The organism is Xenorhabdus ishibashii (genome assembly GCF_002632755.1).
Taxonomy (GTDB): Bacteria; Pseudomonadota; Gammaproteobacteria; order Enterobacterales; family Enterobacteriaceae; genus Xenorhabdus; species Xenorhabdus ishibashii.
In genome coordinates this window covers 204,213-319,555 of the sequence record NZ_NJAK01000002.1, presented here as the reverse complement: position 1 = coordinate 319,555, position 115,343 = coordinate 204,213, and the positions used below count along the sequence as shown (strand labels likewise).

At 41.1% G+C, this 115,343-nt stretch carries 104 protein-coding genes, 1 pseudogene and 1 other annotated feature (2 of these 106 cut by a window edge); of the genes and pseudogenes, 50 read left to right on the top strand and 55 right to left on the bottom strand.

The features are described from left to right. Positions 1-980, bottom strand: the 5' portion of a protein-coding gene (gene adhE / locus Xish_RS17075; protein ID WP_099119022.1) for a bifunctional acetaldehyde-CoA/alcohol dehydrogenase. The gene continues 1,684 nt to the left of window position 1, outside the view; the window shows 980 of its 2,664 coding nt (coding positions 1-980); it begins with the start codon at positions 978-980; its stop codon lies off the left edge, out of view. Between the two features lie 1,020 nt (positions 981-2,000). Between adhE and Xish_RS17070 the strand changes: the two genes are divergently transcribed. The 6 genes from Xish_RS17070 (at position 2,001) to oppF (ending at position 9,344) form a co-directional block, all read left to right on the top strand. Then, entirely contained in the window at positions 2,001-3,641 is a 1,641-nt protein-coding gene (locus Xish_RS17070) for an ABC transporter substrate-binding protein (RefSeq protein WP_099119021.1), read from the top strand. A 128-nt stretch (positions 3,642-3,769) separates the two neighbouring features. Next, on the top strand, positions 3,770-5,413 hold the full coding sequence (gene oppA / locus Xish_RS17065; RefSeq protein ID WP_099119020.1) for an oligopeptide ABC transporter substrate-binding protein OppA: 1,644 nt from the start codon (positions 3,770-3,772) through the stop codon (positions 5,411-5,413). A gap of 81 nt (positions 5,414-5,494) precedes the next feature. Continuing rightward, positions 5,495-6,415, top strand: coding sequence for an oligopeptide ABC transporter permease OppB (oppB, locus tag Xish_RS17060; RefSeq protein WP_099119019.1), 921 nt, complete (start codon positions 5,495-5,497; stop codon positions 6,413-6,415). A 14-nt stretch (positions 6,416-6,429) separates the two neighbouring features. Continuing rightward, a complete protein-coding gene (gene oppC, locus Xish_RS17055; RefSeq protein WP_099119018.1) occupies positions 6,430-7,338 on the top strand; it encodes an oligopeptide ABC transporter permease OppC in 909 nt (302 codons plus the stop codon). A gap of 9 nt (positions 7,339-7,347) precedes the next feature. Next, on the top strand, positions 7,348-8,346 hold the full coding sequence (gene oppD / locus Xish_RS17050) for an ABC transporter ATP-binding protein (protein ID WP_099119017.1): 999 nt from the start codon (positions 7,348-7,350) through the stop codon (positions 8,344-8,346). Next, complete coding sequence (gene oppF, locus Xish_RS17045; RefSeq protein WP_099119016.1) at positions 8,343-9,344, top strand: murein tripeptide/oligopeptide ABC transporter ATP binding protein OppF; 1,002 nt, start codon at positions 8,343-8,345, stop codon at positions 9,342-9,344. The genes oppD and oppF overlap by 4 nt, the downstream gene beginning before the upstream one ends. 103 nt (positions 9,345-9,447) lie before the next feature. Here oppF and Xish_RS17040 read toward each other — a convergent pair whose 3' ends face one another. Together Xish_RS17040 and cls are read right to left on the bottom strand one after the other, a co-directional pair. Continuing rightward, on the bottom strand, positions 9,448-9,777 hold the full coding sequence (locus Xish_RS17040) for an HI1450 family dsDNA-mimic protein (protein ID WP_208614872.1): 330 nt from the start codon (positions 9,775-9,777) through the stop codon (positions 9,448-9,450). Positions 9,778-9,927: 150 nt separating this feature from the next. Beyond that, complete coding sequence (gene cls, locus Xish_RS17035) at positions 9,928-11,388, bottom strand: cardiolipin synthase (RefSeq protein WP_099119014.1); 1,461 nt, start codon at positions 11,386-11,388, stop codon at positions 9,928-9,930. A 375-nt stretch (positions 11,389-11,763) separates the two neighbouring features. Here cls and Xish_RS17030 point away from each other — a divergent pair, with 375 nt between their 5' ends. Both Xish_RS17030 and tonB read left to right on the top strand, forming a co-directional pair. Further along, positions 11,764-11,943, top strand: coding sequence for a YciY family protein (locus Xish_RS17030; protein WP_099119013.1), 180 nt, complete (start codon positions 11,764-11,766; stop codon positions 11,941-11,943). Between the two features lie 159 nt (positions 11,944-12,102). Continuing rightward, complete coding sequence (gene tonB / locus Xish_RS17025; protein ID WP_099119012.1) at positions 12,103-12,810, top strand: TonB system transport protein TonB; 708 nt, start codon at positions 12,103-12,105, stop codon at positions 12,808-12,810. Positions 12,811-12,879: 69 nt separating this feature from the next. Here tonB and yciA read toward each other — a convergent pair whose 3' ends face one another. Beyond that, positions 12,880-13,308 (bottom strand): acyl-CoA thioester hydrolase YciA, encoded by a 429-nt coding sequence (yciA, locus tag Xish_RS17020; RefSeq protein WP_099119136.1) that lies wholly within the window; start codon positions 13,306-13,308, stop codon positions 12,880-12,882. Between the two features lie 77 nt (positions 13,309-13,385). After that, positions 13,386-13,922 (bottom strand): septation protein A, encoded by a 537-nt coding sequence (locus Xish_RS17015; protein WP_099119011.1) that lies wholly within the window; start codon positions 13,920-13,922, stop codon positions 13,386-13,388. 227 nt (positions 13,923-14,149) lie between these two features. Between Xish_RS17015 and Xish_RS17010 the strand changes: the two genes are divergently transcribed. Beyond that, a complete protein-coding gene (locus tag Xish_RS17010) occupies positions 14,150-15,856 on the top strand; it encodes a SulP family inorganic anion transporter (protein ID WP_099119010.1) in 1,707 nt (568 codons plus the stop codon). A gap of 89 nt (positions 15,857-15,945) precedes the next feature. Here the strand turns inward: Xish_RS17010 and Xish_RS17005 are convergent, their stop codons facing one another. Continuing rightward, entirely contained in the window at positions 15,946-16,683 is a 738-nt protein-coding gene (locus Xish_RS17005) for a YciC family protein (RefSeq protein WP_099119009.1), read from the bottom strand. A gap of 485 nt (positions 16,684-17,168) precedes the next feature. Between Xish_RS17005 and ompW the strand changes: the two genes are divergently transcribed. Continuing rightward, positions 17,169-17,810, top strand: coding sequence for an outer membrane protein OmpW (gene ompW / locus Xish_RS17000; protein WP_099119008.1), 642 nt, complete (start codon positions 17,169-17,171; stop codon positions 17,808-17,810). A gap of 88 nt (positions 17,811-17,898) precedes the next feature. Here ompW and trpA read toward each other — a convergent pair whose 3' ends face one another. The 6 genes from trpA to Xish_RS16970 all read right to left on the bottom strand — a co-directional run bounded on the left by trpA (position 17,899) and on the right by Xish_RS16970 (position 24,491). Continuing rightward, the gene (gene trpA, locus Xish_RS16995; RefSeq protein WP_099119007.1) at positions 17,899-18,705 is read right to left on the bottom strand and encodes a tryptophan synthase subunit alpha; all 807 of its coding nucleotides are present in this window, start codon (positions 18,703-18,705) and stop codon (positions 17,899-17,901) included. Beyond that, positions 18,705-19,895 carry a tryptophan synthase subunit beta gene (gene trpB, locus Xish_RS16990; RefSeq protein ID WP_099119006.1) on the bottom strand — a complete coding sequence of 397 codons (1,191 nt, stop codon included), beginning with the start codon at positions 19,893-19,895 and terminating at the stop codon, positions 18,705-18,707. The genes trpA and trpB overlap by 1 nt, the downstream gene beginning before the upstream one ends. A 30-nt stretch (positions 19,896-19,925) precedes the next feature. Further along, positions 19,926-21,290: a bifunctional indole-3-glycerol-phosphate synthase TrpC/phosphoribosylanthranilate isomerase TrpF gene (gene trpCF / locus Xish_RS16985; RefSeq protein WP_099119005.1), complete on the bottom strand. Its 1,365-nt coding sequence runs from the start codon at positions 21,288-21,290 to the stop codon at positions 19,926-19,928. Further along, on the bottom strand, positions 21,287-22,291 hold the full coding sequence (gene trpD / locus Xish_RS16980) for an anthranilate phosphoribosyltransferase (protein WP_099119004.1): 1,005 nt from the start codon (positions 22,289-22,291) through the stop codon (positions 21,287-21,289). The genes trpCF and trpD overlap by 4 nt, the downstream gene beginning before the upstream one ends. 62 nt (positions 22,292-22,353) lie before the next feature. Further along, entirely contained in the window at positions 22,354-22,932 is a 579-nt protein-coding gene (locus Xish_RS16975; RefSeq protein ID WP_099119003.1) for a glutamine amidotransferase-related protein, read from the bottom strand. Then, positions 22,932-24,491 (bottom strand): anthranilate synthase component 1, encoded by a 1,560-nt coding sequence (locus Xish_RS16970; RefSeq protein WP_099119002.1) that lies wholly within the window; start codon positions 24,489-24,491, stop codon positions 22,932-22,934. The genes Xish_RS16975 and Xish_RS16970 overlap by 1 nt, the downstream gene beginning before the upstream one ends. A gap of 28 nt (positions 24,492-24,519) precedes the next feature. Continuing rightward, positions 24,520-24,631: a sequence feature (Trp leader region), on the bottom strand. A 287-nt stretch (positions 24,632-24,918) separates the two neighbouring features. On the opposite strand from Xish_RS16970, the gene rnm reads away from it, so the two are divergent. The 3 genes from rnm to rluB all read left to right on the top strand — a co-directional run bounded on the left by rnm (position 24,919) and on the right by rluB (position 27,435). After that, complete coding sequence (rnm, locus tag Xish_RS16965) at positions 24,919-25,791, top strand: RNase RNM (protein WP_099119001.1); 873 nt, start codon at positions 24,919-24,921, stop codon at positions 25,789-25,791. A gap of 18 nt (positions 25,792-25,809) precedes the next feature. Then, positions 25,810-26,430, top strand: a complete 621-nt coding sequence (locus tag Xish_RS16960) for an L-threonylcarbamoyladenylate synthase (protein ID WP_099119000.1) — start codon at positions 25,810-25,812, stop codon at positions 26,428-26,430. A gap of 81 nt (positions 26,431-26,511) precedes the next feature. Beyond that, positions 26,512-27,435: a 23S rRNA pseudouridine(2605) synthase RluB gene (rluB, locus tag Xish_RS16955; protein ID WP_099118999.1), complete on the top strand. Its 924-nt coding sequence runs from the start codon at positions 26,512-26,514 to the stop codon at positions 27,433-27,435. 58 nt (positions 27,436-27,493) lie between these two features. Here rluB and cobO read toward each other — a convergent pair whose 3' ends face one another. Continuing rightward, positions 27,494-28,090: a cob(I)yrinic acid a,c-diamide adenosyltransferase gene (gene cobO, locus Xish_RS16950; RefSeq protein ID WP_099118998.1), complete on the bottom strand. Its 597-nt coding sequence runs from the start codon at positions 28,088-28,090 to the stop codon at positions 27,494-27,496. Next, a complete protein-coding gene (locus Xish_RS16945; RefSeq protein WP_099118997.1) occupies positions 28,090-28,854 on the bottom strand; it encodes a YciK family oxidoreductase in 765 nt (254 codons plus the stop codon). The genes cobO and Xish_RS16945 overlap by 1 nt, the downstream gene beginning before the upstream one ends. Before the next feature lie 202 nt (positions 28,855-29,056). Between Xish_RS16945 and sohB the strand changes: the two genes are divergently transcribed. From sohB to cysB, 3 genes are all read left to right on the top strand, one after another. Then, positions 29,057-30,103 (top strand): protease SohB, encoded by a 1,047-nt coding sequence (sohB, locus tag Xish_RS16940; protein WP_099119135.1) that lies wholly within the window; start codon positions 29,057-29,059, stop codon positions 30,101-30,103. A 490-nt stretch (positions 30,104-30,593) separates the two neighbouring features. Further along, positions 30,594-33,191: a type I DNA topoisomerase gene (gene topA, locus Xish_RS16935; protein WP_099118996.1), complete on the top strand. Its 2,598-nt coding sequence runs from the start codon at positions 30,594-30,596 to the stop codon at positions 33,189-33,191. A gap of 361 nt (positions 33,192-33,552) precedes the next feature. Beyond that, a complete protein-coding gene (gene cysB / locus Xish_RS16925; protein ID WP_099118994.1) occupies positions 33,553-34,527 on the top strand; it encodes an HTH-type transcriptional regulator CysB in 975 nt (324 codons plus the stop codon). 99 nt (positions 34,528-34,626) lie between these two features. Here the strand turns inward: cysB and Xish_RS16920 are convergent, their stop codons facing one another. Next, positions 34,627-35,463, bottom strand: coding sequence for a hypothetical protein (locus tag Xish_RS16920; protein WP_099119134.1), 837 nt, complete (start codon positions 35,461-35,463; stop codon positions 34,627-34,629). Positions 35,464-35,749: 286 nt separating this feature from the next. Here Xish_RS16920 and acnA point away from each other — a divergent pair, with 286 nt between their 5' ends. Next, positions 35,750-38,437: an aconitate hydratase AcnA gene (gene acnA / locus Xish_RS16915; protein WP_099118993.1), complete on the top strand. Its 2,688-nt coding sequence runs from the start codon at positions 35,750-35,752 to the stop codon at positions 38,435-38,437. A gap of 97 nt (positions 38,438-38,534) precedes the next feature. On the opposite strand, the gene ribA is transcribed toward acnA, so the two are convergent. After that, on the bottom strand, positions 38,535-39,131 hold the full coding sequence (gene ribA, locus Xish_RS16910) for a GTP cyclohydrolase II (protein WP_167383298.1): 597 nt from the start codon (positions 39,129-39,131) through the stop codon (positions 38,535-38,537). A gap of 364 nt (positions 39,132-39,495) precedes the next feature. Here ribA and Xish_RS16905 point away from each other — a divergent pair, with 364 nt between their 5' ends. The 4 genes from Xish_RS16905 (at position 39,496) to yciH (ending at position 42,127) form a co-directional block, all read left to right on the top strand. Beyond that, positions 39,496-39,810 carry a LapA family protein gene (locus tag Xish_RS16905; RefSeq protein WP_099118991.1) on the top strand — a complete coding sequence of 105 codons (315 nt, stop codon included), beginning with the start codon at positions 39,496-39,498 and terminating at the stop codon, positions 39,808-39,810. Between the two features lie 6 nt (positions 39,811-39,816). Beyond that, on the top strand, positions 39,817-40,986 hold the full coding sequence (gene lapB / locus Xish_RS16900; protein WP_099118990.1) for a lipopolysaccharide assembly protein LapB: 1,170 nt from the start codon (positions 39,817-39,819) through the stop codon (positions 40,984-40,986). An 81-nt stretch (positions 40,987-41,067) separates the two neighbouring features. Continuing rightward, entirely contained in the window at positions 41,068-41,808 is a 741-nt protein-coding gene (pyrF, locus tag Xish_RS16895) for an orotidine-5'-phosphate decarboxylase (protein WP_099118989.1), read from the top strand. Next, the gene (yciH, locus tag Xish_RS16890) at positions 41,801-42,127 is read left to right on the top strand and encodes a stress response translation initiation inhibitor YciH (protein ID WP_099118988.1); all 327 of its coding nucleotides are present in this window, start codon (positions 41,801-41,803) and stop codon (positions 42,125-42,127) included. Before pyrF ends, yciH begins: the two co-directional genes overlap by 8 nt. 108 nt (positions 42,128-42,235) lie before the next feature. On the opposite strand, the pseudogene Xish_RS16885 reads toward yciH, so the two are convergent. The 10 genes and pseudogenes from Xish_RS16885 to Xish_RS16840 form a co-directional block, all read right to left on the bottom strand. Further along, a pseudogene (locus tag Xish_RS16885) lies at positions 42,236-42,679 on the bottom strand (serine hydrolase); the annotation flags it as partial. A 79-nt stretch (positions 42,680-42,758) separates the two neighbouring features. Next, a complete protein-coding gene (locus Xish_RS16880; protein ID WP_099118986.1) occupies positions 42,759-44,696 on the bottom strand; it encodes an exoribonuclease II in 1,938 nt (645 codons plus the stop codon). Positions 44,697-45,104: 408 nt separating this feature from the next. Then, on the bottom strand, positions 45,105-45,737 hold the full coding sequence (gene nth, locus Xish_RS16875) for an endonuclease III (protein WP_099118985.1): 633 nt from the start codon (positions 45,735-45,737) through the stop codon (positions 45,105-45,107). Positions 45,738-45,750: 13 nt separating this feature from the next. Then, positions 45,751-46,452: an electron transport complex subunit E gene (locus tag Xish_RS16870; protein ID WP_099118984.1), complete on the bottom strand. Its 702-nt coding sequence runs from the start codon at positions 46,450-46,452 to the stop codon at positions 45,751-45,753. Positions 46,453-46,454: 2 nt separating this feature from the next. Then, entirely contained in the window at positions 46,455-47,081 is a 627-nt protein-coding gene (gene rsxG, locus Xish_RS16865) for an electron transport complex subunit RsxG (protein ID WP_099118983.1), read from the bottom strand. Positions 47,082-47,097: 16 nt separating this feature from the next. Then, the gene (rsxD, locus tag Xish_RS16860) at positions 47,098-48,177 is read right to left on the bottom strand and encodes an electron transport complex subunit RsxD (RefSeq protein WP_099118982.1); all 1,080 of its coding nucleotides are present in this window, start codon (positions 48,175-48,177) and stop codon (positions 47,098-47,100) included. Positions 48,178-48,189: 12 nt separating this feature from the next. Then, entirely contained in the window at positions 48,190-50,442 is a 2,253-nt protein-coding gene (gene rsxC, locus Xish_RS16855) for an electron transport complex subunit RsxC (RefSeq protein WP_099118981.1), read from the bottom strand. Further along, positions 50,435-51,058: an electron transport complex subunit RsxB gene (gene rsxB / locus Xish_RS16850; RefSeq protein WP_099118980.1), complete on the bottom strand. Its 624-nt coding sequence runs from the start codon at positions 51,056-51,058 to the stop codon at positions 50,435-50,437. Before rsxB ends, rsxC begins: the two co-directional genes overlap by 8 nt. Beyond that, entirely contained in the window at positions 51,058-51,639 is a 582-nt protein-coding gene (gene rsxA, locus Xish_RS16845) for an electron transport complex subunit RsxA (RefSeq protein WP_099118979.1), read from the bottom strand. Before rsxA ends, rsxB begins: the two co-directional genes overlap by 1 nt. A gap of 117 nt (positions 51,640-51,756) precedes the next feature. Beyond that, positions 51,757-52,197 (bottom strand): DUF2569 domain-containing protein, encoded by a 441-nt coding sequence (locus Xish_RS16840; protein WP_099118978.1) that lies wholly within the window; start codon positions 52,195-52,197, stop codon positions 51,757-51,759. Positions 52,198-52,364: 167 nt separating this feature from the next. Between Xish_RS16840 and Xish_RS16835 the strand changes: the two genes are divergently transcribed. Next, the gene (locus tag Xish_RS16835; protein WP_099118977.1) at positions 52,365-53,405 is read left to right on the top strand and encodes an oxidoreductase; all 1,041 of its coding nucleotides are present in this window, start codon (positions 52,365-52,367) and stop codon (positions 53,403-53,405) included. A 36-nt stretch (positions 53,406-53,441) separates the two neighbouring features. Then, complete coding sequence (locus tag Xish_RS16830) at positions 53,442-54,431, top strand: bile acid:sodium symporter family protein (protein ID WP_099118976.1); 990 nt, start codon at positions 53,442-53,444, stop codon at positions 54,429-54,431. Between the two features lie 46 nt (positions 54,432-54,477). Here Xish_RS16830 and add read toward each other — a convergent pair whose 3' ends face one another. The 3 genes from add to manA form a co-directional block, all read right to left on the bottom strand. Continuing rightward, positions 54,478-55,479, bottom strand: coding sequence for an adenosine deaminase (add, locus tag Xish_RS16825; RefSeq protein ID WP_099118975.1), 1,002 nt, complete (start codon positions 55,477-55,479; stop codon positions 54,478-54,480). A 75-nt stretch (positions 55,480-55,554) separates the two neighbouring features. After that, entirely contained in the window at positions 55,555-57,018 is a 1,464-nt protein-coding gene (locus Xish_RS16820; protein WP_099118974.1) for a YdgA family protein, read from the bottom strand. 125 nt (positions 57,019-57,143) lie between these two features. Beyond that, positions 57,144-58,316 carry a mannose-6-phosphate isomerase gene (gene manA / locus Xish_RS16815; RefSeq protein WP_099118973.1) on the bottom strand — a complete coding sequence of 391 codons (1,173 nt, stop codon included), beginning with the start codon at positions 58,314-58,316 and terminating at the stop codon, positions 57,144-57,146. Between the two features lie 172 nt (positions 58,317-58,488). Between manA and fumC the strand changes: the two genes are divergently transcribed. Further along, positions 58,489-59,883, top strand: a complete 1,395-nt coding sequence (gene fumC / locus Xish_RS16810) for a class II fumarate hydratase (protein ID WP_099118972.1) — start codon at positions 58,489-58,491, stop codon at positions 59,881-59,883. Positions 59,884-59,944: 61 nt separating this feature from the next. Here the strand turns inward: fumC and tus are convergent, their stop codons facing one another. Then, positions 59,945-60,871, bottom strand: a complete 927-nt coding sequence (tus, locus tag Xish_RS16805; protein ID WP_099118971.1) for a DNA replication terminus site-binding protein — start codon at positions 60,869-60,871, stop codon at positions 59,945-59,947. Between the two features lie 230 nt (positions 60,872-61,101). Here tus and Xish_RS16800 point away from each other — a divergent pair, with 230 nt between their 5' ends. Beyond that, positions 61,102-61,734 carry a helix-turn-helix domain-containing protein gene (locus Xish_RS16800; protein WP_099118970.1) on the top strand — a complete coding sequence of 211 codons (633 nt, stop codon included), beginning with the start codon at positions 61,102-61,104 and terminating at the stop codon, positions 61,732-61,734. A 116-nt stretch (positions 61,735-61,850) separates the two neighbouring features. On the opposite strand, the gene Xish_RS16795 is transcribed toward Xish_RS16800, so the two are convergent. Continuing rightward, entirely contained in the window at positions 61,851-63,125 is a 1,275-nt protein-coding gene (locus Xish_RS16795; protein WP_208614864.1) for an MFS transporter, read from the bottom strand. Between the two features lie 132 nt (positions 63,126-63,257). On the opposite strand from Xish_RS16795, the gene Xish_RS16790 reads away from it, so the two are divergent. Together Xish_RS16790 and bioD are read left to right on the top strand one after the other, a co-directional pair. Then, positions 63,258-64,172, top strand: coding sequence for a LysR family transcriptional regulator (locus Xish_RS16790; protein WP_099118969.1), 915 nt, complete (start codon positions 63,258-63,260; stop codon positions 64,170-64,172). A 171-nt stretch (positions 64,173-64,343) separates the two neighbouring features. Further along, the gene (bioD, locus tag Xish_RS16785; RefSeq protein ID WP_099118968.1) at positions 64,344-65,027 is read left to right on the top strand and encodes a dethiobiotin synthase; all 684 of its coding nucleotides are present in this window, start codon (positions 64,344-64,346) and stop codon (positions 65,025-65,027) included. A gap of 51 nt (positions 65,028-65,078) precedes the next feature. Here the strand turns inward: bioD and Xish_RS16780 are convergent, their stop codons facing one another. The 3 genes from Xish_RS16780 to ydfG form a co-directional block, all read right to left on the bottom strand. Beyond that, entirely contained in the window at positions 65,079-65,411 is a 333-nt protein-coding gene (locus Xish_RS16780; RefSeq protein WP_244186202.1) for a DUF1161 domain-containing protein, read from the bottom strand. Between the two features lie 30 nt (positions 65,412-65,441). Next, positions 65,442-65,801 carry a DUF1283 family protein gene (locus tag Xish_RS16775; protein WP_099118967.1) on the bottom strand — a complete coding sequence of 120 codons (360 nt, stop codon included), beginning with the start codon at positions 65,799-65,801 and terminating at the stop codon, positions 65,442-65,444. Between the two features lie 69 nt (positions 65,802-65,870). Continuing rightward, the gene (ydfG, locus tag Xish_RS16770) at positions 65,871-66,617 is read right to left on the bottom strand and encodes a bifunctional NADP-dependent 3-hydroxy acid dehydrogenase/3-hydroxypropionate dehydrogenase YdfG (protein WP_099118966.1); all 747 of its coding nucleotides are present in this window, start codon (positions 66,615-66,617) and stop codon (positions 65,871-65,873) included. Between the two features lie 432 nt (positions 66,618-67,049). Here ydfG and Xish_RS16765 point away from each other — a divergent pair, with 432 nt between their 5' ends. The 7 genes from Xish_RS16765 (at position 67,050) to Xish_RS16735 (ending at position 74,211) form a co-directional block, all read left to right on the top strand. Beyond that, a complete protein-coding gene (locus Xish_RS16765) occupies positions 67,050-68,480 on the top strand; it encodes a gamma-aminobutyraldehyde dehydrogenase (RefSeq protein ID WP_099118965.1) in 1,431 nt (476 codons plus the stop codon). 16 nt (positions 68,481-68,496) lie between these two features. Beyond that, positions 68,497-69,270 carry a nuclear transport factor 2 family protein gene (locus tag Xish_RS16760; protein WP_099118964.1) on the top strand — a complete coding sequence of 258 codons (774 nt, stop codon included), beginning with the start codon at positions 68,497-68,499 and terminating at the stop codon, positions 69,268-69,270. A 53-nt stretch (positions 69,271-69,323) separates the two neighbouring features. Next, entirely contained in the window at positions 69,324-70,079 is a 756-nt protein-coding gene (locus Xish_RS16755; protein WP_099118963.1) for a FadR/GntR family transcriptional regulator, read from the top strand. Positions 70,080-70,106: 27 nt separating this feature from the next. Next, the gene (locus tag Xish_RS16750) at positions 70,107-70,859 is read left to right on the top strand and encodes a cache domain-containing protein (RefSeq protein WP_099118962.1); all 753 of its coding nucleotides are present in this window, start codon (positions 70,107-70,109) and stop codon (positions 70,857-70,859) included. 36 nt (positions 70,860-70,895) lie between these two features. Continuing rightward, positions 70,896-72,182, top strand: a complete 1,287-nt coding sequence (locus Xish_RS16745; RefSeq protein ID WP_099118961.1) for a 4-aminobutyrate--2-oxoglutarate transaminase — start codon at positions 70,896-70,898, stop codon at positions 72,180-72,182. A gap of 96 nt (positions 72,183-72,278) precedes the next feature. Then, entirely contained in the window at positions 72,279-72,644 is a 366-nt protein-coding gene (locus tag Xish_RS16740; RefSeq protein ID WP_099118960.1) for a DUF805 domain-containing protein, read from the top strand. 25 nt (positions 72,645-72,669) lie between these two features. After that, the gene (locus Xish_RS16735; protein WP_099118959.1) at positions 72,670-74,211 is read left to right on the top strand and encodes an NAD(P)/FAD-dependent oxidoreductase; all 1,542 of its coding nucleotides are present in this window, start codon (positions 72,670-72,672) and stop codon (positions 74,209-74,211) included. A gap of 303 nt (positions 74,212-74,514) precedes the next feature. Here the strand turns inward: Xish_RS16735 and Xish_RS16730 are convergent, their stop codons facing one another. After that, positions 74,515-74,973 carry a YaiI/YqxD family protein gene (locus Xish_RS16730; protein WP_099118958.1) on the bottom strand — a complete coding sequence of 153 codons (459 nt, stop codon included), beginning with the start codon at positions 74,971-74,973 and terminating at the stop codon, positions 74,515-74,517. Between the two features lie 85 nt (positions 74,974-75,058). On the opposite strand from Xish_RS16730, the gene Xish_RS16725 reads away from it, so the two are divergent. Both Xish_RS16725 and Xish_RS16720 read left to right on the top strand, forming a co-directional pair. Then, a complete protein-coding gene (locus Xish_RS16725) occupies positions 75,059-75,838 on the top strand; it encodes a helix-turn-helix transcriptional regulator (RefSeq protein ID WP_099118957.1) in 780 nt (259 codons plus the stop codon). A gap of 39 nt (positions 75,839-75,877) precedes the next feature. Continuing rightward, positions 75,878-76,219, top strand: a complete 342-nt coding sequence (locus Xish_RS16720; RefSeq protein ID WP_208614863.1) for a transglutaminase-like domain-containing protein — start codon at positions 75,878-75,880, stop codon at positions 76,217-76,219. A 43-nt stretch (positions 76,220-76,262) separates the two neighbouring features. Here the strand turns inward: Xish_RS16720 and Xish_RS16715 are convergent, their stop codons facing one another. Then, positions 76,263-79,319 (bottom strand): Tn3 family transposase, encoded by a 3,057-nt coding sequence (locus tag Xish_RS16715; RefSeq protein WP_099118955.1) that lies wholly within the window; start codon positions 79,317-79,319, stop codon positions 76,263-76,265. 125 nt (positions 79,320-79,444) lie between these two features. On the opposite strand from Xish_RS16715, the gene Xish_RS16710 reads away from it, so the two are divergent. Both Xish_RS16710 and Xish_RS16705 read left to right on the top strand, forming a co-directional pair. Beyond that, the gene (locus Xish_RS16710) at positions 79,445-80,110 is read left to right on the top strand and encodes a recombinase family protein (protein WP_244186200.1); all 666 of its coding nucleotides are present in this window, start codon (positions 79,445-79,447) and stop codon (positions 80,108-80,110) included. A gap of 88 nt (positions 80,111-80,198) precedes the next feature. After that, positions 80,199-80,609, top strand: coding sequence for a hypothetical protein (locus Xish_RS16705; RefSeq protein WP_141554000.1), 411 nt, complete (start codon positions 80,199-80,201; stop codon positions 80,607-80,609). A gap of 93 nt (positions 80,610-80,702) precedes the next feature. Here Xish_RS16705 and Xish_RS16700 read toward each other — a convergent pair whose 3' ends face one another. Further along, positions 80,703-81,725 (bottom strand): serine hydrolase domain-containing protein, encoded by a 1,023-nt coding sequence (locus Xish_RS16700; RefSeq protein ID WP_099118953.1) that lies wholly within the window; start codon positions 81,723-81,725, stop codon positions 80,703-80,705. A 154-nt stretch (positions 81,726-81,879) separates the two neighbouring features. After that, positions 81,880-82,983 carry an alkene reductase gene (locus Xish_RS16695; RefSeq protein WP_099118952.1) on the bottom strand — a complete coding sequence of 368 codons (1,104 nt, stop codon included), beginning with the start codon at positions 82,981-82,983 and terminating at the stop codon, positions 81,880-81,882. 341 nt (positions 82,984-83,324) lie between these two features. Between Xish_RS16695 and Xish_RS16690 the strand changes: the two genes are divergently transcribed. Next, the gene (locus tag Xish_RS16690; protein WP_099118951.1) at positions 83,325-84,236 is read left to right on the top strand and encodes a LysR family transcriptional regulator; all 912 of its coding nucleotides are present in this window, start codon (positions 83,325-83,327) and stop codon (positions 84,234-84,236) included. On the opposite strand, the gene Xish_RS16685 is transcribed toward Xish_RS16690, so the two are convergent. Next, on the bottom strand, positions 84,233-85,369 hold the full coding sequence (locus Xish_RS16685; RefSeq protein WP_099118950.1) for an MFS transporter: 1,137 nt from the start codon (positions 85,367-85,369) through the stop codon (positions 84,233-84,235). The genes Xish_RS16690 and Xish_RS16685 overlap by 4 nt on opposite strands. A 175-nt stretch (positions 85,370-85,544) precedes the next feature. Next, positions 85,545-85,982: an ASCH domain-containing protein gene (locus tag Xish_RS16680; RefSeq protein ID WP_244186197.1), complete on the bottom strand. Its 438-nt coding sequence runs from the start codon at positions 85,980-85,982 to the stop codon at positions 85,545-85,547. Between the two features lie 149 nt (positions 85,983-86,131). On the opposite strand from Xish_RS16680, the gene Xish_RS16675 reads away from it, so the two are divergent. Both Xish_RS16675 and Xish_RS16670 read left to right on the top strand, forming a co-directional pair. Next, on the top strand, positions 86,132-86,533 hold the full coding sequence (locus Xish_RS16675) for a DUF2946 domain-containing protein (protein WP_099118949.1): 402 nt from the start codon (positions 86,132-86,134) through the stop codon (positions 86,531-86,533). A gap of 77 nt (positions 86,534-86,610) precedes the next feature. Then, positions 86,611-88,611 (top strand): TonB-dependent copper receptor, encoded by a 2,001-nt coding sequence (locus Xish_RS16670; protein WP_099118948.1) that lies wholly within the window; start codon positions 86,611-86,613, stop codon positions 88,609-88,611. Between the two features lie 38 nt (positions 88,612-88,649). Here the strand turns inward: Xish_RS16670 and Xish_RS16665 are convergent, their stop codons facing one another. Further along, positions 88,650-89,153 (bottom strand): MarR family winged helix-turn-helix transcriptional regulator, encoded by a 504-nt coding sequence (locus Xish_RS16665; RefSeq protein WP_099118947.1) that lies wholly within the window; start codon positions 89,151-89,153, stop codon positions 88,650-88,652. A 184-nt stretch (positions 89,154-89,337) separates the two neighbouring features. On the opposite strand from Xish_RS16665, the gene Xish_RS16660 reads away from it, so the two are divergent. Beyond that, positions 89,338-89,985, top strand: coding sequence for an EamA family transporter (locus Xish_RS16660; RefSeq protein ID WP_099118946.1), 648 nt, complete (start codon positions 89,338-89,340; stop codon positions 89,983-89,985). Positions 89,986-90,013: 28 nt separating this feature from the next. Further along, positions 90,014-90,610: an NADPH-dependent FMN reductase gene (locus tag Xish_RS16655; RefSeq protein ID WP_099118945.1), complete on the top strand. Its 597-nt coding sequence runs from the start codon at positions 90,014-90,016 to the stop codon at positions 90,608-90,610. Positions 90,611-90,858: 248 nt separating this feature from the next. On the opposite strand, the gene Xish_RS16650 is transcribed toward Xish_RS16655, so the two are convergent. Beyond that, positions 90,859-91,284: an N-acetyltransferase gene (locus tag Xish_RS16650; protein ID WP_208614862.1), complete on the bottom strand. Its 426-nt coding sequence runs from the start codon at positions 91,282-91,284 to the stop codon at positions 90,859-90,861. A gap of 504 nt (positions 91,285-91,788) precedes the next feature. On the opposite strand from Xish_RS16650, the gene Xish_RS16645 reads away from it, so the two are divergent. After that, positions 91,789-94,863: an autotransporter domain-containing protein gene (locus Xish_RS16645; RefSeq protein ID WP_099118944.1), complete on the top strand. Its 3,075-nt coding sequence runs from the start codon at positions 91,789-91,791 to the stop codon at positions 94,861-94,863. A 241-nt stretch (positions 94,864-95,104) separates the two neighbouring features. Continuing rightward, positions 95,105-96,196: an MFS transporter gene (locus tag Xish_RS16640; protein ID WP_099118943.1), complete on the top strand. Its 1,092-nt coding sequence runs from the start codon at positions 95,105-95,107 to the stop codon at positions 96,194-96,196. Here the strand turns inward: Xish_RS16640 and Xish_RS16635 are convergent. The 3 genes from Xish_RS16635 to Xish_RS16625 form a co-directional block, all read right to left on the bottom strand. Further along, positions 96,191-96,682: an IS630 family transposase gene (locus Xish_RS16635; RefSeq protein ID WP_244186220.1), complete on the bottom strand. Its 492-nt coding sequence runs from the start codon at positions 96,680-96,682 to the stop codon at positions 96,191-96,193. The two genes, Xish_RS16640 and Xish_RS16635, sit on opposite strands and share 6 nt — an antisense overlap. A 22-nt stretch (positions 96,683-96,704) precedes the next feature. Further along, positions 96,705-97,028: an IS630 transposase-related protein gene (locus Xish_RS16630; protein WP_099116405.1), complete on the bottom strand. Its 324-nt coding sequence runs from the start codon at positions 97,026-97,028 to the stop codon at positions 96,705-96,707. 252 nt (positions 97,029-97,280) lie between these two features. After that, positions 97,281-98,177, bottom strand: coding sequence for a LysR family transcriptional regulator (locus Xish_RS16625; RefSeq protein ID WP_099118942.1), 897 nt, complete (start codon positions 98,175-98,177; stop codon positions 97,281-97,283). A gap of 140 nt (positions 98,178-98,317) precedes the next feature. Between Xish_RS16625 and Xish_RS16620 the strand changes: the two genes are divergently transcribed. After that, positions 98,318-98,932, top strand: coding sequence for a LysE family translocator (locus Xish_RS16620; protein ID WP_099118941.1), 615 nt, complete (start codon positions 98,318-98,320; stop codon positions 98,930-98,932). Between the two features lie 45 nt (positions 98,933-98,977). Then, positions 98,978-99,757, top strand: coding sequence for a class I SAM-dependent methyltransferase (locus tag Xish_RS16615; RefSeq protein WP_099118940.1), 780 nt, complete (start codon positions 98,978-98,980; stop codon positions 99,755-99,757). Positions 99,758-99,900: 143 nt separating this feature from the next. Here Xish_RS16615 and Xish_RS16610 read toward each other — a convergent pair whose 3' ends face one another. The 5 genes from Xish_RS16610 to Xish_RS16590 all read right to left on the bottom strand — a co-directional run bounded on the left by Xish_RS16610 (position 99,901) and on the right by Xish_RS16590 (position 106,655). After that, positions 99,901-100,785, bottom strand: a complete 885-nt coding sequence (locus Xish_RS16610) for a radical SAM protein (protein WP_099118939.1) — start codon at positions 100,783-100,785, stop codon at positions 99,901-99,903. Positions 100,786-100,797: 12 nt separating this feature from the next. After that, on the bottom strand, positions 100,798-101,847 hold the full coding sequence (locus tag Xish_RS16605) for a hypothetical protein (RefSeq protein ID WP_244186193.1): 1,050 nt from the start codon (positions 101,845-101,847) through the stop codon (positions 100,798-100,800). Next, a complete protein-coding gene (locus Xish_RS16600) occupies positions 101,798-102,694 on the bottom strand; it encodes a TauD/TfdA dioxygenase family protein (RefSeq protein WP_244186191.1) in 897 nt (298 codons plus the stop codon). The genes Xish_RS16605 and Xish_RS16600 overlap by 50 nt, the downstream gene beginning before the upstream one ends. 662 nt (positions 102,695-103,356) lie before the next feature. Beyond that, the gene (locus Xish_RS16595; protein WP_099118936.1) at positions 103,357-105,300 is read right to left on the bottom strand and encodes a pyridoxal phosphate-dependent decarboxylase family protein; all 1,944 of its coding nucleotides are present in this window, start codon (positions 105,298-105,300) and stop codon (positions 103,357-103,359) included. Between the two features lie 470 nt (positions 105,301-105,770). Beyond that, on the bottom strand, positions 105,771-106,655 hold the full coding sequence (locus Xish_RS16590; protein ID WP_099118935.1) for a dimethyl sulfoxide reductase anchor subunit family protein: 885 nt from the start codon (positions 106,653-106,655) through the stop codon (positions 105,771-105,773). A gap of 263 nt (positions 106,656-106,918) precedes the next feature. Here Xish_RS16590 and Xish_RS16585 point away from each other — a divergent pair, with 263 nt between their 5' ends. Further along, positions 106,919-107,677, top strand: coding sequence for an FNR family transcription factor (locus Xish_RS16585; RefSeq protein ID WP_099118934.1), 759 nt, complete (start codon positions 106,919-106,921; stop codon positions 107,675-107,677). 127 nt (positions 107,678-107,804) lie between these two features. Continuing rightward, a complete protein-coding gene (gene uspE / locus Xish_RS16580; protein ID WP_099118933.1) occupies positions 107,805-108,749 on the top strand; it encodes a universal stress protein UspE in 945 nt (314 codons plus the stop codon). A gap of 128 nt (positions 108,750-108,877) precedes the next feature. Here uspE and Xish_RS16575 read toward each other — a convergent pair whose 3' ends face one another. The 5 genes from Xish_RS16575 to Xish_RS16555 form a co-directional block, all read right to left on the bottom strand. Next, positions 108,878-109,885: a tyrosine-type recombinase/integrase gene (locus Xish_RS16575; protein ID WP_244186190.1), complete on the bottom strand. Its 1,008-nt coding sequence runs from the start codon at positions 109,883-109,885 to the stop codon at positions 108,878-108,880. Positions 109,886-110,126: 241 nt separating this feature from the next. Beyond that, entirely contained in the window at positions 110,127-111,365 is a 1,239-nt protein-coding gene (locus Xish_RS16570; RefSeq protein ID WP_099118931.1) for an HlyD family secretion protein, read from the bottom strand. Beyond that, a complete protein-coding gene (locus Xish_RS16565; protein ID WP_099118930.1) occupies positions 111,358-112,809 on the bottom strand; it encodes a TolC family protein in 1,452 nt (483 codons plus the stop codon). The genes Xish_RS16570 and Xish_RS16565 overlap by 8 nt, the downstream gene beginning before the upstream one ends. Next, the gene (locus tag Xish_RS16560; RefSeq protein ID WP_099118929.1) at positions 112,802-114,010 is read right to left on the bottom strand and encodes an ABC transporter permease; all 1,209 of its coding nucleotides are present in this window, start codon (positions 114,008-114,010) and stop codon (positions 112,802-112,804) included. The genes Xish_RS16565 and Xish_RS16560 overlap by 8 nt, the downstream gene beginning before the upstream one ends. Positions 114,011-114,016: 6 nt before the next feature. Further along, positions 114,017-114,751, bottom strand: coding sequence for an ABC transporter ATP-binding protein (locus tag Xish_RS16555; RefSeq protein WP_099118928.1), 735 nt, complete (start codon positions 114,749-114,751; stop codon positions 114,017-114,019). Between the two features lie 356 nt (positions 114,752-115,107). Between Xish_RS16555 and Xish_RS16550 the strand changes: the two genes are divergently transcribed. Beyond that, positions 115,108-115,343: the 5' portion of an LCI fold-containing protein gene (locus Xish_RS16550; RefSeq protein WP_099118927.1), read on the top strand. The gene runs 46 nt beyond the window's last position; 236 of the gene's 282 nt are visible here — the first part of the coding sequence; its start codon is at positions 115,108-115,110; its stop codon lies off the right edge, out of view.

Below are 115,343 nucleotides of genomic sequence, written 5' to 3'. Positions count from 1 at the left end.
TCCACCAGAATCACTTCACCAATAAGAATTTTAGTGTTTTCAGGCACATTGATACCGGCCATTTCAGCAATTTTTGTCGCTGTCTGACCAACAATCGCTGCATTTAGGCTGCCATTTTTCAGGATAATATCTTGAACGGCTTTTAGTTCTTTTCCCTGGAGGAGATACCCTCCGTGGGTTGAAAAACGCTCACGAACTTGATCGTAAACAGAATCAACGACGATAACAGACTGTTCTGAGGCACAAATCACGCCATTATCAAACGTCTTAGACATCAGGATAGATGCCACGGCACGTTTGATATCGGCTGATTCATCAATGACGACCGGGGTATTGCCGGCACCAACACCAATAGCGGGTTTGCCTGAACTATAAGCGGCTTTTACCATGCCGGGGCCGCCTGTTGCCAAAATCAGATTAATATCAGTGTGGTGCATTAGGGCATTTGAAAGTTCAACGGAAGGCTCATCTATCCAGCCTATGATATCCTTTGGTGCGCCTGCCTCAACGGCTGCCTTTAAGACAATTTCTGCTGCTCTGTTAGTCGCTTTTTTGGCGCGTGGATGGGGAGAGAAGATAATACCATTACGGGTTTTCAGGCTGATAAGCGCTTTGAAAATTGCAGTGGATGTTGGGTTTGTTGTTGGAATAATGCCGCAAATTAGGCCAATAGGTTCAGCGATAGTAATAGTACCGAAAGTGTTATCTTCAGATAAGATACCGCAAGTTTTATCATCTTTATAAGCGTTATAAATATATTCAGAAGCGAAGTGGTTTTTGATCACTTTATCTTCCACGATCCCCATGCCAGATTCAGACACGGCTAATTTAGCCAGTGGAATACGGGCATCAGCCGCGGCAAGAGCAGCAGCGCGGAAAATTCGGTCGACTTGCTCCTGAGAAAAATTGGCAAATTCATGCTGGGCTTTTTTTACGCGAGCAACTAATTCATTAAGTTCTGCGACGTGAGTTACAGCCATAAAAATTACTCCTGACAGATGTTAAATTTTTTAGGGAAATTAGCTGCGAGATCATTAATTTATTAAATAATATAATGAAATTAATCGTCTAAATTTAATTGTATATACCGCTAATTACCTTAAGAAATTACTTAACAAAATGATTAACATAGAAATAGTGACTTTCCTTGAAATTCTACGTTGAATACAGCTTACCATTTACAGGCATCATTATTGTGATTTAGATCATGAAAACATTAAGCTGACTCAATTCAGCTATTATTTCTGAAGGAATGATTATTAGTTGATTATTTAACCTTGAAAATACAAGTTATTAACTTTTTGATGGGTTAGTATTAATGTAATTACTCGAATTATGGGGTTATTATTAATATTCTTGACATCATGGCTTGGCCTTGCTTCCGAATTACTTTGATATAACAAGAATAATTTATATATTTATTTGGGTTTTAATGAAATAAGATGAAACTTCATACTCAGATAGGGAGTAAATTAATCTAAAATTAACTAATAAATAACTAATTAAAGTGTAATCGGCCGATAACATCATTTCTGCGTAATTTTCTTGAAAAATTGTTCATATTTTATTCCTTTTTAATCTGTGATTTTCTTAAAATAATACTGGGATTTTTTACACGTATTTCATGTTTCATCACCTTATCTAACCGGTGCCTTGTATTATTGTTTTGTGATGAAGATGGACTTTTACTCTGTGATGATTGCATTTTGTTAAAATAATGTTTATTTTCTCTTTTGATAGTACTCTATGAATATTGCCTGGAGATAAAAGAACAAAATCTATTATTATCACTGTGTTACATTAGTTTTTTGAATGCATTGTATGCAGGGGTAATCAATAATATTAATGTTTTAATAAATTTATTATAAAAATCAACTAACAATTATTGTGTGGGCACAGTTTTTTAGTAGGTTAATTACCATTTATTAACGAGATGAGTAAATTATTGGAGTTAGTAGATTAAAAACGATTCATTTACTGTTTATAACTTGGAGCGAAATATGAGAAAAAAAACATCAAAGTTAGGCCAGTTGATTTCAAGTATCGTTTTATTCTCTTTCCCTGTTGCACAGAGTCTCTCTGCAACTGTTCCTGTAGGAGTCACACTCGCTGAGAAACAAGAAATAACTATTAACAATGGTGTCGAAGTCACTTCATTAGATCCGCATAAAGTTGAGGGTGCTCCAGAAACTGTCATTATCCGCAATCTACTGGAAGGACTGGTAACGACTGGGCCAAATGGTGAAACTGTGCCTGGCGTGGCAGAAAGATGGGAGAATGACGGTTATAAGGTATGGACATTTTACTTACGTCACGATGCCAAATGGAGTGATGGTAAGCCTGTGACTGCACAGGATTTTGTCTACAGTTGGCGTCGCCTTGCTGATCCAAGCACAGGATCGCCTTATACCAGTTACTTGCAATATGCCTATATTCAGAACGTTGACGATATTCTGAAAGGAATAAAATCACCGGAACAATTAGGTGTTAAAGCGTTAGATGATCACCGTTTCCAAATAACACTGAACCAACCTGTTCCTTATCTGGTCGATATGTTGAACCATACAGCGATGAAACCTGTAAGACAAGATGTCATTGAAAAATGGGGGAACAAATGGACCTTGCCAGAACACTATATTGGCAATGGTGCTTATACATTGAAAGATTGGGTGGTCAACGAGCGAATCGTTTTACTGCGGAATCCCCAGTATTGGAATGATAAGGAAACGATTATTGAAAAGGGCACTTTCCTGCCCATTGTCTCAGGAATTAGTGATGTTAACCGTTATCGTAGCGGGGAAGTGGATATCACTAATAATGCGATTCCTCCTGATCTCTACCAAAAAATGAAACGGGATATTCCTGAACAATTGCACGTTTCACCTTATCTGTGCACATTTTACTACGAAATTAATAACCATAATCCTCTGTTTAGAGATAAACGGGTGCGTGAAGCCATAAAACTGAGTCTTGACCGAGATATCATTACCGAAAGAATTATGGCGCAGGGGCAAATTCCGGCGTATGGGTTTACTCCCACTTATATTGGCGGCGGTTTGTCCATTAATCCAGCATGGGCAAGTTGGACCCAGGAACAGCGTAATCAACGGGCAAGGGAATTGTTGAAAGAGGCAGGTTTTGATACTAGTAATCTTCTTAAGTTTACCTTGTTGTACAACACATCCGAGCAAAACAAACAACAAGCCATCGCCGCGGCTTCTATGTGGCAGAAAAATATTGGCGCAAAAGTCACGTTGCAAAATCAGGAGTGGAAAACCTCGCTCCAGAACCGCCATCAAGGGAATTATGATGTCGCGAGGGCAACATGGTGTGGCGATTATAACGAACCTTCTTCTTTCCTGAATATGTTGCTGTCAACCAGCAGTAACAATACCGTTTTTTATCACAGTAAGACTTTTGATAACTATCTCAACCATGCCCTGACAGCCAAAGATGACGCTACACGTCAGGAATTTTATCAGCAAGCTGAAGCTCAGCTTGATAAAGATTCAGGGCTGATACCAGTCTATTACCGCGTCAGTGTGCGCCTCATTCGCCCGACGGTTGGGGGAATAACAGGGAAAGATCCCATGGATTATACCGATCTAAAGAATTTGTATATTAAAAAGGTGAATAATTAATTTTAATTATCGTCACAAGATATTGTCTTGCCGTAAACAAAATAGTTCCTTTTGGGGGCGGATAATAATTATCCCAATGCGTGGATATGACTTTAGTAGGTCGAATGATATTAGTTGGAGAGAATAAGATGATAAACACAACAAAGAAAAAACTGGCTACTGGCATTACGGTAGCTCTAGGCATGATAATCGGAGGGCAGGCCTTTGCAGCGCAAGTGCCGGCTGGCGTGCAACTTGCAGATGTCGCGAAACAAGTTTTGGTTCGCAACAATGGCTCGGAACCCCAATCGTTGGACCCACATAAAATCGAAGGCGTACCAGAATCTAACATCGCCCGTGATTTGTTTGAAACTCTGGTGATCAATGACCCTGACGGTAAAATTATACCGGGAGTTGCAGAAAGTTGGGAAAATAAGGATTTCAAAGTTTGGACATTCCATCTGCGTAAAGATGCAAAATGGTCAAATGGTGACCCTGTCACTGCGCAGGATTTTGTCTATAGCTGGCGCCGTATATCAGATCCAAATACTGCGTCCCCCTATGCAAGTTTTCTTCAATATGCCCATATTCTTAATGTTGACGATGTCATCAAAGGTAAACAGAAACCGGAAGCACTGGGCGTTAAGGCATTAGATGACCATACATTACAATTAACACTCAGTGAAGCAGTTCCTTATTTAGTCAGATTATTTGTTCACCCGACAACATCTCCAGTCCATCGTGCAACAATTGAAAAATATGGTGAAAGATGGACACAACCACAAAATTTTGTTGGTAATGGCGCTTATAAACTGAAAAGCTGGGTGATCAATGAACGCCTTGTTTTCGAACGTAGCCCAACGTATTGGGACGATAAAAACACAGTCATTAATCAAGTGACTTTCTTGCCTATTTCGTCTGAAGTGACGGATGTTAATCGCTATCGCGCTGGCGAAATTGAAATGACTTATACCAACTTACCGGTCGAACTATTTCAAAAACTAAAAAAAGAAATTCCCGAACAGTTGCGTGTAAACCCATATTTATGTACTTATTATTATGAAATAAATAACCAAAAACCCCCATTTAATGATCCCCGTGTGCGCACTGCACTGAAATTAGGTATGGATCGCGATATCATAACTTATAAGGTCAAGAACCAGGGAGACTCACCGGCCTATGGTTATACTCCCCCCTTTATTGCTGACTTCAAAGATGAGAAACCAGACTGGTATGCCAAACTGAATCAGCAGCAGCGTAATGAAGAAGCGAAAAAACTCCTGGCAGAAGCTGGCTTTACTAAAGATAACCCACTGAAAATTAATCTTTTGTATAACACTTCTGATCTACATAAAAAATTAGCCATTGCCGCGGCATCCATTTGGAAAAAGAATATTGGTGTTGAGGTTTCCCTCGAAAACCAAGAATGGAAAACTTTTCTTGATTCCCGTCATCAGGGTAATTACGACATTGCCCGTGCTGGGTGGTGTGCAGACTATAACGAAGCGTCCTCTTTCCTGAACTCGATGTTATCTGATAGCAGCAATAACACAGCTCACTATAAGAGCAAAGAATTTGATGCCTTGATGGAACAAACCCTGCAAGCCAAAACTGATGAAGAGCGTGCTGAGATTTATGCCAAAGCTAATGCGGAACTAGACAAAGACTCAGCGATAGTTCCGCTTTTTTACTATGCGAGTACCCGTTTAGTGAAACCTTATGTAGGTGGTTATACCGGTAAAGATCCATTGGAAAATCTCCATACTAAAGATCTGTACATAATAAAACATTAGGAATTTGCAGGTGATCCAATTAGGTCACCTGCTTGTTAAATAATTAAAAGCCACGGTTTGGCCAAACAGTAGGAACGGGCAATGCTAAAATTTATTTTACGTCGCTGCTTAGAGGCGATCCCGACACTCTTTATACTTATTACTATTTCGTTTTTTATGATGCGGCTTGCTCCGGGTAGCCCATTTACAGGAGAAAGGAAGCTACCGCCAGAGGTGATGGCAAATATTGAAGCGAAATATCATCTGAATGATCCTATTTATAAGCAATATTTCAATTACTTAGTTCAGCTTTCCAAAGGGGATTTTGGCCCTTCATTCAAATATAAAGACTACAGTGTAAATGATCTGGTTGCAGAAGCTTTGCCTGTTTCTGCTAAATTGGGATTGGCTGCTTTTATTATGGCAGTCATATTTGGGGTCAGTGCAGGCGTCATTGCAGCATTGAATCAGAATACCAAATGGGATTATACGGTGATGGGATTTGCCATGACAGGGGTTGTGATCCCCAGTTTCGTGGTCGCCCCTTTATTAGTTTTGATATTCGCCATTACATTGAAATGGTTGCCAGGAGGAGGCTGGAATGGCGGAGCACCTAAATATATGCTCTTGCCAATGGTTGCGCTTTCCCTTTCTTATATTGCCAGTATATCCCGTATTACCCGCGGTTCCATGATAGAAGTCTTGCATTCCAACTTTATTCGTACGGCACGCGCCAAGGGTTTGCCATTGCGAAAGATTATTTTTCGTCATGCATTAAAACCCGCCTTATTACCCGTTATCTCTTACATGGGACCTGCGTTCGTAGGCATCATTACGGGTTCAATGGTTATCGAAACTATTTTCGGTTTACCTGGCCTGGGACAATTATTTGTCAATGGCGCATTAAACCGTGATTACTCACTGGTGCTTAGTTTGACGATCCTGGTGGGAAGCTTGACCATTATGTTTAATGCCATCGTTGATGTGCTGTATGCCGTCATTGATCCGAAAATTCGTTATTAGAACTGGAGCACGCAATGTTACTGAATAAAAAAAATAGCGAAGCTCTGGAAAACTTTTCTGAGCAACTGGAAATTGAAGGCCGCAGTTTGTGGCAGGATGCACGTCGCCGTTTTATGCATAACAAGGCGGCGATTACAAGTTTATGTATTCTAATTCTGATCACATTATTTGTGATCTTAGCCCCGATGTTGTCCCAATTTGCTTACGATGATACAGATTGGAATATGATGACAATGCCACCTGATTTTGAATCCAAACACTATTTTGGTACGGATTCATCAGGGCGTGACTTGCTGGTACGTGTTGCCATTGGCGGACGTATTTCATTGATGGTCGGGATTGCCGCTGCTTTGATTGCCGTATTATTTGGCACTTTATATGGTGCGATGTCAGGTTATCTTGGTGGTAAAATTGACATGGTCATGATGCGCTTACTGGAAATCCTCAACTCTTTCCCATTTATGTTTTTCGTTATCCTTCTGGTTACTTTCTTCGGTCAAAACATCCTGCTCATTTTCGTTGCGATAGGCATGGTATCGTGGCTGGATATGGCACGTATCGTCCGTGGTCAGACTCTGAGTTTAAAACGCAAGGAATTCATCGAAGCGGCGCTGGTTTGTGGGGTTTCTAGCCGTAATATCGTTTTGCGCCATATTGTGCCAAACGTATTGGGTGTTGTGGTGGTTTATGCCTCATTACTTGTACCTAGTATGATCCTGTTTGAATCTTTCTTAAGCTTCCTTGGCTTGGGTACTCAGGAGCCACTCAGTAGTTGGGGAGCTTTGTTAAGTGATGGTGCCAACTCGATGGAAGTGGCTCCGTGGTTACTGTTATTTCCGGCCGGCTTTCTGGTAATGACCCTGTTTTGTTTTAACTTTATTGGTGACGGCCTGCGAGATGCCCTCGACCCGAAAGACCGTTAAGGAGAGCCTATGAATAGCGTAGAAACTTCAAAAAATATTGAATCACTCTTATCGGTAAAAGACCTGAATGTTGTATTCAGCACTCCTGACGGCAACGTGACTGCCGTAAATAAATTGAATTTTGAACTACAGGCCGGAGAAACACTGGGGATCGTGGGAGAATCGGGTTCGGGTAAATCGCAGACGGCATTTGCGCTAATGGGATTATTAGCCAGTAATGGCTCTGTCAGTGGTTCAGCCCACTTTAATGGGCGGGAAATTCTCAACCTGAAAGAAAAAGAGCTGAACCGGATGCGGGCAGAGGAGATATCAATGATATTTCAAGATCCCATGACTTCCCTAAACCCTTATATGCGAGTGGGTGATCAATTAACAGAAGTATTGATGCTACATAAAAATATGGGGAAAAAAGAGGCCGTTGAGGAGTCCATTCGTATGCTGGATGCGGTTAAGATGCCAGAGGCACGTAAGCGAATGAAAATGTATCCTCATGAATTTTCTGGGGGTATGCGTCAACGAGTCATGATTGCGATGGCTTTGTTGTGTCAACCGAAGTTGTTGATTGCCGATGAACCAACAACGGCATTAGACGTGACCGTTCAGGCCCAGATCATGACGTTGCTCAACGAGCTGAAAAGAGAATTTAACACGGCCATCATCATGATTACCCATGACTTGGGCGTGGTTGCTGGTATTTGTGACAAAGTACTAGTGATGTATGCGGGAAGAACAATGGAATATGGTACGGCGCGTGACGTATTTTACCAGCCTACACACCCATACTCTATCGGGTTATTAAATGCGGTTCCCCGTCTGGATGGTGATGAGGAATCATTGGAAACGATTCAAGGTAATCCTCCCAACTTATTGCGTTTGCCAAAAGGATGCCCATTCCGGCCACGTTGTCAGTTTGCCTCTGAGCGTTGTGGTCGTGAGGAGCCACAATTAGAGAAATTTGGTTTTGGGCGCTTGCGTGCCTGCTTTAAACGCCAGGAGGAATTAGTATGAGCGCCATAACTGAAAAACGTGTCTTATTGGAAGTTGACGATCTCAAAGTTTATTTTGATATTAAAGATGGAAAACAGTGGTTCTGGCAGCCGGCAAAAACCTTAAAAGCGGTCGATGGCGTGACCTTAAGGTTATATGAAGGCGAAACTCTGGGCGTAGTGGGAGAATCTGGCTGCGGAAAATCAACCCTTGCCAGAGCCGTTATTGGCTTGGTGAAAGCATCTGGTGGTGCCGTCACCTGGCTTGGTCAAAATTTGCTGGATATGAATGACAGGCAGTGGCGGGATATTCGCAATGATATCCAAATGATTTTCCAAGACCCTTTGGCATCGCTGAATCCGCGTATGACGATTGGTGATATTATTGCTGAGCCATTGAGGACGTATCACCCCAAAATGAAAGATAGGGAAGTAAAAGAAAAAGTTCAAAAGATGATGATGCGGGTAGGGCTGTTGCCTAACCTGATAAACCGTTACCCTCACGAATTCTCTGGAGGCCAGTGCCAGCGTATTGGCATTGCCCGTGCTTTGATTCTGGAACCGAAATTAGTTATCTGTGACGAGCCGGTTTCAGCGCTGGATGTTTCCATTCAGGCTCAGGTTGTTAACCTGTTGCAGGAATTACAGCGGGAGATGGGGCTTTCCCTGATATTTATTGCCCATGACTTATCGATAGTGAAACATATATCAGACCGCGTATTGGTGATGTATTTAGGCAATGCCGTAGAATTAGGCACTTACGACGAGGTTTACCATAACCCGTTGCACCCATATACGAGGGCACTTATGTCGGCGGTGCCGATCCCTGATCCAGACAAAGAACGCAATAAGCATATTGAATTGCTGGAGGGAGAGTTGCCTTCACCGATTAATCCCCCATCTGGATGTGTATTTCGTACTCGCTGCCCAATGGCTGATGCCGAGTGCGCTAAGACTCGGCCGTTGCTTGAGGGTAGCTTTAAACATGCGGTATCTTGTCTCAAAGTTGACCCGCTCTAATCAATGGTGTTTTATCTATGTGACACTGTCACGAATTTACACTCAATGCCCTCATGGTGAGGGCATTTTTTTATCGTTTCGGGGAATAGATTGGAAGGGAGTACTATTTCTTCCACAGAATATGGCAGATGGGGTGTGATTTTTCCCGGCAGATCAAGACACGGGCAAAAATATCATCAATTTCGGCATCCTCTGATTCAGCCAGGCCAATAATAACCTCTGAAAAAAAGTCTGGCTCCAAATCAAAATCAACATATTTAAGCCAGATCCCTGAGGGTTCCACTAATTCAACACCACCCCGTTCTTCAAATTGCAAATTAAACAATAGGCTGTCAGCCGGATCGAGATTAGAAAGTGCCTGTTCCAAAAAGATATCGTAAGCTTTTTCAAGCGCTTCATCTTCAGTCATTCGGTTATTTAAGTCCAATTGCATAGAATGTGTTGGTTGATTTTCCATGATGCAAGATCCGATATTAATCACAAGATGAAATTAAAACATGTTCTGTAATGGATGAATACTTTTATTCATGATGAAACGATCTGTGTTGAAAAAATGACTGGTCAATTTGTTTTCTATCATAAATCATAGAAGAGGACTGAAAAAATAACAGATACGTTCAAGGATACGATGCCACACCGGACGTTTTTCCCATTTATTGTTTGCAAGCAATGTTGAACGCATAATATAGCCTTGTTGAACCAGGGTTAAATCATTGCCAAAGTGTTCATCATCAATTACTACGGTAATTTCAAAATTCAGCCACAAGCTGCGCATATCTAAATTGACAGAACCGACCATACTGAGCTGCCCATCGACTAAGACACTCTTGGTGTGTAATAAACCATCTTCAAATTGATAAATTTTCACACCGGCTTCCAGTAACTCCGAAAAAAATGCGCGGCTGGCCCAGCGAACAAGAAATGAATTATTTTGGCTTGGCACGATGATACTGACATCCACTCCGCGCATAGCCGCAGTGCAAATAGCATGCATTAAATCATCGCTGGGAACAAAATAGGGGGTGGTAAGAATAAGTTGTTCGCGGGCAGCAAAAATAGCGGTCATCAGGGATTGCTGGATCAATTCATCAGGGAATCCTGGACCGGAAGCAATAACTTGAGCTATATGACCGCTGGCTTGTTCAAAGGGCATGGTGACACCGTCAGGCGGAGGAGGAAGATAACGCTGCCCTGTTTCCATTTCCCAGTCAAAAGCGTAAATGATCCCCAATGTTGTCGTAACAGGGCCTTCCATTCTCACCATGATATCGACCCATTGACCAACTCCTGCATCTTGTTTAAAAAAACGAGGATCAACCATGTTCATACTGCCGGTGTATGAAATATGATTATCGATCAGAATAATTTTTCTATGCTGGCGTAAGTCCATGCGACGCAAGAATAAACGGAAAATATTAACTTTTAGCGATTCGACAAATTCGATACCAGCCTTTCGCATAATATCAGGATAAGGACTACGGAAAAACTGCCAGCTTCCTGCCGAATCCACCATGATTCGACATTTAACACCGCGTTTGGCAGCCTGCATCAGGGCATCTGTGACCTGATCAACCAACCCGCCGGATTGCCATATATAAAATACCATCTCGATATTGTATTTGGCATTTTCAATGTCATGAACAATCGCTTTTAGCGAATTATCATAAGAGGTCATGAGTTGCATTCTATTGCCTCTGACACCTTTGATCTTTTGGCGTCGTTCACACAGTTGAAACAGCGGAGTAGCAACTTCACTATTTTCATTGGCAAAAATTTGAGGAGAGTTGCTTAATTCGGCTAACCATTTGGCTACAGATGAACGCATTTGTCTGGCTTGCTCAACTCTGCGTTTACCAAGATGCAATTCGCCGAATGACAAATAAGCCACGATCCCGACTAAAGGAAAAATGTAAATAATGAGTAGCCACGTCATTGCTGATGTCACTGGACGACGTTTCATCAAAATTCGAATAGTGATACCGGCAATAATCAGCCAGTAGAAGAAAATCGTCAGCCAGCTCAGTACAGAGTAGAAAGTTGTCATACGTGGCAATCAATCCTATTTATTTAGGTATTTTATGCGATCATTACCGCAAGTTTTTAGAAATTCGGGCAAACTATCAACATAATATCATTAATTGAACAGAGAGCAATTTTAGCAAAAAAGCGATAATTATGATAAATGTCATTACTATTTAGCTAGTTATAACTACAAACCTGACTTGATGAACTGTATGCAATATATGCAAGTTGATATAAATAAATCATGAATGCTTGATGATGGTTATTAATCTGATGATTTCGAACAATGTACTATTATTCCCTGAGTCAGGGCGTAAATTAGCGATGAGTTGACATCGCTAATAGTGACAATTAAGAATAATGTTATTTATTCAATGAGAGATTATCCGAAATACTTATGAAACATAGCAGAAGAGAAGTAGGGCGTTGGAGAATGCTTCGCCAAAGTATTTGTCGTCGTCGTCGCTGGCTGGAAGGTCAGTCACGTCGTAATTTACGAATATATGGATTGCGTAAGGCCGATGATTATAAGCGCCGTAGATCGATCCTATTCACCCACAATATAGAGTGGAGTTAAGATTATAGTCAATAATTATGCGATATGACTGGAGTGAGCGCGTGTATCCAATAACGTTTTAACGTGAGAAAAGCAAGTCAGGTATAGATGTTTTTCAATCTTTATTGAATATGATAGTCATTTGCATTTAAACTAATACCTATCTGAAAACTGACTATCATGCTGTTAGGCAAGAATTCTCTTATGCGTTGGATACATTGGCCGATACTACTTTCCATTTGTTTACATATTTCTATTGCTGCGGCACTCTTCCATGCCATTAAACCAGGAAAACAGGCAGAAATTACACTTATGTCTGTTGCCATGATCCAGTTGGCTGCTGAAGAGGCACCTGTTTCCAAATCTGCCGTGTCTGAATCACTTCCTGAGCCAGAGCCAGAACCTATTGCGGAAATTGCTCTGCCTAAACCTAAACCTAAACCTAAACCTAAACCGGAAAAGAAAAAAATTGTCAAAAAAGAAGTTAAGCCAAGAGAGAAGAAGACAGAAAAAGCTTCAGAGCAGTCGCTGAAACCTATTTCTGATCAAGAAACTCAGACGGCAAAAAATTTGGATGATCAAAAATCTGAACATCATACCGTGAGTGAAAACGTTGAGGGACAAAGAGGACCAAAGGCATTAAATAGGCCAGAGCCAGCTTACCCATCCAGAGCAAAACAGTTGGGGACTGAGGGAACGGTAAAGGTAAAATTTGATATTGACGAAAACGGTCGAGTTAAGAATATTGAAATTATTTCTGCTGATCCGAAAAATATCTTTGAAAGTGAAGTAAAAAAAGCGATGAAAAAATGGCGTTATGAAAAAATTCCTGCTATCGGACATATAACGACTATCGAGTTTAAAACTACTGGTATTTCACGATTTTAACTTACCAAAAGTTTCTTTTCCGAACAGGGGATGCAAAGCATCCCCTAATTTCATCAGCAAAACTCGCTTTTATTGACTGCTTTCCAATTGGAAATGTCTTTTACCTTCAGGCAAAGGACGGGAAGTATTATTTTCATCAACGGCAACATACGTGAAAACGGCTTCTGTTGCACGGTAACGTTGACCGACTGGTTCAGAAGCTACTTTTTTCACCCATACCTCAATATGAATGGTGATAGATGAATTTCCCGTTTTGAGACAACGGGCGTAGCAGCATACGACGTCACCTACCGCAACCGGTTTTAGAAAACTGATGCCATTTACGCTAACCGTTACTACGCGCCCCAGGGCAATCTCTTTTGCCAGAATTGCGCCGCCAATATCCATTTGAGACATCAGCCAGCCCCCGAAAATATCCCCATTGGCATTAGTATCAGCAGGCATGGCCAGTGTACGGAGAACCAATTCTCCGTTTGGTAAGCATTGTTGTTGTGTCATTAGAAAACTTGCTTTATTTGGTGAATACAACAATACCTGCCGCTGCATCGGCAGGTATCCATATGAAGGTCATTATATTATTTTTGTTCGCGAGGCAGATGGCGGTAGATATATACCACACTCAATACAGTAAAGACTAGTGTCAATGCCGTTAATCCGAACACTTTAAAGTTTACCCAAACATCCTGGGGTAGCCAGAAAGCGACATAAATATTTGCTAATGCGCAGGCAATAAAGAAGGTTGCCCAAGCCATATTCAGCTTATTCCAGACAAAATCAGGCAATTCTAGCTCTTTGCCTAACATTCGTTGAATTAACGGCTTTTTCATCACCCATTGGCTGATAAGTAGTACCAGAGCAAAAATGGCATAAATTACAGTTACTTTCCATTTAATAAATAAATCACTGTGGAAGGTTAGTGTCAGAGTGCCGAAAACCGCAACCATAACAAATGTAATTAAGGAGGATTTTTCAACTCTACGATAAATTAGATAAGTAATAACAACAGCTAATCCTGTTGCTGCAATCAAGGCGCCAGATGCATAGAAAATATCGTACATTTTGTAGACGATGAAGAAAACGACTAGCGGCAAAAAATCTAAAAGCTGTTTCATAAATTGAACCCATTGTGAAGTCAATGATGGCATGTTTTTGAATTTGAGCCAAAGTGTACCAGATCTCAATGAAATGGTTTATTTGTCAGGTAAAAAACATTTTTCATCTGTTTGTATAATTTTATCACAATGAGTGAAAAGCTGAGTGCAGGAGAGAGGAACTTGTGAATTTCCATTTAGCAACACATTATAACTAGGTTCTATTTTCACCAAAGGATATAAAAGCCATGTTGTGGGAAAGATTACATCGCTGGATGCCAGGTTTGAGAAATATCTGCCAATATCGTAGAGAATATTTTAGCTATGATATGCGAGCAGGCCTTTCTGTTGCCGCAGTAGCATTGCCGGTTGCGATTGCTTATGCTGAATTAATGGGGATTAGCGCCATTATTGGTTTATATGCCTGTATCTTACCGATGTTTGCGTATGCACTGTTTGGTACTTCTCGACAGTTGATTGTTGGGCCTGATGCTGCAACTTGTGCTGTTATTGCTGCTGCTGTTACACCGTTGGCATTGGGGAATGAGCATGTTCGCTGGCAACTTGCCATAGTGATGACATTCATGACGGGATTTTGGTGTATTTTGGCTAGCCATTTTCGATTAGGCGCTTTTGCTGATTTTATATCTCGTCCCATTTTGAAAGGCTTTATTAATGGTGTTGCGATTACCATTATGACTGATCAGTTGGCTAAAGTGTTTGGGCTGTCTGGGTTACCTGTAGAATTGATTGAAAGATTGGTTGCACTTCCCCATAAATTGTTGGAATCTCACTGGTCGACGATAGGGATGTCAGTAATGACGTTGTTGGTACTTCTGAGTGTACATTTCTTCCGTCCGAGTTGGCCTGCGCCACTGGTGGCAATGGTGATATCGACTTATATCAGTTGGCAATTTGAACTCAGCCAATATGGTATTCAGATTGTGGGTAGTATGGGGAGCGGTTTGCCTATTGTTCCTGTACCCGAATTTGAACCCGGTATCATACGTGATTTAGTTGTTCCTTCTATTAACTTGGCGGTGATCAGTTTCGTCAGTTTTATGATGACTGCTCGTAGTTTTGCCAGTAAAAATGGCTATCAAGTCGATGCAGATCTAGAACTCAGGGCGTTGGGTGTCGCCAATATTGCTTCGTCATTATCACAAGGTTTTGCTGTTAGTGCTGCTGGTAGTCGTACTGCGGTCAATGATTCGCTTGGTGGTAAAACACAAATGGTGTCGGTGATAGCGGCTTGTGCCATCTTGTTGGTATTGCTGTTTATGTCTGAAGCTTTGGCATATATCCCTCTGTCTTCACTGGGTATTGTTTTAATCTTTTCCACGTGGTCTTTATTGGGTTTAAAAAATCTTTGGTCTTATCGGAAACGTAATCGTCAGGCTTTTACTTTATCAATTTTTACGTTAATCGCCGTTTTGCTGGTGGGAGTGATCGATGGTATTGGTTTTGCCGTTTTGTTGGGATTATTGCAATTTTTACGGGTAGTTTTTCGGCCTTCGGATCAATTATTGGGAGTAAATGACCAAGGCATGGTTCGTTCTATCCGTCAGCATAATGATATCAAACCCGTGGATGGTATTATGATGTACCGCTTTAACTCTCCTCTCACTTATTTTAACGTTGGATTTTTCAAAAAACGGGTATTACAGCATGTGAACGGTGCTAAAAATAATCCTGTATGGCTAGTGGTTGATGCGACAGTCAGTTTTACCTACGATGATGTCAGTGTTTTTGCTGTGTTGGATGAGTTAATTACAGAATTAAAAGAACAAGGTGTAACACTGGTCTTGGCAGGGCGTAGAACGGAGCTGAATCGCTGGATTAAACAGAACAAACTGAGTCGCAGCGATGAAGATTTGATAGTTGTGCCGGATCTCTATTTTGCTATTCGTTTAATCCAAAGTAAGCAACAAGTTGAGGAAAAGCAGGAAAAGTAATTGAGGTTTATATTTCGCCAGTTCACCTCACTGTATTACGGTGAGGTGAACTATTTTAGGTGATTTTTTATTAAATACCGTTTGTGATCTTATTTTTGTGGTTTGACCAACATATACAAGCGAAATAGGTAAATCAGCAACAGGGATGATAACAAATTATCCAGCGCTGTTAGCAACATATTGGGCATGTTTGCCAGTACAAGAACCAATATTAGCTTGGCGACAAGCCATAACAATATAGCTGGGATCAACAAGCGCATATTACTAAATGCCAACTTCCAACTATTTTGCATAGCGGCAAAAACATTTTTGCCTTTTTCAAACAGAAAAATAGGAGCCAGTGAGAATGCAATAGAAAACAGTACTCCTGGCAGGATCATTAAAGCGTAGCCGATTTGAACTAACAGGGTACAGATAAACATTAGCAAGAACATTTTAGGTAATCGTGTTATTGATAATGTACTGGCATGAATGGCATTAGTTTGCTGACCGCTAGAGATAGCACTGATGAGTACCAGCATACTGGCCGTTAGTAGGGTATTACCAAAGATATTGGTGAATAAAACTCCGAACATTGTGCGCATTAACATAAACTGCTCATCTGGCGTTAATTGCATCACGAAACGTTGGATACCTGTATTGCCTGACTCTCTGACTATATTTTGCAACTCGGCTAATAAATTGAGCTGTTCATCATTCGGCATGAGTAAATGCCCCAGCAGTGTTGTCACCAGCGCGGCCAAAACAGAGAGAATGACAATACTCAACCATTGATTCTTTAAAAAGTTGATGCTGTCACGATACAGGGTATTTGCCGTGATGGGCATGAAAGTGGCTCCTATCAAATAAAACAACAATAGGACACAATTGTACCTTGTTGGGGGGATTATTGGATACCTAAGATTTACTCCAGTGCTTGATCCTGCATCTTGAGGCTGGTGGGGGTAAGAATTTTTTTGCCAAGCTTCTTCATTGTAGATTTTATAAAAATGATCATTTCATTAAATTTGTGTTAATAAATTGATGAGGGGTTGGGATGTTAAATAAAGGTTTTTAATATATTATTTTTATTATTATGTATTGTTATTCATTCAAAATTTGATATTACGATATAAATCATGGATGGCATTAAAATTAATACGCAGAGAATTTTGATTTGGATCAATTTAAAATATTCAATAAATGAAATAATAAAACAGTAAATACCTTACTTCGCTAAAAATATTTAAAAGATGTGATCTGTCTTCGATCACAATAGTAAACAAACGGGTATATTTCGGACTGTTTTAAAACCACGTAAATGGGATGGATAATGAAAAAGATTTCTGCGCTTGTATTGGCTGCTGCTACGTTAGCCCCGTCATTAACTTTTGCCCATGAAGCAGGTGACTTCCTGTTCCGTGCGGGTACAGCAACAGTAAGGCCGCATGCGGGTTCTGATAATGTATTAGGATTGGGATCTTTTGGTGTCAATAATAATACTCAGTTAGGTTTAACTTTTGGTTACATGATTACTGATAATATTGGTGTTGAATTATTGGCAGCGACACCATTCCAGCATAGAGTCAGTTTACCGGGAGCGGGTGAAGTTGCTGAAGTTAAACATTTACCACCAACGCTAATGGCACAATATTATTTTGGCTCTTCAGAAAATGAATTTCGTCCTTATGTCGGGATTGGTGTTAACTACACTACATTCTTTAGCGAAAAATTTACTAATAATGAAACTGTAAAGGACGCTAATTTAAATAGTCTGGATCTAAAAGATTCTTGGGGTATCGCTGGGCAGGTTGGACTGGATTATCAACTGAACAAAAACTGGATGCTGAATACTTCTCTTTGGTGGATGAATATTGAAACTGATGTGAAATTCAAAGTTGGTGATGCAGATCAAAAATATAAAACTCGGCTTGATCCGTGGGTCTTTATGTTCGGTGTTGGTTATAGTTTCTAACTAAAGCTACGTGTTTGTTTGACTTTGACATAAGAGAGAACCAATGGGGCGTAATTGCCCCATTTTTTGTTTACTATCTATCGCGTGCTCATAATTGGGTGGCGTTTTTCATGGTACGAACAAAATTCTTTAATCTTTCCAGCATGATTTTGGGTTGGTGCAAGTTATCTTCAATGATTTTTACAATGGCTGAACCTGAAATTGCACCCGCCGCACCGCCATTGAGAGCAATAATAACCTGTTCTGGTTCTGAAATGCCGAAACCTTGTAGAGCAGGGGCAGCGTGATATTCTTTGAGCTTGTTGACAATATGATTAAGTGGCTGTTGAGCGCGATTTTCACTACCCGTTACTCCCGCTCTTGATAGCAAATAGGTATATCCCCGTCCAAATGAGGCAATTTCACGCAGTAAATCACCATCTGCATTAGGAGGGCAAATAAAGATCGGAGCAATATCATGTTTTGTGGCAACTGAACGGAAAGGCAATGACTCGGATAACGGCACGTCAGCGACAAGTACGGAGTCGACACCAGCACTTTTACAGCGATAATAAAACTCATTAATGCCATTGTGAAAGACGAGATTAGCGTAAACCAACAGGCCAATAGGGGTATCAGGGTATTTAGCCCGAATTTTGGCTAGCAGATCAAAACACAGTGTTGTAGTGACCTTGGATGATAAGGCACGCAGATTGGCATTTTGGATAGTTGGGCCGTCAGCAAGGGGATCTGAGAACGGAATACCCAGCTCAAGCGCATCAGCACCACCTGCAATTAAGGTATCAATAATTTCCAATGATAGTTCAGGGTCAGGATCACCAAGGGTGACAAAAGGAACAAAAGCACCTTGATTTTGGTTTTGCAGCTTTTTAAAAAGTTGTTCGTAACGTCCCATCAGATTTCCCCCCTGGATTTTAAAATATCGTGAACAGTAAAGATGTCTTTGTCACCACGGCCAGATAAATTGACAATTAATAATTGTTCTCTGTCTGGAGCCTCGTGGATCATTTTCAGGGCATAAGCCAACGCATGAGAGGACTCTAATGCTGGGATAATGCCTTCATCACGTGAGAGTTTCTGGAAAGCATCCAAGGCTTCATCATCAGTGATTGAAACATAATCAGCTCTACCGATGCTATTTAAATAGGCATGTTGTGGGCCAACGGAAGGAAAATCCAAACCTGCTGAAATGGAATAAGATTCTTCAATCTGTCCGTCATCTGTCTGCATAATTGTTGATTTCATGCCAAAGTAAATTCCCAATTTTCCGTGTTTCAGTGGGGCACCATGCTCTCCAGTCTCAATACCATGCCCCGCAGGTTCAACACCGATCAAGCGGACATCATTTTCTGGAATAAATTCAGCAAACAAACCGATGGCATTTGAACCACCACCAATGCAGGCAATAACTGCATCAGGCAGACGGCCTTCTTTTTCCAGAATTTGCGCTTTGGCTTCTTCGCCAATCATACGCTGAAATTCTCGTACTATCGTCGGATATGGGTGAGGGCCAGCAGCAGTACCTAATAGGTAATGTGCTTTTTCATAGCAACCCGACCAGTCACGCATTGCTTCGTTACAGGCATCTTTCAAGGTTGCCGAGCCGCTGTGGACAGGGATCACTTCTGCACCCATCAAACGCATGCGAAAAACATTGTGTGATTGGCGTTCAATATCTTTTGCTCCCATATAAATACGGCATTTCAGCCCTAATAGCGCACAAGCCAGGGCAGTCGCGACGCCATGTTGACCAGCACCTGTTTCAGCAATGATTTCATTCTTTCCCATGCGTTTTGCCAATAATGCTTGTCCTAAAACCTGATTGGTCTTGTGTGCACCACCGTGGAGTAAATCTTCACGTTTCAGGTACAAACGTGTTTTTGTTCCTTTAGTCAGGTTTTGACACAGCGTTAAGGCTGTGGGTCTGCCTGCATAGTTTCTCAATAGATCCTGAAATGTACGCTGAAATTCAGGATCTCTTTGTGCTTCAATAAAAGCTTCTTCTAATTGGTTAAGCGCAGGGATCAAAATTTGTGGCACAAATTGCCCACCAAAGTCGCCAAAATAAGGATTTAATTTACTCATTATTTTACTCATCCATTTTTATCTGAAAAATTAGTGATAACAGCGCAATTGTTGAAACACCTGCTTGATTTTCTGGCTGCTTTTGATCCCCGCAGATACTTCAACCCCTGAGTTAAAATCCAGTCCATAACAGCCCAGTGTTGCTGCTAGTTGGCAGTTTTCAGCGTTCAGGCCACCAGCCAGAAAACTGTTATGCTGAATGAGTGGATTGATTAACTGCCAGTCAAAGGATTTTCCTGTTCCTCCTGCCCCGTTATCCAATAATAAGTGATCAACATAAGGTATTGCGGAAAATTCCGCAGCCTTAGACATATTGATGGCTTTCCAAATTTCACAATGTTCAGGTAGTACTGAGCGTAGGGTGTTAATGTAGTTTTCATCTTCACCTCCGTGCAGTTGAACTGCGGTGAGCGAAAGCTTACGGGCGATATTACTGACAAAATCAATGGATTGATTTTGAAACACGCCAACATATAGGAGAGAGGCTTCATTGATAATTTGTTGTGCTTTTTGCAGGCTGATTTTGCGTGGTGATTTTTCGGCAAAAATTAAACCACCGTAAACGGCACCCATTTGTAATGCGGCCTTGGCATCTTGTGGGCGAGTCAGGCCACAAATTTTATTATCACCCAAAATCAGGCGGCGTAAAGCGAGATCTAAATTTTGTTGTGCCATTAAAGAACTACCAATAAGAAAACCATCGGCAAATTGACTTAATTCCCGCACCTGGCGATGCTGGTGGATACCGGATTCACTGATAACAATAGTGTCTTCAGGTAAACCAGCAGATAGTTTTCGGGTACGTTTTAAGTCGATGGACAGATCACGGAGATCCCGATTATTGATACCAATAACTTTTGCACCCAATTTAATTGCCCGTTGCCGCTCATCCTCATTACTGACTTCGGTCAGTACACCCATATCAAGACTGTGTGCCAATGCAGACAGTTTACGATACGTATCATCATCAAGAACAGAAAGCATAAGCAAAACAGCATCAGCTTGATAATAACGGGCGAGATAAACCTGATAGGCATCAATAATAAAATCTTTGCACAAAACAGGTTGATGTACAGCAGAACTGACCATTGCGAGAAAATCATAACTGCCCTGAAAGTATTTTTCATCGGTCAAGACAGAGATTGCAGCAGCATAAGGTTGATAAGTCTTAGCAATATGAACGGGATCGAAATCCTCACGAATCAACCCCTTTGAAGGGGATGCCTTTTTGCATTCCAAAATAAAAACGGTTTGTTTATGGGTCAACGCCTGATAAAACCGACGGTGACTTGGAACGATAACATCAATAAAACTCTCCAGCGGTTGTTCTGCCTTACGGGTTATCAGATATGCCGCTTTATCATCAATAATTTTCTGCAATACGCTGGTTTTCATGATTTAGTCCTTGCTGCCAATGCCGTTACTTTTTCATAAGCTTGACCGCTGTAAATAGTATTGAGTGCCAATTGAGTATTTTCCCGTAGATCTTTTTGCCCGTTAAGCTTCATTAACAGAGCTACATTGGCTGCTACGGCATGAGCATGGGCTTTACTTCCACGGCCTTGCAATAACATTGCCAACATGTGGCGGTTTTCTTCAGGTGATCCACCTTTCAGTGAAGATATGGGATGGCCTGGCAAACCAAAATCTGTTGCTGTTAACTGATATTGGCTAATTTCACCGTGGTTAAGTTCTGCAACATAGGTTGGTGCATGCAAGGCAACTTCGTCCATTCCTCCGCTGTGAACAACGGCGGCGCGTTGATAGCCTAAAGCGTGTAAGGTATGGGCTATGGGTTCAACTAATTCAGGGCTATAGACTCCGATGAGAGATACAGGAGGACGCGCCGGATTGATCAACGGGCCAAGTACATTAAATAATGTCCGGGTTTTGAGTTGTTGGCGAACTTGCACCGCATGACGGAATCCACTGTGATATTGAGGGGCAAACAGAAAACAGACGCCAATTTCATCCAAGGCACTGCGTGATTCTTCAGCTTGGGCATCCAGTGCAATGCCGAATGCAGATAATAAATCGGATGATCCAGACCGACTGGAAATACTGCGATTGCCATGTTTGGCCACTTTAAGGCCACAGGCAGCAGCGATAAAGGCGCTGGCCGTTGAAATATTGATGCTATTGGAACCGTCGCCACCTGTGCCGACGATATCACAAAACGTGTAATCAGGGCGAGGAAAGGGGGCTGCGTTCGTCAGGAACGCCTGAGCTGCGCCTGCAATTTCTTGAGGTTGTTCGCCACGTAGTTTCAGGCTAATTAATACAGCAGCCAGTTGTATATCGCTCAGCTCACCATGAATAATAGCAGTGAATAGCTGTTGGCTTTCTTGTTGTGTCAGTGCCTGAGCACTGAATAATTTGTCAAAAATCAACTGCATTTTCCCATCCCTTTAAGTTTAGTGCCTTTTATTCGATACCCAAACTCACAACCTTTAAATCGTCAGCTCAATGCCCAAGCCAGAGTTTGTTCAAGCAGTTTGGCACCCCGCGTAGTCAAAATAGATTCGGGATGGAACTGAAAACCACAAACTTTGTGCTCATCATGGCGTACAGCCATCACGATATCACCACATGAGGCTGAGACAGTTAGCTCTGTCGGAGTGTGTGCCGCGGAAAGAGAATGGTAGCGAGCAACAGACAAAGGATTTGGCAGGCCGGAAAACATATTTTTCCCATCATGGATAGCCGGTGTTGCCTTGCCATGCAGAATTTCCGGAACAGCCGAGATTTTTCCTCCATAAGCTTCAATAATAGCCTGATGTCCAAGACAAATTCCGATTATTGGGATCTGGCCTATCACTTGCTTGAGTAATTCAGGCATACAGCCTGCCTCTGAGGGTTTTCCTGGACCAGGAGATAGCATTAAAAGGGGAGATTCCATCTCATTAAGTTTGGCAATAATCATGTTTGCTGACACTGTATTGCGATAAACCATGACATGGTGACCATGAGTACGCAGTTGATCTACGAGGTTGTATGTGAAAGAGTCCACATTATCGAGTAAAAGAATATTCGCCATCAGAATGCCACCTCCACATGATGCGCTTGTGCAATTGCGCGAATAACAGCCCTGGCTTTACTGTGAGTTTCATCGACTTCTGATTGGGGAATGGAGTCCAGTACCACACCTACTCCAACTTGAATAGTGGCTTGGTCGTTTTCTACATAGGCAGAACGGATCACTATGCAGGTATCAAAATTCCCCTTTCCAGTGAAATAACCGACAGCTCCGCCATAACTACCACGTCGCTCTCCTTCATGTTCTGCGATGAGTTGCATAGCCCGAACTTTAGGAGCTCCCGTCAATGTGCCCATATTCATGCAGGCTTGATAAGCATGGAAGACATCTAAATCATGCCGGAGTGTACCGACAACACGGGAAACCAGATGCATAACAAACGAATAGCGATCAACTTTGGTTAAATCGGCAACATATCGACTACCTGGTTCGCAGATACGGGCTAAATCGTTGCGAGCCAAATCAACTAACATCACATGCTCAGACATCTCTTTAGCATCAGTACGCATTTCCAGCTCAATTCGGCTATCAAGATCGGCATCCAGTTCCCCGCTGTTATCGCGTCCGCGTGGTCGAGTACCGGCTATCGGATAAATTTCGATCTGGCGATTGCTGGCATCATATTTAAGTGCACTTTCAGGTGAAGCACCAAACAGGCAAAAATCCTGATCTTGCATAAAAAACATATAAGGGCTTGGATTTTGTTTTTTCAGTATATGATAAGCGCTCAGTGGAGAAGGGCATGGTAAGATGAAACGACGTGATGGAACTACCTGAAAAACATCTCCCTGACGGATAAATTGCTGTAGCTGGCGTACGATATTTGCGTATTGTTCATCACTTTGATTGCAGCCAACAGTAATACCGGACAGTGTGACAGGCAAGAGTGGTTGGAGTGGGGCTGAAATCTCTGCAACTAAGGTTGTTAAACGTTCTTTAAGGCGTTTTCTCTCTGAATCGGATCCGCCAAACAATGAAGTTTGCAAACGTGAATGTTTAGCTTGATGATCGATCACTAATAGCGTTTCTGCGAGATAAAAACAGAAATCAGGGCAGCGTTGGTGATCTTCTACTGTAGGTAATGGCTCAAAACCGGCAACTAAATCGTAAGCAAACAATCCACCAACAAAAATGGCATCGGGAGATTCTGAAAAAGATGCTAATGCTGCCAGGGCACGCAAAGCGTCAAACACTGAATCGGATTTTAGCCGGCTATCTTCGTCCAGATTGTGCTTAATAGCAGGAAACCGTGCTCGCATAACCTTCGGTTCTGTGTCTAATTGGGCTTTGTCTGAAAGGAAATTCGCGAGTATCGGGATCAGGTTTTGACCATTTTCAGTGAGTGCTTCAAAAGTAACTTGGCGTTCATTGGCGGTAACGCGCATAGCGCTATCAATGATCAAAATGCTTTTGAGATCCTTCTTACTGTGAATTTCAGCAGAATCCAGCAATAGCGTTGCTGGACGATTACTACAAAGTTGATGAAAAAGCAGTGTTGGATCTGTCTGGTAGAAAGTATCTACCTGATTTATAGAGATATTAAATTCTTTGCCAGTCATCTTCATACCCCGTTTCTAATCTTTATTCATAAAAAAACCCGCCTTTTAGATTAGGGCGGGTTTTGGCACTTGCGTATCTGTACTTAACTTATGTGCGCGAGCCAACCGCCCTTGACTGGGAAGTTGTGCCACCAACGCCTTGATTGTTTAGTTTGCATAAATACGCTCATTTCGAGTGCCTTATCTGTTTAATGATTTTTGATAAATTTTGATAAAGAGAGTTTTAGTCAACTCTTGTACTAGTAAACTGGTTCGAGATTTGCTTGTCAATAATTTTTTTTATGCCTATAAACCATATTCATTACCATCGTTTCAACAAACTCGACCCTTAAACTTCACTCTTGTGTTATCATTGCCGCCTTGCGCTTCATATCATTTGATAGATAGTGCCTTTGTTTCCTCATCCGAAAAACAGGTTAAAAAAACAGTGACTGAAGCCGCCAGTGAAATAACAAAACGCTATGATCTGCATAGCCATACAACCGCTTCAGATGGCGTTTTATCACCTGAGCAGCTCGTGGACAGAGCTATTGCCATGGGCATTAATGTACTGGCAATCACCGATCATGACACGACGGATGGTATTCCGTCAGCTTTAAACCATATTCAGCAAAATAATTTGCTCTTAACATTGATATCCGGCGTTGAAATTTCGACATTATGGCAAAACCTGGAAATTCATATCGTTGGCTTAAATATTGATATCGATTCTATTTTCTTAAGGAAGTTTTTAGCAAATCAGGTTGATTTGAGGAAGCAGCGTGGTATTGAAATAGGGCAACGGTTAGCCAAAGCAGGCATTGCCGATGCCTGGGAAGGTGCATCTAGGTTAGCCAATGGTGGACAAGTCACGCGCGGCCATTTTGCCCGTTATCTGGTAGAAGCGGGAGTTGAACCGACTATCCCGAAAGTGTTCAAAAAATATCTGGTAAGAGGAAAAACCGGTTATGTCCCACCGCAATGGTGTACAATTGAGCAGGCTATTGAAGCCATTCATCAGGCAGGAGGACAAGCCGTGATTGCCCACCCTGGCAGGTATAATTTGTCGATGAAGTGGTTAAAACGGTTAATAGTTTGGTTTAAACAACATGGTGGTGATGCAATGGAAGTTGCACAGTGCCAGCAAGCTCCTAATGAAAGACAACAACTTGGTCAACTAGCAAGAGAATATGGGCTAAAAGTATCATTAGGATCGGATTTTCACCAACCTTGTTCATGGATAGAACTTGGGCGCAATTTGTGGTTACCCGGTAATGTTGTACCGATATGGCACGACTGGGCACGGCTTGGAACTACATAGAAGTATAGAGGTTATTGTATGAGCCAGTTTTTTTATATCCACCCTGACAATCCACAATCTCGTCTTATTGATCAGAGTGTGGATGCACTGAAAAAGGGCGGAGTTGTCATCTATCCTACTGATTCAGGTTATGCCATCGGTTGTTGCCTTGAAAATAAGGATGCTATGACCCGTATATGCCGTATTCGTCAATTGGAAGGACGCCACAATTTTACGTTGATGTGTCGCGATTTATCTGAAATTGCCACTTATGCTCATGTAGATAATCAGGCGTTCAGATTGATCAAAAATAACACTCCAGGTAATTACACTTTTATTTTACAAGCGACAAAAGAAGTACCGCGTCGTTTGATGAACGAAAAACGTAAGACCATCGGTTTACGTGTTCCTTCTAATCCTATTGCGCTGGCATTGCTGGAAAAGATGCGTGAGCCACTGATGTCATGTAGTTTGATTTTGCCCGGAAATGATTTTGCTGAATCTGATCCTGAAGAGATTAAGGATACTTTGAGTAAACAAGTTGATTTAATCATTCACGGTGGTTATCTTGGGCAGCAACCGACGACGGTAGTAGATTTAACTGGGGATTCACCGGTAATTCTTCGTGAAGGCGAAGGTGATGTAACACCTTTTTTATAAAGTGTACGATTGTTTAAAGTATACGATTCAATTTTTATTTAGTATCACGACGCCTGTGAAGGCGACAATAGAGGTTGCTCAATGAGCGATAAAACAGAAAAGTTACAAAAAGTTCTTGCGCGTTCTGGTCATGGTTCCCGCCGCGAAATCGAGGGATATATCCAACAAGGGCGCATTAGCGTTGATGGTAAGATCGCAACGTTGGGTGATCGAATCGAAGTGAATTCCTCAATAAAAATTCGTCTGGATGGACGGATTTTAAATATCAAAGAGCCACAAAAAACAGTTTGCCGTGTTTTGGCTTATTACAAACCGGAAGGTGAGCTGTGTACCCGCCATGATCCTGAAGGCCGTCCGACCGTATTTGATCGTTTACCAAAAATGCAAGGCGCACGCTGGATTGCAGTAGGACGTCTGGATATCAATACCAGTGGATTGTTGCTGTTTACTACCGATGGGGAATTGGCTAACCGTTTAATGCACCCAAGCCGCGAAGTTGAGCGTGAATATGCAGTTCGTGTGTTCGGCGAAGTAGATAATGCAAAACTTCGTCAATTGACCCAAGGTGTACAACTGGAAGATGGTCCGGCCTCGTTTAAGACTATTGCATTTAAAGGTGGGGAAGGTATCAACCAATGGTACAACGTCACTCTGACAGAAGGCCGTAATCGCGAGGTCAGACGTTTGTGGGAAGCTGTTGGAGTGCAGGTCAGTCGCCTGATCCGTGTGCGTTATGGCGATATCAATCTGCCGAAAGGTTTGCCGCGTGGCGGTTGGGCTGAATTAGGATTGGAGCAGACTAACTATTTACGTCAGTTGGTTGATTTGGATGAAGAGATTGTGACCAAAGTCGCTGTTGGACGTGATCAACGCCGTGTTAAGGCTAATCAGATCCGCCGTGCAGTAAGACGACATACTCAGGTTGCATCCCGTCCAGCGGGGAAACGTCCTGCAAGCAGCTCTCGCCAGAATGCAGGGAAGAAAACGACATCTAAAGGTCGTTAATACGCTCAAGCCGCTGTTTCAGCATTTATCTAAATTGATATTGAAACAGCGGGTTCATTTACCAATCAATGCCTTTTTGTGCCTTGATTCCGGCATTAAACGCATGTTTTACCGGACGCATTTCCGTAATCGTATCGGCATATTCCAGTAATTCTCGATGGCATCCTCTGCCAGTGATAATCACACTTTGATGAGCAGGACGTTGTTTGAGGGCAGTCAAAACATCGGTCAGCTCTAAATAACCGTAACTGACCATATAGGTTAATTCATCTAGCACCACAAGGTGTAATGAAGGATCAGATAACATTGCTACAGCATGTTTCCAGGCCGTCTGGCTGGCTGCTGTGTCTGATTCGCGATTTTGTGTCTCCCATGTGAAACCTGTTGCCATCACATGAAATTCAACACCTTGTTGTATCAGCAAGTTTCTTTCACCGCTTTCCCATGTCCCTTTGATGAATTGGATAACGCCAGCCCGTTGTCCATGCCCGATTGCACGAATAACTGTGCCAAATGCGGCGGTCGTTTTTCCTTTACCGTTTCCTGTGAACACAATGACAACTCCCCGTTCTTGCTGTGCTGCTTCAATACGGGCATCGACTTTTTCTTTCAGGCGTTGTTGCCTTTTTTGGTACTGGCTGTTATCTCTGGTCATTATTCCGCAGGTCCCGCTTTGCGCCCAGGTTGGGCATCAAAACTGATACCGGAATCATTTCGGCTGTCATCTCCCATTAGATAAAGATAGACAGGCATAATATCCGCTGGTGTCTTTAACTTAGCGGAGTTTTCATCAGGAAAGGCACTTGCTCGCATGTTGGTGCGTGTTCCACCGGGATTGATGCAGTTAATACGCAGGGAAGTATCCCGATATTCTTGTGCCAAAACTTGCATTAGTCCTTCTGTAGCAAATTTGGAAACTGCATATGCTCCCCAACCACTCCTGCCTTCACGGCCGACACTGGAGCTGGTAAACACCAAAGAACCGCTGGTGGATTTTAATAATAGAGGGAGTAATGCTTGAGTCAGCATAAAAGTGGCATTGACATTTACCTGCATTACTTCATGCCAAAGCTGAACAGGCTGTTCGATAATAGGAGAAACAGCACCAAGAAGTCCTGCGTTGTGCAACACACCATCCAAATGTGAGTAGCTCTGTGCCAGATCGTTGGCGAAAGTTTGGCATTCTTCTGCGGTTACTGTCAGCAGATCCATCGTATAAATGTCAGCAGGTAAACCCCCATCGTTTGCAATTTGCTGCCTGACAGCTTCCAGCTTTGCGGTAGTACGTCCCAGCAAAATAACTTGTGCACCGTGGCGGGCATAAGTCAGCGCGGCTTCGCGCCCAATGCCATCGCCAGCGCCAGTTACTAAAATTATTTTTTGTTGTAGCAGATGACTATTGGGTTGGTAATCAAACATCGGACAATCTTCCTGTATTACTTGTTAATCTATGACTTGCCATTTTAGGATGGTTCCCGTCAAATTTGCACTAATTGGCAAAAAATTAGCGAAAAGTAGAATTCCAATTGAGACCAGATTGGGCAAACTGTTAGAGCAAGGCATTCGGTTTTTAGTTAGAATGAAACAAACATATTGTTCATCAATTAATAAAGGTGGAGCTGTGGAATATTTGTCTCTATACGGACTGTTTTTAGCCAAAGTGCTCACGGTGGTCTTATCAATCGTCATCTTGGCGGTTGTTTGTATCGGATCTGGTATACGTAAAACAATGCACAAAGGGGAATTGAAGCTGACTAATCTTGGTGAGTCATATAAGGAAAGACAGCGCCAGATGCAGCAGGCTCGAATGAGTGAAACAGAACAAAAAATTTGGCAAAAAGCATTTAAAAAACAGCAAAAAAGTGACGCTAAACAGAAAAAAGCAGAAGTCAAAACTGGCCAAAAAGGTACACAGAAGCCAAATCTTTATGTTTTGGACTTTAAAGGCAGTATGGATGCCAGAGAAGTGGAGTCACTCCGCGAAGAGATCAGTGCAATACTGGCCGTGGCCGATAAAAAAGATGAAGTTTTGCTGCGTCTGGAAAGTCCTGGTGGTGTAGTTCATGGATATGGACTGGCGGCCTCTCAATTGGTTCGTTTGCGGCAAAAAGGAATACGCCTGACAATCGCCGTGGATAAAGTAGCTGCCAGTGGTGGATACATGATGGCTTGTGTGGCTGATCGTATTATTGCCGCACCGTTTGCAATTATTGGTTCCATTGGTGTTGTGGCTCAAATACCAAATATTCATAGATTATTGAAGAAAAATGATATTGATGTTGAATTGCATACCGCTGGTGAATATAAACGTACCCTAACTGTTCTGGGAGAAAATACTGAACAGGGGCGTAAGAAATTTCAGGAAGATTTGAACGAAACACATAAGTTATTCAAATCATTTATCCATCAATATCGTCCATCTTTGGATATGGAAAACGTAGCGACTGGTGAATATTGGTACGGTACACAAGCAAAAGAGAATGGGTTGATTGATGATGTGGGTGTCAGTGATGATTTCCTGATTGAAAAAATTGAACATTGTGAAGTGTTCAGCGTCAATTATTATCGCCGTAAACGTGCCATAGACCGTTTGATGGGGAGTGCGATGGAGAACGTTGACAAATTGTTTATGCGTTGGTGGCAAAGGGGAGAAAAACCTTTGTTGTAACGGAGAAATCAGTTATCAAGAACCATTGCAGATATTATGTGGGTAATATGCGGGTAAATAGGGGAAATTTATATAACCTTTATTGCCCGCATATTTTTTGATAAAAACATTTATTTATCTTTATGATTTTATTTATTTTTTTTAGTAACTATTCTCGCTTAATAGGCATGGTTACCGTTTTCATTTATTGTGCTCCTTCAAGAAATAAGTTGTTGCGCATCGTTTTTTATCAGGTAGAGTGTGGGCTTTTCGTCATGCAGATGGAAGATTTTGTTTACAACTGTTAAAACATACAATTGCATGGTTTGTGTAGGTATATAAAATATCCTAAATATTTCAAAGGGTTTGCGCTTAAGCAAAAGTACAAGATAAAAATTAGTTGATATCTTGCAAATCTATCGCAATATAAAAAGAGGTTTTATTTTATATATCGCAACATAACGCCGTGATTTTCGCCATCTGAAAAGAAGATAATTAGGTAAAGGTAACTATGGCTAAAGCTCTTGTTATAGTAGAATCCCCGGCAAAAGCCAAAACAATCAATAAATATCTGGGGAATGACTACGTTGTAAAATCCAGTGTAGGGCATATCCGTGATTTGCCGACGAGTGGAACAGTGAGTCAAAAGAGTTCAAGCTCATCTAGCGATAAGAATAAAAAGAAAGTAAAAAAAGATGAGAAAACGGCGCTAATCATTCGTATGGGCGTCGATCCTTATCATGGCTGGGAAGCAAACTATCAAATTTTGCCAGGCAAGGAAAAAGTTGTTTCAGAGCTGAAAACGCTGGCTGAAAAAGCCGATCATATCTATCTTGCAACGGATCTTGACCGCGAGGGGGAGGCTATTGCATGGCACCTGCGGGAAGTAATTGGTGGGGATGATTCCCGTTTCAGTCGGGTTGTATTCAATGAAATTACCAAAAATGCGATCACACAGGCTTTTGATAATCCTGGTGAATTGAATCTTGACCGTGTGAATGCCCAGCAAGCGCGTCGTTTTATGGATCGCGTTGTAGGTTATATGGTTTCTCCGCTACTGTGGAAAAAAGTGGCCAGAGGCTTATCCGCTGGGCGGGTGCAATCTGTCGCAGTCCGTCTTGTGGTTGAGCGGGAACGGGAAATTAAGGCATTTGTACCAGAGGAATATTGGCAACTGCACGCGGATTTAATGGCGAAGGATAATATTGCCCTTCATATGGAAGTGACCCATGAGAAGGGAAAACCATTTAAGCCCGTAAATGCGCAACAAACGCAGTCAGCAGTATCTTTGCTTGAAAAAGCGAGGTACAAAGTCATTGAGCGTGAAGATCGCCCGACATCCAGTAAGCCGAGTGCACCATTCATTACCTCAACATTGCAACAGGCTGCAAGTACACGGCTTGGATTTGGGGTTAAGAAAACCATGATGATGGCCCAACGCCTATATGAAGCTGGGTATATCACTTATATGCGTACAGACTCAACTAACTTGAGTCAGGATGCGTTGGAAATGGTTCGTGGTTATATCAGTCACCATTTTGGTGATAAATACTTGCCAAAGAGTGTTAACGTTTACAGTAGCAAGGAAAACTCTCAGGAAGCCCATGAGGCGATTCGCCCTTCTGATGTTAATGTCATAGCAGAAGAATTGAAAGATATGGAAACTGATGCACAAAAATTGTATCAGCTTATCTGGCGTCAATTCATTGCTTGTCAGATGACACCTGCGAAATATGATTCCACGACATTGATCGTGCAAGCTGGTGATTTTGAGCTACGTGCCAAAGGCCGTACACTGCGTTTTGATGGTTGGACAAAAGTAATGCCGACTTTGCGCAAAGGCGATGAAGATAATACTTTGCCAGTTGTTGAAGTGGGCACAGAGCTTGATTTGCAACAGTTGGTACCAAGCCAGCATTTTACAAAACCTCCTGCGCGTTTTAGTGAAGCGTCCTTGGTCAGAGAATTGGAAAAACGCGGAATTGGTCGTCCATCGACTTATGCATCAATTATCTCAACTATTCAAGAGCGTGGTTATGTTCGCGTTGAGAATCGACGGTTCTACGCAGAGAAAATGGGTGAAATTGTTAATGATCGTTTGGAAGAAAACTTCAACGAATTGATGAACTACGATTTTACGGCAAGAATGGAAGACCAGCTCGATCATGTAGCCAATAATGATGCGAATTGGAAAGGCGTTCTGGACGAATTTTTCTCTAATTTCAGTGAGCAGCTTGATGTAGCCAGCAAAGAACCAGATGAAGGTGGTATGCGCCCGAACCCGATGGTGATTACCTCAATTGAGTGCCCGACCTGTAGCCGCCCAATGGGAATTCGTACTGCGACAACAGGGGTATTTCTTGGTTGCTCTGGTTATGCGTTATCACCTAAAGAGCGATGCAAACAGACGATTAACCTTATCCCGGAAAATGAAATCCTAAATATCCTGGAAGGGGATGATGCTGAAACCAATGCATTGCGTGCCCGTCCTCGCTGTAAAAAATGTGGTACAGCGATGGACAGTTATTTGATTGACACTCAACGTAAATTGCACGTATGTGGTAGTAACCCAGAATGTGATGGTTATGAAGTTGAAGAAGGTGAATTCCGCATTAAGGGTTATGATGGGCCGATAGTTGAGTGTGATAAGTGCGGTTCAGAAATGCACCTGAAAATGGGGCGTTTTGGTAAATATATGGGTTGTACGAACGAAGGATGTAAAAATACCCGTAAAATTTTGCGTAATGGGGAAGTGGCACCGCCGAAAGAAGATCCGGTTCCATTACCTGAACTGGCGTGTGAAAAATCGGATGCCTACTTTGTCCTGCGTGATGGCGCGGCTGGTGTATTTTTAGCAGCCAACACTTTCCCTAAATCTCGCGAAACGCGAGCACCATTGGTTGAAGAGCTTGTTCGGTTCAAAGATCGTTTATCGGAGAAACTGCGTTATTTAGCAGAAGCACCTGTTGCTGATCCTGAAGGGAATAAAACAGTTGTCCGTTTTAGCCGTAAAACTAAGCAGCAATACGTTTCGTCAGAGAAAAATGGCAGAGCTACCGGATGGGCTGCATTTTTTATTGAAGGGGCTTGGGTTGTGAAAGAAAAGTAATCGATCTTTAAGCTGTATTTGTGCATTATATCCTCATTTATTGGGTATAATTCATAGAAATATATTTAGAGAGATATTTCTTTTTTTGTAAGAAATGTAACTTTTCTTTCTAAAAAGCCAGTTCTATGGACTGGCTTTTTTTATATTTCAACAAAATTAAAACACAATATATCTGCAACAGGTGCTTGATAATAGTTACTCAACTTAATTATTTGTTATATAAATATATAGCAAGTGTTATAGTGGTTATATTTTTGCAGCTATATATTCTATATAGTTATAAGTGGGTAACCATTAGCAATATAGAAATTGGTTAAACTACAAAACGTTCATACTTTTGATTATTAGGGACAGTGCTGATATGAAATTACAGCAATTGCGTTATATTGTAGAGGTGGTTAATCACAATCTAAATGTATCTTCTACAGCAGAAGGGTTATATACCTCTCAACCGGGGATCAGTAAACAAGTCAGGATGCTCGAAGATGAGCTGGGGATCCAGATATTTGCTCGTAGTGGTAAACATTTGACGCACGTGACTCCGGCTGGTGAAGAAATTGTCCGTATTTCACGTGAGGTCCTGTCAAAAATTGATTCAATTCGTTCTGTTGCCAGTGAACACACCTATCCTGATCGTGGTTCTTTATATATAGCAACCACTCATACACAAGCAAGATATGCTTTACCTCCTGTTATTAAGGGCTTTATTGAACGTTATCCTAATGTATCACTGCACATGCATCAAGGTTCTCCAACGCAAATTGCGGAAGAGGTATGCAAAGGAAATAGTGATTTTGCGATAGCAACAGAAGCACTTCATCTCTATAGCGATCTGATTATGTTGCCTTGTTATCATTGGAACCGTTCTGTTGTGGTAACGAAAGATCACCCTCTTGCTAATAGACAAAATGTGACAATTGAAGAACTGGCTGAATATCCGATTGTAACCTATACGTTTGGCTTTACTGGACGTTCTGAGTTAGATGTTGCTTTTGATCGGGTTGGTTTGAAACCTAAAATCGTATTTACAGCAACAGACGCTGATGTGATTAAGACTTATGTGCGGTTAGGGCTGGGGGTTGGTGTGATTGCCAGTATGGCCATAGAACCCGTTCAGGACAGTGATTTAGTACGTATTGATATGCGTGATCAATTCGGTTACAGCACGACTAAGATAGGCTTTCGACGCAGTAGCTTCCTGCGCAGTTATATGTATGATTTTATTTGGCGTTTTGCACCACATTTGACGCGTGATGTTGTGGATAAAGCCATTGCGTTACGTTCCAATGAAGAAATCGAAGAAATGTTCAAAGATATTGAACTGCCAATAATATAAAAAATATTTAATATCATTAAGATAGATTTAAATAAAATAGATAGTACCAAGAAGATTAGGCCACCTCCAAGTAGCAGGGAGGTGGCCTAATCTTTTACTTTATGTCCCCATTGGGAGCATAGGCTTAAATTCACCACTGAAAAAATTGTCAGAATCTTCAATTGAAGATTTTTGATTTTTAAGAATGAAATTATCGAAAGCTGTTTTAACTTCATGGTTTTCTAACGCTTGATAATTAAATAAGGAAATACAAGAGGAGTAAGTAAATTCAACATTCACGCTCTCGGTAGAGGCACAGTTTGACGTCACTTCTGAGTTGGTTCTGTCAAAATCTATTTTATAGAGTTTTATTTTAGGGATATACATGACCCGATCTTCAACCCCAATTGCTTCAATAACACTGGCTAATGTGAGGGTGGAATAATGATCTCCATTCCGTTTTAAACCTAGTCTTATGGCATCACCTTGTTTTTGCAAGAAATCGGAAAAGCTTTTCAGGCTTGGCGAATTTGCATTTAAAATAATATCCATGATGAGTTGGAGTAAATTTGTTGCAATATAAATTCCTTTCATTTCATGCTGATAAGTTTGGCTTTCGATATTTATGACGCTCATTAATGGCAGTTTTGCCATAATATCTCCCCAAAATTGAATGTCAGTTTTATATTCTTTGCCATAGGTATTGGTATATTTGGTGATGTAATCGGCAGCGATTGAAGAAAGGCCTATCTGCATTTTTTTGATTTCATTCATTTTCTGTATAATACTGGCTTTATCAACAATATTTGAAGTAATAACAAATTGGACAAGGCCGTCTGTATCACTAAGCTGATAATCCGACAAGGAAAATTTATCTCTGCCAGCCGAAAAAAATTGATCTGCTTGCTGTATATGGCTTAGATAATGTTGGTATTCTTTATTTTTTTCTGTATCCATAATTTTACCTCCAATCTCTAATAAACTCATTGAGTAATCTGAATATACCTTTATTTTGTAAGTTGCAACCTATTAATCAGAAATATGTAAAAATTTTAGAGATAATTCAATCACGCTTTTATGGCATGAATAAAGCATATCTGCTTTAGGGGTGTCATCATTAAAATTTATCAACAAATGAGGGTTTATAGATAATTAGTAAAATGTGTGGTTAGGGAATAACAAATATTTACTTATATGTTATGTTTAATGGTAGCTGACCATTAATAATAAGAAAGGAGGAGTTATGTCGTTTAAATTGAAAACGGACAGTGCTTCAACGCTCTCGATTGGAAGCAAATCCACTGGCAGTAAAACCTATCACTATTACAGCTTACCTCTGTTATCTCAACAATTGGGCGATATATCCCGCCTGCCAAAGTCTCTGAAAATTCTGCTCGAAAATCTCTTGCGCCATGTTGATGGTGAATCAGTTGTGGAAGATGATTTGCGGGAGCTGGTGGAATGGCAGAAAACCGGCCATGCAGACAGGGAAATTGCTTATCGCCCCGCTCGCGTACTTATGCAGGATTTTACAGGTGTGCCGGCTGTCGTGGATCTTGCTGCAATGCGGGAAGCCGTGTTGAGACTCGGCGGAAATGTAGAACAGGTTAATCCGTTATCTCCGGTTGATTTGGTGATTGACCATTCAGTGATGGTTGATAAATTTGGCACTGAACAGGCATTTTCAGAAAACGTTCAGATAGAGATGGTACGTAACTATGAACGTTATCTGTTTTTACGTTGGGGGCAGAAAGCTTTTAACCGTTTTCGCGTTGTCCCTCCTGGAACGGGGATTTGCCATCAGGTTAACCTGGAATATCTGGGAAAGGCCGTCTGGTATGAAAATCAGGATGGTAAGGACTTTGCCTATCCTGATACGTTAGTCGGAACGGATTCTCACACAACCATGATTAATGGATTGGGCGTTTTGGGGTGGGGCGTGGGGGGAATTGAAGCCGAGGCGGCGATGCTGGGGCAGCCAGTTTCCATGCTGATCCCAGATGTTGTTGGCTTTAAACTGACCGGAAAACTGCAAGAAGGGATCACAGCAACTGATCTGGTATTGACTGTGACACAAATGTTGCGTCAGCATGGTGTTGTGGGCAAATTTGTTGAATTTTATGGTGATGGGTTATCTGATTTGCCACTGGCAGATCGGGCAACTATTGCCAATATGTCCCCTGAATATGGTGCGACTTGTGGTTTCTTCCCTGTTGATGACATTACATTAGACTATATGCGTTTAACGGGGCGCCATGAAGAAGAAATTGCTTTGGTTGAAGCGTATTGCAAAACTCAGGGGTTATGGCGTAATACGGGGGATGAACCTATTTTTACCAGCACCCTAGAGTTGGACATGTCGACGGTTGAAGCAAGTTTAGCTGGGCCGAGACGTCCTCAAGACAGAGTTGCATTGGGAAATGTACCACAGGCTTTTCAGTCCGCCATGGAATTGGATATCCATAAAACTCAAGAGCACTCATCAGCGGTATCAGTGACTTTAGATAACCAAACCTTTTCATTGCAAGATGGTGCTGTGGCGATTGCTGCCATTACCTCTTGCACAAACACCTCTAACCCCAGTGTATTGATGACAGCGGGATTACTTGCCAAAAAAGCGGTTGAAAAAGGTTTGCACCGTCAACCATGGGTTAAAACTTCGCTGGCTCCAGGCTCTAAAGTTGTGACAAGTTATCTGGAACTGGCAGGTTTCATGCCATATCTGGAAAAATTGGGTTTTAATTTAGTGGGGTATGGTTGTACCACCTGCATAGGTAATTCAGGGCCATTGCCTGATCCTATTGAAGCTGCGATTAAGCAATCTGATCTCACCGTTGGGGCAGTGCTTTCCGGTAATCGAAATTTTGAAGGGCGCATTCATCCTTTAGTAAAAACTAACTGGCTGGCATCACCACCGCTGGTGGTAGCTTATGCACTTTCCGGCAGTATGAAAAAGGATCTGACGCGAGAACCTATCGGAAAAGATCAGCAAGGTAATGATGTTTACTTGAAGGATATTTGGCCTGATAGTACAGAAGTTGCAGAAGCGATTGGAAAAGTCAGAACCGAAATGTTTCATAAAGAATACGATTCTGTGTTTGATGGTGACGAAAGTTGGCAATCTCTGCGTGTCGAAAGTTCAGCGAATTATGCTTGGCAACCAGACTCCACCTATATACGGCACCCACCTTTCTTCAGTGATATGACAGCTAAACCTAAACCGGTTACAGACATTCATCAGGCTCACATTTTGGCGATATTGGGGGACTCAGTTACGACGGATCATATTTCCCCTGCGGGAAACATCAAGGCTGATAGTCCTGCTGGACGTTACTTACAAGAACATGGCGTTGCTCCAGAAGATTTTAACTCTTATGGCTCAAGACGTGGCAACCATGAAGTTATGATGCGAGGAACGTTTGCCAATATTCGTATTCGTAATGAAATGGTATCGGTTGAAGGAGGATATACCCGTCATATTCCCTCACAATCCCAACTTGCTATTTATGATGCCGCTATGCGTTATCAGGAAGAAAAAACACCATTAGCTATTATTGCAGGTAAAGAATATGGTTCAGGATCAAGCCGTGACTGGGCGGCAAAAGGGACAAGATTACTAGGGGTTAGGGTTGTGATTGCGGAATCTTTTGAACGTATCCACCGTTCCAACTTGATTGGTATGGGCATTTTGCCATTGGAGTTTCCTCAAGGTGTTAGCCGCAAGACGTTAAACCTGACGGGAGAGGAGCGAATTGATATTACAGGATTATCTGACATTCAGCCTGGACAGACGATTGTAGTGAAAATGACTTATGCCAACGGACGGGAGATTGTGATTGATACCCGTTGTCGCATTGATACAGGAACAGAACTGGCTTACTTCTATCATGATGGTATTTTACATTATGTGATTCGTAATATGTTGAAATAATAAGAAATATCAATAAAAGGAATCACATTTAGAAATAAAAACTGCGCCCACACCGACGCAGTTTTTTCATATTTTTTAGAAATGAATTGAAAAAATTTTAGCTTGATTTGAACAGCATATGACCCATTCGGCTGGCTTTGGTATCCAAATAGTGAGCATTTTGAGGGTTGCGCCCTACAATCAATGGGACACGTTCGATGATATTAATACCCGCTTCTATCATGATTTCAACTTTTTTAGGGTTGTTAGTAAGAAGACGAACAGAATTAATATTCAAAAGCTTATACATGTCTGAGCACAGGGTGAAATCTCTTTCATCGGCAGCAAAACCTAATTGGTGGTTAGCCTCAACAGTATCAATACCTTGATCTTGTAAAGCATAGGCACGAATTTTATTCAGCAGGCCAATATTGCGGCCTTCTTGGCGGTGATAGAGCAGAATGCCACGGCCTTCCTGACTAATTTGCGAAAGCGCCGCCTCTAACTGGAAACCACAATCGCATCTTAGGCTGAATAAAGCATCACCAGTGAGGCATTCAGAATGGATACGCGATAGTACAGGTTCATCACCAGAAATATCACCGAAAACAAGGGCAACATGATCGCGGCCTGTTTTGATTTCTTCAAATCCAATCATTAAAAACTCGCCCCATGGCGTAGGTAATTTTGCTTCAGCTACTCGTTTTAGCTGTATTTTTGTATTCATATGTTGATTTAACTCGTTATAAATATTGCGATACTCAGAACAATACCGGTTGAGAAATCAGCTAAAACTACGCAAAAAAATTTTCTCTGATTACAACGCATACACACCAGCGCATTGTAACAGAAATTATTAATACGCATGAATATAAAGCGCCAGGTTCTTTAATAATAAATATATTAACATGCTAAACTATAGGCAGATTTTTGCAGATGTATTTATGGTAAAAAGAGGAAAATCAACGTTTGTTGCAATAAATTGCTTCCTTTACGTAGACGAGAAATGCTAATTTAGCACGCCACTATGTCTGTTATTTGACATAATCAATCAGCAACGATAGATAACAGGAAGAAATGTGAAATATTTTCTGATCTTATTACTGGCACTGGTTGTTTTTGTTATCTCAGTAACACTGGGAGCAAATAATAATCAGATAGTGACGTTCAATTATTTGATTGCTAAGGGTCATTACTCTGTATCCACATTGCTGGCTGCGTTGTTTGCTGTTGGCTTTATCCTCGGTTGGGGAGTTTGTGGGGTTTTTTACTTACGTGCCTGTATTTCTTTGCGACATGTGAAACGTAAAATCAAGCGACTGGAAACTCAAGTGGGGCAGCCATCTGAATCAGCCAAAAAAGTCGTATCTACCGTAGCCTTAAACAAGGAATAATTCTTCATGTTAGAGCTGTTGTTTCTGTTGCTTCCCATTGCTGCCGCCTATGGCTGGTATATGGGGCGCAGAAGTGCTCAACAAGATAAGCAACAATCGGCTGACCGCCTTTCGCGTGAGTATGTTGATGGTGTTAATTTTTTGCTTTCCAATCAGCAGGATAAGGCGGTAGATTTATTTCTTGATATGCTGAAAGAAGATAGTTCTGCATTTGAGGCTCATCTGACATTGGGAAATCTCTTCCGTTCCCGTGGCGAAGTGGAAAGAGCTATCCGTATTCACCAGTCTTTGATGGAAAGTGCTTCCCTGACATTTGAACAACGTTTGCTTGCGATCCAACAGCTTGGGCAAGATTATATGGCTGCCGGAGTCTATGATCGAGCAGAAAGTATGTTTGTTCAGTTAATTGACGAAACTGATTTCCGTGAAAATGCCTTCAACTCCTTGCTAACCATTTATCAGTCAATTAGTGACTGGAATAAAGCCATTGACACCGCTGAAAAACTCGTAAAATTGGGTAAACACCATTTTCGGGAAGAGATCGCTCATTTCTATTGTGAGCTGGCTTTGCAATGTATGGGCGATGATGATTTTACTGATGCGATTGGTTATTTGAATAAAGCGTCTCAGGCGGATAAAAACTGTGCTCGTGCCTCTATTATGTTTGGCCGTATTTACATGGCTCAAGGGGAATATCTTAAAGCAACCAATGCGTTGAAACGTATCCTCGATCAGGATAAACAACTGGTCAGTGAATCTTTGCCAATGTTGCAAGAGTGTTATCAATACCTGTCTCAACCAGACGAATGGCAAGTTTTTGTGCTGCGTTGTGTTGAAGAAAATTGTGGTGCGATCGCTGAGCTTCATATGGCCGATATTCTTGAGAAGAAAGAAGGGCGTGAATTTGCCCAAAACTTCATTAATCGTCAGTTGGAACACCATCCAACAATGAGATTATTTTACCGTCTGATGGATTACCACATGGCAGAAGCAGAAGAAGGGCGGGCTAAAGAGAGCCTGATTCTTTTGCGCAATATGGTAGGTGAGCAAATCCGTACAAAACCTGATTATCGATGCCATAAATGTGGCTTCACTTCCCGCTCGTTATATTGGCATTGTCCATCATGTCGTTCTTGGGACTCTGTTAAACCGATCCGAGGGCTGGATGGCCAGTGACACTGTCACTATATGCTGCTATTCATTAGTGATTAAAGTTTATAAGTAATTCAGTTAATTAGTAAATCAAAAGGCCGAAAAATGACCTCCCACACAGTTCAAACTTTAGATAAACAGATTGACTCGCCTGTTATTGTTGCATTGGATTATGATAATCAGGATGCCGCGCTGGCATTTGCCGACAAGATTGATCCACAATCCTGTCGTCTGAAAGTGGGCAAAGAGATGTTTACACTGTATGGACCACAATTTGTTCAGGCGCTGCATCAGCGTGGTTTTGATGTATTTTTGGATCTTAAATTTCACGACATCCCCAATACAACGGCAAGGGCAGTTGCTGCTGCGGCAGAACTTGGCGTGTGGATGGTTAATGTTCATGCAAGTGGTGGCGCAAGAATGATGACAGCCGCTAAAGAAGCGTTGCTGCCTTACGGTAAGGATGCGCCTTTGTTGATTGCGGTGACAGTGTTGACCAGTATGGAGCAATCTGATTTATTAGGTACAGGCATTGATATGACTCCAGCGCAACATGCGGAGCGTTTGGCATTATTGACAAAGCAGTGCGGTTTAGATGGCGTAGTTTGTTCAGCCCATGAAGCACAGCAATTGAAAGCTGTATGTGGACAAGCATTTCAGCTTGTTACCCCAGGTATTCGTCCTGAAGGTACAGAAGCGGGAGATCAGCGTCGGATCATGACACCTCCTCAGGCGGTACAGGCTGGGGTGGATTATATGGTGATCGGGCGTCCAATTACCCGATCAGAAAATCCAGCATTGGCGCTACAACAAATTAACCAATCTATCGGGGTCATTCATGGATAATAACTCTCGTTTGGTTTATTCGACGGATGGTGGACGCATTCAGAAGGAAGAAAAAATAAAGCCTTCTCGCCCGAAAGGTGATGGTATTGTACGTATCCAGCGCCAAACCAGTGGCCGTAAAGGAAAAGGGGTTTGTGTGATTACGGGTATAGATGCAGATGACCAAACTTTGGCTAAGTTAGCAGCCGAATTGAAGAAAAAATGTGGCTGCGGGGGTTCTGTCAAAGAGGGTGAGATTGAAATTCAAGGCGATAAACGTGACTTGTTGAAGCAATTGTTAGAAGCAAAAGGCATGAAGGTAAAATTGGCTGGAGGCTAGGCTCAGTTTGTTATATACAAGCTATGCTGCCAATAAATTGCATAGCTTGTTAGTTGAACAATAGAATTAATGCCTGTTACGCTAGCCAATATAGGAAGGACTGAATGTTTATTCCTTATTTCCCTTGTTTTGAGTCACGATACGTGCAGCCGCTGCCAATACGTCAGGACGAGAACCGGCTTCTTTGTTATCTGGCTGAGTAAAATAAGCCACCAAAACTAATGGTGCACGGTTGGGTACTGGCCAAATGACCGCGATATCATTTGTTGTACCATAATCGCAGCGACCGGTTTTATCTCCTACAATCCAATCCTTGGGTACTCCCGCACGAATGCTGGCGCCGCCAGTTGTATTGCCTTTTATCCATTCAGCTAATTGTTCACGTTGTGTTTTAACTAAGGCATCGCCTAACACTAAATTATATAAACTTTTTGCCATAGCTTGAGGTGTGGAAGTATCACGCTCATCACCTGGAATAGCGGTATTTAATTCTGGTTCATGACGATCGAGGCGAAAAAAATTGTCACCAATAGTACGGGCAAAGCGCGTCACTTCATATTACTGTTATCACAAAAAATGCCGCCATAAATGGCGGCAGAGATATTTTATAGAAATAACTTGTAAGAGGTGTCTATACAGGACGTGCCACAATATTGCGGGTTTCCATTCTGACCTCTTCGATACGGATATTGATGATATCATTCAAGCGGTGAACAGTTTCACCTTTAATCAACACGGAACCTGTTTCTTGACTGCATTGAAGTTCATCACGAACTGCATGCAAAAATGGCCCAGGGACGAAAGCGATAGCACCGTTATCTACCAGTCGAACTCGCAGGCCACCGCGGGTGATATCGATAATTTCTGCCGGGAATGTTTTATCTGTGCCAGCATGAGGTTGCAGGAAACGGGCATAGAGCCAATCACCAACATCACGCTCTGCCATGCGGTTAGCCCGACGGCGTTCGGTCAATTGCAGGCAAAGATCTTCGGTTGGTTTTTCTGTCTCCACTTGGTGGATAATCGCTTTTAACAAACGGTGGTTGATAATATCGCCGTATTTACGGATAGGGGATGTCCAGGTCGCGTAAGCATTAAATCCTAAACCAAAGTGTGGGCCTGGATCTGTTTTGATTTCAGCAAAAGTTTGGAAACGGCGGATTCGGCTATCCAGAAATTGGGTTGGTTGTCTGTCCATCTCACGGCGCAATTCACAGAACCCTTCCAGTTTCAGTAATGCATCAGCATTAGCTTCAATACCATGTTCCTTGAGAACATCGATAACTTGTTCAATCTGAGTAGGTTCAAAGCCAGTATGGACATTATAAATACCAAAGCCTAACTTATCGTGCAGAATTTTAGCTGCACATAAGTTCGCTGTGATCATGGCTTCTTCAACAATTCGATTGGCCGAACGACGTTGTTCAATAACGATATCAACAACATTGCCACCTTCATCAAGAATAAATCGATAATCTGGACGTTCCTTGAAAACCAGCGCGTTTTGCAGGCGCCAGTTATTGCGACGTTCACACATCTCTTTTAGGAGAGTGATTTGGTTAGTCACCGCGTCTGATTCTGGTTTCCAACCTTCTTGGCCTTCTAACCAGTCAGAGACTTCGTCATAAACCAGCTTAAATTTAGATTCAACCCAAGCAGAGAAGAATTGAATATCATCGCCCAATTGACCATCTTTGAGAATTGAAACCTGACAAACCAGAGCAGGGCGGCGCACATTAGGACGCAGCGAACATAGGTCATCAGATAGCTCACGAGGGAGCATTGGAATATTGAAACCTGGCAGGTAATTGGTGAAACTGCGTTGGTAGGCAATTTTGTCCAGTTCGCTGCCCGCTTTGATATAAGCAGTGGGATCTGCAATGGCAATAGAAAGTTTCAGGCTGCCATCATCATTTTTGCTGATGTGCAGGGCATCATCCATATCTTCGGTTGTTGCGCTGTCAATAGTGACAAAATCAAGAGCGGTCAGATCGATGCGTTCGATAGAACTATCGTCCAACGGGCAATCTATCATTGCAGGCGCTTCACGTTCCAGTTCATGGCGGGTTAATGTTACCCACCACGGTGCATAGTGGTCATCACCTTGTGTAATATAGCCAGTGATTTCAGCGTGAAAACCACGATCTCCTTTCAGGGGATGCCGTCGCATTTCAGCTACGGCCCAATCACCATTTTCAAAGGGATGGTTAACGTGGTTTGCCGGGCGGCAAGGGATAGTATCTTTTAATAATGGGTGATCAGGAATAATCCATAATCGGTTGTCATTTTCTTTCTTCTGCACCTTTCCTACAAAACGGGTCAGGAAGGGTTCAATCAGCGATTCAGGTTCGGCAATTTCTTTCTCTTTGTCTGTGTGAATAGCTGCGGTAATCCGATCACCGTGCATTACTTTCTTCATGTGAGGAGGCGGAATGAAATAACTTTTTTGGCCGTCGACTTCTAAAAACCCAAAACCTCTCTCAGTTCCTTTGACTAAACCTTCTACACGCTGGGTCTGTGCGTGAAGTTGCTGTTTTAGCTGTGCAAGCAGCGGATTATTTTGAAACATAATATCTGGGGAATATGGAGTTATTATCGAAAATTTTGGACAACAGTTTTACGCGAATCGAGAGTATGGAGCAAGTAACATCTTATCAAAACAGGAAAAACTGCGATGTAAGACCACAAATTAGTCGTTTTCCGAAACAGGAAATAATTATTTACTCACCTACTGATATGATAGTGTTATTAATTATATTCAGTCTAATAAAGACATTTAGTTACAACATACTTTTTGGATTTACAAAATAGAATTACAACTACCACCCAAATAATAAAACAAGTCAACCAAGGGATTAAAGTTATCTTAATTTATTTATAAATTTCAATAGGAAAGGAATGGTCATGATATGTTTTTCAGTCTGCCTCCTGTAGTGATTGAATAGGAGGCAGACCAATGGAGATTTAAGATTTTTTATTATTCGGTTTTATCTGTATATTCACAAAGATCCTCAATAATACAGGAGCCACAGCGCGGCTTACGAGCAATACAGGTATAGCGACCATGCAGAATCAGCCAATGGTGACAATCAACTTTGAATTCGGATGGTACAACTTTCAATAAATTCCTCTCAACTTCATCAACATTCTTCCCTGGTGCAAATTGAGTTCGATTACTGACGCGAAAAATATGTGTATCAACGGCGATGGTTGGCCAACCAAAAGCAGTATTTAAAACAACATTAGCAGTTTTTCGACCAACACCAGGTAACGCTTCTAGTGCTGCGCGATCTTCCGGTACTTCTCCCTGATGTTTTTCCAGCAATATCCGGCAGGTTTTGATCACATTTTCAGCTTTAGTGTTATATAACCCAATGGTTTTTATATACTCCTTTAAACCATCAACACCCAAATTAAGGATCGCCTGCGGGGTATTGGCAATAGGATAGAGTTTTGCCGTTGCCTTATTTACACTGACATCGGTAGCCTGCGCAGATAGTAATACGGAAATCAGTAACTCAAATGGGGAACTAAACACCAGCTCAGTAGTTGGATGTGGATTGTTATCCCGTAAACGGGTGAGTATCTCAATCCGTTTTTGTTGATTCATATCTGATTACTCTTCAGCCTCTTGTTATATGGCTTCCACAGCCTTTTTCTACGTACTGCCGTTTTTTATTTTCTGCCCGATTTCTGATACGTTCATCAATGATATACTTTCCTGCCAGCATCAAACCTAATCCAATAAAAGCACCTGGTGGCAGAATGGCAAGAAGGAAAGGGGAGTCCAGATGAATTATTTCGATACGTAGTGATTTAGCCCAACTGCCCAGCAATAAATCCGCACCATCAAAAATAGTCCCATTCCCTAAAATTTCTCGCATGGCACCCAATACAAATAAGGCGAAAGTTGCACCCAGCCCCATTGAAAGGCCATCAATTGTTGAGTGGTAAACTGAATTCTTCGATGCGAAGGCTTCGGCACGACCAATCACAATACAATTAGTCACGATCAAGGGAATAAAAATCCCCAGTGATTCATAGAGACCGAAAGCAAAAGCATTGATTAACATCTGGACAGCACTGACGACAGACGCAATTATCATCACATAAATTGGGATACGGATTTCATGAGGGACCCAACGACGTAAGGCTGATACGGCTATATTGGTGCTCATCAAAACCAGCGTTGTCGCTAATCCTAATCCCAGAGCATTGGTTGCTGTGGAGGAAACAGCTAATAGAGGGCAAAGCCCTAAAAGTTGTACCAATGCGGAGTTATTTTTCCACAGCCCCTGAATAAATAGATTCTTAGTTTCACTCATGATTATTTCTCTTCACAAATTGGCAGGGAAGAAAGTTGTGTCGGCACTGTTTCCAGATAAAGCGCGGTTCGTTTAACGGCACTGACAACAGCACGTGGTGTAATAGTTGCACCCGTAAATTGGTCGAACTCTCCGCCGTCTTTTTTGACCGCCCAATTGTGATCATCTTTTGATATTATTTTTTTCCCAGAGAAGGCATAGATCCAATTGGAAATTCTGGTGTCTATTTTATCTCCCAAACCAGGTGTTTCATGGTGTTCAGTGACCCGAACCCCCAACACACTGCCAGAAAAATCAGCCCCAACCAATAATTGGATTGCACCGGAATAACCATCAGGGGCTGTACTTTCTAACGCAGCGGCGACCGGAATACCTTTTTTACGGGCGAGGTAAAGGCGGTGAGGTTGTTCATTGCCTAATGCATTGTTGGTTACCAGATAGCATTCATTTTGCATATCATTGTCGTATAAAGCAGGAGGAACAACTTGATCCAATAACACCTTATGCTGCAAAGCAGACTGTTCAGCGATCCGATCTTTTGTCAATGAATAAACAATTGTCGTTAACCCTGTCGTAAATGCCGCGAAGATTGCGAGGGTAATACCGTGACGACGCATAGTTTCTAACATAGCACTTTCTCTTTTCCTATTTATGGCCGTAAGCACGCGGCTGGGTGTAATGGTCAATAAGTGGTACACATATGTTTGCCAATAATACCGCAAATGCAACAGCGTCAGGATAACCACCATAAACACGAATTATCCAAATAAGCCCACCAATAATGGCTCCGTAAATCAAGCGGCCTTTTGGTGTTGTTGCTGCGCTAACTGGATCAGTCGCAATAAAAAATGCACCTAGCATGGTTGCACCGGAAAAGAGTTGCAATAAAGGAGGTGAATAACGAGTAGGATCGAGGAGCCAACTAATCAATGCACAAATACCCAGTGACAAAATAAATGCAGTTGGAATTTGCCAGTTAATGATTTTTCGGTTGAGCATAATCAGGCCACCAACCAAATAAGCAATATTAACCCATTGCCAGCCAATACCGGCTAAAACGCCTTGTAATATAGGTTGTTGCAATACTTCATCAATATTGTGAGTCAACCTGCCAGTTTTGAAACTGTCCAACGGTGTTGCTTGACTCAATCCGTCAATGCCTTGTTGCAGTTGTAACAAAGTGGAGCCATCTGGCGTATGTCCTGTGAAAATGACCATCAGGCTATCCCACGGTGTTAACGTGAATGTCTGTAAAGATTCTGGGGGCATCCAACTGGTCATTTGTATTGGGAATGAGATCAACAAAACGACATAGCCAATCATGGCAGGGTTAAACGGATTTTGTCCAAGTCCGCCATACAGATGTTTAGCAATAATAACGGCAAAAAACGTGCCGAGCACAATTAGCCACCATGGTGCTAATGGTGGCAAGCTAATACCTAAAAGTAATCCTGTGACTAAAGCAGAATTATCTTTGAGATAGGGAAGTATGAGCTGTTTTTTAAACGCAATAGCAGCAGATTCGGCTAACAATGCGGTAATGACAGCAAACAAAATCTGGAACAATGTTCCATAGCCAAAAAAATAGGTCTGGACAGCAATACCGGGTATGGCAGCTAAAACCACCCAAAGCATGATCTGGCTAGTGCTTTTTTGATTGTGTGTAAAAGGCGAACTTGCGACTTTTAGTTGATTATTGTCAGTTGTTACTGGCCTAAATTTCATCGATAAATTTCACTATTCTGTTGTAATTCTTTGTTCTTCTTGAGCTTGAGCAGCTTTTTTAGCCTTGGCACGGGCGATAGCCGCCGCAACCGCTGCTTTGCGAGGGTCAGTCTCTTCTGTCTCTTTGGGAACCGTCTGTAATGGAGCTGATTCAGGCTGGTTTTGAGCAGCTTTTTTAGCCTTGGCACGGGCGATAGCCGCTGCAACCGCCGCTTTGCGAGGGTCAGTCTCTTCTGTCTCTTTGGGAACCGTCTGTAATGGAGCTGATTCAGGCTGGTTTTGAGCAGCTTTTTTAGCCTTGGCGCGGGCGATAGCCGCCGCAACCGCTGCTTTGCGAGGGTCAGTCTCTTCTGTCTCTTTGGGAACCGTCTGTAATGGAGCTGATTCAGGCTGGTTTTGAGCAGCTTTTTTAGCCTTGGCACGGGCGATAGCCGCTGCAACCGCCGCTTTGCGAGGATCTTGTTTATCATCCGCACTATTTTGTTGAGGCTCTTCTGGTGACGTTGTCACTTCTCCGCTTTGTGCTGCCTTTTTTGCTTTTGCTCTGGCTATCGCAGCAGCTAAGGCGGCTTTACGCGGATCACTGTCTGCAACAGGTGTTGGTGTATCTATATTTGGTTCTGGGCTTGTAGTAATTTGTTTTTCTGCCTGACGAACACGTAACTGTTCTTTTCTGGCTTTACGTGCCGCAATTGCTGCTGCATTGTCAGGTAATTGGCCTGATTGCACAACGATAGATTCACCTGCGTTCTCCTGTTTTTCCTTCACACGGGCAAGAGCTGCTTGTACGGCACTTTTATCGCTGCTATTTACTTGGACAGCCGCGTTCTTATGGCGTTCTTCGCGAGCTAATTTTTCCCGTTCCATACGTGCTTGTTTGGCTTCAAAGCGCACCTTCGCTTCAATAGAACGGTGTGCTTCTGCTTCTATCGCCCATATTTCAGCTTTTTCCTGCCGGTAGTATTGAACCAAGGGAATGTTACTTGGGCATACATAAGCACAAGCACCACACTCAATACAGTCGAATAAATGATGGTTTTTGGCTTTTTCATGTTCTTGCCCACGACTGAACCAATACAGTTGTTGCGGCAACAATCCAGCAGGGCATGCTTCAACGCATAATCCGCAGCGGATACATGCTTCTTCAATTGCTTTGGGCACCATCTCTTGTACCGATGGTGCAAGAATACAGTTACTGATTTTGACGATAGGGACATTCAAATCAGGCAAAGTGAATCCCATTAACGGCCCACCCATGATGACCATTTGTTCTGATCCTGGGTTAAATCCAGCTTGTTGTAACAGGAAGTGAACGGGAGTGCCGAGGCGAGTCCAGAAATTACCAGGCGAAGTGATAGCTTCACCTGTTAGTGTAACTACACGCTCGATTAACGGTTCGCCATCAATAATGGCTCGTTTTATCGCCACGACTGTCCCCACGTTTTGCATAAGAACGCCGATATCAGAAGAGCGACCGCCAGAAGGAACTTCTTTTCCGGTCAGGATCTTGGTGAGTTGTTTGGCACCACCAGAGGGATATTTTGTTGGAATGACGCGCACGATGATGGACTTATCACCATTAAGTGCTGCGTTTAAAGCATGAATTGCCTCTGGTTTGTTATCTTCAATGCCGATTAATACCTGCTTTGGGTTAAGCAGGTGCACCAAGATACGGATACCTTCAATAATTTCTTTTGCGTGCTCCTGCATTAAACGGTCATCAGCGGTGATATACGGTTCACACTCAGCCGCGTTAATAATCAGGGTATTAAGATTGTGTCGTCCACCTTTAAGTTTTGTTTCAGTCGGGAAGCCTGCACCACCTAAGCCAGCAATACCGGCTTGTTGAATGCGTTGCAATATTTCATTGGCATCCAGTGTCGTGTAATCAGCGACTCTGTTGCGTTCTCCCCATTGATCTTTACCATCAGGATGCAACCTGATACATAATTCTTTTAATCCAGAAGGGTGTGCCGTAACGCAAGGTTCAATTGCGATAATTGTTCCAGATGTGGAAGCATGAACAGGTACTGTTCTGCCCATTCCAAGCGTTAAAGGCTGGCCTTTCAATACATTATCGCCCACTTTAACGAGTAGTTCGCCTTCTGGTCCCAGATGTTGCTGTAGGGGAATGATTAATTCATTCGGCAATGGAGCATGGCGTAATGGGGTACGGCTAGATTGCAACTTCATTTCTGGTGGATGGATGCCACCATCAAAATCCCAGATTTTGTTTTTGTTAAGCAAGTTGAACAGATTAAACATGGGTTTTAACCTCAACAGGCTTAGCAGGGGAAAACAAAGTAGGTTCTGGTGTTACGGAAATATTTTTTACTGGAATGGTGTTTAAATCCCATTTCCAATTTGAGGTAGTAGTAGCAACGGGGATCATCGTAATGCAATCTGTTGGGCAAGGTGCGACACATAGGTCACAACCTGTGCAGAGATCTTCAACAACGGTGTGCATGGCACGGTTTGCACCAATAATGGCATCTACAGGGCAAGCCTGGATGCATTTTGTACAACCTATGCAATTTTCTTCATCAATGAAAGCAACTTTTCTGGCTGGGTTTTGAACGTCATCATCGCCATCTAACGGTTGTGGATCAACACCCAGCAATTCAGAAAGTTTGAGCATAACTTGCTCTCCACCAGGGGCGCATTTATTGATCATCTCACCGTTATTGGCAACTGCTTCCGCGTAGGGGCGACAGCCCGGATAACCACATTGTCCACACTGACTTTGTGGTAATAGGTTATCGATGTTTTCAACAATCGGGTCTTCTTCTACTTTAAAACGACGGGCAGCAAACCCAAGAATTAAACCAAAGGCTAATCCGAGTATGCTTAACACGCCGGTAGCAATCCATAATGACATCATCAAAATTTCACCAAACCACTAAAACCCATAAATGCGAGGGACATTAACCCGGCAGTAATAAGCCCTATCGATGAACCACGAAAAGGAACAGGAATATTGGCAACGGCTAAGCGCTCTCGAATGCCGGCAAACAGCACCATGACGAGGGAAAAACCCGCGGCAGCGCTGAATCCATATACAGCAGATTGTAAAAAACCGTGGGATTGATTGACATTCAACAACGCGACACCAAGTACAGCACAGTTGGTCGTAATCAGAGGCAAAAATATTCCTAACAAGCGATAAAGCATCGGACTGGTTTTGCGGACAACCAATTCAGTAAACTGAACCACAACTGCAATAACAAGAATAAAGCTCAGAGTTCGTAAATAAACCAAATCAAGCGGGACAAGAATAAATGTGTTTACCAGCCATGAGCAGATAGAGGCCAGGGTGAGAACAAAAGTTGTTGCCAGCCCCATACCGATAGCTGTTTCGAGTTTTTTGGATACGCCCATAAATGGGCATAGACCCAAGAATTTTACTAAAACAAAGTTATTGACCAAGACTGTGCCAACAAATAACAAAAGGTATTCAGTCATTGCTATACCTGAAAATAAAATATTGGAAAATGGAACACTGCTTACGTAGTTTGAGTAGAAATTCCCCACTTGAATGCGGGGAAGCGGGGCAATGATAACAATCAATTGTGGGGTATGTTATCGATCTTGTGTGAAAGTCATTTTCACTCGATGGGCGCGTTTAATATAAGGAATAAAAACGGCAGTAGCCAGTAATGGCCATAATAGAGAGCGTATTGCCATTTCATCAGAAATAGGAGAAAAGGCGAAAGTTTTTATCGCTATCAGCACGGAAACCATCAACCAAATAATAAAAATACGTGGAAATCGTTTCGAACGAATAAAAAGTAGCTTCAATACCCACACAGTAAAACACCACATTATTGCCGTGGTTAATACTGAGGTATACCACAACGCGGTAAAATTGCCTCCTATTTGGTGAATAGCCCCGTTTTTATGAATAAACGTCATTATATATAGTAGTAACATTAAACTGGCAGCAATTAATGTCATGATTAGATATGCGGCAGGCGCTAATAACCAGCCATTAATACGATAATAATCATTGGACTGATACATAAGAAGTTTTCACTCCGTCATGAGTGTTTTTGATATTAGAAAAGTGATTATAGGAAAAAGATAGTCGTCCTGGAATCAGGATTATTTGCTAACGTGTGAGAGGTGGTGATACTTTCTGGTGCTTGATCCTTCGTTTACGATATTACAATCATTATTTAGAGGCAGTTATGAGTGATTTTTTAAAGGTTGGTTTGGTAGGTTACGGTTATGCAAGTAAAACATTCCATGCTCCACTGATTGCAGGAACACCTAATATTGAATTGGTTGCCATTTCCAGCAGTGATGCAGATAAAGTAAAAAAAGACTGGCCAGCAATATCAGTCGTTTCTTCTTCGGAAGAACTTTTCACTGATCCCAACATTGACCTTATTGTGATCCCAACACCAAATGATACTCACTATCCATTAGCACAAAAGGCATTGGCAGCAGGTAAACATGTAGTCGTTGATAAGCCTTTTACCATTACGGTAGAACAAGCTCAATCATTGAAAAATCAGGCAGAAGAAGCCAATTTATTGTTGTCTGTATTCCATAATCGTCGTTGGGATTCTGGCTTTCTGACGGTTAAATCACTCATCAAAGAAAATAAATTGGGTGCGTTGAAATATTATGAATCCCACTTTGATCGTTATCGCCCCGTTGTTCGTCAGCGCTGGCGTGAAGCAGCCGGAACGGGTAGTGGCATCTGGTATGATTTAGCGCCTCATTTACTGGATCAGGCAGTTCAACTTTTTGGCAAACCACAAGCCATCACTACAGATTTGGGTATGATGCGTCCGAATGCAGAGACTGCGGATTATTTTCATGCACAGCTCACCTATCCTGATTTGAAAGTTGTATTACATGCCACCATGCTGGCAGCGGCAGAATCACCTATTTATACATTGCATGGTATGGTTGGTAGTTATACCAAGTATGGGCTAGATCCTCAGGAAGAGCGTTTAAAGTCAGGGGAAAGGCCGCCACGAGCAGACTGGGGATATGATGCACGGGATGGTTATGTGACATTGTCACAAAATGATAACTTGGTTACGCAAATTATTCCTACTGTGCCTGGCAACTATGGCGCTTATTATGCTGCTATTCGTGATGCGATTTTGTTTGGAAAACCGAATCCGGTGACTGCCAGCGAAGCTATTTTGATTATGAAACTTATTGAAGCAGGTGAAAAATCGGCAACAGAACAGCGCACAATCTTAATTGACTAATTAAACGGTGGCAGTGGGACAAGGGAGCTTGTATTGATGAACGTATTGCAAAAATTAAGAATTGATCCTTTTTTAGTTACATTGATTACGGTAGTCATCATTGCATCATTTTTTCCTTGTGAAGGTGAAGCTAAAAAGTGGTTTCAATACTTAACAACGGCCGCCATTGCATTATTATTTTTTATGCATGGGGCGAAATTATCCCGTAATGCCATTTTGGCAGGGATAGGGCATTGGCGATTACATTTGGTGATTTTCACTAGCACTTTTATCCTATTTCCCATTCTGGGAATGGGATTAAGTTTCATCGTACCGGAATGGATGTCACCAACAATTTATATGGGCTTTCTTTATCTTTGTGCTTTACCTGCCACGGTACAATCAGCTATTGCTTTTACTTCCGTTGCAGGGGGAAATGTTGCAGCGGCGATATGCAGTGCTTCCGCTTCAAGCCTATTAGGCGTATTCCTGTCGCCATTATTGGTTGGTTTTTTGATCCAGACTCATGAGGGAGGTGCTCAAACTGATATCTGGAAAGCGATAAAAGATATTATCTTGCAGTTGATGGTGCCTTTTATTGTTGGACACTTATCGCGCCCTTTGATTGCTAGTTGGGTAGAAAAACATAAAAAGTTGGTCAGCATGACGGATCGCTCTTCTATTTTGCTGGTGGTTTATGTTGCATTTAGTGAGGCAGTGGTGGAAGGTATCTGGCATAAAATCGATGCTTATTCACTTTTCATGATTGGGATCGTTTGCTGTGTTTTATTAGCTATCGTATTAGTAATTAATGTATATAGCTCGCGGTTGCTGGGTTTTGGAAAAGATGACGAAATTACTATTGTGTTTTGTGGTTCGAAAAAGAGCCTGGCGAATGGCGTGCCAATGGCCAATGTATTATTTCCCGCGTCAATGGTAGGTGTGATGCTGTTACCGCTGATGATTTTCCACCAGATCCAACTGATGGTTTGTGCTGTCCTTGCTCAGCGTTATGCACAACGCCTAAAAACAGAAAAGGCAGAGTAACTTTCTGCCTTTGGAATAAAATAACCTGGAATAATAAATAGTGTTTTTAGCGGTTGGCGACTTTTGTTTTCAGCGCCTGTTTTTCCGCTTCACTGAGGAATGCGGTTGCCAAGCCATTAATCTGCGCCTGTCGGATTTGCGCGGGAGACAGCCCCGCTGCCGGTGCAGCAACGGTATACTCATGGCGAATTTCAACGCCTTCTACTGCCGGATCATCTGTATTGATTGATGCCAAAATACCGTGCTCAAGGAATTGTTTTAGCGGGTGAGCTGGCAAAGAACTGACTGTGCTGGTTTGCAGGTTTGATGTCAGGCAGGATTCAATACCGATGCCATTTTTGGCCAAATAATCCATTAGGGTTGGATCAGTGATTGCTTTGACACCGTGACCAATACGCGTTGCGCCCAATTCACGAATAGCGTGCCAGATGCTTTCCGCACCGGCGGCTTCACCTGCATGTACACTGATATTCCAGCCCGCATCGCGCGCTCGGATAAAGTGTTGTTCAAAGAGATGCCCTGGGAAACCTAACTCATCACCTGCCAGATCTAATGCGGTGATATGTTGTTTATGGGCAAGAAGTCCAGCAAGTTCTTCGGTGCAGGCTTGTTCCCCAAATGTTCTACTGAGGATACCAATTAAACGGATCTGAATATCATGTTGCTGGCTGGCTGAGTGAATACCATCGATCACTGCTTCTACGACGCCTTCAACGGGAAGTTGGTGTTTCATAGCCATGTAATATGGTGAGAAACGTAGTTCAGCATAATCAAGACCGGCATTGACCGCATCTTCAACGTTTTCAACGGCGACTCTGCGGCAAGCCTCTAAATCGGCAAGTACAGTCACACCCCAGTCTAATTTTTGCAGGAAGCTGACAAGGTTAGGTTCATTTTCAATGATTTGAACATGGGGACGTAATGCTTCCAGCTCATAAGCTGGGAGTGGGATATTATGTTGACGAGCGAGATCCAAAATAGTTTCAGGACGGATATTACCGTCAAGGTGACGGTGCAGATCAGTGAGTGGAAGCTGTATGTCAATCATTTTCTTATCCTTCTTATTAAATTTATATATACAAAAAAGCCAGCCAACGTGTTGACTGGCAAAAAGGTGAAAGTGCTATTCTACAAGGCCATTATCAAGCAGGAATTGGTGTAAGTTGGATTCTTCGTCGTTTAGGTTGACTTTATCATTGGCGTAGTGGAAGTTAAGGCCAATGATACCGTCTTTATCAGTAAGGATTTTGTATTTAATCCCTTCTTGAGTAATCATCTGAACTTGGGCTTCCGCTTGGGCTTCTGCGGCAGCTTTATCCTTACCATCTAGCATCGTTGACTGCGCAATAGATTCTATCAGCATGGCTTTCGGTACATTAATATTCAAGGACAACTCTTGAATCAGAGTACGAACCATTTCTTCCGGTCCCATAAATTGCAATGTACTTTTATCTTCCGGAATGTTTTGTAAAGAAAGTTTGAAATCTACTGAACTTTCGCCTTTGCTGTTTTTCCAGCTAAAAGGAGAAATGCTGAATTGTGGATTGTGATTCAGAAGAAGATGTAAGTTACTGAGGATCGCTAAGGAAGTCATATTGTAAGATACTTCATCCGTAGTCAGGGCTTCTTTTGTCGCAGCATTATAGGCCTGGGTAAATTTACGTACAGACTGACCATCCAGTTTTTCCATACCCAGAGCCAATTTACCAGAACCAAATTCTATATCTTTAATCTTGACACCATCGACGCTATAAGCGATTTTGATGTTCAGATTGTCTTTATCCTCACCTAAATTAGATGTAATTTTCATTCCTTTAAGAGAGACATTTGGCTCATTAGGAATTCCATTCATGCTGAATTCGCCAATGCTGTAGCTTTGATCTCCGGTATAGATATCGAATTTACCTTTTTTATTATCTGATTTAAAATCAATGCCTTTAAGTGAAATTGTCTCTTTTTTGATAGGATCACTGAAAGAGAGTTCATCACTTTTGACTGTGAATGAAAATTCACTCAAATCATGATTAACGTCGGCACTGATTCTTGCTCCTGAGAATGACAGAACCCGTTGGTCACCATTTTCTTTAGTTTCTGTATGGTTAACAGGGATCAGGTCAATGTTAGCAGAGAGTGAGCGGCTATAACTGACTTTAGCATCTAAGTTAAATAGTGATTTTTCGTTTGTGATATTAAATAGCTCTTTCAATGCATCATTTTTTTCAAGTTCTGCATGGATAGAGGCCATTTGAGGTATCAGGTTGAATGATTTCAGGTTAGTAATGGGAAATGGCCCATGCTCGATCGTCGATTTTAAAATGATTTCTTCATTTGGCGGAATGTCGGCATTTTTTACGCCACTTTTGATGTTTAGGATCAAGCGGACATCGGAACTGAAAATACCTCGTTTAAAATCTTTTGCTTGCCATTCTATGCCACTTTCAGGAAACGATTTTTCCAGTTCAGTATTTGCCTTTTTTACAAAGCTATCTAAACGGTCTTCAAGTTTCTTACCTGTATACCATGATGCTCCTGTCCATACAGCGCCCAGAGCAACAACAATGCTTACTGCAACTAACGATTTTTTCATGTAGAAATCCCATCCTTTCAACGCATATACATGGGTGTATTATGCATTTTGTATTTATGTCAAAGTTCACTGAAAATATGATTAATAACCAATAAAATAATCATAACCATATGAATATAATAAAATTAATTAGACACTTTAGCTATTCTCCCCTTACCATAAACAGTGACGTTTTTTTCGATAGCGGGCAAAAAGATTGATTCGCCTGAAAGTAATTTCAATTGCTGCTTATCAGTGCCGATAACCGTTTGCCCTTCAACACAAAATAGAATTGATGCTGAATTATTTTCCAATGAGATTGGTTGTTCTGAAACAGAATAAACAGAAAAACAAAAATCATTAACAGGAACAGGGTAATTCAGTGCTTCTTTTTCCTGTCGTGGTACGGTTAGCAAAGTATCGGCAGCTTTTGGAATAAAATCCAGATTAGTCATTAATTCAGGGACATCAATATGCTTGCTGGTTAGACCGGCACGCAACACATTGTCAGAATTGGCCATAACCTCCAGGGCGATACCATCAAGATAAGCATGGGGAGTGCGGGCATATAGAAACATCGCCTGGCCGGGTTCGAGTTCAATGACATTGAGCAAGAGTGGTGCAAATAGTCCATTATCATCAGGGTAGAACGAAGTCATTTTTTTGATGGTATCCCACGGTTCGCCCTGATGACAGTTTAATGCTGACTTTAACACAGCCATCGCCAAATGCTTTTGTTCGCCTTGCATATTCAGCAACTGTGAAAACAGGAACGACAAATTTTGTTCAGTCGGTTGCTGGAGGAATGTTTGAATATCTGGATGTGCGGCAGAAACATAATCCAATAATTGTGCGATCTCAGATAAAGGTCTAAAAGCATTCATGGCCTTGAACGGGGTCAGTGCGTAGACCAATTCAGGTTTATGATTATCATCTTTGTAGTTGCGTTGTGCTGAGTCTAACGGTATCCCTTGTGCGTTCTCTTTGGCAAATCCCATTTCTGCTGATGTTTTATCAGGATGTACTTGAATAGATAGAGGTTGAGCTGCACATAATACTTTGAACAAAAAAGGCAGACGCTGGAATTGTTGGGTCACTTTTTTTCCAAGGTATTTTTCTGGTTCTTTTTCGATCAAAATATTCAAGGCGATAGTTTCACCCGTTTTAGGATCCATCACCAGTGAACTACATTTTGGATGTGCTCCCATCCATAGTTCTGCCATTGGCTGATTATCAGGGTTCTCGATACCATAAATATCCGTCAGAGCGGTTTTACTCCCCCAGTCATAATGTTGGATTTTGTTGGTCATTTTCAGCATGGAGGAATTTCCTATAATAAAAAGTAACTTATTTATATGACAACAATACAATAAACACGGTTAGGTCGCATTATCGATAATGAATTTATGGCATGATAAATGGATGCCGACTAATTTATCTGCAAAGTTTGTTCCGGCGTGTTCAATTATTCTGTGTGCTAAGGAGATAGTAATGGCAGCCACTCGCATTGAAAAAGACTCAATGGGACCTATCGAAGTACCTGCTGACCAATTATGGGGGGCGCAAACTCAGCGCTCACTGGAGCATTTCCGAATTTCTCAGGAAAAAATGCCTGTCGCATTGATTCATGCTCTTGCATTGACTAAACAAGCAGCGGCCAGCGTTAATATGGATCTAGGCCTTCTGCCTCAAGAACGTGGCGAAGCAATTATCGCTGCGGCGAAAGAGGTGTTGGCCGGCAAACATCCAACAGAATTCCCTCTTGCTATCTGGCAGACCGGTTCGGGAACTCAAAGCAACATGAACATGAATGAAGTGTTGGCGAACCGTGGTAGTGAGATCCTTGGTGGTAAAAGGGGCAACGAACGTCTGATTCACCCTAATGATGACGTTAACAAGAGCCAAAGCTCTAATGACGTTTTCCCAACAGCCATGCATGTTGCAGCAGTCACTGCATTACGTGAGCACCTGTTACCAGAGTTAAAAGTATTACAAAAGACTCTGGCGGATAAAGCGGAAGCATTTAAAGATATCGTAAAAATTGGTCGTACTCACTTACAAGATGCAACTCCATTGACCTTAGGCCAGGAGATTTCCGGCTGGGCAGCTATGTTGACGCATAACTTGAAACACATTGAAGATAGTATTCCTCATGTATGTGAACTGGCACTGGGTGGCACTGCGGTAGGAACGGGTCTGAATACTCATCCTGAGTATGCTGTTCGTGTTGCACAGAAAATTGCTGAATTATCTGGTCATCCTTTTATTACTTCGCCGAATAAATTTGAAGCTCTGGCAACTTGTGACGCATTAGTTCACTCACACGGTGCATTGAAAGGTTTGGCTGCATCATTGATGAAGATTGCTAACGATGTTCGTTGGTTGGCTTCTGGCCCTCGTTGCGGTATTGGTGAAATTTCCATTCCTGAAAATGAGCCAGGCAGCTCGATCATGCCAGGCAAAGTGAACCCAACTCAGTGTGAAGCGATGACCATGTTATGTGCTCAGGTCATGGGTAACGATGTAGCGATCAACATTGGTGGTTCATCTGGTAACTTTGAATTGAACGTATTCCGTCCTATGGTTATTGATAATTTCCTGCAATCTGTCCGTTTGTTGGCGGATGGTATGCGTAGTTTCAATGAGCATTGTGCTATTGGTATTGAACCTAACCGTGAACGCATTACCCAGTTGTTGAATGAATCACTGATGTTGGTAACTGCGTTGAATACTCATATTGGCTATGATAAAGCTGCTGAAATTGCTAAAAAAGCACATAAAGAAGGATTGACATTAAAACAATCAGCACTCCAGCTAGGGTATTTAACAGAAGTTGAATTTGATGAGTGGGTTCGCCCAGAAGATATGGTTGGCAGCATGAAATAATGCTTGCTATATAAGCAAATGCAAAAACCGGAGAACACTTATACTCCGGTTTTTTTATACCTTAGATTTCCTTGTAAAGATGCAAACGAGGAATGACCAATTCAAGTGGCTTTGCTTTGGGTTTATGCTTATGTTTGATTGTGTTGACATTGTAGTTGGGTAAGGTACCGATTTTGGGTTTGATTTCACTATCTTCTGTGTAGAAAACAATTAAAGGGAGCGGGCAGGCATATTGGACTTGCTTTTGTATTTCTGAATACCATACACGGGTAATAGGTTGCACTTTTACTGGTCGTTTTATTTTTAATACCACATCATCGGGTAATTTTTTAACATCTGTAATTTCTAATGCCACCAATGCTGCCCATTGATCGTTGGAATAGGGAGGAACTGCTCTTCCTGCATTGTAGCTTTTTTCCAGTTTTTCCAGAATTTGTTGCTTGGTAACCCTATTAATGATGTTCTTATTGGCCCATCCAAAATTAATGGAGTCAGGATTCAATAGGGGAGTGATAGTACGATAGGCATTCAGGGTAATAAGGCCGCGTAAATGGTCATGAACAAATTCAAATCGTTGTTCTTTGCTGACACCTGATTCTTTGGTGACGATATTTTCTAACGCTATTTTTAATTGGTTTACTTCGTTAATGATTTCCGTTGCTTCTTTATATTGCTGGTGGTTTACAGAAAAACACAAGGCACCTGGCAAGCGGCTCGCAGCTTTGCTACTGATATTAGGATTATTATGGTGTATGAATAGCTTCTGATAGAAGCATAAACCTACATTGAGTGCTTCATTTCCTTGTAGCGGGTTGACCATAATCTCGGTTATTTGTTTATGTTCTTCACCTTTTTCAATTTTCGGTAATTCAAACACCTGTGCATTAATAAGTTGATAATTCATTAACAATTTGACCAGTTCAGATAGTTTTTCTTCTTGTTTTTTAAAGCAAACTGTAAGTGATTCTATTGAAAAGTATTTATTCATGATTATTCTCAACCATTGCCGGATATACATAACTTTATTTAGTTACAACATACTTTTTAATATAAAACAAACCCCCTAAAATATCCACCACATACCTAAAAAGCCTACTAAAGAGAAAAATGTCTATTGCGAAATAATTTAACATTGTGATAAAAAATTAATAACGCATCAATTGAAAATCAGATAATTATTTGATTGATAGAGTAGGTCATACACCAAGGTCGTTAAATATGAAAAGATTAATTAAGCCATTGAATTCATTTGAAAAAATCATCACCGCATTACTACCGCACTCTGAATTAATCACGACCGATTTATCAACACGAGGAAAACTAATTAAAATAGAAAGTGAATTTGCCAAATTTTTTTTGTTAGAGCAAGGATATGTCAATATACGCAGAATCAACGACAACTTAATCATTGCTACACTTTTTTCACCTTACTTAATTGGTTTATCTTTCTATTCTGGAGCAGAAATTTATTACTCCATTGAAATAGGGGAAAATTGTAAGATTTATCAAATTCCTCGGGTTAGCGCATTGAATACTATAAAAAAACATGATCTCTATAGAGAATGGATGAGAATAATTTCCTATAAAATATCGTTCTTATATGCCAGAGATATAAGCCTCTTTCGTCATGGTAACAAGGAAGTTGTGTGCAGTTTGTTATCCCGCTTGATGACCTTACCGGAAGAATTCAGAGAAAATATTACAGTAATTAAATATATAGAACAAAGATGCACACTTTCACGCAGTTGTATACAACGGGTGTTATTCGCTCTAAAAAAGGAAGGATGTATTGAAATTATCGATGGATATTTAACAAAAGTTTTAGTGCTACCGACTGAATCCTATTACTAAAACAAGATATTGCAGGCATCAGATAAGCAATGAATAATTCAGATTATTTTAAATGTACTCATTAAAAAGCCGACATTCATGATATGGTTCAATAGGATGTCGGCAATCTTGTTTTATTATTTTGGTAATTTATTGAGTTTTAAGCCTACATAAAGAGCAATAAGTGTTAGTAATGAAATAAAGGCGACAACGCCGTTCCATGCAAAATAGAACCAGAATATTCCACCTAACGTTCCTGCAATACTGGAACCAGAGTAATAGCAGAACAAATAAAGTGATGAGGCTTGCGCTTTTGCTCGTTTGGCTCTTTGTCCTATCCATCCACTAGCAACTGCATGGGCAGCAAAGAAGCCTGTTGTCAATACCATCACTCCCAGCATTACTGCCCAGAGAGGGGAAAATAGAGTGATTATGCAACCAATCAGCATCATACTAATAGCTGCTAATAATATTTTTCCTCTCCCATACTTGTTTGTTAGTCCTCCAGCTTTAGTTGCACTGTAAGTTCCTGTTAAATAGACAATAGATAGCAAACCAACAATAGTCTGGCTTAAATGATAAGGGGTTTCTAATAATCGATAACCAATGTAGTTAAACATGGTGACAAAACTTCCCATAAGCAAAAAAGCTTCAGCAAATAATAAGGGAAGGCCTTGATCACGGAAATGTAGCTTCAAATTAATGAGTAATGATTTAGGTTTTAATGAGCTGGATTTAAAATGCTTGGATTCCGGTAACATCTTCCAAAATGCAATGGCGGAGATTAAAGCAAATGTACCTAGTAAGATAACAGAGATCCGCCATGAATGGTGATCTGCAATTATACCTGTTATCAAACGTCCACTCATTCCTCCTATTGAATTACCACTAATATAGAGACCGATAGACAAGGCGACATAACTGGGATGGATCTCTTCACTTAAATAAGTCATCGCAACAGCGGCAACGCCACTTAACGATAAACCTACTAGTGCGCGCATAAACAAAATCCCGTGCCAGCTTGTTACGACAGAACTTAGGAGAGTAAAAATGGAGGCGGCAATAAGTGATACTGCCATAACATTTTTACGGCCAATTGCATCGGATAGAGGGCCTGTTATTAATAGACCGAGGGATAACATTCCAGTGGAAAGTGACAAAGCCAAGCTACTATTAGCTGGCGAGATATTAAATTCATCTGACAAAATCGGCAAAATGGGTTGAACAAAATAGAGCAATGCAAACGTTGCCAGCCCAACGGCAAAGAATGAGAGAGTGACTCGCAGGTATACAGCATCTTCACGTTGAATGTAGTGCTGTTTACTTTTGTATCCTTGATTGGTCGTGTTTTCAACATCTCTTTCGACGTCAGAAACTGCTGATTTTTCACTGACGCTTTGGATTGTATTCACGCTACTTCCTTATCTATGTAAAACAAACGTTAATTACTTGATGTAGATCAAGGATAGGAATTCATGAATATTTTGTCTAATATATTAATCATTAAGAATGATACTTTAAAAATATCAATTGGGTAATAAATAATGACTACTAATATTGAACTCAGACACTTGCGTTACTTTATTGCCGTGGCAGAAGAATTGCATTTTGGACGTGCAGCAGAACGATTGAATATTTCACAACCACCATTAAGTCAGCAAATCCAGGCGCTGGAAGCGAATATCAAAGCTCAATTACTGGTACGTAATAACCGAAATGTCAATTTAACACCTGCTGGACAGATGTTTCTTCAGGAAGCATATCAAATCATTTCCCAGGTTGATGCTGCGGCAACCAAAGCAGCCAGAATGCAGCAAGGGGAGTTAGGGGAAATATCTATTGGCTTTACATCCACCACACCTTTTATGCAAAAAGTCACGCTAAGTTTACGTCAATTTCGAGAACGTTATCCTGATGTTGCCATTCATATGCATCAAATGAATACCAAACAGCAAATAGCACCTTTGCAGACAGGCAGAATTGATATAGGCATTATGCGTAATACATCATTGCCCGATAATCTGGAACATCAGTTACTCTTTCGTGAGCGTTTTATGTTGGCAGTATATGATGATCATCCTCTGCTGAAATACGCTAATGAAGGTGTTGATTTGGAGATGCTATCTGATTATCCACTGGTTTTTTTTGAACGTGATGTAGGGACAGCACTGTATGATGAAATTATTTCCCTATTGGCTAATGTAGGAGTGGTGCCGACGATTTCTCAGGAAGCGGGCGAAGCAATGACAATATTAGGATTAGTTGCTGCGGGATTAGGGATAAGCATTATTACAGAATCGTTTACCCGAATGAAACTGGATGGAATTCAATATCTGCCTTTAGCAAACAATCCTGCTTATTCCGAAGTTTGGTTGGTTAAACATAAAAGTTGCAATAACAGCGCTGCGGCAGATCGGTTAACACATCTTCTGATTTCAAACATAGTTGAAGTAGTGTGAATTATATAATAGCGAATTACTATTCGAGCTAATGCAAGGATAACATCCATCACGCAAAACATTGAGCTAACGCAATCCCTACCTCAAACACATCTCCTACACTCTAACCTTGCTCATTAAAGAGAGTAAGTAACCGATCAATCTGCTCTGTTATTACGGAAAAATGAATTTATGTTAACGCGCTTATTTGTTACAGGCACGGATACCAACATCGGTAAGACAGTTGTTACCCGCGCATTATTGCAAGTCTTTAATCGTGAAGGAGCAACCGCAATAGGATATAAGCCTATTGCGATAGAAAAACATGAAACTCCGGAGGGAATACGTAATCGTGATGCCTTAGTCATACATAAATCTTCACCGGTGCAAGTGGATTATGAAGAAATTAATCCTGTTATTTGGGAAAACAATTATGAAGAAAAAAATCGCGCTGATTTTACTCAAATGACAAAAGGTTTAAAAAATTTAGGCTATAAAGCAGATCGTATCGTCATTGAAGGTAACGGTGGTTGGCGTATGTTACTGGAAAATGAAACGTTTTATTCTGATTGGGTTGTGCAAGAAAAACTTCCCGTCATTTTGGTAGTTGGTATTCAGGAAGGTTGTGTTAACCATGCTATTTTAACTGCACAATCCATCATAAATGATGGTGTATCCTTGATTGGCTGGATTGCCAATCGCATCAACCCAGGACTAGCGCATTACGCTAAGGTACTGGAAAGATTACAGCGTCACATACCAGCGCCACAATTGGGGGAAATACCTTATCTTTTAAGACCAGAAGAGCGTGATCTATCTTGTTATCTGGATGCTTCTACGATATTGGCATTTGATAATTCTCCCCTTGATGATTAAAAATAAAAGGGAGCAAGTTATTGCTCCCTTTTCCAAAAGTCAAAAAGAATATTACTCTTTGCTTTTCTTGTTATTTTTTGTTTCGGTTGGAGTTGCATTAGCTGTGTTAGTGTGAGAAAGACGGACATAGACTATTTTTTGTTTACCATAATCACAATGACCAACAACTTTTCCACTACGTGTAGTATTGTTTTCGGTAACTTGATCACTAGGGACTAGCTCAAGTCTAAAATCCGTTTGTGGAACACCATTTTTGATAATTTTCTGCGCAATTTCTTCTTTCAGGCTTTCACATGTCATCTTTTGTGAAGCTTGTGCTTGCACCACAAAGGGAGAAAACGCAAAGAACAAAGCCCCAGTCAGTAGGATCTTTTTCACCATCATCTCCTTATCTTGATGTCGGTGTGAACTTTATTAAGGTTTAATCGGGCGACCTGTATTGATATCCAGACAACGTTTCGTGCCTGGCTCCCAATATGCATCAATATTGGCACTTTTCAAACAGGCTTCACGATTATCAACTTCCATCTCGTACTTATCAAACTCTTTCTCTTTACGGTCGTCCACTTTCTGGCGCAATTTTCTCTGTTCATTCCATTCTTCTTTGCTTTGACGAGCTATTTCTTTGCTCAAGGAATTTTCTCCGCCATTGATGGTGGTTACACACGTGCTTTCTGACGCACAAGGCGTAGAAAACGCGGATGTCTGCCAGAAGAGAGAAAACACCAGAGCAGTGGCAGAAACACTTTTAATAATCAAAGAACGAACGTTCATTTCTGAGCCTCTTTTACTATGTTACTTAAACTATAAGACTAAACCATTTAATGGAACTGCCAAAAAACATTAGTCTCTATATACATTTAAACCCGCGAACGATTGACAAACTGGCATCATTTCTAATGTATTAATATTGACGCGAGAAGGTAAGTTAGCCACCCAAAATACTGCTTCTGCAATATCATCTGCTGTCAATGCATCAGCACCTGCATAAGTTTTATCAACTTTCCCCTTATTACCTTTAAAGCGAACATGAGAAAATTCCGTTCCTCCAACCAAACCAGGTTCAATATCGGTGACTCGAATATTCTTTCCATGTAGGTCGGCTCTCAACCCTAAACTAAATTGTTTGACAAAGGCTTTAGTCGCACCATATACGTTACCACCAGCATAAGGCCAGCTTGCTGCGGTGGAACCAATATTGATAATGTGCCCATGATTAGCTTGCATCATATTAGGCAACAAAGCCCGTGTCATGTTCACTAATCCTTTCGTATTGGTATCAATCATTGTTTCCCAGTCATCAGGGTTAGCTTGGTGAGCTGGTTCTAACCCTAACGCAAGCCCTGCATTGTTCACAAGAACGTCTATATTACGTAGGCTATCTGGTAGTTGCAGAACTGTTTTCTCGATTGCAATGCGGTTTCTCACATCAAGTTGGATGGGGTGGAAGTTTTCACCCAATTCATTTTGCAACTGATCTAATCTATCCTTACGGCGACCTGTTGCGATAATGATAGAACCATGTTTGATAAATTTTCTTGCAATTGCTTCACCGAAACCAGAAGTTGCCCCTGTCACAAAAACAATCATAATTATCCTCTTATCTACAATTTATTATCCTAATATCCATATTAGTAGAAAAAGTTGTTTCTTATTAGTCAAGAATAAATTATAAGTTTATTTATAACCAACTGTTTTTTAAATAAATAATTTAACTGTAATTTAAAATTTTTAGAATTTTAAATACAGATCTGGATAAGCACAAACGCGCTAACCCAATCACCTGTCTTTCACCGCCCGACGATGTCTCTATCTATCCAGCCCGTAAAATATGTAATTTTCGATCCTTCTCACAGATTTGAATATTTTTTTCTGACGAGAACACTTAAAGTTACACGTATGTATATAACTTCACTCAAATTTTTACACTTTTGCTACAAATTTGACTAAAATGCAACCGTTAAATATATTAAATCATAGGTTATATTTTATCCATTTAATCCATAAGGAGAGGAAGTAACCATGCCGATACCAACGCTAAGACATTTCATTAATGGTCAGTATATTGAAACTAAAGGTTCCGAATATTTTGATCTGGTGAGTCCGGTCACGGGTGAATCTTATGCGCGTTCTCCTAACGCGACCGCGGCGGATGTTGATGATGCATATGCATCGGCTAAAGAGGCATTTAAAATATGGGGGCGCAGCACACCCTCTGAACGTCAGCGCGCGTTGTTAGCGCTGGCTGATACGATAGAAAAAAATGCTGAACGTCTGATTGAATTGCAAAGCCGTAATACAGGGCAGCTCAAGCACCTGATTGCTTCCGAAGAAGTTGCAACGTCTGTCGATCATATTCGCTTCTTCGCCGGTGCGGCTCGTTTTTTAGAAGGAAAGGCCACTGCTGAGTATCTCCCTGATATGACTACCAGTATTCGGCGTGAACCACTAGGTGTAGTGGGGCAGGTTACCCCGTGGAACTATCCGTTGATGATGGCGGTGTGGAAGGTTGCGCCTGCGTTGGCAGCAGGTAATACAGTAGTGCTTAAACCGAGTGATACCACGCCAGAGAGCACTCTGTTGCTGGCTGAACTTTCCGCTCCGTTCTTCCCTACCGGTACTTTCAACGTCGTGTTGGGTAATGCCAGTGCAGGTGCCTTAGTCGTTTCACATAAAACACCAGCCATGGTTTCTATCACTGGTTCTACACGTGCAGGTTTGCAGGTTGCTTCTTCGGCGGCGGCCAATCTCACCAGAGTGCATTTGGAACTAGGTGGTAAAGCACCAGTGGTTATTTTTGCCGATGCGGATATGGATAAAGCGGTGGAAACTATTGCTACTGCTGGGTATTTTAACGCTGGTCAGGATTGTACGGCGGCTTCACGTGTACTGGTACATGAATCTATTCACGATATCTTTGTCACTAAATTGGTGGCGGCAGCTAAAGCTACCCGTTTTGGCAATCCCGAAGATAAAGATGCGCTGTATGGGCCGCTTAATAATGTTCGTCAGTTGGAGCAGGTCAAGGGGTTTATTGCACGTCTTCCCGTTCATGCTCGTATTGAAACGGGAGGGTGTCATGCCAATCGTTCAGGATATTATTTTGAACCTACGGTGATTACCGGTCTGGAACAGCACGATGAAGTGATTCAGACCGAAATTTTTGGCCCTGTCATCACAGTGCAGAAGTTTTCAACCGAAAAGGAAGCTATAGAGAAAGCTAACGATGTGAAATACGGGTTGGCCTCCAGCGTCTGGACCCGTGACCATGGTCGGGCATTGCGCCTGTCTCGCGAGCTTGATTTTGGAACTGTCTGGATTAACACCCATATTCCCCTTACAGCAGAAGCACCACATGGCGGCTTCAAAAACTCTGGGTACGGGAAAGATTTGTCGGCTTATGGTTTCGAAGAATATACACGCATTAAACATGTGATGAGTTCCAACGATTGATACAAGGACACCCACAATGAATCAAAATAGATCTTCGCGCGATCTGGTATCACATGCGCACTACAAGCTGTTTACTGACCGTGATGTGGGAGCGCTTGAACGTTACTTTGCGCCGGATTTCATCGAGCATTCCCCGTTGATTAAAGACGGTCTTGTCGGACTGCGTGAGCTGGTTCAGTCACATCCTGCACTGCATTATGAGACATCTCGCGTACTACAGGACGGCGATTTGGTTGCTATCCACGGTTGTTTCACGGGGCTAGACGATCAGCCGTTGGTTGGTTTCGATTTGTACCGCGTGGCTGATGGCTTAATTATGGAACACTGGGATGGGTTAGTACCGCAGTCCATGCCCAACGCCAGTGGCCGAACTCAGTTAGATGGTCCGACTGAAACAGGTCATAGCCGTGACAAAGAGAAGAATCGTGAACTGGTCGTTAATTTTTTCACGCGAACCTTGATCGAAGGGCACTATGATGAATTCGGAAACTATACCAATGGTGAAGAATTTCGCCAGCATAGCCCCGATATTCCCGACGGTACGGCCGCAGTCGTTGCGTTTCTTAAGCAACTTAAAGATGAAGGAAGGGGACTGCATTATACAAAAATACACCGTACAGTAGCTGACGGGCAGTTTGTCCTGACTCATTCAGAGGGGAATATTGCCGGAACACGTCATAGCTACTTTGAGCTATGGCGCGTCGAGAACGGCAAAGTGGCTGAACTTTGGGATGCTATCTCACCAGTACCAGAGGATGCACAAGCGCTGCATTGCCACGGCATTTTTTAGTGTTGTTTTCAGACATGTTGAAATCCAGCGTTATTTCAATCAGGAATTAGAGAATGACGGCATATTCCATCGTCTACGCACCTCTCGATCAGGCAACCAGAACCGAACAGGTTGTGGAACGTTTAAGTAACGCGATTATCTCAGGAATATTACAAGCCGATGAGCAGTTACCTAATGAAAACGAATTATCGCGGTTGTTGGGTGTTTCACCGGTAACTGTTCGTGACGCCCTGAACACGCTGCGTGCCAGACAGTTGATCGATACTCGGCGAGGACGCCATGGCGGTAGTTTTGTGTGTCAGGTTTCTATTGAGACAATGCAGAAATATCACCCGTTGCGGATGATGGCTTCGGGAGAACTGGCGGATTTCAGCGAATTTCACTGTGCAGTGATTGGTCACAGCGCGAGGCTTGCGGCTCAACGTTCAACTCCAGGTGAACTGAAAAAGCTTGGGCAATTGATTGAAAATTTTGCTGCCGCAACGCAGCCGGATATCCGTATGCAGACAGATATGCGTTGTCTGTTAACCCTGGCATCTCAGGCACAGTCAGCCAGGCTTGCCAATCAAGAACTGGAGATTCAGGCTGAATGGCTGTCTTTAGTGGTGATTTTGTACCGAGAAGATGCCATTCATAGTGAAGTTGCCTCTGCCTGGAATACACTTCTGGCCGCTCTGTATAAGGGGGATAGCCTCGCCTGCTACCAGCTTGCACAGAAGATGATTACCCAAATTACTGACCGCCTGCTTGAATGCAAATTGCGTATGGATACAGATGCGCCATTCTTGCAGGGATCTTATCGTAAGTAATGGGTCGCATTCATCACTGGGGGATATATGTACAACGACATACATGCAGAACGCGCCAGGAGTATCCTGAATGATATCCTTGTCGCGGCTCAGCGAGCCACTGCAACTTTAGCGGATAGGACAGCGCGTATTTTATTAGAGCTGCCGTTATATCGTACAGAAGGTATCCGCTTGGCGCAGGATCAACGCAACGCATTGCAAAAACATATTCATGAAGTACTACATCACAACGTCTGGTGCAATGGGGCGGGATTTGCCAGCTACACGGTAACGAAGACGGTTGAGAAGGAGAGTGATTACTGGACACTGGAGTGGTGGCGTCAGGAAGGAAATATCATTCAGTACGCGCAGTTGGAGCAAAATCAAGAGCAACGCAGACGTCTAGATTTCCGATTATTTGAGTGGTTCAGGCAACCAGCCAGTCGCCATCTTCCTGTTATTGACGGCCCTTATGTGGATTATGTCTGTAATGGCGCTTACACGATTACGATAGCTCATCCGGTACTTATCGGTAAGGAGTTTGCTGGTGTTGCGGCGGTGGATATTCTGGTCTCGACACTGGATCGGTTACTTTTGCCGATTTTGGGTGCTATCGGTAAACCAGCATTAATTATTAATGACGATGCGCGTGTCGTGACTTCAACAGTGCCAGGAGTGCGTTCAGGTTCACTATTGAAAAATCAAGATATTAACCAGTCAGTCAGTGGTGAAACACTTTCACTGCGTTTGATTATTCTACCGTCATCACATACTGAATCACTCAGGGAATTTGTCTGCTGAAGCCTATTTATTCAAATTACTCAGGAGTTTTTATTTATGGTTGAATCTATGTTAGCTAAAAGGCGCAGTGCGGCTATCGCAAAAGGCGTAGGCGTAACCACGCAAATCTATGTTAAAAATGCGGAAAATGCCGAAATCTGGGATACTCAGGGGCAACGTTATATTGATTTTGCTGCCGGTATCGCCGTAGTGAATACTGGCCATCGTCACCCGCGCGTCATCGCCGCAGCCAGAGAGCAGTTGGAACAATTTACTCATACCTGTCATCAAGTAGTGCCTTATGAAAATTATGTAACGCTAGCCGAACGACTGAATCATCTGGTGCCGGGTAATTTTGCGAAAAAGACTGTCTTTGTTACTACTGGGGCTGAGGCAGTAGAAAATGCCATAAAAATCGCACGTGCTGCTACCGGACGCAGTGGTATAGTGGCTTTCAGCGGCGCTTTTCATGGCCGTACCTTCCTGGGTATGTCATTAACAGGCAAAGTTGCACCATACAAAATGGGATTTGGTCCGCTAGTCAGTGACATTTACCGTGTTCCGTTTCCGGTAGGATTGCATGGTATCAGCGTAGAACATACATTGAATGCGTTAGAGAATCTCTTCAAAACCGATATTGAACCCACGCGCGTTGCTGCCATCATCATCGAACCGGTACAAGGCGAAGGCGGTTTCTATCCTGCACCTCCCGAACTACTCAAAGCCTTACGCGAAATTACCGATCGCTACGGTATTGTACTCATTGCTGATGAGATTCAGACTGGTTTCGCACGTACGGGTAAACTGTTTGCTATGGAACATCATGAAGTTGCAGCCGATCTGACCACGATGGCAAAAGGTTTAGCAGGGGGATTTCCTCTGGCGGCTGTAACGGGACGATCAGAACTCATGGACGCCGTAGTACCAGGAGGTTTGGGGGGAACTTATGGAGGTAATCCGGTGGCGATTGCGGCTGGTCATGCGGTGCTGGATGTGATCGAAGAAGAGATGCTGGCTGAGCGTGCGGTGCAATTGGGAGAACGGCTAAAGCAATGTTTGCATGAACTGAGACCTCATGTCCCACAGATTGCTGATGTGCGTGGGATTGGGCTGATGATTGCGGTGGAGTTTAACCGTGCGGACAGTCAGGGGCCTGATGCCGATTTTACCAACTTAGTGCGTCAGAAAGCACTGGAGCGAGGTCTGATTCTGTTGACGTGTGGTGTACATGGCAATGTGATCCGTTTCCTTCCGCCGCTGACCATACAAAGTGATGTTTTTGACGAAGCTCTCAATGTTCTGAAATCTGTGCTGCTCGATCTGAACTGTAAAGAGGGAAAATAATATGAGTTACTCTGTCGCTTAACTGGGGATATCCAAGGAAGGATATGCTCGTAGCGGCAGGGAGGAACCCGTGCTGGTTCATAAGAGAGGACAACAATGTACTGGTATTTAAATGTACTAAAGAATTATACCTGTTTTCGGGGACGGGCTCAGCGTAAGGAATTCTGGTATTTCTTTCTATTTCAGATCCTTGCTGTTTTCATCATCTCTTTTCTGGAAAGGCTGTTTGCTGTTGCCAATCCCGAAATTTATATGGGGTGGTTCAGTGCTATCTATCTACTGATCACATTTTTACCGACGTTAGCAGTAAGTGCTCGCCGTCTGCACGATATCAACTGTAGTGCCTGGTGGCTACTGTTACATCTTATTCCGTTTGTTGGCACTGTTATTTTATTGATCCTCGCCTCTTTAAAAGGGCAGTCGGATAGCAATAAATACCCCAATCCAGGGGCTAACGGATAATTTCAGGTCATAAAGGAGTGCTGAAATGGCAATGAACAGAAGAGATTTTATCTCTACTGCCGCAACCTTCGTAGGGGCAGGAGTACTTTCATCCATACTTCCTACTACATCTTTGTTCGCACAAACCTTAACTGCAATTGATGCTCCGGTCATCAATATTGACCAACTTCGGCCAATACTGTTGCAAGATGCACAATACAGAACCAGTCTGTTAGGGTTGGAGCCGCGTATCTGGAATTGGCATAGAGACGTGGCTACCAACGTCATGCCAACTAACTATTATGAGGCTTCACTGGCTGACTGGCCGGCTTTTGGCAGCTTTTCCAGCGACCAGAATTGCGAGGTTGTAGTTATTGGCGGTGGGTTATTGGGTGCTTCCACTGCATTGCATCTTGCTGAAGCTGGCGTGGATGTGATTCTGGTTGAAAAGGATAACATTGGTTCGGGAGCTTCTGGCCGTAATGGAGGACAGATGACTCCTGGCATTGCCCGTTGGGATGCGGAAACCATACTAGAAAAATTTTCACCCGATGAAGCCAAACGTTTATGGCGTTTTGCATCGATTGAAGCGATGGATCTTGTGGATGAGCTCCGCGAGCGTTACGGCTTTGAATGTGACCGCAAATATGGTCATATCACCGCAGCAATACACCCAGGTCACATGGGGCCATTAGTAGCTAATGCTGATGCCCGTCGCCAACTGGGAGATAGGGCGGTAAAGGTTATTGGATCACACGAATTGCAGGAAGAATATGTGCGTTCGAGTATCTATCATGGTGCCAATATCGATGATATCGGTGGCCAAGTTCAACCTCTGGCTCTGCTAAGAGGTCTGGTTTATGGCTTTGTTAGACTGGGGGGACGAGTCTATGACAGTACAAAAGTGAAAGGTATTAAGCAAGATGGCCGCAGCACAGTCATAGAAACTGAACGGGGAGTTATCAGAGCGAATAAAGCCGTGGTACTGGGGGTGCATAGTTCCACGGATGAGTTTATCTCAGGCCCTTCCACGACAGTACCTTTTTTCACTTATGTAGCGGTAACACCGCCGTTGCCAGTGGATATTAAAGAACTGATCCCATCAGATTTACCAGTTTACGATACACAGTTACAGATAGACTATTATCGTGCGGTGCGTGACAATCGCCTGTTATTCGGTGGGCAGGGTACAGGCAACTCCTGGTCACCGCGTGATGTGAATAACTACTTGCTCGATCGTATCAGAACTGTATTCCCGCATCTGGAGGATCCCGAACTGGAATATTCTTGGGGTGGGATCAGCGATCTGACCTTGAACGGTGCCACTGATGCCCGTAAAAGTGGTGACAGCATCCCTGTGTATATGGTTCATGGCTGGAGCGGACATGGGGTGGCACAAACAGTACGCATTGGCAAAGCCATCAGCGACGATTTCACCGGGCGCAACCAGGACTTTACTATGCTTACCAGCATCCACCACACGAGAATTCCGCTAGGTTCTTATCTCTCACCGATGGCTATCCCATTAATTAAAGGTGCTCTGGGGGTAATGAGCACAATTAATCCGGCAGATATAGTTTCGTTTTGATATCACATGATATATACACTACCGTTAAAGAGGAGGCCGGAGAAAAACGCCAGGCCTCCCAGATTTTTAGCTTTTATCCCTGTATTTTACATTACAACTTTGCTATTACATCTATGGTTCTCATAATCTATATTATGTTAAATAAAGAAAATACAAACATGAACTAGCTTCCCATATTCTGACTCTTTAGCGAGCGGCTGTTAACAAATCCTCCCACGGCTCTACGCAGAGAAGATGTTTGCCAGTGTAGTTCCCTCTTCGATTATGACAGTGTGACGAAAAAGAAAGGAATTGAGTCGTCTTTCATTTAAGGATACTTTTTTGTTGCAATAACCAGTTATCGAGTTCATTTGCGAACCGCTGGCGATCACGCTGGTTTAACGTAGCAGGCCCTCGTGTTTGAATTCCACTCGCTCGCATCGTATCCATAAAATCACGCATGACTAGGCGTTCACGTATTGTCGCCTCACTATAACGCTCACCGCGCGGATTGAGTGCCACTGCACCTTTTTCGATCACTTCAGCAGCAAGAGGAATATCTGCTGTAACCACTAAGTCACCGATTTTTGAGCGACGAACAATTTCATTGTCAGAAACATCAAATCCAGCTTGAACTCGCAACGTATGTAAAAAAACGGATGCAGGTACATTTAATTGTTGATTTGCCACAAATGTAATTCGTACTTTTTCACGTTCTGCTGCACGATATAATATTTCTTTTATAACCTTAGGACATGCATCAGCATCTACCCATATAGACATAAAAAATCCTTCTAAACTTCATATTTTTAGCTAATATACAGCAACGATGGTGAAAAAACAGCCAGAATGGACATAAGGAGGAAAGATGACAACCAACGCAGTCATTGCGGAAGATCATCTGTCATTGATAAGTGAGAATATAAGTACATCTGCTCATCGTCATGCTTTTTTACATCTGATTATATCTCAAACTCAGCAACCTATTTCAATAAATATTGAAGAGAACTCTATTGTTAGTAAAGCTATATTAATTAATAGCAAAGTAATGCATACAATTTCTCTAGTTCAACAGCCATTTTGGATAATATTAATTAATCATACTTCATCACTAGCATATTGTTTGCAGCATCAATATTTATCAGAAAACAAACCTTTTTCTTGTTTTTCTGACTTCATTTCAGAAGCGTTATCCCTTAACGCGGAAAATCTTCAAAATGGAAAGTTGGACGTCTCGCACTATAACACAGTGTGGAAAAGACTGCTTGCTATCTTAGCAATTAATCACTGTTATCTTATCCATGAGATCAATGATCAACGTATTCAACAGGTGCTTACAACAATTTCTTCGGCAAATGAACTTACTGCTCAACAAGATTCACTATTAAAAGCTATTTATTTATCTAAAAGCCGCTTATCTCATCTTTTTACAGATATGACCGGCAGTAGTTTAAAAAGTTATTTGCTCTTTCAGTGCTTGATGCGTGCCCTTTGGCTGATTGCACAAGGCAATCGCATCACTGATGCCGCACTGAAATGTGGTTTTGACTCCCCTTCTCATTTATCTGCCACATGTCGGAAATTAATGGGAATAAAACCAAGCTTTGCCAAACATGTCAGCCAATTTTTGAAAGTTCCAGAGGAATAAATCTCCTACATTGTTATCTACTCAAGCAGTAGGAGAATAATGATGGATAGGTATTTAGTAGAAACACATTTGTTAGATTTTGAGGCTGAGAGTATCCAGCAATTAATTGAATCACGTCATTGGCGATCACTTTCTGATAGTGAGAAAGTCAAATCTGTTTATAATTTTGTCCGTAATGACATTAAATTTGGTTTTAATGAAGATGATTCATTAACTGCATCATCAATCTTGTCGTCTGGTTATGGCCAATGTAATACAAAATCTATCTTATTTATGGCACTGTTGCGCGCACTTAAAATACCTTGTCGTTTACATGGTTTCACTATCGATAAAATCTTACAAAAAGGGGGTTTGCGCCCAATTCAGCGAAAAGTTCCATGATGTTAAAATTATTTAATTATTTCAAAATCCTAAATGAAAATGATCAGCCTGCTTCCTCGTAAACATCATACTCATCACTATCATCCATCTTTGATTCGAGCAGCGGGTCTACATTTTCTAGCAGACTGTCAAGACTGAATGTGTCGCTTTGTTCTGCGAAGATGTAGTTCCCTGCCAACTGGATATGGCTCCAGGCCACTGGGGAGAGATTGGCCAGTATTTCAATTGCCTCACTGTTACCTTGTTTTTCAAATCGTTCTACCAGTCCGGATAACAAGGCTGAATTGTAGTAGATAATGCAATTGGCAATCAGACGGGCGCAATCGTTCCATTGTTCAACCTGATAATCATTTCCGCCTCGAAACTGATTTCCATTGACAGACGCGATGGCTCTTCTGAGCTGATGATAGGCTTCTCCCCGATTCAATGCCTGTTGCACAAACTGTCTCAGTGTCTGGTTGTCCATGTATTCAAGCAAATAGATACATTTAACTAACCTGTCATACTCACGTAGGGCAGACAACGTCGAGTGAGTTCTCTTGCCATTTGACAGCTTTCTGACCACGATACTCTGATTGGTTGCCTTGCGGCTCAATGAACAAACAATATGCTGGATACGTTCCCATTCATCCATGATTAACTTGTTCTTTATCGGTTTTTTCAAAGAAATATGGAGTTTTTCACCCAGCAAGGTGATATCGAACAATTCTTCAAAGATTTTTTTGAACTTGGCATAACGAGGGGCAAACTGGTAACCGAAAATATCCAGCAAGGCAAAATTGACATTATTGATCCCATGATTATCCGTCGAAACCGAGAGCGGCTGGATATCACTGCTGTTGTTATAGAGCAGGTCAAAAGCAAAATGCCCCTCAAACTCATTCGGGGCGTTCACGGTAGTATTGATTGGAACATGATTGACGACCAGCGATAATGCTGATACCCCTTTACCTTTGCGGAAATACTTGGCAGAAAAGCGAGCCTTGAATGTGTTTATCCGGCAACCGTGTTTTTGTCCATCGATACTGCCAAAAGGTGCGGCCTCATTGATGGTGTAATACTTGAATATGGATAAGCGGGCGATCGCATTAGAAATAATATCATTGGCGGCATGGGTCGTTTCCGGCCGGATATAACTATCATTGACAGCCCGGAGTGCTCCTACGCTGCGATCGGAAACGGCGGCTATTCGATGCAGGCCATAGTTTGCTCCGTTGCCGAAAATACAGGCTATCAAATCACCTTCCCGTACCTCTGACTCTTTCTTATAGGTTGTTATGTTTTCAAGGGCGCTGAGATAACCTGTTTTGCGGTTGACGTAACTCATGATCTCAATAATTCCTTTGTGCTTGAGCTGGCTGTAAACCGGGTTGTCAATACCAGTTTTCCAGCGACGGTTCGCCAGACTCCATGTCAGACGGTTAGAGCGGGGCTGGCACTTTACGAAATCATTGGCATCAGCATTAATGTTAGCTGTTACGCGATCAAGCAAGGTATTTAACCTCATTTCCAACTGCATCAGCGTCTGGTTAATGGGATCACTAAGACGATTAAGTCCTGTTTTCTCAATCAGCTCTGGTTTTTCCGTCACCCAGACATCCACCGGAATAAGGTCATCTTCCAGACGTTTATTCTTTTCACTCTCACTCACATAGATCCTGCCGCTGTTGATCATATGATCAATCCGGTGATACAAATAGAACTCAAACCGCTGGAGATGGACGTCATCGCCATCAAGAAGATAACGCCGGTCGCGTGGGCGGATGAATTCCTGCATCACACACGTGATCCGTTTGTGCTTGTCCAGATCAGCTTTTGCCCTGGTTATTTGTTCAGCCATCAGAGGCTGGTCAGGGGAACACTCAATATCGATAGCCCTGAACAGTTTGCGCAGAGAGTTTGATGTTCTGCGGGCGTGTTTGTCGGTGTATTGCCATTGGTAGTCAACCAGATCAAAGTTCTCCTTACAAAGATGCTGGCTGATTTTTCTCATATCAGCTTCATCAATCAGTGAAAATGCCTGCTTACGAATTTCACCAAACGGAACACTGTCACTGAGTGTATTATCAACAAATAAGCTCAGAACGTTGCCGGCATACTTAAGCTTATTTCTGACCACTTCCAGTTCTTCAGCGACTTTTTGCTGGGCAAACGTTTTTGCGGATTCATGATGTTTTGTTACAAGATGGCAAAATGCGGTCACCAACCTGTCATTGTTTTCCCGGTATCGAAAAAAGAGATAACAACTCAGATAGAGCAGCCCCTGCCACTTGGGCATTCGCCTGATCTTATAAACTGAACGGTGCCTTACAACGGAGGCATAATAGAGCATGTTTCCACGGGATAATCGAAGAGCCTCGAGCAGAGATTTTAATTCAGGGTAAATACTTTTTATGGTTCTGTGCGTATTCAGCTCACGCTCCAGTTCTGATGGCGAAAAGCTGCGGGCTGATCCCTTATCTCCGGACAGGCTGTTAAGCAGTCCTTTGTCTGCCATGATGCTCTGTAGGGTGTGAACCGTATTTTCCGACATTTGTCGGGACAGAATGGCTTCGGTTCGCTTTCTTTCGGCACTGAGTGTCCGAGTGACAAGCGTCTGGATAGTACTGTATGCCGGAAGGGCAATACGCTGCTGACTAAAGAATGCGATACATTCATCGAACATGTATCGGGGATCAGTATAGATGGTTGCGACATCCTGGAGACGTAAGACCAGATTGTCAGTCATGGAGGATGTTAGCTGCTCAAAACTAAGCAAGGCCAGAACCTGACTGATTAACCGGGATCGGGTTGATTTGACCAACTCAGTGTATCGTGGTTTTGCACCTGAAAAGTAGGTCTGGCAAATATACTGAACATCCGGTCTGACGTCCTTCAAATGGAATTTGGGAATAACGGGCTTAGCTCGGAAATACCCAATAAAGAGAATGAAATAAATACGGTTTTCGAGTTTCTCCATTGCGCGGATGTGCTCAAGAAGTGTGTCATTCAGGGCAAAATATTCTTCACGTTCTGTCTGACTGAATTGCGGTCGGCGATACAGCTCATCAATTTCATCGGTTTTAAGAATTTGTATCCGGCTTGGGCGCGTCGGCTGCATGTTTTTCCTTGATAGATCTTTTTACCAAAAGAGGTTGTCAAAAACGTTCACGGCGAGTGCTGATAGGGTGTACTCTTAATACACTGGCGAAATACGGTGCAGAAAATACCTCAAAACAAGGTATAATGCACCAAAATAATGACACCATGTATAGTGAACTGATGAAAACCCCTGTGCGGATTTACGGATACTTGAGGGCATCAACCGATGAACAGGATGCTTCAAGGGCAAAAGATGAGCTGATTGAGTTTGCAAATGGATTGGGAACTCAGGTTGCTTGCTGGTTCGAAGAAAATGAATCCGGTGCCCAACTCCGTCGCCCAGAATTATTTCGTTTACTTGATGTTGCTATGCCGGGCGATGTGATCTTGGTTGAACAAGTTGATCGGCTCAGTCGGTTGAATACAGCTGACTGGGAAAAACTAAAATATATGATTAACCATAAGGGACTGAAGGTCGTTTCTCTGGATCTTCCAACCAGCCACCAATTCATGAAGAAGACAGACGAATTCACTGAACGTATGCTGGCTGCGTTAAACAATATGATGCTTGATATGCTTGCGGCAGTTGCCAGAAAAGATTACGAAGACAGGCGTCGTCGTCAGGCTCAGGGGGTAAAGAAAGCCAAGCAGGAAGGTAAATACAAAGGCCGACCGATAGATAAGAACCTGCACCAAAAAATCGAAGGTCTTCTCAGGGAACACAAAAGCTATAACTATATTGTCGATTTGCTCGGTTGTTCTAGACACACAATATCGAAAGTATCGAAAGAGATAAAATTTATAGAATGAATTTCATTGTAATATATTGAAATTAATTAATTTATTCTCATTCGTGGAACTTTTCGCTGAATTGGGCGCAAACCCCCAAAAAGGAATTATGAACGGAACTCTATATGAGAGAATGCCTAAAGAAATTTCTCATACTTGGGTTGAAGCCTATATAGATGGGCAATGGTATAACTTCGAAGGCGTTATTCTTGATTTGCTTTACTTATCTGCATTGCAAAAAAAATACACGCATCATAATGGAGTATTTATTGGTTACGGTATAGCCATTGAAGAGTTACAAAGCCCGCCGATTGAATGGAACGGCAATAATGATACCTATATCCAGCGTGCAGGAATCATACAGGATTTTGGTCTATTTGATGACCCTGACAGCTTCTTTGCACAACATTCACAGAAACTCAGTGATGAAGATAAATCACTATTTGCCAATAAGTTACGTCATCAAATTAACGAGAATATTACTAAAATCCGTCAACAGAACTTTAGTGAATTAAAATAATTTCATTTCTTATAAAAGACAGAAAAACTTTCTGTCTTTTATGTCAGTTTTTTAGGAACTAGTTATTATTCATCACAAAAAACAATAAAATAGTTACTTTTCTTTTAGCAAAATATCAGCAATATTATAACTTAACGCTTGAGTATCAATAAGTTCCTGATTACTCAAAACAGCAATAGTTAAACGTGAATTTGGCAAACGTATAAAATAAGCTCTGTAGCCTGCCCATCCGCCGGCATGTTCCAAACTCGGCTCTGCTAAGTGATTGTGGTGCTCTAAACCAAATGCATAAGGTTCATGGTTTTTAACCATATCTCCAGTAGATGTTGTTTTTGGTAATGTTTGAGTCATGCGTTGGACTAATGATTCTCCTCCAACCCTACCGTGAGATAAATTTTCGCCCCATAGCATCAGGTCTCCAACAGTTGAGTGTACCGCCCCATCACCTGTATGTGTCCATGGCGATTCAAAAAGTTGACCTTCTTGACTATATGCTCGTGCAAATTCGACTGCTATTGGATATTCATCAACAATGAATGTATTTTTCATCCCTAGTGGTTTGAAAATACGTTCTTGACTGAATTCACTCAGTTTCACCCCACTTACTTTTTCAGCCACTTGTGCCAATAAAAAGTATCCAGTATTGCTGTACTCAAATACTGTTCCTGGCACAAATACAGATTGAGATTGAGCATATAAGTGATGCAATGATTGCTCAATTGTTAATGGATCTTGTTCATTAATACCAATCGATTCAGCTAGCTCCATATAATCAATTAATCCGCCAGTATGATAGATTAAGTGGCGCAGAGTAACAGGCTCTGCGTAACTACCTAAATCAGGAAGGAATTTTACGATTGAGTCATCTAACGATAAATAACCATCATTTTCTAACAATAGGATTGTAAATGCAGTGAATTGTTTTGAAACTGAAGCAATATTAAATACACTGTCTATTGAAAGGGGTTTATGCGATTCTAAACAAGCTAATCCTATAGAATCTTGATAGATTAAGCCATTGTCATATTTGGCCATATAGACAACACCGGGAGCATGTTTATCAAATGGTGTTAAAAGTTCATTTAGTGCTTTGATGATTTGGTAATTTTTCTTCATAATTAATTCTTATATCTACTTTTCTCTATCATATCATCCGGTTTTTCAAATAATCATTTGATTTTATTAAAAAATAAAACGTATTTTTCAGCGTGATAGCTTTGGCTAATAACAGTGGCGCTACTGAAATTATCCAGCTTAGCTACCTATAAAATTAATAATTTGCCTTCAACCAGTCGGTATATCCTTTTGCTCCATTACCGTAATAGGCATCATTATTTGCATCAACCAATTCAATACCGTATCTCAAACGCTCTACCAAATCAGGATTAGAAATAAACGGACGCCCAAAGGCAATTGCATTCACTTTACCTTCCGCGCGACGGGAAATCGCCATTTCAAGGTCATAATTGTTATTACCGATATAAGCTCCGTCGAACAATGATCTGAGTGCATCCAGATCAATACCCTCAGGAATATCACGATTTTTTCCCGTTGTTCCTTCAACGAAATGGAGATAAGCCAGTTTGAATTTATTGAGTTGCTGAATCAGATAGCGATATGTCGTCATCACATTACTATCAAGTGGAGTGTTTCCTACTTCTGTTGTCACTGGCGACAATCTAATACCAACTCGACCACCACCCCAAATATGGGTTACAGCATCAACAACTTCAAGAATCAATCTGGCTCGGTTTTCAATTGAACCACCGTATTGATCAGTGCGGTGGTTAGTTGAATCACGCAGAAACTGTTCCAGGAGATAATTGTTAGCAGCATGAATTTCTATCCCATCGAATCCTGCACGTTTAGCACATTCTGCTGCATGTCTATACTGTTCGATAATATCGGGGATTTCGTTGGTTCCAAGTGCACGTGGTATGGAGGCTTTCTCTATACCACGCTTGGTAAAAACATTACCGTCTGTTTCAATCACAGATGGCGCTACCGGCGCTTCTCTATTTGGTTGAAGTTCAATGTGTGAGAAGCGACCGACATGCCACAATTGCATGACAATCTTGCCACCAGCAACATGAATCGCATCCGTGACTTTTTTCCACCCTGCCACCTGAGCGTCTGTCCAAATACCAGGCGTCATAGCATAACCGCGTCCCTGTGCTGAAATATTGGTTGCTTCTGAAATGATTAAACCGGCACTCACACGCTGAACATAATATGTAACATTTAGCTCATTTGGAACTCCCTCCTCATTCGTGCGACCACGTGTTAAAGGTGCCATAACAATACGATTGGAAAGTTCAATTTCTCCTAATTTGGTAGGTGAGAAAAGATCGGTTCTAATACTATTATCGATCATAATATTTCCTATTTTTTAATGCCTGAAAAATTAATTCCCATCAAACCACTTATTATGTCTTTTTGTAAAGGAGAGCCGAAATAAAATTCGTGGGTTAACGGTATTAATCAGATACCTGAACTTATTATCATCATTCCCTACGATACTGAATGAAATAATGTTTACCATGAAGAAAAATTAAATATAGAAACAATCGCATAATAAAATTATTATGCGTTGCATATATTCCCTACCCTTGCATGTTAATTTATTGATCTTTAATATGAATCACTTGACCCCAGTTATAGATAATATAGGCTGAGTTTTTAATTAATACATTAGCTGAACAAATATTCCTGATTATGCGTAGAATGGATCATTTTAGTGGGATAACAGCGTTTGTTACAACAGCACAACTAGGGAGTTTTACTGCTGCGGCAGAACGCCTTGGTTTGACAAAATCTGCTGTAGGTAAAAGTGTTGGGCGACTTGAAGATCGCTTAGGAATTAAGCTTTTTCAACGTTCAACACGAAGTTTGAGTTTGACACCTGATGGAGAAGCCTTCCTGATAAATTGCCAAAACGCTATTGATATTCTTGAACAGGCTGAATCTAAACTTACTTCACATATTACCCATCCTTCAGGACGACTCCGCATTGATTTACCAGCCGCTTTTGGTCGTCAGAGGATACTTCCTGCGCTTTTGAAAATTACCCATGATTATCCTGAATTATCATTGACTGTTTCATTCAGTGAACGCTTCGTTGATTTAATTGAGGAAGGCATTGATCTTACTGTACGTATTGGTGAACTTTCTGACAGTAGTGGTCTGGTTGCCCGTAGATTAACGACCCAAAAACTCGTTATTTGTGCAGCGCCAGAGTATTTATCTCTTAACAATGAACCTAAAATTCCCGAAGAATTAAGCCAACATCGTTGTATCGTGGGATTTCGTAGGAACCAGCCAATATCTTGGTTATTGAAGGAAAAGAACGGTAAGGTAAAACGTTATACTCCACCAGCGACTTATGAATTTGCTGATGGAGATGCAATGTTTGAGGCTGTTCTGGCAGGGTGTGGTTTTGCACAACTTCCATTATGGATGGTGGGAAAATACCTTGAAAGTGGCGAACTCAGAGAGGTATTACCCGAATATTCAGGTATAGAAATCCCAATTAACGCGTTATGGCCGCAAAACCGTCAGTTGTTACCCAAAATACGCTATGTTGTAGATATTTTGGTTGAAATGGCGGAAAGCGGCTTATTGAATTAATTTTTAATGTAAATACTGAAAAAAGCCATTAAGGAAAAGAGGATGCTGCTCAAGAAAATCGCGTGCACTCCGAATTGTGCAAGAAACCATCCGCCAGCTACAGATCCAATGGTAATGCCCAGATTCGAAAAAGAAATATAAAGGCTGTTAGCAAATTCAGGAGCTTCATTTGCTTCCCGCAGAAGCCATGTCTGACTGACCATCAGCCCAGCAGAATGCAGCCCACCCCAGAAAACTGTTAATATACACATTACTATCGGTAAGTATCCTAAATACCAGATTTGGATATAGAGAATAATTAATAAAATAGGATAGGCATAAGTTGTCATCATCACATTTTTTTGTAGCAAATTGCTAAAAACAAAGTTGCCTATAAATCCACAAATACCAAATAGTATTAAAATTATACCGATAGAATTCTTATTAAAATGAGTAACTTTTGCCAGATAATCAGCTATGTAGCTGAAACTTGAAAACATCGCGGAAAAAATCAATATCACGGTAGAAATTGTCAGCCATAACTTTCCTTTACGCAACACACGTAATTGTTCAATACTAATACCACGTTTTATAGCGGGAAGAGAAGGAACAAATAATAGAATACCAATAAAAGCCAGAGCACAAGTAATCGCGCCAAAATAAAACGCTGCGCTAAGTGAGAGGTGCTCTGCTATAAATGAACTCATAGGCATTCCTAACACCATTCCCACCGTGACTCCAGCAAAAACTGTTGCTATTGCCCCTGCACTTTTTTCTTTAGGAACGGCATTTGCTGCAATCACAAGAGCAATAGCAAAGAAAACTGCATGCACCAAACCTGGAAGAATTCTGAATAACAGCATCAAATTAAAGATATCTGTTGTAGCATATATTAGGTTAGAAACGATAAATATAAAGAGAATAATAAGAAGAACGTATTTCTTGTTATATCCAGAGAGCATCAGAGTAAAAAATGGTCCCGTTACAGCGACCACAATGGCATAAATACTTACCAGAAAACCAACCTGAGTTGGCGTCACATGCAATTGTGCTTCAAGTTGTGGTAGCAATCCAATAACGGCTATTTCGGTAGTAATAACCCCAAAAACCGCAATTGACAAGGCTAACAACAGGATAGAACTTTTATTTTGCATAATGGAATCTATTCAACTTTAAAGAAGTAAGCAAAAAGAGGTAAGCAATATGATGACAAACTTCCAATAAGAACAGAAGGATACTTTCATCTACTATCTGTAGACATAATTTCTTCAATGATTTTTTTATAAATTTAAAGCCGCAATGTTGCGGCAATAATAGGTAAGACGATATCTATAAGGGAATGTTTTCGACGATGTTTTCAATTACCTTAAATTCGATCACAACAATTTCCATATCTGGTGAAAACTCCTTTATCCCCTCAAAAAAACGTTGATGTTCTACTTGCCAATGAAACAAGCTTCTATCTCCCTCACCTTCTTTCCATGCCAGTTCTTCAGTCATTTCAGAAAATTGCATCAAGTGCATGGCAGTTATTCTGATAATACAAACTGGATTTTCTTTACCGTCGAAGACAATATAGTGATTACCAATTGTAATTTTGTTATCGTCCGACTCATAAGAGTGAAACGAGCAAGTTGTTGCTGTTTTTATACCCTTGGCAACCAACTTAGCCAGTTCATTATACATGGAAGGAGAATCACCAAATACCCAATGACCTGATTTTGGATATTTGTTTTCAATTAAGTTCATGACTTTATTTTTTTTCATATTATTATTTTGCTGATGCTCTTTATGTGGGTTTGGGCAATTAGGATAGCACCACAGAATAAGTTAGTATCCCAAAATATTTCAACAACCTCCATTTAAAATGCAGTAAAATTAGCCCTCAATCGTAAAAACTGATCCGGATCATTAGCTTGTTATCGCTTTTTCGCCTCTCACAAAGTCGAACACCTGCCATCTCCGCCTTACTGGCGATTTTGATGTTGTTCATTGCACCAGTGGTATCAAAAACACTGGCGCAACACCGTGAAGGAATAAAAAGCGGGACAAATCACCGCATGTCCGTGTCCGATATGCAATCGATACATACGATGAATCATCATGGTATGGATCATGTACATATGGGATTGATGGATGATATCGCTTGTGGTTACTGCCAGCTTCTGATTAATCTGCCATTATTAGCTGGTGGTTTTGTTCCCTTCATTCTACGAACACTAGTAGTATCCCGAACGCCACCAGCATCGAGCTTCTGTGGCCCAGTTATTCGGCTCTTTTACGGTGAATCACAACCACGCGCCCCACCCCTTAATTAGTCTTTTTTGAAATAAACCATTTTATTTTCCTTGCCTTATGTAGTTTGTACGGCAAGTTACTAATTAAGGAATTTTTTATGTCTGCTACACAATTATTTCATATATCGCCACTGACTGCAGCTTTGGCTATCGCGTTCACTATGCCAACCATTGCTTGGGCTGCCAATATGGAACAACATACCAAAGAAACTCGCATTGCTGATGATCACGATGAAGCTGTGATCACTGTAACTGCACCAGCAATTTCACCACTTGAGGTAACCTCTTCACTAAAAAAACCTCGCCAACCCGTACCTGCCAGTGATGGTTCTGATTACCTGAAAACCATTCCTGGGTTTTCACAGATCCGTAACGGTGGCACTAATGGTGATCCGGTATTCCGTGGCATGTTTGGTTCTCGTCTGAGAATGTTAATTGATGACAGTGAAATATTGGGCTCTTGCGGTGGCCGTATGGATGCGCCAAGTTCTTATATTTCACCAGAAAGTTATGACGTTTTGAGTTTAGTCAAAGGCCCACAAACCGTACTCTGGGGTTCGGGTAATTCGGCGGGAACTATTCGTTTCGAGCGTGTTCGTCCTCAGTTTGAACAATTTGGTGCTCAAGGTAATGTCAGCACAGTTGTTGGTTCTAATCGTCGCTGGGATGGTAATGCTGATCTCAGTATTGGTAATGAACTAGGTTATATCCGTTTGATTGGAAACAAATCTCGTTCCAATGATTATAAAGATGGTGATGGTAATCACGTTCCTTCTCGCTGGGATAAATGGAATACCGATATCGCTTTAGGTTGGACACCTGATGACGATACGTTACTGGAATTAAACGCTGGACAAGGTGATGGTGAGGCACGTTACGCCACACGAGGAATGGATGGTTCTCAATTCAAGCGAAAAAGTCTTGGTGTGCGTTTTGAAAAAACTAACATTGGTGAGGTGTTTGATAAATTCGAATCTAATTTCTATTACAATTACACCGACCATGTTATGGATAACTATTCCATGCGTCATTCAAAAATGAAAATGGCCTCAGAACCCGATCGCCTGACAATGGGTGGTCGTATGATGGGAACTTGGATGTGGGAAGATTTCAAGTTACAGAGCGGTGTGGATATGCAAACCAATATTCACCGTACTAATACCAATCGTAAAATGGTCGAATCTGAAAGAAATGGGTGGATGAAAAACGCCCGTTTCCGTGATTACGGTATTTTTGGCGAATTAACCTGGGATGCAACTGAACAGAACAAAGTTATCAGTGGTGCGCGTTTGGATCATGCGACGGTATATAAATACTCCACCCAACAAGAACGTAAAGAGACTCTGCCAGCGGGCTTTATTCGGTTTGAACATAAACTGAAAGAGACGCCTGTGATGCTGTATGCTGGTATTGGATATACCGAGCGTTTTCCTGATTACTGGGAGCTGTTTTCGGGTAAAGCGGGTGAAAGTGCCTTCACTGGTATAAAATCTGAAAAAACAACCCAGTTGGATATCGGTGCGCAATACAATGATAACCGCCTGAAAGGTTGGATATCAGCGTATGTGGGTAAGGTGAATGATTTTATCCTGTTCGATTATAACAACAAGAACTCCCTGGCTCGCAATGTAAATGCCACCACGATGGGCGGAGAAACGGGGGTTGCTTATAAGTTTAACGAAAATTGGAAAACTGATGCCAGCCTGGCGTATTCTTGGGCACAAAATATCACTAGCCATCGTCCCTTGCCGCAGATCCCACCTTTGGAAGCCCGTTTCGGCTTGACTTGGGAACATGGCGACTGGACTAGCAATGGTTTGCTGCGCCTGGTGAATAGCCAACACCGAGTGGCAATCAATGAAGGTAACGTTGTAGGCAAAGACTTTGATCGTAGCAAAGGCTTCGCCATTCTATCTGCACATGCAACCTATCAGGTGGCAAAAAACATTCAAATTAGTGCTGGTATTGACAACATTTTTGATAAAACCTATAGCGAACACCTTAATCTGGCAGGAAATCAAGGCTTTGGCTATTCCGGTAACACGGCAGTAAACGAGCCTGGACGTACTTATTGGGCAAGAATGAATGTTAAATTCTAATATTTTCTATTCTTAGGCCTCTCTCGCCCTGATTTACATCAGGGCGAGTCTTTTGGGGTTGGCTCATTATCCAGCAACCAATGTCGTAAAAGCGTTGCAAGTTGCTCTTGTTGAGTTTCTGTCAATGGCTTAAGAATTGCTTTTTGGTTCTCCAAATGGCTTTCCACAGCTTTGTCTATCAATGTCTTCCCTTCTGGGGTCAGAAAAATCTTGCAACTACGCCGGTCTTCCTCGTTAGCAATACGTCCAATCAATCCTCGCTGTACCATATGTTCAATACGAGTACTCATTGCTCCGGAAGTTAGCATAACGGATTGATATAGTTCAGTAGGCGTAATAGGTATATTATTACGCCGTAGTGTCGCAAGGATATCAAATTCTATAGCGCTTAAGCCGTGTTCTTTGAAAGCCTGTTGCAAGCGTTGTTCAATAATTTTATTTATACGGCATAACCGTCCAATGACGCCCATCGACGACGGATCAAGGTCTGGGCGCTGTTGTTCCCACTGTATCATTAATCGGTCAACGTGATCGTACTTCATACTTTTTCCCTATCCATTTTTATTTCGACAAAAAGATACTTGATAAAAATCAATTAGGCTATTATTTTAAACTATCTTTACGTAAAGATAGTTTTTTGATGATATTTTCAATACGAAAATAATTATAAAGAGTGATTAACAAGGTAAATATCAAATAAAATTAATTAGTTATAAGGTTTTTGACATGGCAGAAGTTACAGCGGGATATCTCCCAGGTGGAACGGCATCATTGATCATGGCTTGCCAGCCTATAATTGTTATATTGTTAAGCACTTGTATATTGAAAACCTCTCTCACAATAAAACACATTATTTCGGCGATATTGGGAATTATCGGGATCAGTTTATTAGTATTGAACTCAACTACCAGTCTAAATTGGCAAGGTGTTATTGCGGGCTTCGCAGGATGCGGTTGTATGGCTTTAGGGATTGTGCTTACCAAATATTGGAATCGCCCCAGCAACTTATCATTACTAAGTTTCACCGGCTGGCAATTAACTCTTGGAGGATTAATGTTATTGCCTGTTACTATTTCCATAGAAGGTTTACCACAACATCTTACTGTAACTAATATTCTTGGTTACAGCTATTTATGCATAATTGGTGCTGTATTTTCTTATATTATCTGGTTTCGAGGCATTGAAAAGTTACCTGTTGTGACAATCTCTTTTCTGGGATTCCTCAGCGCTCTATCTGCTTGTATTTTAGGGTATTTATTTCTAAAACAAACGTTTTCCTTACTACAAATATTAGGGTCATGCACAATCATTATCGCTGTTTGGCTTTCGATTCCCCGAAATCAGATAAGAAAAAACCATAACACTACAGTTTAATTAGCTATTAAAAATAACAGGAAAATCAATGAAACTTACTATAATTTCAGGCAGTCAACGCCCAGATTCTCTCAGCCAACGTGTAGCTCACTATTTGCAGAAATTAAGTAGTGAATATGGGTTTACTGAAATAGAACTTTTGGATCTCTCCAGTGTAGAATTGCCATTACATGACGGTTATACAACAGATATATCAGCGGAATCTCATCCCTGGCAGCCGATTGCACAACATTTAAGAGAGAGTAAGGCATTTATTTTTATTACTCCAGAATGGCATGGAATGTCAACTCCGGCGTTGAAGAACCTTCTGTTACATTGTTCTATAGCAGAATTAGGCCATAAACCAGCATTATTGGCGAGTGTATCAAGTGGAATTAATGGTGTTTATCCTCTTTGCGAATTACGGATGACAGGTTTTAAAAATAATCATGTTTGTTTTTTACCTGACCATTTAATTTTCCGTCAAAGTGAAAATTTAATTTCAAACGAGCTAATTTGTAACGATGAGGTATTTGAAAGCCGTATTAACTATACGCTGAAACTACTTAAGTTTTATGCTAAAGCATTGGAGCAAGTTCGTGAAGATGTTGGTGAAGAAAGCAAAAATTATCTGTATGGGATGTAAGTAAACAATATTCAGTTCCTTATGCATAAAGATCGGCTCAAAAATTTGAGCCGAGCGTAAAACGAACACTTAAACATCTACATACCGAATGATGACTGTATAAAAACACAGTACACCGTATTTTTGGCATTTTTGTTTAATAACAGGCCAATGTTCGATCTTATTTCATCCGATTTGATTAAGAGGTCAACTCTTAACAAATTTCCACTTCGCAATTAGGTGACGTTTTCACAATATAAATGTGCCATCTACCTTTGTAAGCACATAAAATATTCTTGGCATCCAGTGTGTTCATCTATTTCTTCGCTAACAACATAAAACCCTTGCGATAAGTAGAATTCGTAACTTGCTTGGTTTTGCCGATAAACCGATAACGTGAGTTCAGTTCTTCGGTTTTTAGCATCATCCACTAATGCCTTGCCAATTCCCTGCCCCTGTTTATCTGGTGATACAAAAACTGCGGCCAAGTTATTTTCGTGAAGTGCATAAAAACCGACAATATTAGAATTTTGCACATAAACATACACTTCTGAAGTCGGAATATAGATATTCCTCATGTTTTTGACTTGCGATTGCCAAAATTCAGCCCCCACAAAACCGTGGGCTTTAATGGAGGCTTCCAACCAAATAGATAAAACCGTATCCATATCTGCTTTTGTAAATGGTCTGATCACTTTTGATATCCTCGTGATTTACTCTACTTTCGATGTAATAGCGGTTCCAATTTGTTGCACAGTTGCAATTACCCCTGATGCATACCTGCGGCTCTCACGTTAACAAAAGGCAAACTATAATTGGGGGCGAGATGCTTATCGCAATTCATACAAAAACCACAAACTAATAACATTCAATTAATTCATATCACACCAAAATTATGCCACTTCAAAGGAATTTTAAACAGAATAATGTTATTTGCATGATCTTTATTGTTGCAAGAAAGTTGCAATAAAGTTAATTTCCAGCTTGCATTTTGCGTTTAATTATTATGCTATAGCAATTTGTAGGCAGAAGATATTTATGGTCTATATTGTAGATAATTCAAAATAGCTCATCTCACCATAGCCTACTTGTTACATCTTAATTATTGTCATCGGTTTTATTAATAAGGACTTTTCAAGGAGCGACGTTCCAGACAGCGAATTGAAAGTTGCCACTTTTTGAAAAATGGAATCTCTATTATGAAAAAAAACAATTCGGCACGACCGATTTTTCTGTGGATAACATTATTTTTTGGATTATTACCTGTTAATGTTTCAATGGCCGCTACTGAATATCAGGAACAAGGTAAGAAAAACTCACCAAATAGTTGGTTATCAGATGAATTTAATCATCAGTGGGGATTGGCCGCTATTGGTGCCCATTATGCTTATGCTCGTGGTTACACAGGAAAAGGTATTAATGTTGGTGTATTGGATGAAGCCGTTACCAATCATCCTGAATTTGCAGGCAAACTGAAAATTCTAAGCCCAGAAGATACCTGGAATTACGATAAAGACCCCGACACTGGGATTATCAGTTTTGGAGCTCATGGTAACCATGTTTCTGGGATCATTGCAGCAAACCGAGACGGCAAGGAAATGCACGGTGTGGCGTTTGATGCGGGTTTGGTTACCGGAAAATATTTGCAAAATTCCTATAACCGCACAGAAGCCATGATCCAAAGCAATGTACGTGTCATTAATAACAGTTGGGGAGTTCGCCCTCGCTATGAAACTGATGAAAACGGCAAACCTAAACGATGGGAAAATGGGACAGTCAAGTACTACTCAGTCAAACTGCAAGATCTCATTAATTATGTCACACCGATTAAGGATGATTTGGATCGGTTAAGCCGCTCTCCAATTCCAGAACTCGATGACTATATAACGAGAACTGCAGGCCTATTGCGTGCAGCGCGTCATGGAAAATTAGTTGTTTTTGCCGCGGGAAATGCAAATAACTATAACGTCACTTGGTTACATGCGGGTATGCCCTACTTCTTCCCTGATGCATTGAAAAACTACCTCAGTGTTGCCAACCTGACCAGAGAAAACGAAATTAACGTTTCATCAACGCGTTGTGATTATACTGCCAGTTACTGTTTGTCCGCACCAGGAACAAAAATTTACAGTAGTACGGGAAAATTCGTTTCCAAGGTGAATGGAAAAATCGACGAAGATGCTTTCCAAGATGGTGAAATTACCATTGATCCTACCTACGATGCCTACACAGGGACATCAATGGCATCGCCACATGTGGCTGGAGCCGCTGCTGTCTTAATGCAACGTTTTCCCTACATGACTGCTGGACAAATCGCTGATGTCCTCAAAACCACGGCAACTGATTTAGGTGAACCAGGTTTGGATGACATGTATGGGTGGGGAATGCTGAGCCTGAAAGATGCTATTGATGGTCCAAGGATGTTCATCACAGAAAAGGATATTCCCAAGAAATTCTATATTCCTGGCTCTTATTCTGAAATTCAATTTATCGCCAATATTCCAGGTATTGGCGGCATAGTTGAGAAAGGCACGACTGTAGAACGAGTCTGCAATGGTATTGAATGCGCCTATGACAGTTGGGGTAATGATATTTCCGGTCACGGCGGATTAACGAAAATCGGTAACGGAACACTCGAACTTGCCGGTAAAAATAGCACCTATAAAGGGCCAACTATGGTGGAACAAGGCCGTTTACTGGTTAGCGGCTCCATAGCTTCGGATGTTACTGTGAAAAATGGCGCAATGTTGGGAGGAGATGGTACAGTCGGTTCACTATTAGCCAATTCCGGCGCCAATATTGCACCCGGAAGCTTAAGTACCAACTCTGGCCTAAGTTCTGGCGGTACGCTGAAAGTTGATCGTGATGTTACTTTCCAAGCTGGTTCGCGCTATCTGGTAGAAGTTGTACCAAATAGCCTGGGTCATAGTGATCGTATTATCAGCAATGGCTTAGCAACGTTGAAAGGCGGTGAAGTGCAAGTCACTCTGGAAAATAGTAGTAACTTGTTATCGCAGCAGGAAGTTCGTAGTTTGCTTGGGCAGCAATATAATATTCTGCAAGCAAACCTTGGTATCAACGGCAAGTTTGCAACCGTGGTGCCAAACTATTTGTTCGTTGGCACTGAGCTTAGTTACCAAACTAATCGAGTGATGTTGGATATAAAACGTAATTCCACCACATTTGCCAGTTTAGGAATGACTGCTAATGAACGTGCGGTTGCTAGTGCCGCTGATAATCTGAGTTTTGGCCATCCGGTTTATGAAAGTATCTTGATGTTTGATACAGCGGCGCAAGCGCGTCAAGCATTTCGGCAACTTTCTTCCGGGCAGATCCATGCTGATATTGCTGCGGCACAAATCAATAATAGCCGCTATATGCGCGATACTCTGAACACCCGTTTGCGTCAGGCTCATGGTGGAACCATTGAACAGGATATCAAAGCGGATAAAAACGGCTCTTGGGGACAAATAATAGGTAACTGGCAACGTGCCAATGGTAATAGTGAAGCCAATGGTTATCGTGTATCCAACTATGGCGTGTTATTAGGAGTGGATAAAGAATTGAGTGATGATTGGCGATTTGGTGTCGCTACCGGATATACCCGCTCTTCTTTGAATGGTGGATATAATACTTCAGCACGCAGTAACAATTTTCATTTGGCTCTATATGGCAGCAAACAGATTGATGCTTTGGCATTGCGTGCCGGAACTACTTACAGTTGGCATCGTTTTGATACCAAACGTTCGGTTGCTTTTGGTCATCAATCTGACAATCTGAAAGCGAAATATGGTGCTCAGACCGGTCAATTGTTTACTGAGGCAGCTTACGGAATAAATACTTCTTGGCTGAATTTGGAACCATTCGCCAACCTATCTTATGTTAATTTCCGTAATGAAGGCATTAATGAACATGGCGGTGCTGCTGCACTGAACGGTAAGAAACAATCGAAAAATGTAACCTTTTCCACATTAGGTTTACGTGTCGATCAAAAATGGCAGACCGAAAATGAAATCACTGTAGGAGCATATGGTGAACTGGGTTGGCAACATCAGTTTGGCAATGTAGATCGTGACACTAAATTAAGTTTTAGTAATAGCGATACCACGTTTACTGTCAACAGTGTTTCAGCCGCACAGGATTCTGCTGTCGTTAAGGCAGGTACGCAATTGGAAATTAATAAAAATACTACACTATCATTGGGATATAGCGGTGTTTTATCAGACAACCATAAGGATAATAGTGTATTCCTGAACGCCAATTGGAAATTTTAGTTAATAAAAAATTAACTATTTTTTCGATAACCGAAACTCACTGTTGGCAATGACTAGCAGTGAGTTTTCCTTCATATTTTCATTGATTTTTGCTTACGATAAAAATCATTTCTTCTGACTGATCATAAAACTTAGCTAAGTTGCTGTCCTGATCCTGATAGAGCAGATCAATTGCCATATCTAATAATCCTTACTTTTATCAAATACCAACCCCACTTCTTATATCTAAGGAGGCTTAAATATGCCACCACGTACTCTTCTATCTATGATATTACTTATATTTTCACTTATTGTATTTTTCATTGGTGCGACAGAATTTATGTTGTCCCCTATGCTCAAGCCCTTGGCTGATGCGTTTAGAACAACAACAGACAAAACCACTTGGCTGGTCTCTGGTTATGCCCTTGCCTATGCACTGGCAGCACCGATTTTTGGCTGGTTGTCCGATCGGATAAATCGGCGCAAATTACTGCTGGTATCCTTGCTATTTCTGTCCCTTGATGGACTAGCATTAACGATAGCCCCCAACTTGGAGATTGCAATTGGGTTACGTATTTTTGGTGGTATTGCTTCTGCCGCTTTGATTCCGACCATTTTTGCGCTGGCCGCAGAACTATTCCCACCGAATAAACAGGCAGTGGCGATGGGAATTGTCATGCTTGGTATGACAGCCGGAATTTCAGGAGGTCCTATTTTTGCCGGTGTTTTAACAGAGTTATTTTATTGGCAGATGCCATTTTTAGTGAATGCAACAGGCTGTCTTCTGCTCTATTTTTTAAGCAAAAAATTTTTAAGTAGAAAATACTTTTCAAATCAGATTTATAACCTAAAAGCAGTTCACCAAAGGGCAATATTTCAATTTAGATACCAGAGGAACTTAATTCGCCCTCTTGTGGCAAAAGGATTTTGGAATGGTACAGCAGTATCTGCTTTTATATTAACTGGAGAGGTTTTAAGACATCATTACGATTTGGGAACAGGGGCGGTTGGTATCTCTGTTTCTGCATTTGGTATCGGGCTTGGTTTGGGTAATCTATCCGTAAGTCTTATGAAGTACCTGAATATCAGAGCTGAATGTGCACTTTTGTTGGTAATAGTTTTACTTTTCATTACCTGTTCTGCATTTATGCTATTGCCCCTGTCTTTGCTTTTTAGCCTGGCTTGTCTGATGTTATGGGGATCTACACTTGGCTTTGCTGCTCCGGTAAGCACTTCGATTTTGGCAAATCGGGCAAAGCAGTATAAAGGTCAAATATTAGCTATCTCAGAAAGTTTGAACAATCTAACCATTTTGTTTTTACTTCCAATAATTACTATAGCAGAATCATCATAACCTGACATATTCAATATGCTCCGTAAACAACTCATCAACCGAACATCTTTTTTGCCTCCTGATCACTTTTGCTCCGCCCCATTTGTGTTCTATTGGGTTCAAATCCGGACTATAAGCGGGAAGCCATTCCAGTTGACATCTGCTGTCTGCTATCGCTTGTGCCGTATCATTCCGTTTATGGAAAGATGCATTGTCCATCACTATCACGGCGCCGTGTGGAAGCTTTGGCAGCAAATCTTGTGTCATCCACGCATAAAAAACATCGGCATTAATATTCTCGGTAAACAAGCTTAAGGTGACGAAGGTATTTTCGAGAATGGCACCAATGACGTTGATACGGCCTTTTGCGTGCCAGTCATGCGAACCAAAACAGCGTAACCCTTTTTCCGAATAGCCATGTTGACGTGGCATCGCCTGAGCAAAACCACTTTCATCCAAATACACAATCGGCCTGCCAGCCCGCTCATAGTCGCTGATGCGCTCGATAAATGCCTGACGAGCCTGAAGATCAGCGCGAGGGTGTTTTAACGTTTTTTTTATGGGTGATCCGAAGCCGTTTCAAGGCATAATGAATAGCCGATTGTGAGACACCTAAACGTTTTGCTCTTTCCCATTGATAGTCATCGGGAAAGTGTTGGACATCCGCCATGAGCACTGCATCAGGGATTTTCGTGGCAGGTTTATTGCGGGTCATGCAAGGTTCTATCTGATTGCACCACCGGAACAAGGTGCGCATGGAGACTTCAAAATGTGCACTCGTTTGTTCAAAAGTCAACGAATGCTTGTCTTTGTATGCCAATACTCTCTTTCGAAAATCTAAACTGTAGCCCATCTCATTTTATGCCTTGTCATCTTAGGTTTAGATATTATGTCATATTGATATGATTTAGCTATATGTTGTTATCACAATACGGCACTGCGATAACTATGATGATGCTGGGAAGCTGTTTTATCGTGGCAATTGGGCTAACACTAAAAGATTTATTGGTGACAGTGTCACCTAATTAAAGCGCCTCAACACAAAAACCGTCAATAAATCAGGTGGATATGGTAGCCTTTAGCTTTATTGCCTTGACTAAATAGGCTAACCAGAGACACTAACAACAAGTCGGGTTTGGGTTTCATGGAATGCTTTTTTTAACCATTCAAGAAAGATAGTTTGTGGTGCATTGGCTTCGAAAATTTCTGGTGATATCAGATAATAGGCAGATCCATCTGGAATAAAACCATAAGGTGCCTTTATTCTCTTATCACTTAATTCTTGTTCAATCATATAGATGGAGCTTATTCCAATTCCATGTCCAGCCATCACAGCTTCCAATAGAATATAAAAGTGTTCAAACCAGAGCTCATGCTGTTTTTGGATAATTTGCTTAACGCCTGACATCCAATCATTCCATGCTTCAGGACGAGTACGGGTATGTAATATAGTAAGTGGCTGGTGTGTGATAACATGATCCTCTGCGTTAGGTAAACAAATCGGGCCTATCCATTCTCTTGCCAATTGTTCAGCAACGTAGCTTTTATCCCAAAGAAAATCATTGCGACGAATGGCTAAATTTACTGAACTGCGTGAAAAATCGATATTGCCACCGCCAGAGACTAAATGAATTTCGATATCAGGATTATTTGCTTTAAATTCCATTAGCTTGGGAATGAGCCATTTCATCATAATCGTGGGTTCACATGAAACAACTAATGGTGTTAATTGTGAAGTTTGTTGAAGATCATCAATTGTCAATGTCAGTAATCCAAATGCTTGTTGGCAAGCTTGTTTGAGTTTTTCTCCTGCCGGCGTTAAAAAGATCCCCCTATTTCTCCGTTCAAACAATATTACCCCTAAAGCCGTTTCTAATTGTCGGATCTGACGACTTACAGCGCCCTGTGTTACGAATAATTCTTCCGACGCTTTGACTAAATTTTGGTAACGGGCTGCTGTTTCAAATACCCGTAGTGCATTTAATGAAGGAAGATTTTTCATTACTCTCCTTTCTGAGTAGTTCTGCGTATTATCGTTGATTTTTTCTCAATCATTCTAGCGTAAATTAATCGTTATTCTTTAGTCAAAAAAATCAACAGAATAAGTTAGTAAAATATGACAAGTGATGATTAGAGGACATAATGACAGAGTTAATTACTATAGCCGTTATTACCATTCTTGCTGTTATCAGTCCTGGAGCTGATTTTGCGATGATTACTCGTAACAGTTATCTTTATGGCCGACGAGTGGGCATAATAGCGGCGTTCGGGATAGCGTCAGGAGTCTTGGTGCATGTTGCTTATTCCATTCTGGGTATTGGTATTTTGATTGCTCACTCCCCCAGCATCTTGCTTACTATAAAAATTGCAGGGGCGGTTTACCTGATCTATATTGGCTACAAAACTCTCATATCAAAAACAGAAGTTTATATTGATGTTAACTCAAGCAAAGATATCTCAATGGCTTCTTTTAGAACGGGTTTTCTAACTAATGTATTAAATCCAAAAACCACACTTTTTGTTGTCAGTATATTTACTCAAATTGTTTCACCATCAACTGATATTGAATTACAAATTGGTTATGGGATCTTTATGTCTCTTATGCATCTTATTTGGTTTATTGGAGTAGCAACTTTCTTTTCTCACCATAAACTTAGAGCCACAATGTTGGAAAAGCAAACCATACTCAATCGTATCATTGGCATCATTTTAATGGGATTAGGTGTTTCTTTAGGTGTAATCCCTATTACCAATTAATAAGTTACAGAAATTCAATAAAAACAATCATAAGGGATAACTATTATGCCAATCAATTTTAATGCCCAAGAAAATAGACACACTTACCTTGGTCGTGAAGCCCAACAAGAATGGTTCGATTTAATGCAGAAGCTGGTGGATCCACGCGATAAGGAGATCGCGGATATTGGTTGTGGTGGAGGTATTTATTCTTTGGCATGGCTGAAAATGGGAGCCAGAAAGGTGACTTGCGTTGACTTTTCTCAGCAGATGCTGGCTGATGCAGCGGAAAATACTCAAGGTTTGCTAAATATCGTTTTCAAACAAGGTGATGCTCTTTGCACTGGTTTACCTGATAACAGTCAGGATATTATCTTTGAAAGAGCACTTATCCATCATATCAGTCAAGAAAATAGGAATACTTGTTTTGCTGAAGCCTATCGCTTATTACGCTCTGGTGGAATGTATATTTTGCAGGACAGAACGTTGCAAGATATCCAACGCCCTGGATCACCTGAACATATTCGTGGTTATATCTTTGATCTTTATCCTCACCTACAAGATTTTGAAAATCAACGCAGGCCAGACAATGTTGAAGTGATCGGTGGATTACAATCTGTTGGTTTTAAACAAGTGAAGGTATTTTCTCTTTTGGAAAAACGCACTACCTATAAAAATTTTTTACAGTTAGCGGCAGATTTTCAGGCGCGCAAGGGCCGATCTATTTTGCATGAATTAAGTGATGAAAAAATAGCTCATCTAATCAGGCACATTGAAAAATTGCTGGGTACTGAAACGGATATTGCTGAGAAAGATTTCTGGACGATATGGACAGGGATAAAATGAAGCAAAGACGAAATTATTAACTTATTGCGACGGACGCTCCTGCCGTTAACAAATATCACCATTTTAGGCGAAATTGATATTTGATGTGGAGCGTCCATCCTATAAACTCAAACTGATACAGATTATGACGTAATAATGGCACATTACATAATTCGATATTTATTGCGAATATCTCTAACCTGAGATTTTAGTTGTCCGCAACCCCCGAAAATTTCTGTGCCATCACTTTTATCTGATATGCACTGAAAACCTGCTTCGATAAGTGCTTTGGCAAAAGACGGCATCTTGTCTGAAGGATTCAATGTTATTCCATTGATATCACTAACTTCATTTAAGTACTTTAACTTGATAATGAACGTGTCTTTGTCCACTAAATCTTTTAATCGTGCTAAATCCTCTTGGGAATCATTTATTCCTTTTAACATTAGATAATTAACAATAACAGGAACACCTGTACGGTGATGATACTCTGAAAAATGACCAAGAAGATCTTTGATACCAAATTTCGCTTTTGATGGGATCAGCATATTGCGTTGTTCGTCTGTCGTGGCATGAAGAGAAATAGAAATCATATCAAGCGGAAGATCATAAATTTTATCTCCAGCGTGACGAATACCCACTGTTGTCAGTGTCACCCTATTTGCTAATGTTTGTTTTTTGAACTCGCTTATTGCGCCGTTGATCTCTTTTAAATTCAACATTGGCTCACCCATTCCAGCAAATAATATCGTGTTAAGCCTTTGGTTATCACCTAAAGCACCTGAATGCAATAAATGTTCATTACATAACAAAACCTGATCTACTATTTGTTCTGTTGTCATATTTCCCAGCGGTTGTTGCCTACCTGTTTCACAAAACACACAACCAACAGCACAACCGTATTGACTAGATATACAGAGATAAGGCAAATGTTGATCTGTATGAATAAAGAAAGTTGATTCAACACTTTTTCTTAAATCGAAGTCATTTGCTGATAGCAAATATTTCTTGGAGCCATTTTCTGACTCTACTATTTCGCTGATTTTCATTTTTACACCTTCTCAATGTTTTTTAGCACGACGATGCGTATCAGAGACTCCGCACATTTTGGGACTAGACAGTGGCAAATTAGATTGCATGACCTCTTGATGTGTTTTAACCGGATCAAGAAATAATTGATGAATTTCATCTATATCCAGTTCGGAAAGATAACTACTATTAATCCCTCGATAGTCCTCCGGGACAGTAGTTGTGGTAGGAAAGACGAGTTGATCTGGGTATAAACGTCCACTCCAAAATTGGTCTCCTTTATCCAATGGCCTGACCATACTAGGCTCAATAAGCTCAGAAATTTTAGCATCCTCTGGAAATCTCAGGCTGTTTTCAGCGGCTGGATAGTCATGAATGACCATCCAATCGACAATATTTTTCTGTCGTTCCATTAGTGTGAGATCTTTAAAAAATGCTGTTAATACAATTGGAATAACTATCCCGCCTGTATTGCGATAATATTCAATAAAGTCGAGTCGTTTCTGTAATTGCTCATTGGTATCTAGCGCACTGACAGAAACTCTCATCTCGGCCTTAACAGCAACTAGACGTTGTGCAATCTCATCAGTCATTTTTTTAAAGGATTTGGTGATAAAGATCATTAACACCCCTTCTTTCCGTGCTAATTCAGCCATTCGTGTCGATAATGGCCAATTCCACGAAGGATCACTATTCCATCCACATCTGATGTATTTTTGCGAATCAGGTAATGCTCTTAGATCACAGGAGAAGATATCTTCATCCAAATAATTATTGACTCGTTTACCAAAGTCGATACCATTTTCCCAGCTCGAAATGGCGGAAAAACACATTCCATAACAAGCCATACTTTCTGGCAAACAACCAGTTACCACATCCGTAGTTAAGCTATTAAATGGCAAATCACCAGCGATTCCCGCTCTGATTAACATAGGTTCAGCCGGACTTAGCTCGCGCCCTTGAGTATATTTTCTATTACTGTTTCTGACCAATTGAGTAATAGATTTCTCTTGTTCTTTAGTAAGGTTCATATCAATTTCCCCCAACAATCCAACCCGGTATTTCAGGTTGGTACGATGCATCAGGATATATTTTTAATCCCTTGATAAATCTATTTCCGGTAAAACATTCACGGCGGTGTAAAAGCTGGCTATTGTCATATAGCAACAAATCACCTTCTTCCCATTGATGTGAATAAATATTTTCTGGTGATAAAATCTTATCTAAAATGGATTTTTTGAGGATGTCAGAGTTTGGTAAAACTTCTTCATCGCGGAAAAATGCGATAGTATTTTCACTGACATAAACATAACGTTTTTTCGTTTGCACATTTTCAAGAATGACAGGATGGGCAACGGTAATATGGGGTACATTGTCATGTGAAGAAGCAGGCTGACGAGTAGAATATAAGTTACTCAGTACTGACACTTCATCAGGGGTAAAAGCGAGATGATTTACTGATGTTGAAGCGAAAGATGTATTACCACCGCTAAATTGCACGACCTCACCATATAAGATGCTAACTGAAGCAGGGTTAATCCTAAATTCCTGATCAGAATGCCAATAATCGGTATCATTTCCGGCAAAACCCAATAGCTCGCCATGACTATCACGAAGATTAGTCAAATAAGCGACATATTTTCGGTTGTCTGATAACGAAATTTTTCTGGCTGGTTCTTCGAGTTTTCCGCTTCCTATTTGTTTTGCAAAATTTACCAATACTTCATCATCCATCTTTTGATTCTTGAAAATTAACAGAGCATAATTTGATAAGTATAATTTTATTTTTTTATATTCTTCTGATGATAAAAATGAAACATTTTGGCAGGTTATATAAGCACCAAAACTTCCTTTAATAGGCTCAATTATAAGTGACATATAATTATTATCCCCATAAAAACATTTATTTAATTGAACATTGTCAGCCATTGGTGAACACTGGTGGTTTTATCTTTTTATTTACACAACTCCTTGTTTATTAAAACAATCAAACAATTTGACAGACATGCTTTTTATCAAAATAACCGAAAACAATAATGATAAGCATTGTTAAACACCTTATCTTGCTGTTATTGTTTTTAATAATACCAAATGTCTTATGTGTTCATTTTTTAATTACATCAATCTTCATTAATATTTAATAATGCTTCTTATTAACTCTATATATCAGTTGTACTTAATTAATTTATAATTATTCATAAAAATATTAATAAAAATAACCATGTTTAATGTTTAAAAGTTAAACTTATAGTCTCATTACATGTTAATTTAATACAGTAATAATTTTTTGATTTAAACATCAATAACTTCAGTTCGCATTTAAAATGTTTTTATTTTGTGATTATAATCACATTATTATGTATATTGATTGTTTATTTTTTTATATTTCTTTATTTTTCATATAATTATAGGGTAATGATTTTTTATTGATTGTATTAGGAAAATAAATAGCCAATCGGATATCTTATGAGAAATAAAAGAGAAATGTCTGAAATAAAAAAGAGCTTAGGTAAATGCAAGCTCTTTTTGGGAATTAAAAAATTATTTTCAATTAGTTAAATAGTACTGGTTAATATTTAATCTTATATTTATTAACCAATAAATGATGTATCCAGAGATAACCTTAATATAGCTTTTTTCTCTTCTTCATCCACAATCTGGATTAGTTTTTTAACAAAGATAGCTTGAAGCTGTTGCCAGAATTCTTCAAAATGCTCTTCATTGCGTAAACAATAAGTCATTACCGCTGCTCGCAGCACATAGATATTGCGAACTTTCTCCCATTCACTACGACTAAAACCACACCTCTCTGCATAGTGCCATGGTGTATCACCATATTCTTTATAATCTAATATGGTTGATGATGTGAGAAAATCGTTGGTATAAGCACGCCCTGTAGAGTATGAGCAAAGCTCATATAAACGTTTGTTGAGCGCATTATGATTGTTCAGACTTTCATTACCAATTTCTTTGAACGTAAAATTTATCATATGAAAATCAGGAGATGGAAAGGTATGCACTTCAAATCGATGTTTACCGATTTCTATTGGCGACAGGTTTGCCAATTTATTTAACAGTCTTTGTGCTGTAACAATGCCAGCAGCAATTATTTTTCCATATCCATTAATATTCAAAGGTAGCAGACGATGTGCAGCCCAAAGTGCCGCTGCCGTTGCTCCCGATTTTGAACCTTCCATGATGGATGAACCAAGAATTCCCCGATTGATGGTATTTGTTTTATCATCATTATCTTCAAATACATATGCTGCATGCGAAGAGATTAATTTGAGAATGCGTTTATCTTTCATGCAAATAGCGCCCGCTGCATATTGAATGAAGCCAACTTTATGCGGATCCACAGTAATCGAGTCAACTTCTTTCAATGCCTTGAAGCTCTGGTAAACTTCAGGTTTTGGCCAACTAATATTTTCCGGCATGATCCCCACTGAACGGTGATAACTGGCTAGTTCATCATATTCTACAAATTCTCCCTGCTCATTCAGGAGCATGGAACATGCATATCCCGCATAAGCGGCATCCACGTGAATATAGAATGACTCACCATAACGTTCCTCACACTCTTTCCTCAACGCAATAATTTCATCAATCCGATCAATGGCTCCAACTTCAGTCGTTCCCACTACAGCAATCATTGCCAGGATTGGCTCACCTTGTTCAATTAATTCAAAGGTGATTTTCCGCATTTGGGCAATATCAGTTTGATAATTCTCATTTACAGGTAATGAGATAATGTTTTCTTGACCAATACCGAAAATATCTGCGGCTTTCATCCAGGAATAGTGCTTGGATTGAGGAACCAGTAGTTTGCCTAGAATTTCCGCTTTAACACCAGTACCACGACATGTCATCTCGCGAATTTCTTCAAAGAGTCCACGTTTTTGCAATTCGGTAATCAAATCCAAAAGTTCAGTGGTTGGCATATTTTTCAATTGCCGAGATGTCTTATGGTCGATGAGATCTTTTGCTTTAGAATGTTGAGATATCGCAAAAGACAACGTTTTTAAATTCCTGGCTACCCACAACCCCTCATAGTTAGCAACTGTACCACCAGACGTAATATGTCCCCAGGATTGCTGAGGGTTATAGCCAAACATGCGGCAAAGATCTAATCCTGATTCAAGCTCTAATTCAGTTGTTGTCGGGGATGCTTCATAACTACAGTTATTCGGGTTGTACATCATGGCCATAACGTAGGCAAGATTAGAAACCATCAAGGTATCACTGCTGATATGGCCTTGGTAACGGGGGGAAAAGAAAGGAATAGACGTGTTTTTCAGTTTTGCTGATAGCTGATTTAAGATCCCTTCTGTACAATAAAGCGTTTCTCTATAGTCATGTTCATAGCGATCAACGGATGTGGTCAAGGTTGAATCTTCGGGGTGAAAACCTGAACGCCAATGCAAATGTTCGCTTACTGCATAATCCATCATCTCCCTAAAAAAAACAGCGTTTTCTGATTTTGGTCCCAAAAACAATGCATCTACATTTAAATTAGGATGAAATTGTTTAGTCATAATCATATAACCTTTTAATTGATTCTTTTTGCCTTGTCTTATATTAAATTTTTATAAAATATTTAATATATTTGTTTTTATTTTCTGTTTTAACGGAAAATGTCTTGCGGAGATAGTAAAACCCCCACAATAACTAACTGAAAATACACTGTTTAATTTTCGATCATTGCGGTTGCATAAAAAGCAATCTGCAATATTATGCCGAATAAATCTATTTTATATAGATATGAAAAATAATTCTTATAATATTAATTGTAAGTTAATAATTAATTTTAAATTTGTGCGCCACCACAAAAAAATGAAAATAACACCTTATAATATTCATATGAAAATATTTCTTTTGAAATTATAAATATGGTTACTTTAGCGCATAACGGAAACCGTTACGTTGTCACAGTTTCCGTTATATCGAAAGAAGAGTGAAAAATGGGATAATCAATTGAGACAGTGTGAATGACCTATCATACGTTTCACATAATAAAAAATGTATATTGATTGATCAATTCAGCAACAAACATGATGGCCGCTCCGATAAGAATAAAATAATCGTTACCAATCAATGCATTACACTTTTCCTTCCATAAGGAAAAAGTCCAGATGACCATTGCAATAATATACAGACACCATGAAATCATTCTTAACCCAAAGGCGCTTTTGATTTTAAATTCAGCTTGAAGTGGAAAAATAACATTATCATTAACGATTGTAATTTCTGATAACCATTCCATATAAGCAGGTTGCTCAATCAGTCGCATGGTGACACTTATGAAAACAACCAGCAAAGCTGCCATTACTAATTTGGTGGATAATCTTCCTCGAAGATATTTTCCTAAGGGGTAGGAAATAAATGACAACGCCAATGCAGGCCCTAATGTAAATACTGCGCTATAAAATAAAAAGTAGGTATTCATGTTTGCCCAAGTGATCATGGCACTATTAACATAAATAATTGCCATATAGTAAAGGTCAATTAAACCAATAACCCCAATTACCAGCATAATATAAATATATGCGCGCTTTGTAATCACAGATAAAAGTATATATAAGACCAATAAACCAAAGTAGATGACCGCAAAAATTGTTTCTATTCTTACCCATTTATGTATTACGTTCTGCAATGCGTGATAGACATTAAATCGTTCTATAATGTTCAAAGAAGCAACTAGTCCTATCCCTGCTAATGCGCTACTGACTAACAATGTCCTTAATAATATTTTTTGCACCAAAATGGTTACTGAATGTTGCCATATGTTTGATTCATGTTTAATCCAGTATGTATAAAGCCCGCTCATTAATACAAGTCCCACCGAGCTTTGTGCTATCATTGTAAATGCAATTAATGACCATTCACTCATGTCATAATCCTATTCCATATATTTGTAACCAAATAACACCATCAATGCGTATTGTATCAATATATTCTTAATTCAATTTCATTTTTATTAAAATATTATATTGAATGGCTAAGATTTTACGCAAGCCAGACGTTAATACAAAAAAATTATTTTTTCCACAGGTGATGATAAATACCGCGATTAATGGCAGTATCTTGCTCTTATCAGGGCAACCTAAATATGTTAAATTTACACATATCAATCACTTCTAATGAGCATCCCCTATGATCCCGGAAAAACAACGTATTATTCGTCGGATTCAATCTGGTGGTTGTGCAATCCACTGTCAGGATTGTAGCATTAGCCAGCTTTGCATTCCTTTTACCTTAAATGAGCATGAACTTGATCAGCTTGATAACATTATTGAGCGTAAGAAACCTATCCAGAAAGGGCAAACATTATTTAAGGCCGGTGATGCACTAAAATCACTCTATGCCATCCGTTCTGGGACCATCAAAAGTTATACTATTACCGAAGAAGGTGATGAACAAATTACAGGTTTCCACCTTGCTGGTGATTTAGTTGGATTTGATGCCATCATTAATACTGAACATCCAAGCTTTGCTCAGGCTTTGGAAACTTCAATGGTATGTGAAATCCCATTTGAAACGCTGGATGATCTTTCTGGAAAAATGCCTAATCTCCGCCAGCAAATGATGCGTTTGATGAGCGGAGAAATCAAAGGTGACCAAGAAATGATCCTGTTACTTTCCAAAAAGAACGCAGAAGAGAGATTGGCTGCTTTCGTTTACAACCTGTCACGTCGCTTTTCACAACGTGGTTTTTCTCCTCGTGAATTTCGCCTAACCATGACACGTGGTGACATTGGTAATTACTTAGGCTTGACTGTTGAGACAATTAGTCGCCTACTTGGTCGCTTCCAGAAAAATGGAATTTTAGCTGTTAAGGGTAAGTATATTGCGATCGAAGATATGAATAAATTGTCAGAATTGGTTGGTAAAACTCTAGCTAATGTGTCCTGACGTTAGTTAAATTTTAAGCCAGATCACTATATTTTGCTGATCTGGCTTACTCTTACCCTGTTATAGTTGTCTATATTGGTTTATCTTCTGTATGAAAGAGGCATTCAGACTCTGCGAGGAACTCAATATGGCAAACTACCAAAATCTCTTGGTTGCGATTGATCCTAATCAGGATGATCAGCCCGCTCTAAGACGCGCAGTCTATATCGTGCAGCGCAATGGTGGGCAGATTAAAGCATTTTTACCGATTTATGACCTTTCATATGAAATGACTACCTTACTTTCTCCAGAAGAAAGAAATGCTATGCGCAAAGGTGTCATAGGCCAACGAATCGCTTGGATAAAACAACAAGCCCATTACTATCTTGAATCAGGTATTGATATTGAGATCAAAGTAGTTTGGCATAATCGTCCTTATGAAGCCATTATTCAAGAAGTTATTACTGAAAAGCACGACTTATTATTGAAAATGGCACATCAACATTCCCGATTAGAATCAATGATTTTTACTCCACTTGACTGGCATTTGCTACGTAAGTGCCCTTGCCCAGTCTGGATGGTAAAAGATCAAGTATGGCCAGAAAATGGTTCTGCTGCTGTTGCTGTTAATTTATCTAATGAAGAACCTTATCATAATGAATTGAATCTGAAATTGGTGCGTGAGACACAAGAACTTGCCAATCGAATTGTAAAAGACCCTCTGATCCATCTCGTTAGTGCCTATCCGGTAGCACCTTTAAATATTGCAACTGAATTGCCTGACTTTAACCCTAATGTGTATAATCAGGCATTGCGCGGTCAACATTTGATCGCCATGAAAGAATTGAGACAGAAATTCTATATTGATGAGCAGCAAACTCACGTTCGTGAAGGTATACCGGAAAAAGTCATCCCTGAAATATGTGATGAACTCAATGCTGGTGTGGTTGTTTTAGGCATTCTTGGTCGAACTGGATTATCAGCCGCGTTTCTTGGTAATACTGCAGAACATGTCGTCGATCGACTAAGATGTGATTTGTTAGCTATAAAGCCTGATGGATTTGTTTGCCCAATCAAGATAGATATAGAGTAACGTGTTTGCTCGTTGATAGATTGCCCGAACATTATTTCGGGCAATCATTAATAATATTTTTTAGGGTTTATCCAGTGCGCTGTACAATCCCGTCCATAAAAACGCAATCGCAAAACTTATTATCCCTGTCAAAAATTCAGATTTCTAGCGGCATTTCTTAGACGTTCATCTCCACGTCTATCATACTTTTGGGTTGTCGTGATGCTTGAATGCCCCATTGCATCTTTGATGGTTACAATATCTTCTCCGTTGTCCAGCATGGCTGATGCAAAAGTCCTGCGCAAATCATGTGGAGCAAATTTTTCTAATCCGCTTTCTATTCTACGGGTTTCAAGAATGTGATAGATGGCTTGATCTGATAAACGGCTATCGGTTACATCATCATGACGACGGATCCGGGTAAAAAGTGGACCAGAATGATCCCCACGCACTTCATCTATCCAGCTATTTAAACGTTCCCATGTCCCTTCTGGCATATAAGCTAATCGTTCTTTATTACCTTTCCCCATCACTCTTAATGCTTGTTCGCGACGAATAATATGCTTCATATCGAGTGAAACAATTTCTGAACGACGAAGTCCGCATCCCACAAGCACCCCAATGATAGCGGCATCACGTAACCCCTTTGTACTGATATCATTTTCGCAGGTAAAAAATAAAGTTTTTATTTCATAACGCTCAAGTGCCCTGCCTTTTGGTAATCGATTTCCCCTGACAGAACGCACTTGTTTTATATGTTGAAAATTGTCGGTGTCGAGTTGTTTCATTGACCATGCTTCCAATGCAACTCCTTTCAAGGCGGAAAGATAAGTATTAATTGTAGCGGGAGCTTTACCCGAATCTGAAAGCATTTCCATAATTGCTTGAATATGGTGGCGACGAAGTGCATGCCAGGTACAGTCATGTACATTTTGGTATCCCAACATTTTTGCCACGATGTCCAAAAATGATTTCATGGTCTTGCGACTGCGTTTTGATCCAAGGCTGACAAGATAGGCAATCGCGGGATTGTCATATATCTGTCTTCCTGATACTGAGAGCGACACCAGTGTACCCTGTTCTTGCTGTTGAGAATCGTTCGGCACAATTAGTGATGTTTTATCACCGCTATTTTCATGGTTGGACGGAACGGACATTTCCATTTTCCTATTCTTGATTTGATATATGGTTTGTTTTTTGTGCAAACCGGCCACGCTTTAGTGGTTACGCTCTGTAAAAATTACGGCTAATTACCCACGCCATCTTATTCAATAAATCTTACTTTTTCAAACGTATCTTTTAATAAGTAGAGTATTTTTGTCAAAAATACTCTATCTATCATCATAATTTTATTCTGGTAAGTATTTGTATTTTCTATATATTTATGAATTGATGGTTTTACCATCGCGGCAGTGCAATAAATCCCTCTTCTAGTCCATGAACCTCTATACCTTCCGGCATAGCTTCCCCGACAATTATCTGGCGGGGTATAGCCTGACGTTTTAAATCTGGGCGCCAACTTATTATTAATTGTCCATTGCTAGCGCGAGTTAACGCTGCTTCTGGTACAACAATTCCTTGTTCATTGCGATAAATAACAATATTGACTTTGGCACTCATTCCAGGTCTGATGGGATAATTTTGATTCATAGATGAAATCACTTTAATCACAACATCATAATAAATTGCAGATCCTGGTTTATCTGTACTCACGCTTTGCATTGCAATGGTTTCAATTTCTCCATCCAAAGAGTGCTCAGAAAACCCTTCGCCACTGATTTTTACTGCCTGCCCTTCTTTAAGTTTGGCGAGATCGGTTTCTTCTACCTGCGCCAGTACCTGATATTGGGTTGTGTCCATAATTTCCAATAATGGCATCCCTTCGGTTACTCTAACTCCTGTCTGAATCGTTAAAAGTTTCTTATTTTCTCCTTGTGCAGCCCTCAATATGACACCCGAAAATGGTGCTTTAATTTCTTTATGCAAGTATTGTTCTTGTAGCGCCTGATAACGGGTTGTTGCATTCTGAAGTTCCATTTCTGCAACGCGTACGTTATTAATGCTTCCCTTTTGTCGAATGGATGCAAGATCATCCTGTACTGAAGCAAGTTCTGTTAGTTGTCGGCGAAGTTGCTGCTGGAGAGTTTCCACTTCCATTTTTGGTACAATGCCCCGTGAAAACAGAGCTTGTGTTTTGGCGAGATTATTTTTTAGTTCTATAACCATGTGGTTTGCATTTTCGACATTTCTTCTGGCTCGGATCACTTCCTGGCTATTCTCCCAGTCATGTAATTGGTCAACGACTGATGAGGCTTTGATCATCTCAACTTGCGCTTGCCGAAGATCAATATCAATCTTTCGGGTATCAAGCGTCACTAATGTTTGACCTTCTTGCACCCACTGTCCTTCTTTGACCAAAATTTGTTTGATAATTGCGTCAAATGGAGCAGGTATAGTTTCAAGACGTGCAGATTGTAGATGGCCGACCAAACCAAGTCGTTTTTCTATAACAGCTTGTTTTACCTCAATCCATTGTACTGACTCCTGAGCTGGTGGTTGCTTTAAGGATAAAAAGGTAAAAAAACAAGCCGCCACAACAAGTATGCCAGCGATGGCCCATTGATAACGTTTAATCATTGAGTGTTATCCCCCAGCTTTCCAGTGTAGTGCCAAGAGTTTGATCCAGTTCAGCCTGAGCATTGAGATACTGAATAAGTGTGTTCAGGCGGGCATTTTCGGCATTTCTTAGGTCGGTTTCAAAACTCAGAACCTGAAAGTTACTGGATAGGCCAGCCTGTAATTTTTCCTGTTCAATTTCGAGTTTTTTCTGAGAAAGTGAGCTGGCTTTTATCGCTAATTGATATTCTTGCCAGCGTGATCCCGTATCACGGATTGCATTGATTATCTTTTGTTCCAGATTTGTTTTTGCTTCCTCCAAGTGTAAGGCTTGCTTCTGGACATTTACTTTAGCCTGAACTTCTGCTTGTTTCTGAGTTAGATCTCCAATTGGAATATCCAGTTGTATACCCACAAAACTTTCCCAGTTTCGGGCTTCAGAAGATGATGAACGTTGCTGAGATGCACCGCCAACCAATGATAAATCCCAGAGCCGATTATTTCGGGCCTGCAATAATTGAATATCTGCTGTTTTTGCAGAAAGCAATTGAATAAGGTAATCAGGCTGCTGAGCTTGTGCCTTTGCAATTGATTTTTCAATATTCAGACCTACATGCGTTCCTTTTAGCGTATCTGTAGCATAGATGGGAGTTTTGTGATTTAAGGCGAGTAACTTAAGCAATGCCAGCTTCGTGGAATGCACATTGTTTTCCGCCTCCTTTGCCGACAGTTCCTGCATGGCCAGATCAGCCTGAGTTTGTATTATATCTGTCTGGGCCATCCGGCCTGCATCAATCAACTCTTTGTTAATCTCGACTAATTTCTGCATACGCTTAAGAGAAGCGACTGATAATGATTGTTGCTCCTGAGCACGGAGTAATGCATGGTATGCGAAAATAATTTGCGTGATTGAATCAGAAATAGTCGCTTTTAAATTCAACCTATTGGTTTGTTCCTGGAGTTTAGCCAATAAGATCGGAGCATTATTGACATCGGTTCCTGCTGCCCGTAAAAGAGGCTGTACCACAGTAATGCTTGCGCCATCATTGTGAAAATTGTTTACCCCAGATCTCGTGTTTTCACGCGTCCAGGAAAGAGTAAAACGCGTTCCCAAAGGCGTAAGCAGTGTGGCATTCGGAGAAAGGTCAGTTTTCCTAAAATTTGAATCCTGATTTTTACCCGCAATGTAACGCCCACTCAGTTGTAGCTTTGGTGTAAATCGATCTTCTGCCACCCGTAAATCAAATTTCTGGGCGATACGATCCAGATAAAAGCTACGTATTGCGTAGTTATTTCTTAAACCAAGTGATATCGCATCACTCAACGACAAGCCTATAGCCTCTCCAGAGTCTTTCCGCCGCAGACTGTAATCAGGTTCTCGTTCCTGTTCAGATGAAGGCAGCCCTGTTTGAGGAAAAAGGAAAAACAAGGTCAGAGATCCACAAAGAAAATATTTTTTAATCATCACGTAATGCCTGTACGGGTTCCATTTGAGAGGCTTTATGTGCGGGATAAAAACCGGAGATAAGTCCCGCCATGATTGAACTACCTATTCCTAAAGGAATAGATAAAGGGGCTAAAGAAAATGACCAACCAGAATAGAGGACAAAAAGAAAGGAGACGATAACACCTGCCAGTGTTCCAAGGGTTGCGCCGGCTAAAGTCAATGCAGCAGCTTCATACAAAAAAAGGCGTCGGATATCCTGAGTTCTTGCGCCTAAAGCCATACGTAACCCGATCTCTTTTCGTCGAGCCGAAACGTTCATCAGCATCACATTTGAAATTGCGATACCACCGGTGAGCAGCGAAATACCCGCCAATCCGATCAACATAAAAGAAAAGGTTTTGTTTTGTTCTGTCTGCCCTTTCAGTAGTTGCTGGGCCACCCGAACATCAATATCAACCGCCGGAAACTTGCGCTTGAGCAATGCCAATAAATCCTTCGCATCGTCCTCTGTGGTTGCGGTTGTTATAGTGCGAGCGATGATGCCATTCAAATCAGTATTGGGTGAGATTTTACGCATGGCATTGATAGGCGCGACCACCACCGAATCCAGCGAAAAAGGAAAGATAGGGTTTTGCCCTTTTATAGCGAAAATACCAATGACGGTATATAAATAGTTACCAAGCTGAATCTGTTTGCCAAGTATACGGGATGGGTCTCCATCACCAAGGGTAACGGCAACTTCATTACCAATGACTACATAGGGAGAGAACTGATCATAATCAGTGATAAATCGGCCATAACGAAGTCGTAATTGCATGACTTCCTCAAGTTCCGCAGAAGAGCCTATTATGGTAAATGTTTCTGTTTTCCCGTTATAGCGTCCAGGCGAAGGGTAATAGATCCAGGGGGCTGCGGAAGATAAACCCGGAATAGCTGTTGTCAGGTCGGCCATTTTCATTGACTGGCTATCAATACCATGATTATAAGTGTTTAGATTTGCTGTAATGACATTGATATCAAGCCCGCTGAACATTTTCAACGCAGCAAGTGTGGCGTTATGTCCGGTATTAACAAATGCCACAACCGAAGCGCAACCAATAGCAATACCCGATAAAGCAAGTAGAGTACTTCTTCCCGTTGCCATTAAGTTACGCCAGGCTTCTCTCCATATCATTAGTACCGACATGCCATAGTTGTCAGATTGACGATGATCATGCATGTATTGTCATCCCTCTGGTTTCATGCAACTTTCATGCAACTGACCGTCAATAATGCGTAATTCGCGCTGCATATGGTTCGCAACCATAGCATCATGGGTTATTACGACCAGCGTCATCGCCTTGTCTGTATGAAGGGAAGAAAGTAGCAATAAAATTTCTTCTGCGGTTTGGCGATCCAGATTACCGGTAGGTTCATCAGCCAGCAGTAACGAAGGTTCTCCGGACAACGCTCTGGCGAGCGCCACTCGTTGTCGCTGCCCGCCGGATAGATCTGCCGGATAATGAGCCGCACGATGTGATAGGCCAACCAAATGTAGTTTTTCTCTGGCAGTTTTATGTGCTTGTGAAGCAGAAATACCGCGGTAAAGAAGTGGTAAAGCAACGTTCTCTGTGGCTGTCATGCCAGCTAACAAATGAAAACTTTGAAAAACAAAACCAATTTCTTTATTGCGCATTCTGGCTCTGAGATCAGTATCTGCTGTTGACATATCGATACCGCAGAGAAAATACTCACCTGAGGTGGGCTTATCCAGTAAACCAAGGATATTCAATAAGGTGCTTTTACCTGAACCTGATGTTCCGACAATAGCACAGCTTTGACCGGCATAAATTTGTGCCGTTATATTTTTTAGAATCGGTACTTCACCCTCTTCACCCTGTTGATAAACACGGGTTAACCGTTGCATATTGATAACCGGCGATATTGGTATTGTGGGATAAATCGAATTTATAGTATCCATTATTTTTATAATATCCCCTTGCTTTAATATCTATCTTTATGAAATAGATCCAATTTTCAACTTAATTAATAAGCGGATAATTAGATTGCATTAAATCAATATTGTTATTGTGTATGACATTGCAATTGCCTATAATTTATTCCCCTCATGCAAATAATAGCCAAATAATTATTGATCATAAATTATGATAATAGATATTATATTTCTAATCCAGAATATAAAAATACAATCAGTTTCTAAATTTTGAAATTGCAATGTCGCCAGGTGGTGATTTAGATTTAGCGTGCGTTATCAAATAAGACTTTATAAGTAATATATTTAAATGGCAAATTCTAAAATATAACAGGAGAATGTTTATGTTTAAGAAATTATTGACAGTTGGGGCATTAGTTGCAGGCATTGCATTAACCGGAGGAATTGGGACTGCATCGGCAGGAACTACGGCACTTGCTGCTACATGCCCATCTCAGGATAAATCACATAATGGTCGAGTATATTTGAGATATGTAATTAATCCTTATAATTCTTTTGCTAATACATTTACAAGTGATGGAATTAAATGGTATTTTCAAGGTCCTTCATTCCAGTGCTC

What these genes read in the sequence shown, in the direction of transcription:
- Xish_RS17070 (WP_099119021.1), top strand. Translation starts at nt 2,001, where the DNA reads ATGAGAAAAAAAACATCAAAGTTAGGCCAGTTGATTTCAAGTATCGTT.
- oppA (WP_099119020.1), top strand. Translation starts at nt 3,770, where the DNA reads ATGATAAACACAACAAAGAAAAAACTGGCTACTGGCATTACGGTAGCT.
- oppB (WP_099119019.1), top strand. Translation starts at nt 5,495, where the DNA reads ATGCTAAAATTTATTTTACGTCGCTGCTTAGAGGCGATCCCGACACTC.
- oppC (WP_099119018.1), top strand. Translation starts at nt 6,430, where the DNA reads ATGTTACTGAATAAAAAAAATAGCGAAGCTCTGGAAAACTTTTCTGAG.
- oppD (WP_099119017.1), top strand. Translation starts at nt 7,348, where the DNA reads ATGAATAGCGTAGAAACTTCAAAAAATATTGAATCACTCTTATCGGTA.
- oppF (WP_099119016.1), top strand. Translation starts at nt 8,343, where the DNA reads ATGAGCGCCATAACTGAAAAACGTGTCTTATTGGAAGTTGACGATCTC.
- Xish_RS17040 (WP_208614872.1), bottom strand. Translation starts at nt 9,777, where the DNA reads ATGCAATTGGACTTAAATAACCGAATGACTGAAGATGAAGCGCTTGAA.
- cls (WP_099119014.1), bottom strand. Translation starts at nt 11,388, where the DNA reads ATGACAACTTTCTACTCTGTACTGAGCTGGCTGACGATTTTCTTCTAC.
- Xish_RS17030 (WP_099119013.1), top strand. Translation starts at nt 11,764, where the DNA reads ATGAAACATAGCAGAAGAGAAGTAGGGCGTTGGAGAATGCTTCGCCAA.
- tonB (WP_099119012.1), top strand. Translation starts at nt 12,103, where the DNA reads ATGCTGTTAGGCAAGAATTCTCTTATGCGTTGGATACATTGGCCGATA.
- yciA (WP_099119136.1), bottom strand. Translation starts at nt 13,308, where the DNA reads ATGACACAACAACAATGCTTACCAAACGGAGAATTGGTTCTCCGTACA.
- Xish_RS17015 (WP_099119011.1), bottom strand. Translation starts at nt 13,922, where the DNA reads ATGAAACAGCTTTTAGATTTTTTGCCGCTAGTCGTTTTCTTCATCGTC.
- Xish_RS17010 (WP_099119010.1), top strand. Translation starts at nt 14,150, where the DNA reads ATGTTGTGGGAAAGATTACATCGCTGGATGCCAGGTTTGAGAAATATC.
- Xish_RS17005 (WP_099119009.1), bottom strand. Translation starts at nt 16,683, where the DNA reads ATGCCCATCACGGCAAATACCCTGTATCGTGACAGCATCAACTTTTTA.
- ompW (WP_099119008.1), top strand. Translation starts at nt 17,169, where the DNA reads ATGAAAAAGATTTCTGCGCTTGTATTGGCTGCTGCTACGTTAGCCCCG.
- trpA (WP_099119007.1), bottom strand. Translation starts at nt 18,705, where the DNA reads ATGGGACGTTACGAACAACTTTTTAAAAAGCTGCAAAACCAAAATCAA.
- trpB (WP_099119006.1), bottom strand. Translation starts at nt 19,895, where the DNA reads ATGAGTAAATTAAATCCTTATTTTGGCGACTTTGGTGGGCAATTTGTG.
- trpCF (WP_099119005.1), bottom strand. Translation starts at nt 21,290, where the DNA reads ATGAAAACCAGCGTATTGCAGAAAATTATTGATGATAAAGCGGCATAT.
- trpD (WP_099119004.1), bottom strand. Translation starts at nt 22,291, where the DNA reads ATGCAGTTGATTTTTGACAAATTATTCAGTGCTCAGGCACTGACACAA.
- Xish_RS16975 (WP_099119003.1), bottom strand. Translation starts at nt 22,932, where the DNA reads ATGGCGAATATTCTTTTACTCGATAATGTGGACTCTTTCACATACAAC.
- Xish_RS16970 (WP_099119002.1), bottom strand. Translation starts at nt 24,491, where the DNA reads ATGACTGGCAAAGAATTTAATATCTCTATAAATCAGGTAGATACTTTC.
- Xish_RS16960 (WP_099119000.1), top strand. Translation starts at nt 25,810, where the DNA reads ATGAGCCAGTTTTTTTATATCCACCCTGACAATCCACAATCTCGTCTT.
- rluB (WP_099118999.1), top strand. Translation starts at nt 26,512, where the DNA reads ATGAGCGATAAAACAGAAAAGTTACAAAAAGTTCTTGCGCGTTCTGGT.
- cobO (WP_099118998.1), bottom strand. Translation starts at nt 28,090, where the DNA reads ATGACCAGAGATAACAGCCAGTACCAAAAAAGGCAACAACGCCTGAAA.
- Xish_RS16945 (WP_099118997.1), bottom strand. Translation starts at nt 28,854, where the DNA reads ATGTTTGATTACCAACCCAATAGTCATCTGCTACAACAAAAAATAATT.
- topA (WP_099118996.1), top strand. Translation starts at nt 30,594, where the DNA reads ATGGCTAAAGCTCTTGTTATAGTAGAATCCCCGGCAAAAGCCAAAACA.
- cysB (WP_099118994.1), top strand. Translation starts at nt 33,553, where the DNA reads ATGAAATTACAGCAATTGCGTTATATTGTAGAGGTGGTTAATCACAAT.
- Xish_RS16920 (WP_099119134.1), bottom strand. Translation starts at nt 35,463, where the DNA reads ATGGATACAGAAAAAAATAAAGAATACCAACATTATCTAAGCCATATA.
- acnA (WP_099118993.1), top strand. Translation starts at nt 35,750, where the DNA reads ATGTCGTTTAAATTGAAAACGGACAGTGCTTCAACGCTCTCGATTGGA.
- lapB (WP_099118990.1), top strand. Translation starts at nt 39,817, where the DNA reads ATGTTAGAGCTGTTGTTTCTGTTGCTTCCCATTGCTGCCGCCTATGGC.
- pyrF (WP_099118989.1), top strand. Translation starts at nt 41,068, where the DNA reads ATGACCTCCCACACAGTTCAAACTTTAGATAAACAGATTGACTCGCCT.
- yciH (WP_099118988.1), top strand. Translation starts at nt 41,801, where the DNA reads ATGGATAATAACTCTCGTTTGGTTTATTCGACGGATGGTGGACGCATT.
- Xish_RS16880 (WP_099118986.1), bottom strand. Translation starts at nt 44,696, where the DNA reads ATGTTTCAAAATAATCCGCTGCTTGCACAGCTAAAACAGCAACTTCAC.
- nth (WP_099118985.1), bottom strand. Translation starts at nt 45,737, where the DNA reads ATGAATCAACAAAAACGGATTGAGATACTCACCCGTTTACGGGATAAC.
- Xish_RS16870 (WP_099118984.1), bottom strand. Translation starts at nt 46,452, where the DNA reads ATGAGTGAAACTAAGAATCTATTTATTCAGGGGCTGTGGAAAAATAAC.
- rsxG (WP_099118983.1), bottom strand. Translation starts at nt 47,081, where the DNA reads ATGTTAGAAACTATGCGTCGTCACGGTATTACCCTCGCAATCTTCGCG.
- rsxD (WP_099118982.1), bottom strand. Translation starts at nt 48,177, where the DNA reads ATGAAATTTAGGCCAGTAACAACTGACAATAATCAACTAAAAGTCGCA.
- rsxC (WP_099118981.1), bottom strand. Translation starts at nt 50,442, where the DNA reads ATGTTTAATCTGTTCAACTTGCTTAACAAAAACAAAATCTGGGATTTT.
- rsxB (WP_099118980.1), bottom strand. Translation starts at nt 51,058, where the DNA reads ATGATGTCATTATGGATTGCTACCGGCGTGTTAAGCATACTCGGATTA.
- rsxA (WP_099118979.1), bottom strand. Translation starts at nt 51,639, where the DNA reads ATGACTGAATACCTTTTGTTATTTGTTGGCACAGTCTTGGTCAATAAC.
- Xish_RS16840 (WP_099118978.1), bottom strand. Translation starts at nt 52,197, where the DNA reads ATGTATCAGTCCAATGATTATTATCGTATTAATGGCTGGTTATTAGCG.
- Xish_RS16835 (WP_099118977.1), top strand. Translation starts at nt 52,365, where the DNA reads ATGAGTGATTTTTTAAAGGTTGGTTTGGTAGGTTACGGTTATGCAAGT.
- Xish_RS16830 (WP_099118976.1), top strand. Translation starts at nt 53,442, where the DNA reads ATGAACGTATTGCAAAAATTAAGAATTGATCCTTTTTTAGTTACATTG.
- add (WP_099118975.1), bottom strand. Translation starts at nt 55,479, where the DNA reads ATGATTGACATACAGCTTCCACTCACTGATCTGCACCGTCACCTTGAC.
- Xish_RS16820 (WP_099118974.1), bottom strand. Translation starts at nt 57,018, where the DNA reads ATGAAAAAATCGTTAGTTGCAGTAAGCATTGTTGTTGCTCTGGGCGCT.
- manA (WP_099118973.1), bottom strand. Translation starts at nt 58,316, where the DNA reads ATGCTGAAAATGACCAACAAAATCCAACATTATGACTGGGGGAGTAAA.
- fumC (WP_099118972.1), top strand. Translation starts at nt 58,489, where the DNA reads ATGGCAGCCACTCGCATTGAAAAAGACTCAATGGGACCTATCGAAGTA.
- tus (WP_099118971.1), bottom strand. Translation starts at nt 60,871, where the DNA reads ATGAATAAATACTTTTCAATAGAATCACTTACAGTTTGCTTTAAAAAA.
- Xish_RS16800 (WP_099118970.1), top strand. Translation starts at nt 61,102, where the DNA reads ATGAAAAGATTAATTAAGCCATTGAATTCATTTGAAAAAATCATCACC.
- Xish_RS16790 (WP_099118969.1), top strand. Translation starts at nt 63,258, where the DNA reads ATGACTACTAATATTGAACTCAGACACTTGCGTTACTTTATTGCCGTG.
- bioD (WP_099118968.1), top strand. Translation starts at nt 64,344, where the DNA reads ATGTTAACGCGCTTATTTGTTACAGGCACGGATACCAACATCGGTAAG.
- Xish_RS16780 (WP_244186202.1), bottom strand. Translation starts at nt 65,411, where the DNA reads ATGATGGTGAAAAAGATCCTACTGACTGGGGCTTTGTTCTTTGCGTTT.
- Xish_RS16775 (WP_099118967.1), bottom strand. Translation starts at nt 65,801, where the DNA reads ATGAACGTTCGTTCTTTGATTATTAAAAGTGTTTCTGCCACTGCTCTG.
- ydfG (WP_099118966.1), bottom strand. Translation starts at nt 66,617, where the DNA reads ATGATTGTTTTTGTGACAGGGGCAACTTCTGGTTTCGGTGAAGCAATT.
- Xish_RS16765 (WP_099118965.1), top strand. Translation starts at nt 67,050, where the DNA reads ATGCCGATACCAACGCTAAGACATTTCATTAATGGTCAGTATATTGAA.
- Xish_RS16760 (WP_099118964.1), top strand. Translation starts at nt 68,497, where the DNA reads ATGAATCAAAATAGATCTTCGCGCGATCTGGTATCACATGCGCACTAC.
- Xish_RS16755 (WP_099118963.1), top strand. Translation starts at nt 69,324, where the DNA reads ATGACGGCATATTCCATCGTCTACGCACCTCTCGATCAGGCAACCAGA.
- Xish_RS16750 (WP_099118962.1), top strand. Translation starts at nt 70,107, where the DNA reads ATGTACAACGACATACATGCAGAACGCGCCAGGAGTATCCTGAATGAT.
- Xish_RS16745 (WP_099118961.1), top strand. Translation starts at nt 70,896, where the DNA reads ATGGTTGAATCTATGTTAGCTAAAAGGCGCAGTGCGGCTATCGCAAAA.
- Xish_RS16740 (WP_099118960.1), top strand. Translation starts at nt 72,279, where the DNA reads ATGTACTGGTATTTAAATGTACTAAAGAATTATACCTGTTTTCGGGGA.
- Xish_RS16735 (WP_099118959.1), top strand. Translation starts at nt 72,670, where the DNA reads ATGGCAATGAACAGAAGAGATTTTATCTCTACTGCCGCAACCTTCGTA.
- Xish_RS16730 (WP_099118958.1), bottom strand. Translation starts at nt 74,973, where the DNA reads ATGTCTATATGGGTAGATGCTGATGCATGTCCTAAGGTTATAAAAGAA.
- Xish_RS16725 (WP_099118957.1), top strand. Translation starts at nt 75,059, where the DNA reads ATGACAACCAACGCAGTCATTGCGGAAGATCATCTGTCATTGATAAGT.
- Xish_RS16720 (WP_208614863.1), top strand. Translation starts at nt 75,878, where the DNA reads ATGATGGATAGGTATTTAGTAGAAACACATTTGTTAGATTTTGAGGCT.
- Xish_RS16715 (WP_099118955.1), bottom strand. Translation starts at nt 79,319, where the DNA reads ATGCAGCCGACGCGCCCAAGCCGGATACAAATTCTTAAAACCGATGAA.
- Xish_RS16710 (WP_244186200.1), top strand. Translation starts at nt 79,445, where the DNA reads ATGCACCAAAATAATGACACCATGTATAGTGAACTGATGAAAACCCCT.
- Xish_RS16705 (WP_141554000.1), top strand. Translation starts at nt 80,199, where the DNA reads ATGAACGGAACTCTATATGAGAGAATGCCTAAAGAAATTTCTCATACT.
- Xish_RS16700 (WP_099118953.1), bottom strand. Translation starts at nt 81,725, where the DNA reads ATGAAGAAAAATTACCAAATCATCAAAGCACTAAATGAACTTTTAACA.
- Xish_RS16695 (WP_099118952.1), bottom strand. Translation starts at nt 82,983, where the DNA reads ATGATCGATAATAGTATTAGAACCGATCTTTTCTCACCTACCAAATTA.
- Xish_RS16690 (WP_099118951.1), top strand. Translation starts at nt 83,325, where the DNA reads ATGCGTAGAATGGATCATTTTAGTGGGATAACAGCGTTTGTTACAACA.
- Xish_RS16685 (WP_099118950.1), bottom strand. Translation starts at nt 85,369, where the DNA reads ATGCAAAATAAAAGTTCTATCCTGTTGTTAGCCTTGTCAATTGCGGTT.
- Xish_RS16680 (WP_244186197.1), bottom strand. Translation starts at nt 85,982, where the DNA reads ATGAAAAAAAATAAAGTCATGAACTTAATTGAAAACAAATATCCAAAA.
- Xish_RS16670 (WP_099118948.1), top strand. Translation starts at nt 86,611, where the DNA reads ATGTCTGCTACACAATTATTTCATATATCGCCACTGACTGCAGCTTTG.
- Xish_RS16665 (WP_099118947.1), bottom strand. Translation starts at nt 89,153, where the DNA reads ATGAAGTACGATCACGTTGACCGATTAATGATACAGTGGGAACAACAG.
- Xish_RS16660 (WP_099118946.1), top strand. Translation starts at nt 89,338, where the DNA reads ATGGCAGAAGTTACAGCGGGATATCTCCCAGGTGGAACGGCATCATTG.
- Xish_RS16655 (WP_099118945.1), top strand. Translation starts at nt 90,014, where the DNA reads ATGAAACTTACTATAATTTCAGGCAGTCAACGCCCAGATTCTCTCAGC.
- Xish_RS16645 (WP_099118944.1), top strand. Translation starts at nt 91,789, where the DNA reads ATGAAAAAAAACAATTCGGCACGACCGATTTTTCTGTGGATAACATTA.
- Xish_RS16640 (WP_099118943.1), top strand. Translation starts at nt 95,105, where the DNA reads ATGCCACCACGTACTCTTCTATCTATGATATTACTTATATTTTCACTT.
- Xish_RS16630 (WP_099116405.1), bottom strand. Translation starts at nt 97,028, where the DNA reads ATGGGCTACAGTTTAGATTTTCGAAAGAGAGTATTGGCATACAAAGAC.
- Xish_RS16625 (WP_099118942.1), bottom strand. Translation starts at nt 98,177, where the DNA reads ATGAAAAATCTTCCTTCATTAAATGCACTACGGGTATTTGAAACAGCA.
- Xish_RS16620 (WP_099118941.1), top strand. Translation starts at nt 98,318, where the DNA reads ATGACAGAGTTAATTACTATAGCCGTTATTACCATTCTTGCTGTTATC.
- Xish_RS16615 (WP_099118940.1), top strand. Translation starts at nt 98,978, where the DNA reads ATGCCAATCAATTTTAATGCCCAAGAAAATAGACACACTTACCTTGGT.
- Xish_RS16610 (WP_099118939.1), bottom strand. Translation starts at nt 100,785, where the DNA reads ATGAAAATCAGCGAAATAGTAGAGTCAGAAAATGGCTCCAAGAAATAT.
- Xish_RS16605 (WP_244186193.1), bottom strand. Translation starts at nt 101,847, where the DNA reads ATGCATCGTACCAACCTGAAATACCGGGTTGGATTGTTGGGGGAAATT.
- Xish_RS16600 (WP_244186191.1), bottom strand. Translation starts at nt 102,694, where the DNA reads ATGGCTGACAATGTTCAATTAAATAAATGTTTTTATGGGGATAATAAT.
- Xish_RS16595 (WP_099118936.1), bottom strand. Translation starts at nt 105,300, where the DNA reads ATGACTAAACAATTTCATCCTAATTTAAATGTAGATGCATTGTTTTTG.
- Xish_RS16590 (WP_099118935.1), bottom strand. Translation starts at nt 106,655, where the DNA reads ATGAGTGAATGGTCATTAATTGCATTTACAATGATAGCACAAAGCTCG.
- Xish_RS16585 (WP_099118934.1), top strand. Translation starts at nt 106,919, where the DNA reads ATGATCCCGGAAAAACAACGTATTATTCGTCGGATTCAATCTGGTGGT.
- uspE (WP_099118933.1), top strand. Translation starts at nt 107,805, where the DNA reads ATGGCAAACTACCAAAATCTCTTGGTTGCGATTGATCCTAATCAGGAT.
- Xish_RS16575 (WP_244186190.1), bottom strand. Translation starts at nt 109,885, where the DNA reads ATGTCCGTTCCGTCCAACCATGAAAATAGCGGTGATAAAACATCACTA.
- Xish_RS16570 (WP_099118931.1), bottom strand. Translation starts at nt 111,365, where the DNA reads ATGATTAAACGTTATCAATGGGCCATCGCTGGCATACTTGTTGTGGCG.
- Xish_RS16565 (WP_099118930.1), bottom strand. Translation starts at nt 112,809, where the DNA reads ATGATTAAAAAATATTTTCTTTGTGGATCTCTGACCTTGTTTTTCCTT.
- Xish_RS16560 (WP_099118929.1), bottom strand. Translation starts at nt 114,010, where the DNA reads ATGCATGATCATCGTCAATCTGACAACTATGGCATGTCGGTACTAATG.
- Xish_RS16555 (WP_099118928.1), bottom strand. Translation starts at nt 114,751, where the DNA reads ATGGATACTATAAATTCGATTTATCCCACAATACCAATATCGCCGGTT.